This window comes from Paenibacillus sp. NPDC058177, from assembly GCF_042883835.1.
Taxonomy (GTDB): domain Bacteria; phylum Bacillota; class Bacilli; order Paenibacillales; family Paenibacillaceae; genus Paenibacillus_AQ; species Paenibacillus_AQ agri.
Genome location: NZ_JBHVVB010000001.1, coordinates 1 through 115343, shown reverse-complemented (window position 1 = coordinate 115343; position 115343 = coordinate 1). Strand labels below are relative to the sequence as shown.

The window sequence follows — 115343 nt, the reverse complement described above, 5'->3', positions numbered from 1 at the left end:
CCTTGCCACCGTATTCCATGACAACTGGAGGCTTACAGTCCAGCCCTCTGGACTTCAGCTCGGCATAAGTTTCGTCAAGATTGCTACAGGAAAATACGAGATTGACCTGCCCTGTAGTTAGCTTGTCCCATTTGTTCTCATCCCAGACGATAATGCCTGGCTGGCTGCTGTCAAAAGCGATTTTGGCTCCGTCAAAATTGCCATACCCCTCGAAGGGTACTGGAATACCCAGTACATCGCGGTAAAATGCCGTCAATGCGGCAGTGTCTTTCGTGTAGATATTAATACTTTCGAATGCTGAAATCATTAGAGATTCCCCTTTCATATGTGTTGATGCTATGGACTTCTTTTGTACTCTCATCACTAATGTAACCAATTCTCCCAGCGAAGTATTGCAAAAAAACGACATTACCGCCCGGCAGCAGCCAGTGCCTCAAGGGGCGTTCTTCCGGCATATTTTTTAAAACTGTTATTGAAATGAGATTGATCGCTGAAGCGGTACGCATACACAAGATCCTGCATATTGAGCTTTTCACGAGTCAGATGATACAGTTCCTGCCATGTATTCTGAAAGCGGACCAGATCCGCGGTTTTCTTGGGAGTAATCCCTATATATTCACGGAATAACCTCTCCAGTTGGCGCTGGCTGAGTCCTGAACCTCTCTGTAGCTCCTCAACAGTAACGACACCTCTTGATTGAAGAATTGTGTTCACGGCATTCATCACGTTGTCATTCGTCCTACATCGATTCTCTAACCTACGTAACAAATAAGCTTCGGCAGCTGCTATCCTGCTTGGCATCGTGCTTGTATGGGTCAACAACTCTCCCAGCTCGCGTCTAAAGGTGCCAAAGTAAGCTTCGACATCAACATGGGCATTTAGAACATCTCGTAAATGATCGTCGGCGAAATAATGCACACCCCAAAAGTAAAACCGGATCGCAAACCTGGAACACCCCGCTGTCACCCGATCTGCCGGTACTGCGAAAGGCGCATCATTGATGCCATGAAAAAGCGTGCTGCTTCGGCCCGTATCTTCATCCAAATCCCATATGATATCCATACATGTATCAGGAATGATGATTTCAGAGTCGGCAGACGGTGCTGGAGTCCATGACATTGACATATCGTCCGAGCCCCAGAAGCAACGTATGTATGGTGCCAGCAGCTTGGAAGGTGGAATTTCATTGCTCATTGCCGGCGTTGCCGTGATCGGATGATAGTGCTGTGCGAGGTTGTACATAGGCGTTCCTTTCCGGTCTGATAGCCGAGTAATAGTCTGTGCAGGGGATGCAACAGGATAATCTAACCTGATCATACACAACCCGCTTGTCCGGCGCCAGCGTACAACCGCAAATACATGAGGAATTCAGGCCAATTTGTTTGTAGCTATGCGGCGAAATGTTGTACAATAAAGGCTAAATGAATTTTTGAAGGATGGATAAAGAAATGTATATAGCAAGTGATTGGAAAGACTACGAAGTCATTGATACTGGTGGGGGAGAAAAGCTGGAACGCTGGGGCGATGTGATACTGCGCCGTCCGGACCCGCAGATCATCTGGCCGCTTAACAACGAAACGCAACGATGGCGGGATGTGCACGGTCACTATCACCGTAGCTCTGCAGGCGGCGGACAATGGGAAATGAAGAAGACCATTCCTGACAACTGGCGGATCAGCTACGGGAATCTGAAGTTTAACCTGCGCCCTACCAACTTCAAACATACGGGATTGTTCCCCGAGCAGGCTGCCAACTGGAACTGGATGATGGACAAGATCTCATCGGCTAATCGACCTATCCAGGTGCTGAACCTGTTTGCCTACACCGGTGGAGCTACTGTAGCTTCTGCCAGCGCCGGCGCTTCCGTTGTGCATGTCGATGCAGCCAAAGGCATGGTCCAATGGGCCAAGGAAAATGTACAGCTGTCGGGCCTGGGCGAGCGTCCGGTTCGCTTCATTACCGATGACGTCTTCAAATTCGTACAGCGTGAACAACGCCGTGGAAGCAAATACGATGCCATTATCATGGACCCGCCATCCTATGGAAGAGGACCCGGCGGTGAAATGTGGAAGCTGGAATCGAGTCTGTATCCGTTCCTGGAGAGCTGCATGCAGATTCTGAGCGACAATCCGCTGTTCATGCTCATTAATTCCTACACTACAGGTATCTCGCCGACCGTGCTAAGCAACATGCTGTCCATGACGATGGGACAACGCTATGGCGGGAAAATCACCTCCGGTGAAATCGGCTTGCCGATTACCTCCTCCGGCTTGAACCTGCCTTGCGGCATCTTGGGCCGCTGGGAGTCCTAAGCCATGGCCCCGCATTTACAAGGCGGGCAGGACGACGCTAACAGCGTCTCCTCTGCTTTTGAGATCCTGTATGAAGATAACCATCTGCTAGGGATCGTCAAACCAGTAAACGTCCCCGTTCAGGAAGACGCTACTGGGGATAACGATGTGCTTACCTTGCTTAAAGAAGATGTCAAGAAGCGGTTCAACAAGCCAGGCAACGTCTATATGGGGCTAGTTCACCGTCTGGACCGTCCTGTTGGCGGCGCGATGATCTTCGCCAAGACCTCCAAGGCCGCGTCCAGATTGTCGGACAGCGTTCGTACCCACAGCTTCCGCAAGGTGTACCTTACGGTGGTGCATGGGAAGCCTCCGGCTCTTAGCGGACGGCTCGTGGACACGCTGCTTAAGGATTCTGCCACCAACACCGTCTCGGTGGTCCGTAAAGGCACACCGGGGGGCAAAGAAGCCATCCTCGACTATACTGTGCTCGGCACCGCAGAGGGCTATAGCCTGCTAAAGATCGACCTGCTCACTGGACGCTCGCATCAGATCCGCGTCCAGCTCAGCTCGATCGGCTGTCCGCTGTACGGCGACCAGAAGTACGGCGCTGCCGTGAACAAGCCAGGGCAGCAGATTGCTCTCTGGTCGTCAGTGGTTGCCTTCCCGCATCCTGTGACAAAGGATGAAATCGAACTAATCTCCTTACCGCCACAGAGCTTCCCTTGGAACCTCTGGGCACAGGAATTGCAAAAACAGGCCGTCCGTTAAGGAGGGCCTGTTTTTTTGTAAGCTAATGCTCGGCGACGATCTGAGTGTTTAGTACCCTGCTAATTCTATGCCGCTGGTAATACTGGTGCCGATGCTACTGCTATGTACCACTACGTACCACTGCTGCTTCTGCTCATACCAATGCTACTGCTGGCACCCATTGCTGCTTCTGCTATGTACCACTGCTACTGATGGTACTGCTAGCACCACTATTAACGATGCTACTGCTTCTTGGAAATCCAGTTATCGAGGTTACCGTGAGATTATATCGATCCTACAGTGAGGACAGAGTAAGGTTAAAGTGATCTGATAGTAATTTTATTGAGCGCTTACATTAATTGCGCAGCCTGTCAAGGCTGCAACTCTCACTAAACTTAGTACCGTAAACCAAAGGAGAAACATTAACAGGATTTTCTCCTGTTAATTCATCCAAATCGATGCCCACAGCAAAAATAACAGGATTTTCTCCTGTTATTAGCCTCACTTGACACAATAAGTCAGTCTATCAGCCATATTAACGGGAGTTTTTCCTGTTATTTTCTAAAATAACTATATTATCGCTTCATTAACAGGAGTTTTTCCCGTTAATGATCTTTGATTTACTTCATTGGTCTTGGTTCACTTCATTGATCTCCATCCACAAACAACCGCCAGCAGAAAAGACTGATAATTATTGGAATTCATCATTCCAAGTACAGTACGTTCTTGCGAAATGTTGAAGTGCTCGTTATTTTAATACCCTTCGAAAGTTACATGGATTTCTCAGCCATGAATTCCTTAAGTTCATGAGACTCTCAGTTCATGCCATCCTCACTTCACTTCATGAAACTCTCAATTCATGCAACCCTCAGCTCATGAAACCCTCAGCTACTGTGCTTTACTATTTCGAAGATGCTCCTTTGATCATTGTCAAATAACATATTCACTTTGAGCGATACAATGAACTCGCCAAACTATGAATTCGGGATGTTACGGAGTGGAGCCCTCCGGTGTCGGGGCGGGGGTTGGAGCGACAACCATTTTGCCCATCAGATACAGGAGTAGCTGCTGGTTATGCGATGAGATCGGGTCCAGGGCCTCGGCAAAAAAATCGCTGCGGATCTTCAGCCCTCGTGCAGACTCGCGCTTACCTGTCTCTGTAATGCTGACCCAGACAATGCGGCGATCCCCTCCATCACGTTCTCTTGCGATAAGGTCATGCTTCTCCATCCGGTCCAGCAGCATGGTCACCGCCGCCGGGCTGGTTGCCAGATGCGGAGCTAGATCGGAAGGCTTCATCGCATCACGTTCCTGAAGCAGTTCCAGTACGGTCAATTGGGCATCGGTAAGCGTCGGAGCGAGCTTGCTGTCCATATGAAGCTTATAGTCTTTCAGAATCTTATGCCATATCTTACTGAATTCAGTGGCGTGCACACGTATTCCTTCCTTTCCTTGCGTTACTGTCGTTCTGGTGTTTTCCCTACCGGTTTATATTACATTTTCGAGAAAGAGATTCCATTTCCTGCTAACTTGGAAAATAAATAATCCCAGCAACCGCAACTTCCACCCTCTTTCTAAGAAAAATGGTGCCCAACCGCTTTCTTAAGGAAAGCAGTCGGACACCAAAAAACAAAGCATATTTAAGTCATGGCATCTTCAAAGCATCTTCAGAGCATCTTCAAAGCATCTTCAAAGCATCTTCAAAGCATCTTCAAAGCATCTTCAAAGCATCTTCAAATCAACGCGTTCAAATCTATACACCATCAAATCAGCGTATCTTCCTTTATGTTCACCCGGGAGAGACTTATTTCCACACCTGCAATCCCTAAGCTAAATGAATCTATTATTGTATGGCCGGGAACAAGGTGAAGATCTCATCCTTTTTCTCTACAGGCACAATCTGCTTGCCGGTCGATTTCCGTTCACCCAGCGGTGCTGATTCCGAGGAGAAGACATGTGACAATCCGTCACGCGTAATAGCAAGTAGTCCCACTGGTTCTTTACAGTAAAAAGCACCGACCAAGCGACTGCCATTCGGACGGACACGCTTGCCTTCCTTGAATTCAAACGTCGGCATGCCTTTGCCGCCACGGCTTTGCGACGGATAATCCAGCAGCAGGGAACGCTTGGCATACCCCAGGTCGGAGATCGTCAGAATCTCGCCTTCATCCTCACTAACCCAGAAGCAGGACACCACTTCATCGCCTTCGCGCAGTTGAATTCCCCGTACACCAGAAGCGACTCGGCCCATTGGATTCACTTCATTCTCACGGAACCTAATGCTCATGCCCTCGCGGGTGACCAGCACCAGTTCCTTGTCACCCCGGCTAGGAGCCACTGTAAGGATTTCATCACCTGCACCTACCTTGCATGCGGCAACCGCGCCGGAACGGCTTGTAGAGTACTCCTTGAGCTCCGTACGCTTCACCTGGCCCTTACGGGTAACGAAGACGAGACTGGTCAGCGGATCATCCAGGTTATTCACAGGCAACACACTGACGATACCATCGCCCTTGGCGAGCCCGATAACATTGACAATAGCCGTCCCCGGCTCTTTCCACTTAAAGTCTGGAATCTGGTGCACCGGCAAGAGGAAGTATTGCCCTTTACGGGTGAAGATGAGCAGGTTATCCCTTGTGTTCAAATCCAGCAGCTTGACGATATGATCGCCTTCCTTGACGCCGGAGGTCTGACGTTCCCCGCCTGAGCGGGTAAAGGACAACAGGCTGGTCCGCTTGATGTAACCGTCCGCCGAAAGGGCTACCAGTACATCCTCCGCGTTAACCAGGACCTCAAGACTGACCTTGATCTCCTCTACTTCTTCCTGAATAATGGAACGGCGGTCGATGCCGTATTTATCCCGGATCTCCAGCAGCTCCTTGCGGATCACGGCGATCAGCTTCTTGTCGCTCTCCAGAATGCCGCGCAGCTTCTCAATCCGTGCCTGCAACTCATCAAGCTCCTTCTGGAGCGATGTGATCTCCAGATTGGTCAGACGATATAATTGGAGCGTAAGAATGGCATCTGCCTGACGTTCAGTGAAGCCGAACATCCAGACCAGGTTGTTCTGGGCGTCTTGGCGGTTCTTCGATGCTTTGATCGCGGCGATAACCTCATCCAGAATATTAAGCGCCTTAACCAGTCCCTCTAATACATGGGCACGGTCCTCGGCGCGTTCCAGATCAAACTGGGTCCGGTGCGTAACTACCTCGCGTTGATGACCGATATAAGCTTCTAAAATGGCTTTAAGTCCGAGCTGCTGTGGCGCTTTATCTACGATGGCCACCATATTAAAATTGTAGGTAACCTGCAAATCAGTTTTCTTAAGCAAATAAGCCAGAATCCCCTGAGCATCCGCATCCTTCTTCAGCTCGACCACGATCCGCAGACCTTCGCGACCACTTTCGTCGCGGACTTCAGCGATGCCCTCGACCTTTTTCTCCAGACGGATATTTTCCATGGCTGTAACAAGCCGGGACTTCACCACTTGGAATGGAACCTCGGTGATAACAATCTGCTGCTTGCCCCCGCGCAGGTTCTCAATCTCTGTCTTGGAGCGAAGATAGATACGGCCTTTGCCTGTCCGGTAGGCATCCATGATGCCTTCACCGCCCATAATGGTGCCGCCTGTAGGGAAATCCGGTCCTTTGATGAAGGTCATAACATCCTCAAGCGCGATATCCGGCTTTTGCATCACCGCAATGCAGGCATCAATGACTTCCCGCAGGTTATGCGGCGGAATTTCGGTTGCAAAACCAGCAGAAATTCCGCTAGTACCGTTCACTAACAGGTTCGGATAACGGGATGGAACAACTACTGGCTCTTTAGCCGTATTGTCAAAGTTGTCCTTGAAGAGTACCGTACGCTTCTCAATGTCACGCATCATCTCCATGGCAATCGGTGACAGCCGGGCTTCGGTATAGCGCATTGCCGCTGCCGGATCATCGTCCATCGAACCCCAGTTGCCGTGCCCGTCCACCAGTACATGCCCCATTTTCCAAGGCTGCGCCATGCGCACCATGCCTTCGTAGATGGATGAATCACCGTGTGGGTGATAGTTACCCATTACATCCCCTACAGTCTTCGCAGACTTACGATAGGGTTTGTCTGGTGTATTGCCTGAATCGTACATCGCGTACAGGATACGGCGCTGCACCGGCTTCAGACCGTCCCGAACATCGGGAATGGCACGGTCTTGAATGATATATTTGGAATACCGGCCAAAGCGGTCACCGACGACCTCTTCCAGAATAGCCGGCAAAAATTGTTCTGATAAACTACTCATTGGCACTCACCTTCTATTCCTCAATCTACTACTCCACAATCTCGGTGAAATCGACGTTCTCAACAATCCAGCGCTTGCGCGGATCGACCTTATCACCCATCAGCGTCGATACCCGGCGTTCAGCCTTGGCAGTATCGTCGACTTGTACCTGCAGCAATGTGCGGGATTCGGGATTCATCGTCGTTTCCCACAGCTGGTCAGGGTTCATTTCCCCCAGACCTTTGTAACGCTGTAACTCGAAATTTTTGCCGAATTCCTTCAAGTAGTTCTGCAGCTGCTCGTCAGTCCAGGCATAACGTACAGTCTCCAGCTTGCCGGATTTGCGGGTCAGCTTGTAGAGCGGAGGCTGGGCGATAAAGACTTTGCCTGCGTCAATCAAAGGCTTCATATAACGGTAGAAAAAGGTTAGCAGCAGTACCTGGATATGCGCGCCATCCGTATCCGCGTCGGTCATGATGATGATTTTGGAATAATTGCTGTCTTCTACCGCAAACTCTGTACCAATCCCCGCTCCAATTGCGGCGATGATCGCTTTGTACTCGTCGTTCTTTAGAATATCCAACAGCTTGGATTTCTCGGGATTCATCGGCTTGCCTTTCAGCGGAAGGATAGCCTGAATCTTGGAATCCCGGCCCTGCTTGGCCGAACCGCCCGCAGAATCACCCTCTACAATAAACAATTCGGTCCGCGAAAAGTCCTTGGATTGCGCCGGAGTCAGCTTGCCACCCAGATTGGAGCTCTCGCTACGTTTCTTGCCGCTGCGGATCTCGTCACGGGCTTTGCGCGCCGCTTCACGTGCCTTGGAGGCCTGAATCGACTTTTTCAGCAAGCTCTGTCCGACCTGCGGGTTCTCTTCCAGAAAACGCGCCATGTTCTCGGCAACGATATAATCCACTGCACTACGGGCCGAGGAACTGCCGAGCTGGTCCTTCGTCTGGCCCACAAACTCTACCTCAGCCATTTTGATGCTAATAACAACCATCATACCTTCACGCAAATCATTACCCTCAAGATTCTTGTCCTTCTCCTTGAGCAATTGCGTGCGGCGGGCATAGTCGTTCATGACCCGGGTGTAAGCTGTCTTAAAGCCAGTCTCATGCGTTCCCCCGCTCCGAGTCGGAATCGAGTTAACAAAGGAGGCAATAGTTTCTGTATAGCCTGCATTATATTGAATCGCAATTTCGACCTCAATATCATCCTTCTCGGCACTAAAATGGATGACATCATGCAGTACATCCTTGCCTTCGTTCAGGTATTGCACAAATTGACTAGCGCCGCCTTCGTAGAAAAATTCATCCTGGCGACCGCTGCGTTCGTCCGTCAATATAATTCTTAGCCCGGAGTTCAGGAAAGCAATTTCCTGTACCCGCTCGGAGAGCGTATCATAATTCAGGGCAATGCCGTGCTGGAAGACACGAATATCCGGCTTGAATGTAATCTTCGAACCGGTTCTGTTCGTATTGCCCAGAATGTCGAGGCCGGTCACCGGCTCACCGACATGCTCCTTGCCGCTGTCGTCCACCCAATATTCAAAGCGCTGACGATGGATTTTACCATCCCGGTAGATCTCCACTTCCAGCCATTCTGACAATGCATTCGTTACTGAGGCGCCAACGCCGTGCAGTCCGCCCGATTTCTTATACCCGGATCCACCGAACTTGCCCCCCGCATGCAGCATTGTAAATACGACCTGAGGTGTGGGCACACCTGTTTTATGCATTCCTGTCGGTATGCCCCGTCCATTATCCGTTACGGTTACCGAGCCGTCCTTGCGCAGGGTAATCTCAATCTTGGAACAAAATTTGGCTAAATGCTCATCTACGGCATTATCCACTATTTCCCATACCAGATGGTGCAGTCCCGACGAACTCGTACTGCCGATATACATGCCGGGCCGTTTGCGGACCGCAACCAGACCTTCGAGCACCTGAATGTCGTCAGCATCATATCCAGTCGGGCCTGTTCCGCCTTCACTGGAGACTTTTGCAAACATATCGATCTGTTCGAGCATTCATGCTCCTCCTTCTCTTCACTTCACTTTAACCTGTAAATGCAAACAAACGTTTTCGTTCACTTTGTACATTCTAATTCAAAATATCCCGTTTCGTAAAGACGGCGAATGAAATGATCACAGAAACAGCGGCCCAAATAGCAAGCACAATCAAGGAAAAGGACAGGCTCATCCCCTCAATCGGCGCCGGTGTTCCGGACAAATATCCTGTTAGTCCTAGATTGACCATAAACAAGTATTTGGCTGTCGTCCAGGCAGAAGCCATGTTCGTCAGGATGGTCCCTGCGATCAGCGCTGCCATCATCACGACAATACTAGCCGCCGTACTTCTCACAAGCACGGAGACCATGAAGGCCAGCAGCGCAACAACTACACTGACGTACCAAATCAATCCACCCTGCATCAGCAAATATTTCCACTGCGGTACTGCATGGACGCCTGACATGTCTACCGTATCGCCGCTAATCTGGAAGCCCGTAAAGACAGGCACGTTAAAACCCTTGAACCCGAACACCAGACCTGAAATCAGGTAACTGATGATAAAGGTCGACAGTACGATCAGCGAGACGAACATTAAAAGCGCCGTCATTTTACTGAAAAGGACCTTCCAGCGTCTGACCGGACGGGTCAGCAGCATTTTAATCGTTCCTGTAGTCCTTTCACCCGATACAAGATCTGACGCTATCGCCATAATCAGCAAAGGAATGAACAACGACACCGAATTGTCAAGAAATTGACGGGTAAACGTCACACCACTCGGCTCGTTCGGATTCACATTATGGTCCAGATAATACTGCAATTGCTGCACAAAGATTCGCCGGTACGATTTCCACTCCTCCGGAATCCGGTCACTTCCAAGGGAGTTTTCATTGTCTGTAATCTGCTGCTGGATTTCCAGCCGCCAGTCCGAATTGAACTTATCACGGCTGCGTTCAGCAATCCGCATTTGAGCATAAGTAAACATCGGCACGAGCACGATCAGAATCAACAAAATGACATAAAAACGCTTCTTTTTAATAATCTTCAGACACTCATTACGGATGAGCGGCAACAGGTTAATCAATGGTCTCACCCTCCGTCAGTTTCAGGAATAGCTGTTCCAGTGTCGGGTTGATTTTATGCACGCCCCGGACTTCCACTTCAGCCATGACAAGCACAGCCACAATCTCCGGGATCAGACTGTCATCCATAATCGTAATCAATGAGTTTGGCCCCATGCCTGCAATCACACTGTCATCCAGCGTAATTTCTGCAGGATCAGCCAATATGACATCTGGCCGTTCGGCCAGCAGCTTTCTTCCTTTGTCAAAAGGCTCCAGCTCCCACAAGACGTATGGGGAGTTGCGGGCAACCAGTTCATCCACTCCGCCCACTGCAAGCACACGGCCCTTGCTGATAATGGCAACCCGGTCGCACAGCAATTGAATCTCGCTGAGAAGGTGGCTGGATACGAATACTGCGAGGCCCCCGTCGGCAAGGTTGCGGATGAATTCCCGTAGTTCCTTGATTCCCTTGGGGTCCAGTCCGTTGGTCGGTTCGTCCAGAATCAACAGCCTTGGACGTCCCAGCAGCGCCTGTGCAATTCCGAGACGTTGTCTCATCCCAAGCGAATATGTACTGACCTTATCATGAATACGCTGATCCAGCCGAACGGTGTCTACTACCTCGGCAATACGGGCCTCATCTACTCCAGGCTGCATCCGGGCAAAATGCTGCAAGTTCTCCCAACCTGTCAGATAAGTATATACTTCCGGATTCTCGACGATGGAGCCCACATATTGCAGCGCCTTCTCCGGGTCTTTATTCACGTTGTAGCCGCAAACCGTGATCTTGCCCTCGCTGGGACGGATCAAATCTACAAGCATGCGGATGGTTGTCGTTTTCCCGGCTCCGTTAGGTCCGAGAAAACCGAAAATTTCACCTTCGCGCACATCAAAAGTCACATTATCGATAATCCATTTGCGGCCGATTTTCTTGCGGACCCCGTCAACCGAGAGAACCACTGTTCCGGAGCCATCCTTCATCTCTTTTGCCATATGCCACACTGCTCCTTATTACATCATTTCGGTCTTGCTTCATGTGCTATACCCAAGGTTTAACTACTTTATTGAATAGCTTGTACAATCCGCTCCCCGATCCGCTTGTATCCGTCACTGTTGGGGTGAAAATGGTCCGAGGACAGATATTTGTCCAAATGGTTGTTAAACAGGTCAAAGGTAGGAACAAGCGTGATCTTGCTATTCCGGTTAATGATATCCATAGCAGCATTGTTCCAGGCCGTTACCGCCTGATTACCCGGAACCAGCATTTCTTGAACATCGCCGAACGGATTGTACAGACCCACATAATAGATTCGTGCTGCCGGGTTAATCTCTGATATAGTGTTCAAAATCTTACCGAGTCTCTCGGCAGCTTCCGGCAGCGCAGCGAGCAGCGACTCAGGAGTCAAGTCGTTCGTTTCTTTTTCCCCGGAAGCACCGGGTGTTGTTCCTGTGCCTGAGTGATTTCCTTCAGCAGTGCCCGGCTTCGTCCCTGTTCCCGTTTCCCCCGTAGTCCCTACGGAAGATCCGGCCGGAGTATTCCCGGCGCCGCCATTTTGCAGCAGATCGGCTCCCCGAAACAGATCATTGCCTCCGATGGAGAGCAGGATCACATTAGCCTGGCGCAGTGAATACTGTATGCCAGCGTCCTTAAGTTTATTTTGCAGCCCGGCTGTTGTCAGCCCGTTAATCCCCATATTGCCAAGTAACTCAGCCGACACTCCACTTGCAGCCAACCCTGCTACGGTATTCTTCACATAACCGTTCCCTGTGTTGTCCCCGGTTCCCTTGGCCAGAGAATCCCCCAGAGCTACCACTTTAAAGGACTTCACTGCCCCATTCTCGGGTGCAGGCGTCGCCTGTGGCAAGGAAGTCAACGGTATATCACCCTTTGGAAAGAGGACGTCACTTACTGCATATCCAAATCCAGTGATCAAAACAAGAGTTGTTGCTATGGAGATCAGGCTTACACTGCGCCAGGTCCATTTGGAATCATTCAAAGCTATCCCTCCGTATGCCGTACTATTCTGTATTGTTCCACATTTTACAAAGTTCTTAACTATGTAGATAAACATAATTCTTCTATGCATAATTTGCAAATATACAGCATACAAAAAACCGCCAATTTAGACCAAAACCATAAAAAAAATCGTCCCCCCGGCTCTGCCGGGAGAACGATGCATATAGTGCTAGACCTAACATTCTATTTTCCGATAAACTCCTGCACCCAGTAGTTGTTGTCAAAACCAACACCGATGTAGTTAAAATCCTTGTTCAGGATGTTAGCACGGTGACCCGGGCTGTTCATCCAGGCTGTCATTACTTCTTCCGGAGAGCGTTGACCCATGGCGATGTTCTCGCCTGCCGCTCTGTACGTAATTCCGAAGGATTTCATCATATCAAATGGTGATCCATAAGTTGGAGAAGTATGATCGAAATAGTTATTTGACCGCATATCCGTTGCTTTTGCCGCTGCTACTTTATTCAAGCTATCCAGAGCACTTACTGGAGACAGACCTGCCGCCGCACGCTCCTTGTTCACGAGTGTCACAATTTGCTGGGTATACGTACCTGCTTGTCCCGCAGCTGGTGCCTGAGTTGGCACTGGCTTAGCTGGAACCGGGGTAGCTTTCGGTGGTGCTGTAGGCGCTGGTGTTGCTACTGGTTTAACCGGTTTTGGAGTTACCACAGGTTTAGCTGGTGCTGGCGTCGCTACAGGCGCTGGTGTCGTTTGAGGCTTGGACACCCCGGTAACATTGTCAAAATTAAAAGGAAAGCCTTTTATATTTAAATTGCTAAGGTATTTCAATAGTTCATCATAGCTGATGGTTGAGGTGGTGGTAGTCACCTGTACACTGCTGGCCGCATTGGCCGTTAATGGAAGAGTAATGCTAAGCGCCATAACAGCTGCTACACTTCCGCCTATCATTGCTCTTAAAGTTCTGCTCTTCATTCTGCCATCTCCCTATTCTTGTGTTGTGATTTGCGGTATGCCAGGACAACGTGGCTGCAATAATTACAAAACTGTAATAAGTTCCTCAGTCATTGTAGCACACATCACTTTGCTGTGCGTTTCTAATTTCTGACAATATTCGAGCGATAGGAAGTATGTCTGGGCATAAAAAAAGAATGCACGCCTGATTAGCGAGCATTCGAGGGTTGCAAGATCTCAATGAAAGGACTGCCAGAATTCGCCTTCTGTCGAAATCAGCCCCATGATCTCTGCATAGGGAATACGGAAGGTTGGAAATCCTGCAGAATAAGGAGCAATCTCATAAGGTGCAAAATAAAGGGACAGCGCATCCTCATCTACAAAGAACGGCTGGTCGGCAGTAATCCCCTTGTACGTTCCAGGGAACACATACGAGTACTGCGGGTCATTTTGTATCTGTTTTCCGACAATATCACTCAGTTTCTCTACATATTTGCTCCCCGGCTTAAACAAGTCACGCAATGTATAAAATCTGCCGTTGCGCAGATTGATATGGGTATGGATCTTGGTCGGCATGCCGTGGGCTGCTCCGAAAGGGAAACGGTAGCCGTTCAGCTCAAGCACCAGCAGATTTTTGCGGAAAAAGGTTACCGCAAAGTCACCGGTATAACTAAAATCCTGCGAGGGACCGCCACTGCCGATATCTTCCGCCTTCGAAAGCTTCCGCAGCTTATCGTTAACCTCCCTGGCCACATCCTTATTGGAGATCCCCTCCACAACCGGATAATACACCAGATAATCAAAATTCGGCTTATATTTCTTCTCAAGTACAGAGTATGGGGCACGCAGGGGAATAACGCCGTTCTGCCGCCAAACTTGTTTGCCGCTGCGGTCATAATAGGATGTACGCTGATCAATATTCGCCCGAATCAGGCGCCCGCTGAAGCTGAGGGTTCCCGTGCCTGGAATGACCGGAGGCTGAGCTGCCCTCCTGCCACTTTTATCAATAAAATAGGTTTCTTTGGCGTCATAGACGGAGGCCAGACCCTCATGGTAATTATTCACGCCGAGCAGGGTATGAGTACTAAGTATCCGGCCATTCTCTGCGTCCGCAATCACGTAGCGGGAACCACGATATGGCTGTGAGGGATATATCGGCGTTCCTAATGCAACCCGGCCCTCTCCAAGCTGCTGGAGCTCATAATACTTGGCCGGGATTATCATTCGTCCCTGCTTGTCAATGAGACCGTACGCATTACCGAAGTTCTCTGCCGTATTCACTACCGCCCGGCCCTCGTAAAAGGGCAGTGCAGCCGTAAATTGCGGCTGAATAGCCACGCTTCCGTCCTTGTTCAGATACCCGTATCTGCCGTTCTCCGTCTCCTGATAGGACAGCAGTCCCTCCCCTAGGCTGCCTACAAAAGGATGTTTATACGTGTAAAGACGATGTCCATCGGGATCAATGAGCGCGTATTCACCATCTGCGATCTTTACCAGCGCGGTCCCGTTCATAAAATCGCTCGCATCCTCATAGACCGCAGGGAGCACCTCTTTGCCCTGACGATCCCAATAGCCGTAACGTGATGCCTGGCCTGACCCCTGTTTAGAAAAAAGAGCACGGCCTTCATGCAGCGAATTCAGATAATCCACCCGCGCCGAAGTCACTTCATGACCTTGCTCATCAATAAAGGTATACCCTTTCGCATCGGAGACGACGGCCCGGCCCTCTAAAAAAGGCCCGATAAAAGAATAAACCGGCTTCACCCGCTCTTGTCCTGTATTGTCAATCAGCCCGCTGTTACCTTTCAACTGCACCACAGCCAGCCCATTCGGCTGAAAATCCTCCGCATACTCATACCGGGGCTCAATCACTGTAGTTCCTTCGTCGTTGATATACCCCCAAAGTGTCCCCTCTTTCAGCTTGAAAGGAGCCGGATGCAAGGATGTCGTCCGATGATCCTTGATCTCCGCCTGAGTCTGCTCAAACGGAGCCTCTAAGGACTTGCTGGAATAGTCCACACGGTACAATCCCGGTTCAGCCGGAAGACTAACGAACAGGTCATCATCCGCCCGAATAAACTCTTCTTCCTGCTGAACGATATACTCGCTCCACTCAATCCCGTCCCATTTCCACACATCGGCCTTTATGAAGCTGCCTTCGTTCCCGCCGCCCCTCAGCTCATTCAGCTTGATCCTCAGCATTCAGTCGCTCCCCTTTAACACAGGCATTTGCCTATAGGATATGGGAGTGCGGGCGTTTGTGTGTCATTTAATCGTATGGAAGTAGGCTGGGCGGCTGGGCGGCTGGGTGGACGCTCCGTGAACGGGAGGTTACTTCGATCGCTGTTGTTTTCACATTTCTGGATTGAACCGCCATCTATGTAGAATGCATTAAAGAAACAAGCATAACCAAGAAAAAAAGGGCTTATATAAAAAGGATCGAAGTGTAATTAACGGCATTTTTGTACCTTAAATCCTCTGCAAGTAGGGGTTAATGGAGATTAAGTGCAATATTGTACCTTAAATCTTCCAGAATACCCTGTTCAGCGTGATTTTTCGAAAAATAAGATACAAAAACGCCCTTATTTCCCTCATTTGCCTATAATGAAGAAAAATAAGGTACAAAAATGCCGTTAGTTGAGGATGTACCCCTTTTTTTCACTGTAAAGACGATGGTGAAGGGGAATTTCAGCTTCTAGAGGTTGAAATCTGTCGACAATCTATGTTCCGGTACTAGTTTTCCTATGGAATGCTTTCAGGCGAGTGCTTTGCGCCTACAGTTCCAAACTTCCTCCAAACTTCCCCTTCGCTCATCTACGCTTTTTGTTTTCTTTTGTTCGTCTTATATATTTCATTTTGATTTTATTAAAAACAAGATCAAATCATCATCCACACGCACTTGACGGCCAGGCTCTACTGGTACGTTGTCGTACATAATTCCTCTACCATCAGGGATATATCCACGCTTCACATATAACCTTTGTGCGGTTCCATAGTCCGCGTATAGACCAAAACCAATCCCCACCTTATCCGACTTGGCAAAAGCTTGCTCTTCGAGCGCATCTATCAACAAGCCTCCTATGCCTCGCTTGCGGAGCGGTGGAATAACATCAAGGTTTTGAATTTCAGGGATACCCTCTTCAACAAAATATGTATAATGCGGATTAAATACGAGATGTCCCCATCCGGCAAGTTCATTTTCATAAAAGGCCAAAAGGGTAACCCTCTCCCCCTTCTCATTCTCTTCCCAGCATTGTTGAATATATTCCAGTGGCTTTTGAATGTCATGGCCAGACAAGCCTTGATAGACCAGATTGATATCGTCCTCCGACATGTGGCGAATTTGGACAGGTAGTTTCATAGCATACGTTCCTCCAGATTAAGCAAAATTATGCCTGATTGAAAGTTCAGGTGTATATCATTTCCACCTTAGCGTTCTAACTCCTCTTTCACTCAGAACGAACCCGATGCTTTCAAACCTGTTATACTGTTAAAAAAGAATACAAGCGAAAATCAGTTATACCGATTTTCGCTTCTTTATCTTTACGGAGGTTAATTATGATATTACATAAAGGTGAAACATTATTCAGGCAAGGCGACTCCGGACCACTGTATCACTTGAAAAGTGGCATGTTAAAAATCGTGCGGCTCCATCAAGATGGATCACAGATTTTGGTCAATCTCATCGTGCCGGGAGAAATCATCCCGCATCACTCGCTGATCAGTTCGAACCCATATTACGGTACAGCCATTGCGCTTGTCACTTGTGAAATTGAAGTTTTGCCCGAAATAGAGTGGTATCAGCACTTGGAACAAAACCCTGACCGCTATCGGGAAATTGCTATTCAATTGCAGGATAGGCTGCGGATCATGCAGCAGCGAATAGATCAGCTTACCACCGTCTCTCCCGCGGAAAAACTTCAGAAATTGCAATCATGGTTCCAAGTCTATATATCTCCAGCCACGCTAACCGATGTACTAACACAAGATGAGATCGGCCAATTCATCGGGCTTCGCCGTGAGACGATTAACCGCCTGCTGCGCAGCCAGATGAAATCAGAGTCTCATTCCACCAATTAACGCTGTAGGGAAACGTCCTCTTTGGAGCTGTCTGCATCCCCTTCCAAGCTGCCGGCAGGTCCAAAAAACTCATAATGAACATCTGCAGCAGGGACACCCCAGGCCTTCAACAGGCCATTTACAGTTCGCATAAACGGAACGGGCCCGCAAAAATAAAAGCTCGCGTCTTGGGTAGGAACTACCTGCTTCAACCAAGGCAAGTCGATATATCCCTCTTTATCATAAGCCTTCTGCTCTCTATCCTGGGCAGTCGGCTTTTCATAGCAAAAATAGGTATGGATGTTCTGAGAGCGCTCGGAGAGCTCCTCTACCTGTCGTCTGAGCGCATGCACATCACTATTCAAAGCGGCGTGGATAACAGTGACTTGACGCTCCGTCTTCGCAGTAGCCAAAGTATTTAGCATGCTGACGAGTGGTGTTAATCCCACGCCCCCGCTTATGAGCACGACCGGACGGGAATCCTTTTGATCCAGTGTAAATTCGCCTGCAGGCGCCGACAACCATAACACATCTCCCGTCTTGACCTGATCATGTAAGAACACCGAGACTTTCCCCGCTGGCCAACCAGCCCCCGCATCCTCACGCTTAACGGAAATTCTGTAGTACGGTTTACCCGGGGCGTCGGAAAGACTGTACTGACGAATATGTGTATTTATCTCACCTGGGATTTCCACTTTTACACTAACGTACTGTCCCGGCTCAAAGGAGGCTAGTTCTCCTCCATCCTGCGGTACTAGATAAAAGGAGGTGATAACGCCACTCTCTTTCACTTTTTGTTCCACCCGGAAGGCTCTGAAGTCTGTCCATCCTCCATGCTGTTGTTGTGCCTGCCCGTACATTTCGGCTTCTACCTCAATAAAGACACCCGCAATGACTCCATATGCCTCTCCCCAGGCCTGAAGAATTTCCTCCGTCGCGCCATCACCTAGAACATATTTAATTGCTGTAAGCAAGTTTTGTCCAACAATAGGGTAATGCTCTGCTTGCACGCCAAGACTGCGATGCTTGTGGGCAATCTGTTTCACTACCGGGAGTATCGATTCCAGTTTGTCGATATGTTTAGCCGCGGCGATTATTGCGTTGGCAAGGGCTGTTTGCTGTCTACCCTGGCTTTGATTCGCGTGATTGAAAATATTCAATAGTTCAGGATGGCTACTGAACAACAATTGATAGAACCGCTTGGTAATTTCCGTCCCGTGTATTTCTAGAACCGGAACCGTAGATTGTATGATTTTTATTGTTTTTTCGCTAAGCATAAAGCAGTCCTCGCTTTCATCTACTTGGAATATGTCAAGTATATGAAAAGAAAAGCCCCTATCAGTGTGATTAAAGTCACATCATTTCGTAACGATTTGTGAAGTGAATTTGATGGCTATCATAATTGTTCATTTCGGAGCGAAGCAATCGATATACCAAAAAGCGTTTGCGAGAAATAGCAAACGCTTTTTGCTGAACTGCCCCTCAGCGAGAGGATCGAGGCGTGACGAAGGGGAAGCTTGGAACTGTAGGAGCGACAGCGTCCGCTAAAAGCTTTCCGCAGGAAAGCTAGCATCGGAAGCATAAGCTGTCTCCGGATTTCAACCGCGCTCAGCGGTTGAAATCCGGAGAAATCTGGAGACAACAACGGCCGAAAGTCCAAGCATTCCCCGCAGTCACAACGTTATCCTCAAGCCCGACTATCTTTTAGATGAATACTTCCGCATATCAAACGCCACTGCCGCGATAATAATCAAACCTTTGATAATCAGCTGGTAGTACGGGCTGATGCCGATAAAGGTCAAACCGTAGTTGATCAGGGTGAAGATGATAACCCCAACCAGAACGCCCGGCACGGTACCGATACCGCCCGTTGTAGATACACCGCCGACTACGCAGGCTGCGATGGCGTCAAGTTCATACATGTTGCCATAGTTGTTGGTAGCGCCGCCTGTTCTTGCAGCTTCAAGGACACCTGCCAGACCGTAGAGGGCACCTGCAATTGCGTAGATGTAGATCAAGTTCTTGGATACGTCAATACCGGATACTTTTGCCGCTTGAATGTTACCCCCGATAGCGTACATGTTCTTGCCAAGTTTGGTTTTGTTAAAGACTACCCAGACTATGGCTGCGACGACGAGGGCTATGATGACAATAAACGGTATCGAATATTGACCGCTTCCAAAGAAGCCGGAACCAATTTTGGTGAAGTCGGGACGCAGACCGCCGATTGGCTGGGACTGGTTGGGCTCCATATCAAAGTACAGGGAGTTAAGACCGTACACGATAACCATTGTACCTAGTGTTGCGATAAACGGTGGTACACTGAGCTTGGAGACAACCAGACCATTTATGAGTCCACAGATAAGACCTGCGATGATAGCGATCACAATAGGAAGCAGTACATTCAGTTGCGGTAGATCGGGGAAGAAGCGACGTGAATAATCGGGAATCTGCAGCATCGAAGCAGAAATCACCGCCGTGAAACCAACAACCCGTCCGGCGGACAAGTCCGTACCCGCTGTAATCAGAATGAAAGCAACGCCAAGCGCGATGATAATCCGTGTGGATGATTGAATCATAATGTCACGCAGAGTATTCACAGAAATGAAACTTGGTTCATACAGTGCTATTCCCAAAATAAGCAACACCAATACGATGTAGATGGCATTTTGGGTGACAAAGGACTGAGCTTTTTTAACGTTCATTAGTATGTTCCTCCTTAAAGTTACGCGTAGCGTAACTCCCATCGTAAGCATAATCTGTTACGCGCAGCGTAACTCTCATCGTAAGCATAATCTGTTACGCACAGCACAACCAAAACCGTAATAATTACCTTGTTATGCGAATAATTGTTTTTATGATAAGCATAAATCAGTTACTAGAAGTTGAATTCCAACCTCAACAAATACCTTGTTATAGGAAGTTTATTTCTTTTCACAAGCTAAACTTGTTCCTATTCTAGTGCTGTGCGGCGAGGCGCATAACTTCCGTTTCCGTAGCTTGCTCGCCTTCTAATATCCCTGTCAGTTTCCCTTCAGACATGACCATAACCCGGTCGGACATGCCCAGCAGCTCTGGCATTTCTGAGGAAATCATAATGATGCTCTTGCCCTGCTTCGCCAAATCCGCGATGATCGTATAAATTTCGAACTTTGCACCTACGTCGATCCCCCGTGTCGGCTCATCCAGAAGCAGAACTTCCGGTTCGGTGAGCAGCCATCTGGCCAGCAATACCTTTTGCTGATTGCCGCCGGACAGGTTCATAATTTGGGTCTTGGTCGTCGGTGTTTTGGTACGGAGTTTTTCGATCATTTTGTCGACTTCTGCTTTTTTCTTCTTCCCGTTCAGCAGCATATAAGGCTTCTGATAACGGTCAAGGTTGGCAATGGCTCCGTTCTCATGCACAGATAATACCGGGAAAATCCCCGTAACACGCCGTTCCTCCGTCAACAGTGCAAGGCCATGTTTCTTCGCATCTTTAGGCGAGTTGATCTTGACTTGCTTTCCCTTGATCGAAATGGAACCTGATCTGATATTACGAAGACCGAACAGTGCTTCAATAACTTCCGTACGCTGCGCCCCGACGAGACCGCCGATTCCCAGAATTTCACCGCGCCGCAATTCAAAAGAGATGTCCTTGAACGAGCGTTGTTCCGTTGAGGTCAAGCTCTCCACTTTCAAATAGACTTCACCCGGCACATTGAAGCGCTCAGGGAAGCGGTTGGTCAAATCACGGCCTACCATTTTGGAGATAATCAAATCGGTGGTCATCTCCGCGGCCGGCCAGGTACCAATCTTTTTACCGTCGCGCATGATGGTGACATCATCGGAGATCTCGAGAATTTCCTCCATTTTGTGCGATATATAGATAATAGCTACGCCTCTTTTTTTCAAATCCCGGATGATCCGGAACAAGTGCTCCACTTCCACACTGGTCAGGGACGAAGTAGGTTCATCCATCACAATGACGCGGGAATGGAAAGAGACGGCCTTCGCGATTTCAATGGATTGGATTTTGGATACGGACAATTTACCCACCAAAGTCTCGGGCTTCAGGTCAATGTCCAGATCTTTAAAAAGATTCTCTGTATCCGTAAACATCTTTTTGTGGTCAATGAATTGAATCGGTCCGATGCCTTTGGTCGGAAAACGTCCCAGCCAGATGTTCTCCATCACACTGCGGAACGGCACAGGATGCAATTCCTGGTGAATCATTGAGATTCCATTTTTAAGCGCATCGTTGGAGCTTGTGATGGAGACCTTGTCGCCATCCAGATAGATTTCACCGGCATCCGGCGCGTAGATTCCGAAGAGACATTTCATTAATGTAGATTTACCAGCACCGTTCTCACCCATCAGAGCATGAACCGATCCTGGTCTAACCTTCAAGCTGACATCATCCAGCGCCTTGACGCCGGGGAACTCTTTCGAGATATTGTTCATTTCCAGCAAAAACTCGGCTTGAGCCATGTTGTTACGCCCCCTACGCTTTTTTTCTTTTCCATGAGAGGCACAGCGGTTCCATCCTGTTCCCTACCCGTAAGGAATATCAGGGAGCGGATAGCCGCTCCCCGTGTCTATCTTTTTAAGAATGTTACTAATAGAATGATTACTTCGCATCCGCAACGTTGTCTTTGGTGATCTTCTTGTAGGAGATCCAGACATACTGGTTGTCAGTGATGTCAAAGCCAACATTGTCTTTCGTTGGTGTTTCGCCTTTGGCAAGCAGTGAAGCTACAGTGATCGCAGCTTTACCTTGGTTGTTGGCATCGTTCAGAACGGTACCGAGCATCGTGCCATCTTGCAGAGCTTGAACCGCAGGAGCTGTAGCATCCACGCCGACTACCGGCATGTATTTATCCCCAGAGAAGTAACCGGCAGCTTTCAACGCTTCGATAGCCCCGAGAGCCATGTCATCGTTGTTCGCGAACACAGCTTCAATCTTGTCGCCATGGGAACCGAGGAATGCAGCCATTTTCTCCTGGCCTTTTACGCGATCCCACATCGCAGTATCTTCAGCCAGCTTTTCAACCTTAATGCCAGCATCTTCTACAGCTTGAATGGAGTAAGTAGTACGGAGCTCAGCATCTTGGTGTCCAGGCTCACCTTTAAGCATTACGTATTGGAGCACGCCATCGCCGTTCTTGTCAGCCTCAGGGTGTGCTTTCCAGTAGTCAACGATCAGTTGGCCGGACATCGTACCGGATTCTTCGGCTTTAGCGCCTACATAGTAGACTTTGTCCCATTTCTTCATATCTTCCGGAAGCGGTTCACGGTTCAGGAACACAACTGGAATATTTGCTGTTTTAGCTTTATCGATAATGACGCCGGCAGCAGTGCGGTCAACCGGGTTGATCAGCATGCCGTTATATTTTTTGGTGATGAAGAGGTCAACCTTATCATTCTGGGTAGGCTGGGAGTTTTGGCTGTCTACAATATCCACAGTGGCGATGCCTTCAGCCGATTTTTGAATCGCGTTACGGACGCCCGTCATGAATGTGTCATCGAATTTGTAAATGGCTACGCCGACCTTAGGCGTTTCCGTGCTTTTTCCTCCGCTGTTACCGGAATTTGTTGTGTTAGTGGTACCGGCCCCGGAGTTAGTTGTACTAGCAGAATTATTATTGCCGCCGCAGCCTGCAAGAGCAGCACCCAGCAATGCGCTGGCCAGTAATACGGAAGTGATTTTTTTCATTATTCATTGACCTCCTGATTAATTTCTTTTTCATTTTCCCCGCTCACTCTGGGAATATCTACATTATGCTTCATTTGAAAACGGTTGCGAATATAAAATACTACTCTGTTTTATAAAAATTCTCATGTACAAAAGGGTTCCTTATTCTTATATTACGTCCACTAAGTTTATCCCTTGGCGCTAGGAGAACTTCACCTTCCTGTTTTGGTGATATAAGATTTCCCGCCATCTGTCTGCACATAAAAAAGCCGGTGACCACATTTCGGGGAATCCTGCCCTCCTCATTCATGCGCACCGGCTACCAGCCTGATTATCTTACAAAAGGGAACAACAGCTTCTGGTTCTCCGGCCATAGCATGTTGTCCAAATCTATGATTTTGGTTCCTGTATCCACCCGTTCCGGGACTTTGATACCTTCAAGAATTTCCACAGCGTGCTTAATGGCCAAATACCCGTTGCTGAATGGATTCTGCACTACCGTAGCCTGGACCGTTCCGTCCTGAAGCAGCTCCATCATCGAAGGAGAGCTGTCAAAGGCCACCATTCTGATCTCCTTCAGTCCCAACTGCTGTATCGCCTTGGCCGCTCCCTGTGAACCTGTTTCATTCAAGGTAGCTATCCCTCTCAATCTGGGGTGCTGGTTCAGCATTTGTCTGGTCAATTCCTCTGCATTGGCAATATTGGAGGGCGTATAAGCAATCTCGACAACATGGATATCGGGATAGCGGGCAGCGTAGTTCAGAAAACCCTTTTCCCGTTCATCTGCATCCCTGGCCCCATAATCTATCGCGGTCGACGACACCGATTGGGCATTCTCGGTTGAACTCGTAAAGTTGATGATGCCAATCTCTCCATGTGCGTCCAGCAGCTTGATCAGGCGCTCAGCCGATTTTTGTCCAGCCTCATATCCGTTAGAGCCAATATAAGTGGAGACTCTGGCTGATCCCACCTCAGCATCCACCGAAATCACGGGGATTTTGTTAAAAACCGCTGCCTTATCCACTACCTGCGCAAGCCCCATGTAACTGCTGGCCGCCAGTACGATCACGTCTGCTTTTTCGTCAATTGCGTCTTCCACCATCGCGATCTGTTCGTCGACGTCACTCTCCGAATCCGGGGCTTTAAACGTCAGCTTGACGTTGAACTCCTGGGCCGCTGCCTCTGCTCCCAGCTTCACGGTATTCCAGTAATCGCCCCTGCTCATTTTGACAATCATATGGACACTCCGGGTCTTGGCTGTGCTGATGTAATCAGGAGGCGAACTTATGCAGGAATTGAGCGCGAACCCTGCCGCAGCACAGCAGAATAGGATCAGCCAAAAGCGTTTGTTCATCATTCCTGAGCTCCCCCCTCCTTTTCTTCATCGAGTTCTTGAGACACCAGCGCAGGGAAAGTAAGCGTAACTGTAGTGCCTTCCTCTATGGCGCTTTCAAAGGAAATGCCGAATTCACGCCCGTAATAGAGCTTGATCCGCTCATTCACATTTCGCACCCCAACACCCGATCCAGTCCCGGACTTACATACACCCGTCAAAATCGTACTTAGCGTCTCTTTAGACATGCCGAGGCCGTTGTCCATGATAGTAATGACAATCAGCTTGTTCTGCAGCTCTGCCCGAATAGAGATCAATCCCTCGTCTGGCATCATTTCTATTCCATGGTACAGGGCATTTTCTACAATGGGCTGCAATATGAGCTTGATGGTCTGGCATTGCAATACCTCATCCTGGGCGTGAATCTCGTACTTGAATTTGTTCTTGAAGCGAAAGCTTTGGATCACCAAATAATGACGGATGTGGTCCAGTTCCTCTTGAACGGTAATGATATTCTTACCTTTGCTAAGACTGATGCGAAAAAACTTCGAGAGGGAATGAATCATCGTGACGACCTCGTCGGTCTTTCCCCGTTCCGCAAGCCGAATGACTGAATTCAATGTATTGTACAAAAAGTGCGGGTTGATCTGGGATTGCAGCACTTCAAGCTCGCCCTTACGCTTCGTTTCCTGCTCGTAAATGATCTGTTCCATCAACTGGCGGATACGCTGAAGCATAAGATTAAAGCGCTTGGATAACTGCTCCACCTCATAGGCCCCGCTGACATTGATAGGGGTATTGAGATCACCTTCCCCCACCTGCTTGACCGTACGCTCCAGCTTGCGGATCGGGCTGGAAATCCGGGCAGACAGCAGGACCGAGACGATGATCACACATAGGATTACAACAGCCAGGAACCAGGACAGGAACTGATTCAGGTCCCGCTTCGTGGTCACAATCTCGTCATAATAAGCCACCCCGACTATTTTCCATCCCGTCTCGGCCAGTGTACGCACAGTAATAAAACGTTTCTCACCAGTAGATTCATCCAGATAGCTTCGGTAAGCATACTCCAGAACAGGTTCCACATTCTCATATTTCAGTCCCGCATAGATTAGCTGCTGCTGCGGGTGATACACAATATTGCCGAGGGAATCCAGAATGTAGGCATAGCCTCTTTTACCAAGCTTGACCTGCTTGCTGAGTTCATCAATCGTGCCGAAGTTAAAATCAATCAGAAGGTTCCCCGTCTTGAGCACTCCGGCTTCACGGTATTGTATAAGCTTGCTCATGGACACGACCCATGTGTATTTGCTCTTGAAGAGATTCTGGATGTGAGGGGCCGAGAAAGAGATTTCTGAGGTCCGGCGGGGCGATGTATACCAGCTCTGGTTCTCAAGCTGCGTATTGTGGCGCATTTCAAGCCCCGGTACATTCAGGACCAGTTCACCCTGAGGTGTAAACAAAGCGACAGAGACCAGATCTTCCCGGGATTCCAGTAGCGTGGACATTCGCTCCTTGAGCATGGGGGCGCCAATATCCGGCGTCAGCGTGATCTGCGCCTCTGCCTTCTCATAAATATTGCGCATCCCCTTGGCGTACAACTCCAGGTTGTAATTCACCTGCTCGATGATCTGCTGCATGTTCAGATTGGCATTCTCTTCTGCGGTCTTGGCGAACTTGTTGTACAGCATAAAGCTGACGAGGATGGCAACAAGCACCGCAACGAAAGTAAATGTAACCGTAATGATCAACTGGATACTGCGCAGCTTGGAGGATAATTTAATCGTGCCTCCTAAGGGCCGCTGCGGACGCAGCGGGAAGAAATATGGTTTCTCCCTGCACATGCCTTATCCTCCTCTGGCGCTGTTCTTGTACTCTTTGGGAGAAAGGCCGTATTTCTTACGGAAACAAAAGCTGAAATAGTTTGGGTCGGCAAAGCCGATTTTCTCAGCGATCTCGAACGCCTTGAGCTCCGTGGAGCGAAGCAGCTCCTTGGCGGCCTCCAGGCGGATTTGCAAAAGATAGCTCACAAAGGTCATCTTCATTTCTTTTTTAAAAATACTGCTGAAATACCCTGTGCTGATATGCAGATGCTGGCAGACCTTCCCGATGGAGATTTCGGATTCCTCGTAATGATCACGGATATAATCCTTGGCCTGATCAATGAGCTGTTTATAGCTCGACTGCCGCTCCAGTGCGATGGAGTCCATAATCCGGGTACATAAGTTGATGATCCACTGCTTGGCCTCTTCGACATTGTTGAACTTGTTCATATCCGTCAAAGATGAGAGCCCAGAACCAAAAAGCTCCGCGGTCTCATTACCAGCTTCTTTGGCAAGCCGGAGAATGGACGTCATAATCTCCAGCAAAAAAATCTGGTAATCCTGCATGGAGACCTGAGCGATATCCAGCCCGGCGAACAAACCGTCCACTACCGTCTTCAGCTCCTGAACCGTTCCCAACTTGATCGTGCGAATCAGGGACTGCTGAGTCAGATCGTCATAATCCAGCATTTGTGTTGATCTCGACTCTACATCCTCAATCCAGATCACCCGGTTGTTCCCCAGAATCACGCGATAGTCCAGTGCCTGCAGGGCATCTCCGAAGGAGTTAAACAATAACTCCGGTGACCGGCATACAGTACCCGCGCCCGAAGTAACCGTCAACTTCAGGAAGCGCTGCACATTCTGTCCGATCTCCTCTAAAATCGTGAAGGTCTTGCCTGTAATTTCGGCCTCTTCCTGCTCCGGGCTGACAGATAGCAGAACCACATTATCCCGGTGGATAAAGACTTTGCCGAAATTATGCTTCTCACATATTTCCTCGGCAATATTCAGGACGGCGAAGAGCTGCAAATTGCGATCGCCTGTGTCGCGCAGCGATACTGGTCGACCTTCCTCCGCGTTCTCCCTGCCTGTGTGCCGGATGTAATCCACACTAATAACTGACGCTTGGAACAGTCGGCCTTCCAGCGGAATGTCATATTCCGCACGCTTCTCCTCAATTTCGGCACGGGTCAGACGGCGCGAAACTAGTGAGGACAAGAACTGCTCGCGGAGGACGGGCAGACTCTTCCGGTAATGTTCGCTTAGCACGAATATATTCTCTTTCTCCGCAATCTCCGACTCTATTGTCCCCTTCACCTTCAGCAGCACATCTATTAACTCTTGTGATGAAAACGGTTTCAAAATATACTCATCGATTTGCAATTTAATCGCCCGCTGTGCATATTCAAACTCATCGAACCCGGTTAAAATAATGATCTTCGTATTCGGATGGCGTTTGCGTATCCATTCGGCTAACTGCAGTCCATTCATGAACGGCATTTGAATATCGGTCACCACGACGTCTGGCAGCAATCGATCAATGGCATCGGCCGCTTCCCGGCCGTTCTCTGCCTGATCCACAACCTCAAATCCGTACTTGGCCCAGTCGATCTGTCCGATTATTCCTTCTCTTACATCTTCCTCATCTTCGGCAAGAATCAATTTGTACATGCATCATCCCTCTTTGGGTTGGTTTTGTTATAAAAAAACTTGAAGTTTGCCCACACAGGTGTTGGTCGTCACTCCGGGGAATGTTTGGACTTACCGTCGCTGATGTCTCCAGATTTTTTCTTTATAAACCTCTTCTATTAAAACGAACTTAAGATTTCCACTTAAAGCTTGGTCGGCACTACGGTGAAATTTTGGACTTACGGTCGCTGTTGTCTCCAGATTTCTTCTTTTTAAACCGCTTCTAGCGGTTGAAATCTGGGGACAAAGGCGAACGCTTCGCTCCTTCAGTTCCAAACCTTCCCCTCTGTTACTTTCACACTGGTGTGATTTGTTTCAAGTTTATTTTATAACGCTGGTGTGCAGTAAGTACATTCTATCTGATTCATTCCGTCTAATCTATGGTTAAGTTATGTTGTGGCCTTTTATGAGCGGAGAAATTTCGTAGATTATAAAAAAAAACCATCCCGCAAGCCGGGATGGGTATGATCGGTAACGCAGAAATATTATAGCAGCGCTTTGTTAAAGCGGTATCCTGCTGTTTTTTCGAACCCGATGTGCTGGTAAAAAGCATGTGCTGGTGCACGCTCCACACGGTTGCCGCTTCTCAAAAACAGCTTGCAGCAGCCTTTATGACGTGCCCATTCTTCTCCAGCAGCTACTAGTCTTTTGCCGAGTCCGTTGCCGCGGATTTCCTCCGAAACGATGAGCGCAGTAATCTCTGTGATGGATTCCTGCTGTTTGGAAAAGGAGCTTACCTGCCTGAGGCCGATCATTCCCACTACTTCGTTATCTAGTTCAGCAACAAGTGTACATTGGAGAGGGTTGTTCTCCATGCCTTCAATTCTCTCTTTCATTACATTAACCGTTGTCGGATAACCGAGTTCCCGCAGTAGGGCTGTTATTCTCTCCAGATCTTCCATGCCACATTTGCGAATTTGCAGTACTGGTGCTAGGGTACTACTGTCCATTCTCATATACCTCCACTTTAAGCTTAGACGCTGCCTGCCTGGCGACCGTCCGTGCAATTTCCACATCTTCAGCCGCACTTAAAGCTACTGCCATTCTCCGTCCGGGCCGGGCTTCCGGCTTACCGAACACCCGGACCTGCGTGCGGGGAAGCGCGAGCGCCTCATCCAGTCCGGTTACTGCAAAAGCTTGTCCCGCGGTCTCGGCTTTTAGTGTTGCCGATGCTCCGGGTGTGAGTAATTGAACACATTCCAGCGGAAATCCCAGAATGGCTCTGACATGTACTGCAAATTGAGATAAATCCTGTGTGGCCATGGTTACCATGCCGGTATCATGCGGCCTTGGTGATACTTCACTGAACAACACGCCTTTAGACGTCAGGAACAGCTCCACTCCAAAAATACCGCGGCCTCCTAGCTGATCGGTTACCGCTTTGGCAATGGCTTGCGCTTCCGCTAGCTGACCTTCGTCCATCTGATGAGGTTGCCATGATTCCACGTAGTCGCCGTCCTTCTGAATATGTCCGATGGGCGGGCAAAATACAGTTCCCGACACCGAACGAACCGTCAGCAAGGTAATCTCACTCTCAAAAGTCACAAAAGCTTCTACGATGACTCTGGTTCCCTTGGCTCTTGCACCTTCCAAAGCGATATTCCAGCAATGCTCCGCATCCTCCGGATTCCGGCAGACACTCTGCCCTTTGCCAGAAGAGCTCATAATCGGCTTGATCACACAAGGTGTACCAAGTTCAGCAATTGCCTGCCGTAGCTCGTCCAAACTATCCGCAAAGCGGTAATCTGCAGTTGGCAGACCAAGTTCTTCAGCGGCAAGGCGGCGAATGCCTTCACGGTCCATCGTCAACCGGGCAGCCCGTGCCGTCGGCACGACTGCAAAGCCTTCATCCTCCAGCTCCTGAAGGGCATGGGTCGCAATGGCTTCAATCTCCGGCACAATGACATCCGGCTTCTCCATACGGATCAGTGCCTTAAGAGCATCCGCATCCAGCATGTCGATCACATGGGAACGATGAGCCACTCCCATGGCCGGAGCACCCTCATAACGATCTACTGCTATGGTCTCTACGCCAAGGCGTTGAGCTTCAATAATAACTTCCTTACCCAGTTCACCACTGCCCAGCAGCAGCAGCTTGCGGCTTTGAGCTGAAAAAGGAGCTCCCCACATTGTCGACTTCAACCTCTTTCGGCAATTGACTGGCACTTTCTGTATTTTCAGTAAAAGTGACAGTATCCATGTATTTTTCAGACTTCTTTATTTTCATCCATCATCCGTCAGATTGCAAGTGTTCTTCGACAATTTACTACAATCTTCACTTTTAATTGTCGAAAGTTTCTCCAATACGTCGCAATTGGAGGGCCAATTCGCCCCAACGCTCCGCCGAATCACCCCCTTTCTGGAGATTCGTCATGGCTTCCTCCTGTTCGGATAATCTTTCGCGCAGCCGATCCGCGGTGATATTCAGGGCTGCCTGGGCGCCCACCGCGTAATGTTCCAGCAGTTTGGGCTCCTGAGCAGCTACCGCAACGGTAATGGCTTCCTTCAGCAGCGGTTCCACTGCGGATTTGACCTTATCCCGCCCACCGCCTTCGAAGAATTGACGCGGGGACTTAAACATCCCCCATAAGGAAGTCCAATGTATTGGCTGAAGTCGCAAGTCCATCTCGGCAGGCGGGCTCCAGCGGATTTCTTCATCATCCACCAGTTGAGCTTCACCCTCCATCAAAGGTAACTCAGCCGTTGCAGCTGCTACGGCTTCATGTACCAACCTGTTCCCGGCGGCTTCAAGCCGAAGGGTCGTCGCCCATAGCTCCTGCTCAAGTTCACGCTGCACTGTCCGCCACAGCTCCGCTCCACAAGCTGAGAAGATCTCTTTCAGATTCCCGGCTTCTTCACGCAGCAATGAAGGATGGAAGGATTCCTGGAAGAAACGGCCGAAGGTGAACCCGATCCGTTGCCGCACATGGTACAGCAGCTCTTCTCCTTCACGGCGAAGACTGTTAATTGGACGGGTTTCAGTCTGTAGAAGAACCAGCCGTTCTTCCGCCTGCCCCATTCGTTCCTTCAGCAGGATAGCTTCCGCCTCCCGCTGGCTCTCCTCGCGGGAAGCCAGGGCTTGCCATTCCTCCGCACGGTGGACGACTGATGCCAGGCTCTCCTGTGCAGCAGCAAGCGATAACTGTGGCAGCTCTTCACCAGCAAATTGAGAAAGGGCCTGCTCAAAATGCTGAAAACGGGAGCTCTCGTAAATGTCACGCTGGCCTGAAGTTTTCCCCTCCAGCGCCAGCAAGCTCGACAGCGCATAAATGCGCGGTGCATGCAGTCCACCCTCCCGCAAATTTCGGACCACATGACCCCGAACCTCTTCCAGTTCTTCTTCTCCAGAGGCCAGATCAGAGGCATTGATGATGAAGAACATTTTATCCAGGGCGAAGCTGTCCTTGATTCGTCCCAGCTGTGCCAGCAGTCCCCGGTCGGCCTTGGAAAAGGCATGATTATAATATGTGACAAATACGATGGCATCGGCTTCCTTCATATATCCGAAGGTAACGCCGGTGTGCCGTGCATGCAGGGAGTCCGCCCCGGGGGTATCTACCAGCACAATGCCACTCTCGGTCAGCGGGCAGGCATAATACAGATCGATGCCTTGTACAAAGCAGGCCCGCGTCTCCTCTGCAACCAGCTGCCGGTACTCTTCCAGTCCTACGGTCCGTACAGTTCCAAGCAACGGCTCGGCTTCCTTCCAGCCGGCGGCTGCAGCCCGCAGGAAGCCGGCATGGGGCAGTGCGGAGGGATGAATGCCCCCCAGGGGCAGACTGGACAACGCCGCACTCCAGGATTCGGGCTGTGGTACGCCTAGCCCCAGCACGCTGAAGGAATGGGTGATGTCATCCCAGACATCAGCCTGCGACTTCATGGTCACTACCGCGCTGGCATGCCGGAAGTCCCCTTCCGGCGCCAAAATGCGGTTGACCGCCGCCGTGGCGGGATGGGGAGACACGGGCAGCACCTCTTCGCCCAGCAAGGCGTTGGCGAAGGAGGATTTGCCGGCGCTGAACGCTCCGAACAGCGCCAGTGTAAAGCGGCCGCCGGCGAGGTCCTTCGCCCGCGCCGCCAGGCTGCGCGCGGCTGAGGCCATGGCCGGCTCGCCGCGCAGCAGTTCGCTTGCCGCCGCCAGTGCGCCGGCGGCTGCGGACAACCGTCGCCGTCCACCGGCCGGCGATACAGCTCCCGCCGCCCAGTCTGGGGCGGCGCTTTGAGCGGCCGCTATGCGCAGCGGCGGCCGGGTGTCATGCGCCGCCTCTGCGGCAGGCGCGTGCTGGGCAGTCCTCACCTCCGGCAGGATGCCGGGGGTGAGGCTGCGGCGCGGCGGCAGCAGCGCCGCGAGCTCTGCCGCGCGCTGCTCCGCTGCGCGGTCCAGAGCGGCGAGCGCAGCGGCGGCTGACGCCTGCTGCGCGAGGTCTGCTTCGCGGCGCGCAAGCTCTGCGCGCCGCTCCTCCATGAGCGGCGGCAGCTTCGCCAGCAGCTCATCGCCGAAATCCAGCGCCGCGCGGCGGTAGCGGCTCTTAATCTCTGCCGCCAGACTGCGGCAGAGATTGAGCAGCGCCTCACCCGTATGACCGCTTCCCGGCTTTACCAAGGCCGCTAGCCACTCCGGGCTCACCGCCGGGAAAATCTCCTTCAGCTTCGTATCATCATCCTCGCTCCACAGCTCCAGAGCTTCCGCCCACTCACGAAGAAGTGGCCCAGTATGCCACTCGATCTGGGCGGACACCTCGCGGGTTAGCAGTGCATGCCAGGCAGCAAGCCGCCCGCTCTGCTCCTTCTCCCGCTTGGCAGCGGTAAAGAACAGCCCCCGCCGGAATCCCGGGCTCATGCTCTCAACATATGCCCCCGCCGCCTCCCGTACATCGGCGGGCATGAGATTCGCATTGCCTAGCAAATTCTCCAGCGCAGAACGGAGCTGCTGCCTAGAATGCTCAGGAAGGTCTTCCAAGTCCTTCTTCTCCTGCTCAAGAGAGGTCAGTTCCCGATCTACAGTCTCACGGTTTGTACCATCCAGTTGCTGTATCCACTGCTCCCGCTCTTCACGCTGCTCCTCCCGGTACGATGCCAGCAATGCCTCGCCTGTATGATGAATGGAACGCGACAAGCTAAATTGCAGCAATTCCTGCCTGGAGGACAGTAGCTTTGTAATCAGCTTCAGCAGTTCTTCCCATTGATTCAGCGGATGCTCCTTAACCTTCAACGAAGTAAACAGCATCCCGTTGTGCTTAATCCCCCAGTGATGGAAAGCGCTTTCTAGTTGCTTCTGATATTCTGTAATCGAAATCTCTCGTTCGCGGTGCTTGTCAATCTGGTTAATGATCAGATATAACGGTTTACCCCAATCACTAAGATTTTTGGCAAAGGCTAGATTATTCTCCGACTGTACATGGTTATAATCCATCACGTAGAACACAACATCCGCCAAATGAAGTGCCGAACGTGTCGCTGTCTGGTGACCGTCATCCGTGGAATCCACGCCCGGTGTATCCATCAAGACTCCATGGGAACCGAGTAATGGTGCATCCTCCCAAACCTCAATCGCTGAATATTCCCCGCCATCACGGCAGTATTCCTGCAATCGCTCCTGGGTCGTTTCCCAAGGTACCACAGTCCCGCCTGCTCCGGTTCGAGGATAGATCAGTACACGCGGGGTGCCGCTGCGGATAGATACAATATTGGCACTTGTAGGAACAGGACCTGAGGGAAGCACCGTACTTCCGCACAGTTTGTTGATCATACTGGATTTCCCGGCGGAGAAATGTCCGCAAAAAGCAATCGTCAGTTCATTCGCCTTTTCTTTTTCCAGCAAATCACCAAAAATCTGCCCGGTCTCATCTTCACCCCAACGTTCGGACAATTCTTTCAAATCCAAAAGCTCTACTGTGGTTTCACTATCGCTTGTTGTCTCTGCTGTTGTCCCTGCTGTTGTTTCATTACTGGCTTTTCTCTCTGCCTTGGCTTGTTCCGCACCCATCCGCTCTCCACCTCTACTCTAGCCTTATAGTCCAATTATAGTCCAATCGTACTGAGTGAATTAACGGGAAAAAATCCCGCTAATTCGCAGAAAACTCCCTTTTACATCCAAATAACAGGAATTTATGCAGTTAAAACAATCCAACAGGTTCACATAGTAGCAAATATGTCGGAACAACAGGAGAAATTCCCGTTATATATCAAGTCTGCACCTAAAGTGCCGAAATAACATGATTTATTCCCGTTATACTTGGCAAGACCCGTTATAATCTGCAAGAATAGAATAATTCCATTTTATCACCGGTCTGCCACAAATCAAATACACACTAATTACAAAATAACCTATAATCCCTTACGAACAGACAGAACTGCCCTGGCGTTTAGCGATCTGATGAATCTTCCTCGACATCCCTATTTCAGTATCCCTGTTCACCCTCTCTTTAGAACGCCACTACGGTCGAATGTTTGGACTTCCGGCCACTGTTGTCTCCAGATTTCTTTCCATAGTTCCGCTGTTTACGGTTGAAATCCAGAGAGATTATGCTTCCGATGCCAGCTTTCCTGTGGAATGCTTTTTAGCTCGCGCTTTCGCTCCTATAGTTCCAAACTTCTCCCTTCGTTCCTCCTCGCTTTTTGTTACTTTCTTTTGTTCGGCTTATATAGATAATACGAAAAAGAGCCTGCCCAATGGGGCAGACTCCTTTATTACGGATGCATCACAGATCATCCCGAATGTGTTATGCACTTTCCAATTCAGGCAGCAGAATTTCGAATACTTTGCCGTGCTGAAGAATAGTCAAGCCACGGGATTTGTCTCTCATAACAACTACCTCAGGCTTTTGCGACATACGCTCCAGGTAGTGTTCAGGCACTTCGCCGGAATGGCTGATTGTAATGCCTTCAACTTCCTGCTCTTCGTTCTCTTCCAGTGGGCTATCCACTACGCGGTCAAAAATATCCGAAAACACTTCAAAATTGTCAGTGTACACAGAAATGCACTTCATCTCTATCCCATCCTCTTCTTCATCTCTAACTCTTTGCTCTTTCGCGTATGATCTTTATCTTTCCTGATCACAGACGATTTCATACGTTTCTTTCCCTCACGGCATACATCAAGAAGCGGACAAACCTGACATCCCGGGTTCTGGGCCTTGCAGTGATATCTGCCGAAAAATATGAGCCGGTGATGCGTCAGTGTCCATTCATCCTTCGGCACCGCCTTCATCAGCTTCTTCTCCACTTCCAGTACAGAATCTTTCCAGCCTGCCAGGGCAAGCCGCTTCGCGACCCGCTCCACATGCGTATCTACAGCAATCGCAGGCACACCAAAAGCATTAGACACCACCACGTTAGCAGTCTTGCGGCCAACACCTGGCAGCTTAACTAATTCATCATGAGCCTGGGGAATTTCGCCCCCGTATTGCTCAATCAGGATGGAGCATAAGCTCTGTATATGCTTCGCCTTGTTGCGGTAAAGGCCGATGCGCCGGATATCCCCTTCCAGCTCCTCTATAGGTACGGAGACGTAGTCTAGGGGGGTCTTATACTTTTGGAACAGATCCACGGTCACTTTGTTCACCGTAGCATCCGTACATTGGGCTGAGAGCAGCACGGCTATCGTTAGTTCAAAAGCGTTGCTATGAATCAGCTCACAATGCGCATCAGGAAACAAGTCACCCATCGTATCCAGAATGTGGCGGACTTCTGCAACCTTCATAGCGTCCCTCCGCTTCACAATTTACGCTGAACATGCCAGCGCTTCCCATTTTGATGTAAGGAAATATAAACAAAGTATGTATTATAGCGCAGTTCTCCATACATTTCAACTCATGAAAGGACGGATCATGCATAACTATAGATAAGGAACACCATACCTTGCTATATTTCAAAAAAAACGTCCTGACGCAGGCAAACCCTTGCGTCAAGACGGTGTTTCTCACAGAAATCCACCACTCGCAATTATTGTTTCACAACTTCTATTGCAACATCGTTATTAAAATACATTATAATCTTATCATTTTCTTTGAGAGATTGCACGGATAATGTCGTGTCACCTTGATGAATATATGCATTAGGTGCTAACCGGAAACGATTGGAATTATCGTTCATGTTATCCCGCTTCACCACAATTTCGTTCGACGCACTCTCATAACGTGAGAAGATGCGGCTTGCCTGAGTTAGCACCCGTACGATGATGGAACCATTAGCATCTTTCCGGGCTTCAATCCGGTCAGCAGTAGTCAAGCTTCCAAGCGTCGTCGTTGTTGTGCCATCTCTAGTAATTTTAATTCCGCTGCTTGTGTTAAAGGTCTGTACAGCCCCTGAATAATCCTTCACGGTCAGCGTTCCCGCAGTGGCATCTACCCCGTTAACCGGGCCTGTAGTTAGCTTGACAGTCTGAATGGCAAGTGGAGTCGAACCTTCAAAGGTCACATTCACAAAATCTCCGGCCTTCATCTCAGTCAACTTCGCAGTCTGCCCAGCTTCATTGGTCAAAGGCAACTGAGTAGTGTTGATCTCGCTACTGCCTCCATTGACTTTAATCGCAATACGATTAGTTCCCGAATTGACCATCGAAGTCTCGAGTTGCAGAACGGATTTCACTTTTAGCACGGAGATGATATCCTGGTTCGTACCCAGCGCTGCTATTACGCTACTGCCAATTGGCACATCGGTAATCGTAGCGTTACTGTTGCCGAACTGCTCCACCGAATTTGGATAAGGGAGAGTAAGACTTTCCCCGGCATTGACCTTGATGACCATCGTTCTGGCTGAGGTATTGACGGCTGTCAATGTACCTTCATATTTGGTTAGCAGCTCCAGCGAAAGAGCTCGCATGCCGAGCGCCTTCAAGTTTATTTTACGGCCCTCAGTCAATCTTGCCCCAACTGTCGTCAGGTTCGGAGCAATACCGTCATACGCCAGCTTGGTTTTATCATCTAGCTGAATGACATGCGGTTTGCCGCTCACATCCTTGATCGTCAGCAGCTGTGTTTTGGAATTATAATCTACAATGGCCGCTCCGCTGAACTGGTCGATCTGCCGGCTCAAGACCTCAATCTTGGTGACCTGATCATCACTTCCGAGTGTAAGCTGTATATTGTCTCCTCCAGTAGCATCTGCCACCAGATCATCACTGGAAGGATTCGCAATGCCAGGAATAACAATCGCCGGCTTAGCCGCCAGAAGCTTCACCTCGCGTCCGCCATCCTTTTTCTTATATACAACGGTTGTACCCGTAATCTCGTTGAGCATACCTTGGACGGTGCGCTCAACACCCTCGGTAACCTCTACAGTACGGATTACATTCTCTTGAATCGTGTATTTGACTGCAGCACCCACCTTCAAATCAGCAGGCTGCAGAACGCTGTTCTGGGAGCTGAACAACGAGTTGCCATCTTCCCATTTAAAAGTCTCAGGAACACCGGCAGCATTTTTGAAAGTTATGGACTTGTCCGTAAGGTTTACACTTTGAATTGTGCCTGTTGTTGTCTTATTGATCACACCAGAGGTGACTTGCACTTTTACTACCTTGTGAGAACCGCTATATTTTTCCTGTGTCAACGTTACGACACTATCCGCCACAAGTGCAGACGGTTCAATTTTATTGCCGCTGGCATCCACGAAAGTTGTCGTATCATCGTAGTAGTACTCAGTAAAACCTGTTGCCGATTTCAACCACAGCTTGTTCCCTGGAGCCACCATGGCAAAATTACCACTCAGGCTTTCAATTAGCTGTGTCGGATCAGTTATCTCCACATAGGAAGCATTATAAGTAGCTCCAATAACAGTTACCTTCGTGTACGGCTGAAGATCGCTCAGATTAATTCGATTCTCAGAAGTGCTGGTAAAATATGCAGTGCTGGCATTCAGTCCATGCACAGACGTATTTCCGTTATCGTAGACAGATAGTCTGTCACTTTTCAGATCGCTGATATAGCCTTCCACAGTATTGTCATATACAAGCCCTGACTGTGCTTCTGCCCTACTGAAGAAAGTCGCCAATTGTGCACGGGTTACAGCACCCTGCGGATCAAAACGGTTGCCATCCAGCCCGTTCGCCAGACCGAGGCTGACCGCCAAATTTATGTAGCCACGTTTGTTCGCGGACACCTTAGCATCGTCGGCAAATCCTGTCGAAGCATTCCCTGAAGCTACTGCATCAGCACTCTTGCCGAGTGAACGGATCAGCAGCTCTGCAATCCACTCCCGGGAAGCTTTGCGCTCACCCCAGGAAGTTTTCTGATTATCTGCTGTCATTTCAGCAGTCTTATCAAGTAAGCCTTGTTGAAGTGCATAAATCACGTAGGACTTGTAGTAATTCGATACCTCAAATCCCGTTGGAAGAACGGTTTGTGTATTAGGGTCCGCATTACCCGCCTGTTTCATGAAACGCAGCGCCATCAATACAGCTTCTTGCTGGGTTACGGGGTCGCCGGGACGGAACAAGCCGTTGTTGCCGACAATAATCCCCTGCCCCGCTAATTTATAAATATGCTTTTCGGCCCAAAAGCCTGTTTTTACATCGCTAAATGTGCTAGGGGCAGAGACATTGCTCTGATTCGCTGGAGGGTTCGCTGTAGTGCTCGCAGAACTATCTGCAAAAGCCGCGCCTGTTCCACCCAAAACCATAACCCCCGCCAGAACGGCCGAAACCGCTTTGGCAGAATAAGGCTTCACCCTACGTTTCAATCTCTTTTGTCTGGACAATAGGTTGTTCTCCTCTCAATAACCCATGATTGTTGTGTACCTAGTACTTCGCCAAGCAGCTGCAGAATTCCTGCGTATTACAAGCTGTTCTCTCTGGTCATGGGATGCTCCAGATCAACATGGCCCATCAAACTTTCAACTTTCTGGCCGTCCACCAGCATTTCGATGCTCTTCACTTCGTCGAATTGGAAGTAAGTTTTGGCAAGGGCGGACATCGCCATGGATTCCCCACCAGCGCCCAATTGTGCATCTTGTGGTTTATGGATATCCATAAGGATCTGTCCATCCTCAAATTTGAGCGATTTCAGCTCAATTTTGCCCCACAGCGGAATTTGCTCTTGATTATCGCTGCTTTGCAGCGCTTTGAAGGCATCACTGTACTTCTCCACTGGATCGGCAAAATGGATAGTAGCCTTCGCAGCTACAAGATCCAATAGCTGTGGATCGGTATAATAGACATCGATACTTTGGCTTTGCTTCTCTGCAGCAGCCGGCTTTTCTGTAGCAGTCGGTGCAGGCGTACTGTTGACCGTATTATTTCCGGGCTCCTCTGTTGCTTCAGGCGATGGGCTCGGAACTACCTGATCGCCGCCTTCCACTGTATTATTGTTGCTTCCGTTCTCTCCAGCACCGTTCACAACGGTAGGCTCCAGATTGTTACCATTAGCCGGAGCAGCCGTCGGTTTATCGCCGCAACCAGCAATTACGAGTAAAAGCAGAGCAGCAATTCCTGCGTAACCTAATTTCTTGTTCATCATTCCTAATACCCCCTTAGATGAATACGAGCAGACCTGTCCGCATAGTTTTCGGGCCGAAAAACAGGCGGGAAATAACTGTGCGGCGCTGGTCTGCCGTTAAGCTGTTATTTTATTCCGAGATATTCATTGATTCCGCTGACGATCCCAGCGGCAACTCTACTTTGGAAAGCGTCATTGAATAAAAGGGCTTCATCGTTCTTGTTACTCAGGTAGCCAACCTCCAGAAGCACCGCAGGCATCTTTGTTTCCCGTATGACATGGAAATTGCCATAGCGTACACCTCGGTCGCTTATGCCGGTGGCTTGTACAAGGTATTTATGCATCACGTTTGCCAACGCTTTGCTGGCATCACGCTGATAATAGGTTTCACTCCCGCTGGCTGAGGAGGACGCACCACTGTTGGCATGAACGGAGATAAAAAGATCCGCTTTCAGATTGTTCGCCAGGGCTGCACGATCTTTCAGCTCGATAAACGTATCGTCGCTTCGTGTGAGCACTACGTCAACCTTGTTCTCCTTCTTCAGCAGGTCAGCAGCCTTCAATACGACAGCCAGATTAAAGTTCTTCTCATACTTTCCAGTTACACCCACAGCACCGGAATCTTTGGCACCATGCCCTGCATCCAGCACAACCAGCTTTCTGCCGTTATTCACTGGTGGGGTAACAGGATCAGTTGTCGATGGTGCATTAAGATCAATGACCACTAACTTTGAAGAATCTCCGGTAACATTCACGCTGTAATTCTTCGAATGAGTCAAATCAATGACAAAGCGGACTACATAAGGATTCGTATTATACAGCGAATAGCGAACCCCCGACACATCGGGATAATCAGTAATTGCAAGACTGCCGTTCAGGTTGGAATCGAGAGCTTGTCCGGTACCAAAAACATTCGAGAAGGTAGCATTCGGCAGATCTACAACAATACGATCCGGGCCGGTTACCACAGATACCTTCGGCTCGACTTTGCCATCGACAGCAATGGTCAAGCGATTCTCATTGAAGCTCAAACCATTTACCTGGGCCAGATTTGCAGTAGGATCCACAGGAGGCTGCCCATCTCCTGGATTACTTGGGTTCTCCGGCTGGGAACCGTTATCTCCCGGAGCGTTTGGTGTAGTCAATGTTACAATCTTCTGTGAATTGTCCCAATCAACCAGCAGACCAAACTGTTCGCTGATGAAACGGATCGGTACTAGCGTCGTATTACTGCGCAGTAACGGAGCAGTGACCAAGGTAACGGTCTTGTCATCGACAGAAGCCGTTTTTTGATTGACCACCAGCTTGATCGTCTTGAATGAATCAGAGATGGTTACCGTCTGACTCTTCTGCTCCCAGTCCACCTTGTAGCCAAGATTCTCTGCAATCATTCTTAGCGGGACCATAACCGTGCTGTTCACATTTTCAACAGGAGCTCCTTGTTCGGCCGTAATCTCCTTGCCATCCAGAATAATCTTGCTGCCCGAGGCAGCGGCATGTCCATTTTCCGGCAAGATTAGTACAAAAAGTAACAGCAACAGCATAAAACCAAATTTCTTCATTCTCCACCTCTAAGAATCTAGTATTCCGCCTGAGAAAGACGTTCTTGTTGACCTGACGACCAGCAACCTTCGACATCTATTAGACGCCGCCACTCTACAAAAGTTGCGAATATATTCCATAGGGGAACTGAGATTTGCATAATTTGTGCGGCCTCAGTCCAATTTACAATCCAAGATATTCCTTGATCCCCGCTGCAATCTCTCCTGCAAGGTTGTTCTGAAGATAGTCTGTATACAGCGCAGTTTCATTGTCTACATTGGTGAGATAGCCAGCTTCCAGCAGCACAGCGGGCATGCGTGTCTCCCTGGTTACATGAAGGCTCTTATAACGGACTCCATTGTCCTTAAATCCCGTTCCGGCAAGAAGATGCTTATGCATAATTTGCGCAAAAGGCAGGCTCTCACTTCGACTGTAATAGGTTTCACTTCCGTTGATTTTATTCCAGTTCGGAAAAGATGTCTCAAGAGAATTGGCATGTACCGAGAGAAAAAGAGTTGCGCCTGCCGCCTCGGCAATCACCACCCGATCCTGCAGCTCCAGGTGGGTATCTTCAGTCCGGGTATACACCACTGTCATCCGTCCATCCTGTTCCAATAGCGCTCCCGCTTTACGGACCACGGCCAAATTAAAGTCCTTTTCCAATCGGCCCGTGATACTGACCGCCCCCGGCTTAGAACCACCATGCCCCGCATCCAGGACAACTACCGGCTTGCCTGTATTCCCGGCTGTCCCCCCACCGTTCCAAGGAACACTTTGCGTGTTGAGATCGATGGTAACCAGACCGGTGACTTCATCCGTACTTAGCTGATAAGGCTGATTGACCGCTGTCTGAATGACAAATCTTACTATAGAAGGATTGACGCTGAACAAAGCGTACCTGATCTCGGATACGAGCGGGTAGCCGGTCACATCCAGCTTGCCTTGCGGGCTACCGTTACCCGCCAGTCCCTGCTGCAGGCTTCCTGCAAATTCTGGTGCAAAAGCCGTTCCGGGTAAATCTACAATAATGCGGGCCGGATTATTCATTACCGTTATGCTTGGCTTGACGCTCCCATCAACGGCAACTACCAGTTTGTTCTCACTGAATACAGCACCCTTCACCTTTGGCGCACCTGCAATAGCGCCGTCGCTGCCCGGAATAGACGCAGCTGGAGAAGGTGTTGAAACAACTGTGCCCGGAATACTCCCGCCCAGATTTCCCGGCGTGGCTGATAGAACCTGAGCAGTGGGTGACGGTACTGGTGACGGTATTGGTGTGGGTGCTGCAACTAGGGGAGCTGGCGCTCCTCCGGTTAAATAGACGATTTTATCACGGTTGTCCCAGCCTACCTTTAGTCCAAACTGCTCGCTGACAAATCGGATGGGCACCAGCACCGTGCCTCCGGTTTGTTTAGGTGCAGCATTCAAATCCAGGCGTATCCCGTCGGCATTAGCCGATTTGCTGCCTACGATAAGTTCTACACTCTTAAAATCTTGCTTTATGGTCACTTTACGAGAGGTTTGCTCCCACAGCACTTCAAACCCCAAGTTCTCTACTACAATCCGTATGGGGATCATCACACTTCCGTTCACATTCTCAATTGCAATCCCTTTGGGCAGAGCAAGTTCTTTATTGTCCAGAACGATTTTACCTTGTGTCTTTCCTGCCGCGGCAGCGTCATGGACGGAAAATGACAGAAACATCAGCGGCAGCAAAAGTAGCGAAAATATTAAGCGGGTGATTCTCCCCATCCTTTTCTCTCCTTTGATATTTGGATTCGTGAACTTCCATGACCTATCAGACGACAGAAACCTTCCAAAAGTTGCCTCTACAGGCAATGAATATATCGATTATAACAAAAAAACTTCTATTTCCGACATCGGAAATAGAAGTTTCTGTTAAAATGGTGAAGTTTTAATATAAACTAACATAACTCATAGAGTCGTCAGGAAAAGCATTAACCGAACAACTTAGCAGCATGACGCTCTTCGTAGGCAGAGATTTCATCCGCATGCTGAAGAGTAAGACCGATATCGTCCAGACCTTGCAGCAGGAACTGGCGACGGTGCTCATCCAGGTCAAAAGCAATGTTCAAGCCATGATCATCACTCAGAACCTTATTCTCCAAATCTACGTGCAATTCATAACCATCATACTGAGCCGTCCGCTGGAACAGATCTTCTACTTGCTCTTCTGACAGCTTGATTGGCAGAATACCGTTCTTGAAGCAGTTATTATAGAAAATATCTGCATAAGACGGAGCAATTACCGTCTTGAAGCCATAGTCCATAATCGCCCACGGCGCATGCTCCCGGGAGGAGCCGCAACCAAAGTTGGCGCGAGAGACCAGGACAGACGCACCTTTATAGCGCGGCTTATTCATCTCGAATGTCGGGTTGTCATTTCCTTCTTCGTCAAAACGCCATTCGTAGAATAGAAATTGTCCGAATCCGGTCCGTTCAATCCGTTTCAAAAACTGCTTTGGAATGATAGCATCTGTATCAACATTGACCCGGTCAACCGGTGCAACGATTCCTGTTAATTTTTTAAAAGCTTCCATGTTAGTTCCCTCCCGCTTAGATCTGATTCTTATGAATTGACGGCTTCCGTCTTATAGTTCCAGTCACGAATGTCGGTAAAACGACCCTTGATTGCCGCAGCGGCAGCCATTGCAGGAGATACAAGATGCGTACGTCCTCCACGGCCCTGACGGCCTTCAAAGTTACGGTTGGAGGTCGATGCGCAGCGTTGTCCTGGTTGCAGAACATCCGGGTTCATCGCAAGGCACATACTGCAGCCTGCTTCACGCCATTCAAAGCCTGCTTCTGTAAATACTTTATCCAGACCTTCTTTTTCCGCCTGCATTTTAACACGTCCAGAACCAGGAACGACAATAGCCGTTACTTGATCAGATACTTTGTGGCCTTTGGCAACCTGTGCAGCAGCGCGCAGGTCTTCAATCCGGCCATTGGTGCAGGAACCAATAAAGACATAGTCGATGCCAATTTCGGAGATTGGAGTACCTGGAATCAGATCCATATATTCAAGTGCTTTTTCAGCAGCTTTGCGTTCATTTTCAGTTGTGAAATCAGCCGGATTCGGCACAGTTGCTGTAATGTCAGTACCCATACCCGGGCTTGTGCCCCAGGTTACTTGCGGAATCAGGGTCTCTACATCAAAATCAACAATAGTGTCATACTCTGCACCTTCGTCGCTTACGAGCCCTTTCCAGGTCTCAACTGCAGCGTCATAAGCAGCACCTTGCGGTACATACTGGCGATCACGCAGGTAATCGAATGTAGTCTGGTCAGGAGCGATCAGACCGGCTCTCGCGCCACCTTCAATCGACATGTTGCAGACAGTCATGCGCTCTTCCATCGACAGCTCACGGATCGCTTCGCCTGTGTACTCGATAACATAACCAGTAGCAAAGTCAGTACCATATTTAGCGATAACGCCGAGGATCATGTCTTTCGCGGTTACGCCAGGATTGCGCTTGCCTGTGAAGCGAACTTCCATCGTCTTGGCTTTAGCTTGCTGCAAGCACTGGGTTGCCATTACGTGCTCTACTTCACTGGTGCCGATACCGAACGCCAGTGCGCCGAATGCGCCGTGTGTAGAAGTATGGCTGTCGCCGCAGACAATCGTTTTACCAGGATGAGTCAGGCCGATCTCTGGCCCCATAACGTGTACTACACCTTGGTCGATATCATTAAGGTCGAACAGTCTCACGCCGAAATCACGACAGTTCTGGGAAAGCGTGTCGATCTGCTGTTTGGAGATCGGGTCTTTGATGTTAAAACGATCCTTGGTAGGTACGTTGTGGTCCATTGTCGCGAATGTAAGCTCAGGACGACGAACCTTACGGCCAGCCAGGCGCAGGCCTTCGAAGGCTTGTGGAGAAGTCACTTCGTGAACCAAATGAAGGTCAATATACAGAATGCTAGGTTTGCCTTCTTCCTGATGAATAACGTGATTGTCCCAAATTTTCTCAAACATTGTCTTCTTGCTCATGAATTTCACCTCATCATTTAATCGTTCATTGGAAGAGAGTGTGGAGTCTCTCTTGAATGAACTAAATATAACATCGCGCCGTTTATTATTCCAAGATATAAAAACTATAGGGTTCATAGGCATGAACTATAAGCGAGTGAAACCTCTATTTGGATCGTCACTTACAACGCACAAAAGGCCCAGCCTGCTTTATATATGGCTGAACCTTGTCTCATTATTGCTGCATACTTTTCTTCAGCTGTACCAGATCTTCCACAGCCCGTGTGGTTAGGGAATCCACACCAAGAGACGCATAATGCTCCATTAGCGAGACGTCATTGACGGTCCAGACATAGACCCTAAGGCCGTTCGCTTTGGCTTGCTCGATTAATTCCGGTTTAACGAACTCATGGTAGATATTGATCCCGAAACAGACTGCAGCCAATGCATCGCTTAATGTCTGTTCCAGGGCTTCCTCATAGGATCGGTTCAGAAAATGCTCGCTATCAGCGTTCAGCAGCTTCTTCAGCTCTGGATAACGCAGCTGTGCCAGTAAGGCCCGCTCCGCCCCACAGCCAGACAAGAATATTTGCCCCAGCATATCATGCTTATGCACCAAAGCTGCCGCTGCATCAATGGCTTCATCAACTTTTAGATCCAGATTCGCCGTTCGGCCTGAACCTTTAATCAGCAGCAGCAGATCTTCCAGCGTCGAGAAGGTCATCTTTCCCGTCTTGCCGGCATAGTCCACTATCACTTCTATACTCTGAAGCTCTTTGAAGCTTAATGCTGAGATCTGAATGGTACGGCCATCAACGCTCTGCCAGATATCATCATGAGCCAGAATCGCGATTCCGTCCCGGGTGACCCGGATATCATCCTCTATGATATCTGCTCCCATCCTGATTCCCTCTTCCACAGAGACTAAAGTGTTGTCTAGAGTATCCATACATCCCGTGTGAGCTGTAATCCATGGAAAATGTCCAGTCATTTTCTCGGCTCCTTTGCTTTAATCGAAATAAACTGCATTGGTAAAGGCAATGATCGTACGCACACCCTTCACCATCCCCCAAAGCTCCGCACGAATCCACAGCAAATCTTCATCCGGGATCTCGGCTTCAAGCCACGGAGCATCTGGCGTAATGATTTCCTCAGCCAGTATTCCCTTGTTGCTGTCCAGCTTCAGTGTATAACGCTGGTCTTCCAACTTCCAGTGACCCTTGCGCACCTGGAAATCTGCCGACACAGCGGCAACAGATGTGCTTCCAGACACTCTGCCTCCCGGCACAGCACTACCGATACCGTAAGTAGTCCCGCGCGAAGTCACTTCAAGCTTAAGCAACGGCCCCAGCGTAACAGAGGCACGGCCGGCTGATAAAGCCCTTACTGCCTTATCGGTGACAGGCGCATCCTCTTCTTCAAGCTGAAGGTAGGTTACAGACAACGGATCGTCCGTTGGATCTTGGTGATGCCAATCGCGTCCGGACGTCGCGGCAATCCGGTAGCCTTCATTCAGCTTCTCCGTCCATAGCCGGAAGGCGCGGATGTTATTATTTTTCACAGGTGCAAACGTTGTTGACCATACCTCAATATAATCAATATCGTTCCAGTCACTGATTTCAAACTCCCAATAACAGCCTGTACACATCGGACTGCCGGCGCGGAACGGATGCGCCATTCCGGCAAGGCCGCCCCGTTCATGAACACGTGCGAGTCCGGCATGGATATCACCCGGGCCGACCGGGCGCCAGTCGAGGAATTCATCCAGTCCAATCGTCACCATATGACCGAAGAATGTAGTCCATTCCATCCCCGATATGATCGAAAGCCCTGTCTCACGTTCAATGTCTTCTTTACCCGCAAGCCCTGTCATCGTGTTATGATCCGTCAATGCGATGCAGTCGAAGCCAAGATTCTTGGCCCCTGCTGCAAGCTCAGCCAGCGATTGCCGGCCGTCGCTGTGGAATGTATGTGTGTGCAGCTCGCAGGCTAACCATTTCATTGCGCATCCTCCTCTTCCACCCAGACCTTTAGTGTATAGTCGCAGACATCGGTCACAATCGCATGCAGGCTTAAAGTGACCTCCCACATGCCCGGTATAATCTCACCCTGTATTAGTCCCGGTGTGGCTTCATGCCGCGATAGAACATGCAATTGCTCACGGTCATGCCGGTGAGCGGCCCCGCGATGTCCGTCAGGGGCATCGACAGAGACGGTGATTAGATTTTGCAGCGGCAGATAGGACTGCCAGCGTGCTTTTGCCTGCTCCAAATATTCAGCCTCAAAATAGGCTTCGATTCCCTGCTCGATCAGCAGCTTAGCCTTCTCCTGATCTTCTAAATACTTGGGCCCGTAATTGAAATGAACGCCGAGCCGGTCTGCACCATTTGGAACAAAGAAACGGTACGCAATATGCGATTTGGAGCCTGCGGGAGTTACTTTCCCTTGCGCGTCTACGAGAACAGTCTTCATGATGAACGCATTCCTTCTTCTTTAATCATTGAGCGAATATAGAAATAACCGACAAACGAACACATCAGGAAGGTGAAGAATGCTGTTGCTGCGGCAAGCTGACGATCCTGGAATACCCCAAAGATCTGCTCCATCGAGACCCCGAGCATCTGCGGCGCATTCGGTCCGATCAGGAACGGTGCCGTAAACGAGCCGATCACACCCATGAATACGAAGGTGGAGGCAACCAGCAGTGTTTTGAACGTCAATGGAAGGATCAGTTTGAAAAAAATACGGAGCTTCCCTGCACCCACATCCTTGGCACTTTCAATTACGGAATTCGGTACGGCGGATAAGGCTGAACCTAGAAGCATTGTGGTGAACGGGATGTTGAACCATAGATTGGCGATAATAACCCCTTTCATATCAAAAATAATCCGCGGAAAGCTTTCAGACCCAAAGTGATAAAGGATCCGCGCTGCCCAGCCACGATTGCCAAGCAATTGGATCAGACCATAGGTAGCAATGACCGAAGGAATAAAGATCGGTATCATATACATCCGCCGAATCCAGTTGACCGCCATGCCCTGATTAAAGCGCATGTACACAGCCAGAACATAGCTAATGACCATGACCAGAAGTGTGGAAGCAATCGTCACCTCTAGCGTAAAAATAATATTCGAGCGCATCAGTTTATCAGTGAACAGATACTTATAATTGGACAAGTCGTAACCGCCACTGTGATTCGTGAGACTTTCCTTCAAAGATCCCAGAATCGGCAGCACAACAATCAGCACCAGAATGAGAAAGGAAGGGAGGACCAGGGAAATCCCCAGCAGCCCCCTTCTTGCTTGTTTACTCATTGAGCAGCAACTTCACTTTGCCATTTTTTGTTGATTTCTTTGCCCAGGTCGCCAAGGTTAAAGGTACGGTAGCCTTCCGAAGCACCTTTGAAGGAATCCTGAATCTCCTGCGGCATGTTGCTCAGCTTGATGCCCGGGAAGCCGTGCATTTTGTTGACAATTTCAGTCTGTGCTTCAGGCGAAACGACGAAGTCGAGGAATTTGTATACTGCGTCTTTCTTCTCCGACAGCTTCGGTACCATCAGGTAAGTCGGTCCGCCGTTGAAGCCCGGTGTAATCTGTTGCATTTTCGTTGTTGCCGGAAGCTGACCCTTGGAGATTTGGTCAAGCACCATATCGGACCAGGCCGGAATCATATCCACTTCTCCGCTAGCCAAGAGATCAAGTGTACCTTGGTTTTTCTTCGGGTAGATGCCTTTACCGTATACGTATTTGCCCAGATCCTTCAAGAGGTCGATCCCTTGACCCCACTGGCTCATGATGCTTGGATCAGAGTTATGGATAGCCTCTTCAGGCAAGAATTTATAGAGGGCTGTAGTTACGAAGGAGCTGCCTGCACCGCCGGTGGATGGATCATTGTAAGCGAATTTTTCCGGATTTTTACGAATCCAGTCATACAGCTCGTCCAGTGTCTTCGGCGCGTCTTTCACTTTGTCGCTGTTATACGCCAGCAGTACCGCGGAAGCACGATAAGGAATAGCCAGGTTAGAGACGTCTTTCAGGGTATTCTCATCCACATTTTTCAGGTTAGGAATGCTGCTCTCGCTGAGCGTATCCCAGATGTCATCGTTCTTGCCTTTGTTGACGGAATCAATGCCGTCCTCATAAAGGTCAATGTCGCCTGAGCCTTTATTCGCCTGCTTGGCAGCCAGAATGCGGTCATAGGTAGGCTGAGCGCCTGTGCCTGAAGCAACATAAACCGGCTTGACCTTAACATCCGGGTTCTTCGCTTCGAACATCGGAATCAGTGTTTTCCAGAGATCGTCAACGTTCTGGGAGCCTGTGTAATAAAAAGAGAATTCCGTCGTCTTGGCAGCAGGCTCAGCCGTAGCGCCATTACCGGCAGCAGCCGAATCATTGCTATTCTTTTCTCCACATCCTGCGAGTAAAGATCCGACCAGAACCAAACTTGTCAAAAGGGTGAATGCTGTTTTCTTGTTAGACATGAACTATTTTCCTCCTTGAGTGTTTGCTCATTTTACTGTTCCGGATATGCTAGAATCTTGGCAAAGCCTACCGACACCTGTTGACCATGATGAAGCGTTCTGACCTCGTCGCGAGCCAGGAATGCACGTACCGTGCCATGATCCTGAACATCGACCGACACCTCGGCATAATGACCAAGCACCATAATCTGCTTAATCGTCCCCTGTAGTCTACTCTCTGCGCCGCCACCGAACTGAATATCTTCCGGCCGGACAGCCACCGTAACTTTACCTGAAAGCTTGTTAGGGTTCGGGAAACTCAGTTCCCCTACCTTAATTCCGCCTTCAGCAACCACCCCCTTCAAGAAGTTCATTTTCCCGATAAACTGGGCCACATATAGTGATTTGGGCTCATCGTATATTTCCTGCGGAGTGGCAATCTGCTCGATATGTCCATGGTTCATCACCACAATCCGGTCAGAAATCGATAAGGCCTCCTCCTGGTCATGCGTGACAAAGACCATGGTCAGACCGAGGTCAGCTTGAATCTCGCGCAGTTCCTCCCGCATTTCGTGCCGCAGCTTGGCATCCAGTGCCGAGAACGGCTCATCCAGCAGCAGCACCGCAGGCTTCAGCAGCAGTGAGCGGGCCACGGCGATCCGCTGCTGCTGACCACCGGACAGCTGCCCAGGATATTTCTTCCCTGCCCCCGGCAGACGAACCAGCTCCAGCACCTGTTCAATCGCCTGATCACGCTCTGCCTTTTTCACCTTGCGGATTTTCAGACCGAACGCCAGATTATCGTACACCGTCATATGCGGCCACAGATTGTAGCCCTGAAAGACCATGGAGGTCGGACGTTTTTCCGGCGGTGCTTTTAATACACTTTTACCTTCAATCAGGATGTCTCCGGCATCTGGATCAAGGAAGCCACCGATACTGCGCAGCAATGTTGTCTTGCCGCAGCCGGACGGTCCCAAGAGGGTGACCATCTCTCCTTTGCCGACATCCAGTGAAATATCGCTTACTCCATCGCCTGTTTTATAACGTTTTGTCAGTTTCTGAATGGATAATTGAATCCCCATAGTGTCCTCCTGTTCCGCACGTCAGTTTATTTGATCTGGAAGCCGCTCGACAGAACATCCGCGCTGACAAAACGCTGGGCCGCCAGCAGTAAAATAATCGTCGGAGCTGTCAGAATAATTGAGAAGACCGCACCGGCATAAGCCGGGTAATCGCTAATAATGCCATACATCACAACAGGCATCGTTCTGAAATTGGGTACGCCGACGAGGAAAGTCCCCTGCGCTTCATCTAGAGAGTTCAGAAAAGTAAAGATTGAAGCGACAATAATACCTGGCATCGCCATCGGCAGCGTAATGCTGCGGAATACCCGGAACGGGCTTGCCCCTACGTCGCGGGCCGATTCTTCCTGCGCCGTGTGAACATTACGGAACGCTGAGGTCGGAATCCAGGTCATGTACATCAGCACATTGATGATATGAATCAGAATGACGCCGAGCAGGGTGTTCATCAGGCCAAGCTTATAGAACAGCACTGCGATGGAGACGTAAAGCCCCATTTTAGGAAAGGCGTGCGTCAGCAGGAACGAGAACAAGAAGAACTTGCTGAGCGGAAATCGAATTCGGGCAAAGGCATACGCTGCCGGAACACAAAGCACGATCGATACAGCAGTAACGATGGTTGCGATCAGGAAGGAAAGGGCGATAGACTGCGAGACTCCCTCCTGCTGGAAGACAAACTTCCACCATTTCAGCGACCATTCCCTAGGAAGCATGTCCGGGTAATTCCAGTTCCCTGTAAATGCGAGAATAGCCAGGTTCAACAGAGGTCCCATGAAAAAGATCACGAAGATGATTAGAGCGACAAATTCGATAATTTTCTTTGGACCCAGTGATTTTAAATACCACTTCATTACATGTCCTGCTCCTTCCAATCATTAAGTGTCCTGGTGTGATGTAGAATGCCTGATCACCAGTTCAGGCTTAAGCTCCAGTATTGTCTCTTTGACAGAATTCTCGCGAATCAGCTTGTCCAGCATGACACAGGCAACATGGCCCATTTGCTGGGTATCGACTCGAATGGTCGTTAAGGGCGGATTCGTGATAGAAGAAATATCTATATCATCGAAGCCCATTACCGCCACTTGCTCCGGGACGCTAAGGCCTTGCTCGTGCAAAAATTTCATTGCCCCCAGCCCGATCATGTCATTGGTACCGAATACTGCAGTATAAGCCCCTTGTCTAAAATGCTCCCAATGTTCGCTCATCGCTCTGTAGCCTGCTTCGAACGTTGAGGCTACGGGATAGGCGATAGCGTCTTCCGAGATATCCAGGTGATGCTCCTGCATATAGTCCCGAAATCCCTCCAGCCGCAAATGATGGCTTCGATGGTCCTGCGGACCGGCCAGCATGAAGATCTTGCGGTGTCCAAGGCCGGTTAAATGCCGGGCAGCCTCACGTCCCCCTTCCTGATCCCGGTTCACGATATGAACCACACCATCCACATTCGTGGAGCCGTTAACCATTACATAAGGAACGCCGAATTTACTAATATGATCGATCACATTCTGCTCCAGGCGGCTGATCAAGATCAGCCCGTCTACCCGCTTCTCCATCATGAAATCGGCGGATCTTAGCGACATTTCATGGTCCGTCGTTACAAATACGGAGTAATTCATCCTTGCAGCTGTAGCCAGAATGGCGTCGATGATTTTACCGTAAAAGGGATGGGACACGATGGGGTAATCCCTGCGGTAGATCAGAATCCCGATATTATGCGTACGCTGCAAGACCATCGCTCTAGCGATCGCATTCGGCTTGTACTGCAGCTCCTGAATCACCTTCAGAACCTTGTCTTTGGCCTCCTGGCTTGTATAACCATGTCCCGAGATCACTCTGGATACAGTAGACTTGGATACACCCGATAGAAGAGCGATCTCTTTGATATTGCTCATAACTTACCTCCGCTTATAGGTGTGAGATCGTTCCCACATCTATAAGATACCGTCCGAATATAAGTTTGGTATTAACCGAATCGAACGGATACGTAAAGAAAAAACGCCGGGTAATCACATTTCTCGCCGAAAATTTTCATTAATTTCTATATCATTCAATTAAAAGCGTTCTAATATAAACGGAACGTTAAAATGATTTTCAGGACGTAAAAACAAAAAGAACACAGCGAAATAGCCGAAGCAGTGAGGTGATCGGCAAGATCCACCGTGGCTGACAGCAGGATTCCTATATTAAAGGTTATGGTCATAGGTTATACTTATAAGAGAAGTGATTTAACACCGGGGAGTTTTGGAATATGGAATTCAGACAATTACAATATGCACTACAAATCGCTGCCGAAAGAAATTTCTCGCGGGCAGCAGAGAAGCTGCATATCGCTCAGCCTTCGCTCAGCCAGCAGCTCTCCAAGCTGGAAAAGGAGCTGGGTGTCCTGCTCTTCCAGCGGAATACCAGCTCCGTTGAGCTGACCCATGCCGGGGCAAAATTTGTAGAGCAGGCCCAAATCATTATCGATGCTGTCGAACTGCTCCGTCAGGAAATGTCCGATATCTCGGAGCTGCGTTCCGGCCGTGTCGTGGTCGGCAGCATGCCGATTACAGGCGCACATTTGCTTCCGCATGTGCTGCCGATCTTCAAGCAAAGCTATCCGGAGATTGAGATTGCACTGCTCGAAGACTCCTCCATGAACCTGGAGAAGCTAACCGCTGGGGGACAAACCGACCTTAGTCTGCTGTCTCTTCCTTTAGAGGTTCCTGCACTGGCCTATGAAGTGCTGGGAGAGGAACGGATTGATCTGGCGGTTCCCGCCGATCACCCTCTTGCAGCCCGCAGCAAGGATGGAATCCGCACTTCGCTGGAGGAGTTGAAGAATGAGCCTTTTATTGTACTGAAGGAAGGCCAGGGCTTCCGCAAGCTGACCATTGAGCTATGCCGGGAGGCGGGGTTCGAGCCGAAGATTGTTTTTGAGAGCAACAATATGGAGACCGTGCAGTCACTGGTGGCTACAGGCATGGGGGTTACGCTTGTGCCTCATTTCATCGCCCGGGCACCACGCAGTGAATTTGTGCCTGTCTACCTGCCGCTGGCTGAGCCTGTACCAAGCCGGACGCTGGTCTTCGCATACCGCCGCGGCCGTTATCTCTCCAAGGCAGCGGAAGCTTTTATGAAGACGTTTCGCACAACTGTGGCCGCTCTGACAGATGAGGAAGTCTAGTAGCGACAGCCTTGCCGAAAGGCGGCTGACGCCCTCTGTGAAGATGGACCCCTCATTTACTATGGACATCTTTCCACATACGAAAAGCCGCCGGGCACCCTAAAAGGATGTCCGACGGCTTCTTTGGTCTCCATATTTTTCGCCATAAAAGGTATTTCTGTGGTTTGCATTCCCTGATCTTCTGTCAGAAGAACATATGCAGCCTATTTACGCATATTACGCTGAGTAATCAAGCGGTTCTGATCATCCGATAGACGGGTTGTACCTTCGTGAACTGACTCTTCTGGTTTAGGACTTCCTGTCTTTTCTTCAATGAACTCACGAAGTGCGTTGTTCTGAAACTCCGCGGATTCATTTAAATGTTGGATCTGTTCCTGTTGGACCTTGTTGTCTTTACTCAAGTTACAGCCACCTCCTGGTAACAGATTATAAGTATTTTACCCGTTCTCTCCGAGGATAAACATCTTTTTCAGGACACTTTAGTCTCCTAAAATAAAAAGGTCGTCCACCCTTTGCAAACCGCCCTTTGCCATGTTATTCTATAGGACAAATACTGAAACGTGCTGACGGGACCAGTAAGAACGAGTCCACCCGCGCCCAGAGAGTAAATTCCGGAAGGCTGAGAGAATTTACCGCGGTTTTGTTCTGAAGCCTACCCCTGAGCGGCCTGCGTGCAGCAGGACGGACCCTCCCGTTATGAGAATGAAGTCGGATGAACCCTCATCAATGAAGGTGGTACCGCGGAAGTGAATTCAAGCTTTCGTCCTTTGCTAAGTCTAAGGATGGGGGCTTTTTTGCATTTACCCAGAATTCAGAAGATTCTTATCAATCTTGAGGATGTGAAGCAAAAAGTGACGACAAGAATAGTGGTCAAAATCGGCAGCAGCTCGCTGACCGGACCGGAGGGCGGCCTGAACCATGCCGCCATCGCCTTCTTCGCAGCCGAGATTGCCGGGCTGCGCGAGAGGGGTGCGGAGGTGCTGCTGGTCACCTCCGGAGCGGTGGCCGCCGGGTTCCGCAGCATCGGCTACCCGGTGCGACCGCGGCTGCTGCATGAGAAGCAAGCCGCTGCCGCAGTAGGCCAGGCGCTGCTGATGCAGGCCTACCAAGAGGCTTTCACCAAGCATGGGATCATCGCAGCGCAAATCCTGCTCACCCGGACTGACTTTTGCAGCCGCCGGGCCATGAACAATGCCGTAATGACCGTGGAAGAGCTGCTCCGGCAAGGGGCTGTACCCGTATTCAATGAGAACGACACGGTCTCTGTCGATGAATTGAAATTCGGCGACAATGACACGCTGTCGGCACTGGTCGCCAATCTGCTCAAGGCTTCCCACCTGCTGGTACTTACGGATATGGACGGCCTGTACAGTGGTGATCCGCGTAAAACACCGGATGCTGTGAAATATCATCATGTAGATGAGATCACGCCCGAGATTTACGCGATCGCAGGTGGAGCTGGCTCCAGTGTCGGTACCGGGGGCATGCGTTCCAAGATCGATGCCGCCAAGATTGCGACGCGTGGCGGTGTCCCAGTCTTCATCGGCAGGGCAGCCGAGCCCGGAGATCTCCGGCTTGCGGCTGACGGAACCGGCAAAGGCACTTACTTCGCCACTACCCTCTCTTCTCTGCCGGTTAAGAAGCAATGGCTGGGCTTCATGTCCACCCCACTCGGCACCTTGCATATTGATGCAGGAGCGGTTGAAGCTCTACTTAACGGCGGGCACAGCCTGCTCCCGATCGGGGTCAAGCAAACTGACGGCAGCTTTCATGCTGGTGATGTTGTAGAGGTGCTGGGGCCAGACGCTCAGCTGCTGGGGCGCGGCATTGTCAACTATGACGACAGCCAGCTCCGCAGCATCCAAGGATTGCCCAGCCGCGAAATCGTGCCGAAGCTCGGAGAGGTTCACCGGTTGGAGGTTATCCACCGCGACGAATGGATTACACTGAGATAAGAAGGTCTTTTTCATACTATTTATAATCAGGGGGGAAATGTTATGAGTGAAGTTGTAAACAAAGCAACCTTGGCCAAGGAGACCGTAGGAACCTTAGTTAAATTGACCACAGACCAGAAAAATGAAGCCTTGCTGGTGATGGCTGCAGCGCTTCAGCATGAAGCGGCTGCGATTATAGATGCCAACGCTGAAGATCTGGAGCGCGGACGTCAGAATGGCACGCCAGAATCGATGCTGGATCGGCTGGCACTGGATGAGCATCGGATTGCGGGGATCGCTGAAGGACTGCGGCAAATTGCCGTATTACCTGACCCAGTGGGTGACACCTTGGAAACCTTTGAACGCCCGAACGGCCTGTCTGTTGAGAAAATCCGGGTGCCACTGGGCGTTATCGGCATCATCTATGAAGCCCGTCCCAACGTCACAGTGGATGCGGCAGGACTCTGTCTGAAGACTGGCAACGCAGTTGTGCTGCGCGGCGGCTCTTCCGCCCTTTCCTCCAACCGAAAGATCGTAGAGGTGTTACACAAGGCCCTGGCCACAACAGCCCTCCCGCCAAATGCCCTGCAACTGATCGAAGACCCTAGCCGTGCTTCTGTCGATGAAATGCTGAAGCTGAACGGTCTGCTGGATGTTATCATCCCGCGCGGCGGCAGCTCTTTGATCCAGAACGTTGTGATGAATGCTACCGTTCCTGTCATCGAGACCGGTGCCGGGATTTGCCATACGTATCTGGATGCGGATGCTGATCCGGAAATGGCGCTTAACATCAGCCTTAATGCCAAGGCCCAGCGCCCTTCTGTCTGCAACTCCATGGAAACCTTGATTGTAAATCGGGACTATGCACAGGCCCATCTGCCAGCACTGGCTGAAGCCTTCCGCGAGGCCAATGTAGAGCTACGCGGCTGTCCAGAGACCGTGGCTCTGGTGCCTTGGGCGCTTCCGGCGACGGAGCAGGACTATGCGACAGAATATAACGATTATATTCTGAACATCAAAATCGTCGGGGATTTGGATGAAGCAATGGGGCATATTGAACGATACGGAACTAAACATTCGGAGTGTATCGTGTCCGAAACTGCCGACCATGTAGCCCGCTTCCTGCAAGAAGTCGACGCGGCGGCCGTATACCATAATGCTTCCACCCGTTTCACTGACGGCTTCGAATTCGGATTCGGAGCTGAGATCGGCATCAGCACTCAGAAGCTGCACGCCCGTGGTCCTATGGGACTCCCAGCACTTACTTCAACAAAATATAAAGTATACGGCAACGGTCAGATCCGGGGCTAAATCATTTTTAAAAGGGGCGTTAACCTTATGTGTCAACAGCAATCCATTCCATTGCTTAATCATGAGATCGTGTTCTACGGTGCGGGCTCCATGGCTGAAGCCATTGTCCGCGGATTGATTAACCGCAATGTGGTATCTTCGCAAAATATCATTATGCTGAACCGCAGCAGTAACGAACGTCTGGCTGAGCTTCGGGCCCGCTATGGCGTTCAAGGATCGAATGACCCTGAGCAAAAAAACGGGTATCTCCGTAGCGCTCCCGTGATTGTGCTAGCCATGAAACCGAAGGACACCGCAGAAGCCTTGCGCCATTTGGGACCGCTGCTCTCTCCAGGCCAGCTTGTCATCTCGGTGATTGCCGGAATGTCCATCCGCACGATGCAAGGGCTGCTAGGCACTCCGCAGCCTGTTGTACGCTCGATGCCCAACACTTCCAGCTCCATCGGGCTTGGCGCAACCGGCCTGGCCTTCTCCAAAGAAGTGGATGAAGACAGCCGACGTCTGGCACTTAACATCTTCGATGCCGTGGGCATCACAACCGTCATCGATGAGGAGCGCATGGAGACGCTGACCGGCATTTCCGGCAGCGGTCCTGCCTACATCTACTACATGATGGAGGCCATGATCGCCGCCGGTATCCGTGGCGGGCTATCCTCTGAGCAAAGTGCGGAGCTGACGGTCCAGACCGTACTTGGCGCAGCCCGGATGGTGCAGCAGACCGGTGAGGAACCGGCGGCCCTGCGCAAGAAGGTTACCTCGCCGAACGGTTCCACCCAGGCGGCGCTTGAAGAACTAGAGCGCGGTGATTTCTTCGAGACCGTCATCGCTGCGGTGAACCGCTGTGCTGAACGCTCTCGCGAAATGGGAACGGCGCTGGAGAAAGAACTGCAGCAATAGAATTCCCCTGAGACCCACATCTACAAAAATAAGCAGCTATAATCCAGAAATATAAAGCGGACGTTTCTCCCATAATAGGAGAAGCGCCCGCTTTACTGTTTTTATAACGTAAAAAAGGTATCCTTTGCGAAGACAACGAAGCGGGATTAACGAGGCTCCACTCAAAAGATAGCGGGGAGCATCACATGTTTGAAATCATCCAGACTGTAGTTGGTGACGGCATAGGCCGACTCCAGATCCTTGACTTTACAGTGATCCGCGGCTTCGTATACCAAAGTTTCAGGTCATCAGCAAATCAGCATGGCGGCTATTCCTTCATATCATCAGTCTTGTCAGTGAATTCGCCGTCCAGAATCGGATGCCTGATCGTAATTCGGGTTCCTTTATCTTCCCTGCTCTCAATCTGTAGCCGATAGTGACTTCCAAAGGTGATTTTGAGACGCTCGTTCACATTACGCAGTCCGACGCCGGAGCTCTTCCCCGCTCGCTGCTCAGAATGATCCTGCTCCAAGTCATCCAGAACAGACTGAGGAATGCCTTTGCCGTTATCCGCAATACTGATCAATAAGTCCTGCCCTTCAATGCGCCCTGACAGTACAACCTTCCCATGCTCGAAGTTGTCGCGTATGCTGTGCTGGATGGCATTCTCCACCAGAGGCTGTAGGAGCAAGCGTATAAATTGCAGATCCAGCAGCTCCTCTTCAAAAAAATACAATACCCGCAGCGGCATGCCGATTCTGGCCTGTTCAATCAGGACGTAAGCCTTGACCTGCTCGATCTCTCGTCCAACGGTCGTAATGTCCTTGCCCTGATTCAGGCTGAGCCGCAGCAAATTGCCGAGCGCAGATACCATTTCACCGATATCGCTCTGGCCATGCTTCTCCGCCTTCCAGCGGATGGAGTCCAGCGTATTATAGAGAAAATGAGGGTTGATCTGGTGGCTAAGCACCTGGAACTCCAGCTCCTTCTTCACGCGTTCCGACCGGGCGGAGTGCTGGATCAGTTCTTCAATCGTGCGCACAATGCTGTGGAACCCGCGAAACAGCCAGCCGATTTCATCTTTACGCTCCTGATGAGGAATATCCATATTGAATTCCCCTTCCTCCAGACGCCGCATTAACCGTACAAGCCGCAGGACCGGCTGACTGAAGTTCCGGGTAATATACACCAGCACCCAGACGGAGCAGATCAAATACGCAACCAGGAAAAAGAGCAGCAGCCGGTTCAGCTTCGTTACGGGCTCTGTCAACTCCCGCATTGGTGTCAGACTGATAATGGTCCAAGGCAAGGTATCCATCCCCACATAGGCTGCTAATTGCTCACGATCATAGATGGTATAGGTATCAACACCCTCACTGTACAGTTTGCGCTGCTCCAGCAGCCTTGGAGAAGGAAACTGCTCGCCAGTCCACTCATTGCTGGCAGAATCATAAATCACTTGTCCGTCTTCATTGATAATCAGAAATTTCTGTCCGTTCAATCGCTTCGTTGGAATAAAGAAACGATTAAAGTAATGATCTGCAAGGTCGACTGCCACAATGCCGCGCGGTGTTCGATTGTGCAAACTAGTAAATGTTTTTATGTATAGAAGCAGCGGGCTGCGCCCTGGACCTTTGTTCATCGATAACTGCCAAAAGGGCACCGTACTGCTTGAAGCGCGATGAAACCAGTTCTCCGTGCGGATCGTGGAGTCCTCCCCCAGCGCTTTCATATATGTGGGATACAGTTCAGGATGAAGCGGAAGAACACGCAGCCGCAGCGCATCAAGATGTTGTCCTTTCTGATGAACGATGCTCAGCAGTTCTATGGAAATCGCCTGTTCCTCTTCTATACTTTGCGGCTGCCGCTCCAGTAGCCTTTGCAAATCCCGATCCCCGATTAAATTATTGATCTGATCGTTCAAGTGATTCAAATAGGTCCTCACATTCATCTCGGCCTGTTCAAGATAACTCATTGAGAATGCCGCATTAGCTTGTTTGATCCCCTCGACAGATTTCGTATGCGCATATCCGGAGAAGAGAATGAACGGAACAATCGTTATCCCGAAAAAGATCAGGATGAGCCGATTCCGAAGGGACGGGGTTAAGCTCCGCATATTCTTAATCATCCACAATGCCTCTCATCCGCCGGTATTCCTTAGGCGTAATCCCGACATGCTTTTTGAACAGCTTCGAGAAATGAACAGGGTCCTTATAGCCTACAAGATAAGAGATTTGATAGATCTTGTACATGCTCTCGCCCAGCATTTCTTTGGCCTTGCAAATACGAACCTGAGTCAGCTCCTCCAGAAAGGTTCGCCCTTTTTCTTTTTTGTACAGATTGCTCAGCCATACTGGAGTAACGTGCACTGCAGACGCGACAATCTGAAGGGATAAATTCTCCGCGTAACGGCTACGAATCATGCGCTCCGCCTCCTGAACGATCTGACTCGAAGCATTGGACATTTTCCGGAAATCGCCGGCCAATGCCAACAGGCACTGCTGAACCTGTTCCTGCAAAGATTGCAGCGTATCATACTGCTCCAGCCTATCCCAAAGCGCTATAGGGTCCCTTTCCCATGATCGGTCAGACCAACCTACTGCTGCGGCAGCGCGGTACACTTCCATCAGCCAGGTGAAGATGTGCTGCTGAACATCCCTGAGATCAAGTGAGCCCCAGAATTGAACCATCTCCTCGAAATCGGAGAGCGTCTCTCGGATCTCTTCGTCGCTACCGTACTTCACCAGGTCAATCACAGCTTTAGGCTCCCGGATTGAAGGCTTCTCATAAATCCTTCCCTCCTCTTCCTCACCCTCCTCCATAAACAGCCTGTTGCCTCCTTGCTGGGCCTTCCGCTTCAAATATTCCTCACACCGCGAATACATTTGATGCAGCTGGTGCAGTTCCTGTACCGGAGGGCTGAGGGCAATACTGGCGTGAACCTTGACGAACTGATTGATTCGCTCCAGACACTTTTCTGCCAGTGATAAGCACCTCTCGGACGCTTCATAGCCGCTATAGCCGATAATCGCTATCCAGCGCTCATGGCTATCCTTAAACAGTACAGATGTAGCCCCAATCTCCTCACCGAGCGTCTGGTTGACCACATTGCCAATCCCGAACAGGATCAGCTTCTTCTCATCAGCGAAGCCATGACGATTCGTAAAAGTCCGTAGATTATCCGCCTCTACAATCATGAGCTGCAGCTCCATCTCTTTCATCCAACCCAGCTTCAGCGTCTTCAGGCGGTGGGATATTCGTGTCTCCCGGTATGGATCATAGTCATTCTCCACAATCTCGTGGAGCAGCTCCTCACGAAGCTTGGGCAGAGCAAACTGCATCTGGTCGTTGATGTGAGCCCGCTTCTTCTGTTCCATTCGTTCCATCGTAAGGATCTCAATGGACTTACGGACGATTTGATCCAGCTCGGTCATACTGATCGGCTTCAATATGTAGTCCATCGCGCCTAAATGAAGAGCCTGTTTGGCAAAACTGAAGTTGTTGTACCCGCTGATCAGGATCGCCTTCCAATGATAATCTTCTATCGCCTGTAGTTGCCGCAGCAAATCCAACCCCGATACGCCTCTCATCTTGATATCGGTAATAATCAGGTCCGGACGGTATTCCTCAGCAAGGCGCAGCGCTTCATCTCCATCCGCAGCCTGGGTAACAGAGCTTATTCCATATTCATGCCATGGCACCTGCTGGCACAGCCCTTCACGTATTTCAAATTCATCATCCACAATCAGCACACTGAACATTACGCGGCCTCCCCCAATGATTAGTGCTTAACGATTGAACAATAAATATTGATCCACTTGACGCTGTACCTCTGCGATGATGGTTTCCAGTCCATTGTCCATTTGTCGCTGCCTGTACTTTGCTATCGCGTCGCTTATATTTCCCTCCATGCCATATTCAATGGCCTTTCCGAGATCTTCATAGAGCTCATCTCTTCTTTCAAGTGCTTTGCCAATCTTGTAGTCAGACAACATTAAACCGCCAAGTGGTGAATCCACATTTTGCGGAAGCTCGGCGAATGTAGCTTCTTTGTTCCAAAAATCGCCGGGATAGGTCTCCGTTGGCCTTAAAAATTGCGGCTTCCAGAACCCCCATTGTCCACCCCAATCCATATAATTACTGGTCGAAAAATTCAAATTATCGGGATAACGTACTGTATCTCCTTCTAGCTTATACGTCTTCCCTTCCATTCCATAGATCACAAGATCGAAGAGGGTTCTGTCCGTCTCGAGCAGATCAAGAAAGCGCAATGCCAAATCCGGGTGCTCTGAATTGCGGTTAATCGCAATGACATTAGAGGTCGGGCGACGGTTGACCTGACGTTTCTCAGGATACAGAAGTGATACTTGCTGCCGATAAGCAGAATCGATGAAACCAGGATCTGCAGCATACGCCCATTCATGGGATGTAATCGTAAACAGCAGCTTCCCGCTCCGCCATTGATTCGCACTATCCTCAAGTCCCAGTATGGAATCGGGGTTAAGAATACCCGCTTGATTCCAACGCTTACTCATCAGCGCGGCCTCCAAATAGAACGGCTGCTGTTCGATAGCCCGCACCTTCATCTCAGGATCTCCTATATAACATCCGAGCCCATGAAATTCGAGGTCAAGCCATTCTTCTCTAATAAAATAAAAAGGCAGAGCTGTCACAAGGGACAGCTTACTGTCCGGATAAGCTTCCTTAAGTTGATGTAGAAGGGTGTCAACATCTTCTACCGTTTGGATAGAATTCATAGGCGGGGCAATGCCTGCAAGTTCTGCCAGATCAGCACGCCACACGGCATACGGGCGTTGATTCATCTTGATCGCCCAGGGCAAACCGAGTATTTCACCGTCAAGTGTTGTAGACAGAAGCGTTCCATCGCTTTTATACCGTTCATTCAAATGAGGAGCATATTCCGGAAGCAAGGTATTCAGCGGCAAGTATGAGCCACGGGCAGCCATCTGCCGGAAAGAAGTATCCGAATCAAAATTCAAGTCCCAGCGATCGCCTGCCGCAGCCATAACCAGCAGCTTACTGGAATAGTCGGTCCAAGGAATGAAGTTCACCGAGAATTTCACATTCAGCCCCTTTGACTTGACGTATTGACTGACCTCCCTCCACACTTCATCAGTAGCCGCCTTCTTCTCCCCACCGAAATACATCTTCAGTGTCACTTCAGGTTTCGCATCCTGCATCCATTCTTCAGAATCTACCCGCTCCGAGCTCGAAGTCTTACTGAAGAAGTAAACTGCCGGTATTACGATCATCGTCACACATACCAAAGCAAGTATTCTCACTTTCCAAGGATGAATGGACGGCATCCTGCTTCCCTTCCTTTCTTGTTGAGCTTCTGAATCATCCCTATAGTGGTAACGCTTTCAAAATTTTCTTTAAACTACAAGTACATTTATTAACATATCTTATGTTCATCCTTTCAGATATAAGAGGATTCAAAATTATCTAGTGCGTTTATAAACTGTTGGCAATAAGAAACGTCCCTTGCCGACTTACGCCGGACTAGGGACGTCACTTTTTCCATCACCTTTTTTACGCTCTTCATGGTTTCATACCTGTACTGCTCCAAATTACTTCAGGCTATCACGCAGCTCCAGGGTCTTCTTGTTCCATGTTTCCGTCTCTGGAATAATATCGTTAATATCACGGTCACCAAAAATAATATCATTCAAAATATTGTTCCAGTTGTAATCACTCCAGCCTGGAACCGTCAGGCCTGGCTGAATTTTCGCGTTTTCACGCGCTAGCTTAACAGCCTCGATATTCTTGCCTTTCCAAATTTCAGCCTGGTCATAATAAGCCGTCAGTTCATCATCAACAACCGATGCGTTTGCCCCTTGATCGATCTTCCACTTCTGGGCTTCCTTAGAGAATTGGAACTCCAGCCACAGGAAGGCTTCTTCCTTATGCTTCGATCCCGCCAAGAGCGACAATGGTCCGTAAATCGTATACCCTGGCTGACTTACCTTGCCTTTCGGGAACGGAAGAACATCCCATTCGAAGGTTGCCTTCTCCTTCAGGTTCGGGAGTACCCAGTCCCCGCCAATGGCAAAACCCGTTTTTCCGTTGATAAATTCTTTGGTTACACTACCGTCGGCCTCGGAAACCGCATTAGACTGCATGGAACCATCTTTCGTAACCAGTTCCTGGAACCATTTTACTTCATTCATAATGTCAGGGGTACTCAGCAAGCTTTGTGTCAAATCTTCATTCAAATACTGCAGATTGGCTGCATATCCATCGGCGATTGCCTTGGTCGATAACATCCGCATTTGAATCTCTGCTTGCGTAGTGATTCCGTATTCTCCAGCATTACTGTCCGTCACTTTCTTGGCAATACTGCGGAAATCATCATAGGTCCAGTCATTGGCCGGCATATTAACCCCGTGTTTAGCAAGCAGATCCTTGTTCACTAGCACCCACATCGGAACGTCAACCATTGGAATCGCCAGCTTCTTGCCGTTAAAGATCATCGTGTCAAAGAATCCATCAGGGAATTTCGTTGTTTTGAACGCTTCACTCTTCTCAATGTAAGGGGTAAGATCTTCAATGAGACCATTCTGCTCGAAGGAAATCAGGTCGGAGTCGATCTCCGTAATGTCAGCCGGTGTGCCCGCCGCTTCCATCGATGCGATAATCTCCATGATCGGCTGAGAGTTGACCGGAATTTGTTCAATTGTAATCCACGGATATTTTTCCTCGAACATTTTGTAGAGATCATTGTAGCTATCTTTCCAGGAAATGATCTGCAACGTAACCGGATCATGCTTTTCTTCCACCTTAGGTGTGTTGTTGACAGCGCTTTCCGTCGGGCTCGTGTCAGGTGTATTAGTCGCAGTTTTAGTATTGCTACTGCCGCTGCACCCGGATAATACGAGTGACAGCGTAAACACAGCGGCCAATAATGATGAGGTTACAGTTCTCTTTTTCAAAGTCTATTCCTCCCCTAAATTGAATGATTATGCTTGCCAACCTGGACGGGTGTACCAGTCATTCTACGTTTGCCCAGCATTCCCCCTTTCCAGCATCTTCACTTCACCTGACTTACCAGTTCGATTTATTCCACAATACCGGTTCTCTCGATACCTGTAATAAACCAGCGCTGCAAGAACATGAAGATCAGCATGGGCGGAAAAATAATCAGGAATGCGGCTGCCATCTTTGTTCCCTCTGTTACCGGATTGGTAATATTGTTCTTATTTCCGAGCAGCGAAGGATTCAGGACATTCTCCAGATTATCAAGACGAATCGACAACGGCGTAAAGCCCTTTGCCAGAAACATGGACGGCTCGTAATACATGTTCCAATACCAGATGAAGGAGAACAGAAACACTACCAGACATGCGGAACGGGCCAGCGGAAGCATAATGCGGACATATAACCGGATGACGGAGGCTCCGTCCAGCTTCGCCGCTTCCTCCAGACTGGGCGGCTGTGCCCGGAAGAACTGCCGGAAGATTAAGATGAACAACGCTCCCTTGAGCCCTTGGCCAAAGATCGCCGGAACAAGAAAGACAAACATCGTATTGAGCAAGCCTAATTTACTGAAGATAACGTATAGCGGAATGATCACCACTTGTGGTGGAATCAGGAAGGTCAGTAGCACCATGGCTGTGATAAAACCTTTGAACGGTACAGACAGCCTTGCCAGTGCGTAGCCGGTCATTGAGCACACCAGTACCTGAGCAATCGAGCAGGTTAGGGCAATTGTCGCTGTGTTAAACAACGCTTGCGGGTATTGCAGACCTTCGATCGCCTTCGTCATGTTCTCCCATGTGATTTCTCTGGGAATCCACTTTACGGCGGGATCAAGCAGATCGCTGACGGTCATGAACATGGTGCTTATCATATGCAATAGCGGCTGCAGGTACAGATACGCCACAATGGACAACAACATATAGATGATTAGTTTGGCAATCAATCCGTCTGACAGGTTCCTGCCAAGCATGACCATCTTGAACCGCTGACTGTTCCGGCTCCACATGACGCTCTTGATTCGCTGCTGAAGCCCCCGTATTCTAACAGGATCACTCATGACCTTCTCCCCCTCTGTCGCAAACTCCGGTTGAACAATGCCAGCACAATACCGATTAATACAAAGATAAAGGCGAAATAAATCCAGGCCAGCGCACTGGCATAGCCGTAACCGGTATTGACCTTGAACATATTCTCCCTGATATGCGCCAACACCGGGTTCAGCGGGAATGTGAACAGATCGATAATCGTGTACAGCATATTTAGGCTGATGAATGGCAGGCTAGACGGCAGGGTAATCTTCCAAAAGCTGTCCCATGGTGATGCTCCGTCTATTCTCACAGCTTCATAGATAGAGGGTGAGATGGTTTGAAATCCGGCGATAAAAATTAAGATTTGCACTCCGGAATACCATAGAATCAGGACGATGCGGCCCAGAACCTCCATCACGGTAAGGGCCAGTTCCCCTCCCACATACTGGCGAACAAGCGGCTCCAGATTGTACTGTTCCAGAAACGGAATGTCGCCTGCTCCCTGTGTAAATAATTCCGACAACACCTGACCTGTAGCAAAAATTACGGGCAGGAAGAACAATGCACGAAAGAGAAATCTCCCCGGAAACTGCTGATTCAGCAGCAATGCGATAAGCAAAGCGAAGATCACAATGATCGGTACCATGAGCAGCATTTCCTGGAAATAGGTAATCATCTCGATCGGGAAAACGCTGTCCTTCAGAAAGGCGTCCTTGTAGTTCTGAAACCCTAGCCATGTATATTGGAAGCCCCCCGGTACGACAGCTACCTTGTGCAGCGACATGAAGATCGACCAGCCAACCGGAATCGCCACGAATATAAGAAACCCGATGATCCAGGGCAGCATGAACATCAGCCCGGTTCCGTATTGCTTCATATGATAACGGAGCGCTTCTTTTCTGTGCGCGGTCAGCTTACTCATTGGTGCCCGCCCCCTTCTCTACCTTGAAGCTTTTCGCGGAGTAATCAACGATAACCCTCGTTCCATCCTCATACAAGGTTGCGTACCGCTGATCTGCCAGACGCTCATGCATGGTAATCTTTTGCGAATACAAGCTGCTTAAAGCATCGAAGTTCTCGTATTCCTTCAGCATTCGTTCTTCCCATTTGTCAAAGCTGCTGCTGTACAAGAAGCTCGCCCCCGTATTTTTGAGTTTACGGGAATCGTCGTGGGTCACAAAGAACGAAGGTAAAGCCCCATATTCAATCGCCTTCAGGAACTCCACCTCTTCATCATCGCGGAGATTTCCTTCTTCAAAGGTATAGGGAACGAAGCCATGGAGAACGATCGGATAGAAGGGTACTGTCTCATCAACCATAAAGTCATAGCTGGACGCTGAGGGCAGACCGTCAATATAATCGCTTGCTCCAAGCACATAAGCATTGCCCCGGAACACGCTGGCTGTTCCAAGCTCCTTACGCGTATAATCCAATAACTCGGTATAGATTTGCTTCGTATAATCTCTGGTGCGGATACCGGAAGATTCATAGTCGTTGAGGAGTAACTCCCCGACGGCACTGTAGTGAATGCCTTCCACACCTATTTCCTTCAGTTTGCTGATTGTATTCGCCGCACTTACCGCCGTGTACATGGGCTTCGCGACATACCAGTCGCCATCCACAAACGCCGTTCCGTCGATCCCCCGTATGGCGTCCTGCTTGGGCGAGAAGGAAGATTTGCTGTCAATCCATAAGAAATCTTCGTAGAAGCTGACGCCGACTCCCCTTTCCTTCATTTGCGAGGCAAAGGATTGGGCACCTGCCTCCCCGCCGAGTGCCTCCTCGATGGGGAACCGCTTCTCCATGTTATAATCACCCTGATTGGTCCAGCCGAAGTAAATGGTCTGGAGTGACGTAACCCCCCGCTCCTGCAACCGGCGTACAATGTCCTCTGCTTGCGCGAAGGTAGTCGCGGCCACATAACGAATCTGTCCGAAAGCCTGCTCATAGTTGCCGCCCATAATCTTCAAATAAAGCGGAACATGCGCGACAGGATCCAGCTTTTTGCCCAGGGAGCCCTTCTCCTGCAAATATTCGCGGTAAGTGGCGGCCATGCCGGAATAGTTGGCGTTCTGATCATTCAGGAAACGATATTCGATCTCACGGTCACGATCCAATTTTTCTAGCTGCACAGCCTTACTCGGCGCAGCCAGCCGGCTCATGCGGTAGAGATATTCTTCTCTGTAGATCTGGCTTGAGAAGACATTAAAGAAGGATGATTTCATTCCTGGCGACAATGCTGTTACATTCGCCGAGTCCTCGCCTTCCGTCATAATCGCTACAAAAGCATGATCATTCTTCTTGAGCCCGAATACGGGATATGCAATAGTCTCCCGCCGCTGGCCAGAGCGGGTCCAGTTCCCGGAATTCGTCATTTCGCTGCCGTATACCTGGTGTATATAACCTCTCGATAGCTTCGCGTGTGCGGCATCGTAACGAATGAGTCCACCGGGACCATCGGGTACAAACAGGTAGCCGTCATCTTGAGATGAAGCAGCGCCGAAGTACGGCAGAATATCCAGGGTGAACAAGGCATATTCTCCCTCCTCCTTAATTCCCTTGGATGGTACCCGTACTTTCAGACCTGTCTTCGTTAACTCATATTGCATCGTGAAGCCCAGGCCCTTGGAAGGGAAGAAATAGGAGATCTGCAGCCCATCGCCTTGACGGATCAGCGAAGTTGTCATGTCTTTAACCGCATTGCTTAGTGACTCGCGAACGGTCTGATCCTTTCCCTTGGTACGGACATGAGTCATAACAAATGGCGATTTCAGTTGATCCAGCAATTGACCCTTGACATTCTCGTGTTTCAGCTCTGCATCACCAGGATTACTGGTCCAGCGATAACCGCTTGTTTTATCAAGGACAGCAATCTCCGTGGTATCGGGACGAACATACAAGCTATAGCTGTCGTTCTCGCTGACCAGAGCATAGCCATCCGCTCCCGCCGAAGGTTTCCAAGCCTCGCCCTCGTACAATTCATTAACAGAAACCTTCGGCATCGTCATACCGGTTTTTGCGAAGCTGGCCTCTGTCGTCAATTCCCAGGGCCGTAAGAAGAACAGAACCAGCAACCCTAGAACGAATATGGCAACAGCAATCCACCTGATCTTGAGGAATAGTGATTTCGCTAGATTAATGATAGAAGTTCACCTCTTTGTACAGCTCATAGAAAAAGTCGTAGAGATTATACGACAATCCGAAAATGATAAAGCCAAACACCCAGATGGTAACGATGGCAAAGACAGATATCGCCGAGTTTTTGAACGTCTCCAAAAAGTCGAAATTATGAATGACCTGGGTCATAACAAAGAACATGGCCAGCATCCATAGTGTCGCTAAGGTATTGAGCGCATGAACCAATACCGCCTCATCAAGAGAGGCCAAATTGGACAGAATCAGGACTGGAATGGAAATGAACAAATACGGTGACAAGGCATACACACTGCCTTGAACAACCTCCCTGAATTTGCCCTCACCATCCTTGATGCTGCAAACCAGATAATTCGCGATAATCCAAGTCACCCATGGAACGATGAAGAAGGCCAAATCTCTAAGCGCATTCACATTCCTAAGTTCAACGGGATTGAACAGGAAACCGGTCCAGTATATCCTAGCAATCTTCACGGCAATGACAGACAAGAGCAATGCTATCGTAATCCATGGCGCAATTCTGGCTTCCTTGATCCGATAGAACCCCTCATAAGGATGGATCATCACATATCCAAAGTTCCTTATGTCCTGCAGCGGCTGTTTCCAGGAGATAGGTGTAGGGTACTTGCGGCGAAGGACTCTCAATCCCCGAATGCCAAAGTGCAGTACCAAGAATCCGCTGATGATTCCAAGGACCAGCATCACAAAATGTTCTTGCAGCCACTCCAGGCGGATTTGCCAGAATGCTTTGGAATAACCGTCCGTGTCAAAGGCTACCTTCATGAATTTCAACGCATCAGCATGATCATTTTCATGCAGGTACACCTTTCCAAGCCCTTGAAAGCTGCCATTATACATATCATTGCGAGCGTAAACCGACTCCCAGTAAGGCTTGCTGTCTTCGTATTTGCCACCTGCGTACAAGGCCAGCGCCTGCAGCACATCCTTGCCAAATTCGGTGCGGACATACTTATGAACCATATTCGTGCCACTGTCCGAGATCCAGACGGCGTTCTTGGAATCTACAGCAATCCCGGTAGGATATCCGATGACGCCGTATTGCTGCGTCTCCTTATCGATAAACCCGAACGCAAAGAGCACGTCTCCGGTATGGTCGTACAGATTAATGCGCATCGAATCCAAATCGACGTTATACAGAAATCCCTCCTGCCCAATCGCAACATCAACGATTCCATGGCCATTGTACATCGCTTTGTTCTTGAAACCGTCCACGCCGCCTGCGTTCAGCTTGCGGATGGCTCCTTTGCCTTCTCCGCCGGCTGTAGCCGTATAAATGAAGCCATCAGCATCCATCGCTACGTTCGTTATCGGCTTAGGAAGTGCAGGCTTCTCTTGGGCAAGCTGCTCTTTGTTCAGAACAAGCTGCTTCAGCCGGTTAATCATGGATTGATCGGCCTTGTTGGCACCGAAGTGCCCCATGAACTCTCCATCCGGACTTAATCTGACCAGCCCCTGATAGGAGGAATTGAGCTGGATATACATCACTCCACGCCGGTCGACCACCAGCTTGACAGGCACGAAATGATCCGATCCAAGTAGTGGCGTGTCCGGCTTCTTATATTCCCGCTGGTAAGTGCCATCGGAAGTAAACACAGCGATCCGCTGATTGCCGGAGTCGGCGACATATACGTCTCCATCGGCTGTCACGAAGACGCCTTCAGGCGCTGCCAGCTTCCCGGTTCCTTCGCTAGCGCCAATCGTTCTTTGTACCTTTCCGTCATTATTCAGCACGATGACCTGTTCCAGTTCCTTATCCACCACGTATACCTCATCATTGGGAGCAACCATAATATCTACCGGGTCTCCCAGTTCAACCGTAAGCGTTTCCGCAGGACTATAGATCGGCTGAATCCGGAACCAGGTCGACTGGTTGCTATCATAGTAGGCTGTAATATACGGGAGCCGTGCCGAAGCAGTGGACGGAAGCAATGAAATGAATACCAAAACTAACAGGGGGATGGATAGCCATTTTTTCATGATTCCGACTTCCTTTGCTGATGACATCATTTAATACCGGAGTGGACCATCGTCTCCAGCACTTTGCGCTGAAAGAGCAGGAAGATGATCAGATTCGGTATAAAAATAAGCAGTCCGGCCGCGGCCGCCATATTCTGTCCCGCTACGTTATTCTGCAGGCCGCTTAACAAGCTGTTAACATAAAAGGGCAGCGTACGCATCGCTTCCTTCTGCATGAACAAGGTCGATGTCTCCACATCTCCCCACACCGTCTGAAAGGTCAGGATCGAAATGGTGGCAACCGCCGGGACAGATAGCGGCAGCACGATTCGCGTAAAGATTCCCAAGTGACTTGCCCCGTCGATCCTGGCGGCTTCCATCAAATCGTTCGGGATCTGAGAAATAAACCCGACTAGCATAAACACGGCAACAGGTGAGGCTAACGAAGGCAGAATATGCCCAAAATACGTATTGTTCAGCCCTAATCCATTGATGATGAGGTAGCGCGGGATCGATACCGTCTCCGGAGCAAACATCAGGGACAGTGTGATCAAAGATAGAATCAGTGCCTTGAAGTGGAATTTGTACTTCGCCAGTACATAAGCCGCCATCGTGCTGACCACAATGACGCTGAACAGCGTCAGCGACACTACGAGCAAGCTGTTGAACAAATAGCGTGTGAATGGCACCGTTGCATTAGATGCGTGAAGCAGCAGCACTTCAAAATTGTGAATCGTCGGATGCTGTACTAAAAATCGCGGCGGGAACAAGAACAGCTCATTTTTTGGTTTGAAGGCATGACTAAATATGAAGATGATGGGCAGTGACATAAAGGCTGCCAATGCCGTGAAAACCGTAACCAGCACTATCTGAAAAGGTGAGACTTGGCGGAGCTTGCGCAGTCTTGCGATCATAGTCTACTGCTCCCCTTTCGAGTTAAACAGACGATAAGCAAACCGCATGACAAAATAACTGATAAGCAGCAGCATGACCGATACAGCAGACGCATAGCCAAGCTCGAATCGGATAAAGGCGTAGTCATCCACATGGTTAATAATCAAATGACCTGAATATTGCGGAGTAATCGCAAGTCCGGTCAATTGAGTGGAGATCGCTCCAGCCTTTAATGTGGATACGATGGTCATGACGGCACTGAACAGCATCTGCGGCTTCATGGACGGGATGGTAATGTAGAATACTTCCTGAAGACGGCTGGAAATCCCGTCAATCCGTCCGGCTTCATACAGCTCGCGATTCACCGTCTGCAGGCCAGCCAGCATCGCTAGAAAACCTACGCTGAAGCTCATCCACAGCGATACGAGGATCATGACTTTCAGCAAATATTTCGGGTCCTGAAGCCAGGTAACAGGCGCATCTGCCCAGCCCATCTGCAGCAGGAAATTATTGAGGTAACCGACCCGGTCTCCACTGAAAGCAGCAATCCACACAACGGATAACGCCACTCCACCAGCCATTGATGGTGCATAGAATACCAGCGTATAGTAATCCCGCACACGCAGTGGAAGCTGATGAATCAGCCAAGCGAACAGGAAGGACAAAATATAGCCCCCCGGCCCCACAATCAAAGCGAACAAGAAGGTATTAGGCAGCGCCTTGGTCAAAAACACAATATCCTGTGTAAACAAGGAAATGTAATTATCAAATCCGATGAAATGCGGCTTGCCGAATCCGTCATACGAAGTGAATCCGAGCGTGGCCGCCATGATAACCGGGATCACGATGAATATCAGGAAACAGATCAGAAACGGCGCCAGGAATAGATAGCAGAACGCATCCTTCCGAATTTGCTTCACGAATCTTCTCCACCGGAGTTGTACCGGAGAGGGCGGCTTTGCCGCCCCCGGTGACGGTATGACTGGAACAACCTCTGTCTTCACGGTTTACTATCCTCCCATTCAAAAGGCTTCGTGATCTGCGGAATATGCAAGTCTGTGCCAGAGATCCCGAAGTTCCGTTGTCTCCGCTCCATCTCGCGCTGTAGCGATAAGCTCGCCTCCTCCAATGACTCGTCGGCCGGAATTCCGTCAAACACCGTCTTGTTCCAAGCGAAATCCATCTCACGGCCCAGGAAGTAATATCCAGGAACATTGGGCATGTTCTTGGCCCAGCGCGTTTGCTCCCGAATCGCCTTCAAATCATCAGAAGGCCAAGAATGCGATTTCATAGCATTCACATTGGCGGTGTTCCAGCGATATTCAATGCCATAATACGATTCCATATCAGCGGCGTATCTACTCTGTACCTCATCCGAAGTCCACCATTTCAGAAATGCCCAAGCGGCATCCTTCTTATCGCTCTTCTCCATAATCATTCCTGCGGTTAGCGCTTGAGGAGACCAACGGGCCACCTCGCCGTCCGGCTGAGCAATGCCTGGAAGCGGAGCTACCTTCCAATGCCCTGTTATTTCCGGAGCAGCCACCTGCAGTTGAACATACGTATTGAAGTCCGAGATGCCAATCGGAATGTCGCCGTCCCGGAAATGCTGGAAGAAAGCCGGGATATCTATCGGCATATTGTATTTAGTGAACATTTCTGTCCACAGCTTGAACGCCTTTTGTCCTTCTTCGCTGAACAGAGTGGATTTTTGTCCACTACTGGAATAAGGATCAGCACCATTTTGCAGGAACAGGGTCGAGAAATCCGCTTTAGGGAAGTTCATCATCATCCCGTTTTCCTGAAGCGTGGGCAGGATATCAAATACATCCTCCCATGTATCCGGCACTTTCAGCTTCAGACTTTCTAAGATATCGGAACGATAGAACAATAACTGGAAGTTCTGTACCTCTGGAAGCCCGTAGGTTCCTCCGTTATAATTCAACGCCCGTGAGACGCCGGGAATAAACCGCTTCTGCACGTCCGCAAAGCCCGGATATTTCGACAGATCCTCTACTGCATTCCGCATCGCATAATCGGCTGGTAATGCCTCAGCGACGCCTAACGCCACATCAGGAACCTCGCCTGCCGCATTTCCTAGAATGAGCATATTAGGGTTAGGCATGAGGTTGATATTCACTTCAATACCGGTATTAGGTGTGAAGTCCTGACTAACCAGTTCCCGAAGCTGGTCGACATAGTCCCGACCGCGTCCCACCCAGATCGTCAGCGACTCGTCATCCTGATTGCCGTCCTGATCATAGTTCAAGTAGAAGGACCGGGCAAAATCCATGACTGTATAAGGCACACGGGACAGCAGTGTAGGTTCCTTGAGTCCTGTCTTCGTGTCCGGCGTCCGCAACACAATATAATCTAGCAGTAATGGCTGCTGGGTCAGTGTCGTTAGCCAGGTGCCGATATTGGCTTGAATCGATGAAAAATCGTTAATCCGACTAGGGATTTCATTCACATCCAGCAGCATATTGTCCAGAATTGAGATGGAAGATTTCAAGGATTGTGACAAGTCTGAATCGCTCTCATTTACAAAGTTGGTATACTCTCGAATTTGAGACAGCCGATTAGTAATAGATTGCAGCTTCTTTTCTACATCAGGATCATATTTCTTCATCTCCCAGGTTCGGGTAGAATCCACGTTGGCATCGGCTGCATTTTTACTGTAGTTGCCCGTAATCAGCCGGATATGACGATCGAATTCAGCAATCTGTCCCAGTGCATCCCTCAGGGCCATCAGAATCGGCTGCATCTTGGAGGAGTCCACCACCATGCGCATTGTGTGCTTGCCCTGGGTTAGATAGAACTTGTAAGGCTCCCCTTGCTTGTCGGCAAGCGAATTAATTTCAAACTCCTTATGATGGTCGAAAGCATAATGCAGCATTTCCTGGAAGGGAACCTCTCCATCAATCTGAATGGTCCGATAGGCTTTGAAACCGGATCGATAGTTCTGGTAATCCTTGATGTCAATGACATACCAGCCGTCAGCAGGAGCTTCAAGCTCCCATTCCACCCACTCACCAGTATTTTTCCAGCGGTTTCCTCCAAGCACGTTATACGTGGTCCGGCCTTTAGGCTCAGGAGAAACGTATGGCTCAGACCAGTGGTCGGTTTGGATCGATAAACTGGACTTGCGCTGGAACTGTTCGCTCTCTTGAATGCTGTACCAATCTTCCTGCTTAGCGCCCTCAGGCTGTGCGGTAACATATTGTTCGTACGCCGGCAGCGGCTTTCTGGACTGGAACGACATGCCGCTAATAGCGACCCCTCCCCGCTCTCCTATCAGTCGCAGGTTGTGTTCTCCAGCGTCCAGATAGTATAGCAGCGGCCTCGAAGAGGCCGTATAATCGCTTACCGCCTTATTGTTCCACCCTGTGAGCTCAACCTGCTGCGGTCTGATCTGCATCCCATTGTTATTGCGGTCGTATGGATATTTGGCATCCTTCCACAGCCGTTCCAGCTCAATCCGTTCCGATTCGGCAAAGGGATAGCTGCCATCAATCATCACACCACGAACAACGGAGCTATTGTCGCCGGGGAGCGGCTTATAATCGATATGAAGCTCATACCAACCCGGTGCCTTTACCTGGAAACTCCAATCCACTGCCCCGCGATCATTTTGCCAAGCCAGCGCGCGTACCCCGTCTTCAGTGATTTCGCTAACGTCAGCATCTGAAGAGGCTTCCTCGAAAGTCAGCGCGTTCAGCGTAATCTGCCGCTCCTCCTTATTGCCCAGTTCCTCCTCGCTCTTATCATGTATCAGCTGAATATAGGGGACAGGCCCGCTCCCATGATCGAAATCCACCATTTGCGCCTCAGTCACCCGATCGGAGAGGACGATCTCCTCCTTGGATGTTGCCCAGAGGATCAGGATAACGACAATGGCCGCAATCACAGTCATTCGTCCAGCGATTCGGATGGACCGTGGAACATTCTTTAGCCTCATGCCTCATCTCTCCCGATGGCCATTTCCGTCGCTTCATCAAAAAAGTGAAGTTTGTTCATCTGCAGGTTCACCGATACTAACTCTCCCTGCTCGTATAGCACTTCGGGTGCTGTTCTTACGATCAGCCGAATCTTCCCCAGCTCCACGTACACATAAGAATCCGCTCCCGTCTGTTCTGTCATTTGCACTACGCCAGGTATATAATCATCATCCTTTTCATAACTCCCCCGCTTAATCAATACATGTTCTGGTCTGATGCCGAGAATAATGTTGTGCGTCAGTCCAGACAAGCGCTGGAAGCGCTGCCCTTGCTCCCCGGAGAGCGGTACACGCATTCTTTTATTGGAGAAATAGTAGTTCCCGTCACTCACTTCAACCGTTCCGTTCATAAAATTCATCTGCGGGGAACCGATAAATCCGGCAACGAAGACATTCGCCGGTTCATCATACAATTGTCTGGGCGGAGCAACCTGCTGAATGATGCCGTCCTTCATCACCACGATTCGTGACCCCATGGTCATCGCCTCAACTTGATCGTGCGTAACGTAAACGGTCGTACGCTTCAAATCCTGCTGCAGCTTGATTAATTCCGCCCGTGTCTGTGACCTTAGCTTCGCATCCAGATTGGAAAGCGGCTCATCCATCAAAAATACTTGCGGTTCCCGCGCGATCGCCCGCCCAAGCGCGACCCGCTGCTTCTGTCCGCCCGATAGCTGGCTGGGCTTACGCTCCAGCAGATGCGAGATCTCCAATATTCCCGCTACCCGCTTGACCCGCGAGTCGATCTCATGCTTGGCCGTCTTACGCAGCTTAAGTCCCAATGCGATATTCTCTTGCACAGACAGATTCGGATACAGCGCATAGTTCTGAAACACCATCGCGATATCCCGGTCTTTGGGAGATACATAGTTGATGAATTTTCCGTCCAGATAGAGCTCCCCGCTGCTAATCTCCTCAAGTCCAGCCAACATGCGCAGCGTCGTCGACTTCCCGCAGCCAGAGGGCCCGACCAATACAAGGAATTCCCCTTCATCAATCGTTAAATGAAAGTCATTTACAGCAGGGCGGGATTCGCCTTTGTAGCGTTTGAAGACATGATTAAAAGAAATGCTTCCCACCTGTTCTCACCTCACGCTTTACTCATCTGCGGTTCACACTTTTATGATAGCGCATTCATAAAGAAGCAAAAATGAGGGGGAATTAATTTTTGTTGTGGTTTATTAATTTCCAGACAAAATTCAAACAGCGCGTACCCATTGAATATCGGTACGCGCTGCATAGTTTTTTCATCTGTCTACTTAACAGGGGTATGACCACCTGGAGGACTTACTGGCTTTTTATGATCACCGTATCATTAAAGCTCGTTGCCATAGTTATCTCGTACGACTATCTGCACACCGGCCGGATGCGCCACAGTTACATTCAGCCCATTCTTATGCCGGTTAAAGAACGATCCGCCCTTAGTCGTCCCAGCCATAATATACACAGTGTCTCCCACATGCTTGGTTAACAGTAGACTGCTCTCCTGATCCTTCTGAAGTCGCCCCTGGTCCGACAAATAGGTACCAAACACGTTTAATGCTGATCCACCGGTCTGGTCAACCTTCACATTGTGGATCCATTCGGTTTGGACGATGATCTTCGTGATACCCGCGGGAAGCGGAGCGCTGTATGCCGGCAGTTCGTATCGTTCTTCTGACAACGACATCATCTGTTTGATCTCTTGAGTCAAGCCCAAGGAACTGATCCCAGCAAAAAGGAGGCAGCAGATCGCCAGAAAGCCTACGAACAGGACACTCATCACATCGTAATACACCTTCCCTTTTCCCCGAAACCATAGTGTATAAATCACAATTTCCAAACCCAGCAAGATAAATATTACCGGCCACCAGGCCAGGGTCATCGCAAAGACCTCTGCACCATTCCATTGGGAAGCCATGATAAGAACGCCCAGGAACAGCAGGCTTAGTCCCATCGACAAAGTGCCGACACGCCAGCTGCGACCTTTTACTACCTTGGTTTGAACGGCTGGGGCTGCCTCGGGGAGGTTCGGTGTAGGGCTTAAATTCATATCCATGCTCATAGTGGTTCCCCCGTTCCCTTGTTTTGTGCTCTCTTTTTATTTCCAAGCAGCAGCTTGATGCCCCCGCCGATCAGCACCAGCGACACAAGCACTGTTTTAAAATAAGCATTGAGCCGGTGTTCCAGTCGCCACTGCGGAAAGAGTCCATCAACGGCGGGAATCGCCACATCCGCAATGATATAATACAACCCCATACAGAGCAGTACGGCTCCGAGCCAGCCCTGATGGTTCATGAAACCTGCAATGACCGGACGGTCTTCCAGATCCTCTCTGCCATAACGGCTGATATGCTGCAGAGCATCGAACAGGCTGTAGAACCAGATGACCGGGATCAGAAAGAATAACAGCGTTAGCCGGAGCAGGTCCATAACATAGATGCTGCCAAGGAACAGAAGCATCAGCTGAAGCCCTCTTTTCTGCAGACCCAAATACATTTGTCCCGCCCCGGGAAACGCAGCCAGCAGTGTCGCCAGCACCTTACTCCGGCGCCCATCCTCACGCCCTGCCTCCAAATCCTCGAACAGCGTCCGGTCGTACAGGAGTTCTCCTGCCTGCTTTCGGTGGATATGCTGAACAGCATCGAACATGCAGTACAACCAAATAACCGGCAATACACCGAACAGCAGCAGAAACGCATCACTGGATGTTATTCCGGCCAAGAATAGCAGAATCGTCATGAAGCCGAAAAAGGAAATTAAGAACGACAGCCCCCGCTGCATCAGACCCATATGAAAATGTCCCAACCCCGGAATAAAGGACAGCAGTATGACATGAAAACGTTCATTGTCTCTACTCTTTACCGGCGTGTAAGGTAGCCCGTCTATCTCTTCTGGCGGCAGCGCAATTTGCGGAGTCGGCGCTTTTAACATTTGAGTCAGCAGATGGACCATGCTTAGGAACCACATCACGATAAAGCCAACAAGCCCGAGCAAGGCTAGTTCATCTTTTCCGCTCGCCATTGCCAGCAATATGGACAGAAATAATCCACCAAAGCTGACCAGGAAATAGACGATGCCCGAGGTGCGTTTTCCCATATAATAATGACCTGCCCCGGGAAAAATATTAATAAATAAAGCTTTTAGTTTACTTTGCTGCTGCAACGTTATCTCTCCTCTCACTTGCGGTTACTGTTCATCAACTGATCCAGCCAGCCGCTGGTCGCTTCCATCATTTGTTCGCTGTATGACGGATGCTTGCCCTCCGGCACGAACATCCCTATCTCCCCCGAAAACAGCCGGTCGAACACGCCGGAGGACAGAAAGATCAGCGTTAGTGAAGCGGCGATTACATAATGGACAATCGCTTGCTCATACCAGCGACTTCGCCGCTGACCCTCTTTGGCTGGCCGGATTTCCTTACTGGGATGGATTGCGTGCTTCTGCACCGTAGATAAGCTTCCCATCACATTTTCTGTAAAATGCTCCTGATTTTCTAGCGGCGGAAATTGCCCTTGAAGCTCATCCAACGACTCCAGGTAGGAGAGAAGCGCATCGTCATCCTCCAGCAGCCGTTGCTCCCAGGCATCCCGCTCTTCCGGGCTTCCTTCGCCTGCTAGATACTGTCGTGCACGGGCATCATCCTGTTTTAATTCTCCGTCTTGCCTCATAACCAATCGTCCTCCTTCCAATGTTTTCGAATCCACTGCCGGGCCCGGTAGAGCCTGGATTCCACCGTCTTCAATGTAATGCCCTTCTGGGTTGCTATCTGTTCATAATTTTGCTGTTCGATATAATAGGCGACGATCACCTCACGATGCATCTCCGGCAGCATCTGCACTTCATTCCACAGACGTTCTCTGCGTTCGCGCCGGACAACACCAACCAGGATATCCTCATCACCCGAGCAGATCTGGCGGAGTGTCAATTCGCAGTCAACAGGTTGCTCCCGCTGGCGATCCCGTTTACGCTTGGAGTCAATCGCCTTATGTAAGGCAATACGCGAAATCCATGTTACTAATCCTTGAAAACGATAGTCGGGGAGAGATTTGTAAATTTGCAGAAAGGCTTCCTGGGCCGCGTCCTCTGCGCCTCTGGCTTCGCGCAACACCGAGTAGGTGATCTTGTACACTTGCCCGGCATACCTGTCCACGAACTTTCGAAAAGCATCCTCGTCACCCTGGCAAATTCTCTTGATTAATAGTTCATCCTCAATGGCTCTCCCCTCCTTCCCTCAGTAATAGACGCAGCATCTATCAGTTACCCCTGCGTTAAACGTAAACTTTTTCCGGAGAGGAAAATAGAGGGGATATAGCAATTATTAGTATCCAATATGTAAAAAAACCGTATCGGCTGGCGGTAACCAGCGCAATACGGTTCAATTTCTCTCAATCCAGAAGAATCAATCTCCCATGGAAGAATCTTTCTATATGAAAAAATCTATCTGCCGCCATTACGGAATTTCTTCAAATAAGTTTTGACATCCTGAGCATTCTTGAGGCGGTTGCGGGACCACTCCAGCAGAATACGATCGATGTACCGGAAATGCAGCTTCCCGGCAAAGACCGCTTCCTTCAAAGCGAGCAGAATTAGTTCCTCCAGGTATTGGTCTTGATCGACCCAGCCCGAAATCGTCTCACACTCCATCGGGGAGAGCGGACGCCCAAATTCTTTTTCAAATACACTGAACAAGCTTCGGTTTTCTTCCTCTCCTTTGCTCTGGAGAGATGCAGGATTCCAGCCTGATCCACCGTTCGACAAGACATCCGCAGAGGAACGCTGCGATGTCAGTAGCTCCTGTGCCTGTCCAGCCTGCTGGGCGACTTCAGCTAGATAAGCTCCTAACTTGCTGTATAGTCCAGAGAAGTTGTAGCGTTCGTAATGGATACCCCGCAGCTCGTCATTATCCTCATCGATGCCGATAAATCCATCCTTCATCAGCTTTTGGAGCTCGCCTGCGATTACGGGCACGCTTCGTCCGGTTACCCCCTGCAGGTCCTCCAGGGTCGGGAACTCCATCCCCTCCACCTGTCTGAACGCTAGCAGATGAATCAGCAGCATTGCCTCACTACCCGCCAAGCCGAGCTTGCGGTAATGCTTCAGCAACACGTAAGGAATGATAGCCATTCCGCTCTCCAGGCCGAAGGCGACGCCTTCTCCCCAGGCATTCCATCCTTTGCCGTCCATGTACGCCCCCCTTTGTTAAAAAACAACCTATCATAAAATTCAACTTACTTGTAATTCTATAAGAAACTGCGCCTCCTTGTGAAAGGACGGCGCAGTTGTTATTGCCGAATATTATGGATATAGACGGTAAAGTGTACGTGGGAACGGAATCGTTTCGCGTACGTGGTCAAGCCCGCAAATCCAGGCTACCGTGCGCTCCAGGCCAAGACCGAAGCCGGAGTGTGGTACAGTGCCGTAGGTACGCAGGTCCATGTACCATTTGTAAGTGTCCAGCGACAGATTGTGTTCCTTGAAGCGTGCTTCCAGAAGCGCCGGATCGTCAATCCGTTGAGAGCCGCCGATAATCTCGCCATAGCCTTCAGGCGCGATCATATCCGCACACAGCACCACTTCTGGACGGTTCGGATCTGGCTTCATATAAAAAGCCTTGAAGGATGCCGGATAATGGGTGATGAACACCGGTTTGTCATACGCTTCAGCGATCGCTGTTTCGTGCGGTGCACCGAAGTCTTCGCCCCACGCGATCTCGTGTCCATTCTCGTTCAGGAACTTGATGGCATCATCGTAAGTAATCCGCGGGAACGGTGCCTGAATGGCTTCCAGCTTGGAAATATCGCGGCCTACCGCTTCCAGCTCGGTACGGCAGTTCTTAACGACAGATTGCACCACGTGAGAAACGAACTGCTCTTGTACCTTCAGGCTCTCTTCATGATCGGTGAAGGCCATTTCCGGCTCGATCATCCAGAACTCTATCAAGTGGCGGCGTGTCTTGGACTTCTCCGCACGGAAGGTTGGACCGAAGGAGTATACACGGCCTAGCGCCATCGCAGCTGCTTCCATGTAAAGCTGACCACTCTGTGTCAGATAAGCATCTTCGTCAAAATATTTAGTGTGGAACAGGTTGGTCGTTCCTTCTGCCGAGGTCGGCGTCAGAATCGGCGGATCGACCAAAGTAAAGCCGCTCGTGTCAAAGAACTCTTGAATCGCACGGATGATCTCGGCACGGATGACCAGAACCGCACGCTGCTTGGACGAACGCAGCCAGAGGTGACGGTGATCCATCAGGAAGTCCACGCCGTGCTCCTTCGGAGTAATTGGGTAATTCTCAGTGATGTGCAGCACTTCAATGCCGGTAACTGTCATCTCGAAGCCGGATTGGCTGCGCGGTTCTTCACGAATAATACCGGTCACGTACAGGGAGCTTTCTTGTGTCAGGCTCTTGGCGGCATCCCATACCTCTTCAGGTACTTCCGATTTCACGACCACACCCTGGATATAACCTGTACCATCCCGCAGCTGCAGGAACTGGATTTTACCACTGGAGCGCTTGTTGTTGACCCAACAGCCGATTACAACACTCTCTCCAACATGTTCGTTCACTTTCTTGATTACACTTTTGTTAGCCATGCCTACACTCTCTCCTCTAATTTAGCCGTTAATTCCTTGCACAATACGGTGTGTATCGCGTGCGATGACAAGCTCTTCGTTTGTCGGCACTACGAGCACCTGTACCTTGGAATCAGCCGTCGAGATGCGGCGCGGATCGCCGGAGCGGACTTTATTGGCTTCAGCATCCAGTTCAATTCCAAGGAACGTCAGATTATTCAGCACTCTTTCGCGAAGCAGCGAAGCATTCTCGCCGACACCAGCTGTGAACACGATCGCATCCACGCCGTTCATTGCAGCCGCGTAAGAACCGATATATTTGCGCAGACGGTATTCGTACATTTCAAAAGCAAGCGTAGAGTTAGCCTCGCCTTTCTCCGCACCATCAATAATATCACGCATATCGCTGCTGACGCCCGAAATCGCAAGCAATCCACTGTGCTTGTTAAGCATCGAATTTACTTCGCCTACAGACAGCTCTTCCTTGTTCATTACATATGGAACAATAGCAGGGTCAAGATCACCGCTGCGTGTACCCATCATCAGGCCTTCCAGCGGAGTCATCCCCATGGAAGTATCAACAGACACACCGCCTTGAACAGCCGTTACGCTCGCACCGTTACCGATGTGGCAAGTGATAATTTTGAGGTCCTCAAGCGGACGATCCAAATACTCGGCAGCAGCTTTGCTCACGAAATCATGGGATGTACCGTGGGCACCGTAACGGCGAACCTTGTATTTGTTATACAACACTCTTGGAATAGCATACATATAGGCCTTCTCAGGCATAGTTTGATGGAACGCAGTATCGAAGACAACAACCTGTGGCACGCCCGGCATATTGGTCTCGGAAGCGGAAATCCCCATCATTGCAGCAGGGTTATGCAGTGGCGCCAGGTCGAACAACTGACGAATTTTCGTTTTAGCATCGGCATCTACCAGCGCGGAAGCTTTGAAGTATTCGCCCCCGTGTACCACGCGGTGTCCAACAGCATTGATTTCTTTAATGGACTCGATTACGCCGTGTTCCTTGTCAGTAAGGATGGCAAGGACTTTACGAATCGCTGTATTATGTTCCAGGATTTCGCTGACTTCTGTCACTTCCTGCTTGCCAGTCGGCTTGTGATTCAGAATGGAGGAATCCATCCCGATCCGTTCTACCAGACCTTTTGCCAAAACAGATTCATCAGTCATGTTGTACAGTTGGTATTTCAGAGAAGAACTACCGGAGTTAATTACTAGAATATTCATATACGGTCACCATCCTTGTCGTACTTGAAGAAGCCTTCGCCCGATTTCATGCCCAGTTGTCCCGCACGCACCATCTTTTTCAAAATGGTCGATGGACGGTATTTCAGTTCGCCGTATTCGCGGAACATCCGCTCGAGCGCAGCCTGCACCGAATCCAGGCCAAACCGGTCAGCCATTTCCAGTGGTCCATATTGGAACTGGTAGCCAATCCGCATAGCATCATCAATATCCTGAGGAGAAGCGACACCTTCTTGCAATACGTGCATAGCTTCGTTGATAAGCAAACAAATGAGGCGTGAAGTTACAAATCCCGGGGATTCATAAATCATTACGCCCTTCTTCTCTACAACCTCGTCTACAAAAGCTTTTGTATCTTCGAATGTTTTGTCCGATGTTTTCAGACCGCGTACAATTTCGACCAGATCCACTTTCGCTACAGGGTATATAAAATGCATGCCAATGACGCGTTCCGGGTACATTGTTGAGCTGGCAAGTTCAGTCAAGCTGAGTGTGGAAGTATTACTCGCCAGGATAATGTGGCTCGGACACACTTGGTCAAGCTGATGAAATACTTTTTGTTTGGCTTCCAGATCTTCAATGATTGTCTCAATAACCATATCACAGGAACTGAGCTCTGCAAAATGTGTCACTTTTTGGATGCGGCCGAGAATCAGTTTCTTCTCTGCCTGGGTGATGGCCCATTTCTCCAATTGTTTATCCAGACTGGTTTCGATCATATCATAAGAATAATCCAGTCTTTCCTCTGTTTTCTCCACCAGCATTACATCCAAGCCCTTGGCTGCGAGCATTTCTGCGATGCCTTGTCCCATCGTACCGCCGCCGATGACACCGATTTTCTTAAAATTCATAAAAAAGTCTCCATCCTTTCAGGTATCTATACCTTAGTATTGTACCTTGTCTGTCGTAAAAATTTAATAAGCCCGACATATAATGATATCTTAGCATGCCTGAAAAGTAAAAAAAAATAACCGGCATAAAGAATTATGCCGGTAAAAGGACGCTGTCACGAAATTGACAACGAAATTGCTCTCCAGAAAGGACTTCTTCTTTCATTAAAATGTCAAGAGAGTAATCAAATACATTCCGTTGATTCTCCAGCATTTCGCGAGTCCGAAGCATAAGCTCGTCCAGAATTTTACTATTTTCCTTCATTAGCTCTTCTGTGGTAACCATATCCAGATTGGCAATCCCCAGAGAGGTAAGTCCGGACTTCATCATCGTTTCGACAATACTCAACGCCTGGTCGAAGTCTCCCCTCGAACCGGTACTGCGTCCGCCATAGAAAATCTCCTCGGAAGCGGCTCCGCCTAGTGCGATCATGATCTGATCCTCCAGATAGTCCTTGGTATACAGATACTGTTCCTCTTGCGGATTATGCCGTACATAACCGAGTGCCTGCCCCCGTGGGGTAAGGGTAACCTGGCTGACACTGCCCGGGCGCAGCAGTTCGGCCATGATCGCATGTCCCAGCTCATGAATAGCCACGCGTTTCTTCTCTTCCAGATTAGTCTCGCGGTCTGTCTTCTCACCCATCATCACCTTGTCGATGGCCATGGACAAATGACGATGCTCCACCTCTGTCAGATTTTCACGCATCATGTAGATGGCCGCTTCGTTCATCACACTTTCGAGTTGGGCACCAGAGAACCCATAAGCTTCCTCGGCGATTTTATCAAGACTCACTTCAGCGCTCAGCGGCTTGTTCTTGGCATGTAGAGCCAGAATCGATCTGCGGCCCTTGATATCAGGCATATCCACCTGGATATGCCGGTCGAACCGGCCTGGGCGCAGCAGCGCCGAATCTAGCATTTCCTTGCGGTTCGTAGCAGCCACCAGGAGAATGCGCGGAGTCTCATTGTTATAGATACCGTCCATTTCCGTGAGCAACTGATTCAGTGTCTGGTCATATTCACGCTGCTGCCCGCCTTCACGCTTACCGCCAATAACGTCAATTTCGTCGATAAAAATAATCGCGCTCTGCTTGTTCTCCTTCACAGCCCGAGCACGGGCGTCGCGGAACAAATCACGGATACGCCCTGCACCTACCCCGACATACATTTCAACAAACTCACTGCCGGAGGCGGCAACGAATACTGAATTCGTATAGTGTGCAGCTGCTTTAGCCATCAGTGTCTTCCCGGTTCCCGGAGGACCGGTCAGCAGGATGCCCTTGAGTGGGCGAATCCCGAACTTGCTGATCTCTTCGTGACGAATCAGAAAATCCAGTGCTTCACGCAGCTCCTGCTTGGCATTATCCTGGCCGCCGATTTCTTCAAAAGTCAGCTTGGACGGCCCGTCCTTCTTGCGCTTCTTCTCCGCTCCGGCACCAACAGCGATCCCGCCACGCATATGTGCTATCAGCAGCAGCGCACCGATCATGCCAGCCGCAATAATGACCGGAAAAATATTAATTCCAACAAACACCATAAAAATTAACACCACAGGAATAAATCCTACCAGTACTTCTTTAGTCCATTTAGGCATTGTTCCAAACCCCCATCTTGGCCGGCTTGCGCGGCAGAATAATGAATTTGCTATCTTTGCCGCTGCTCAGGCTTACATAGACATTGCTATCGTCAATCTCTGTCGTTGCAACAACACCCTTGTATTCCGTATGACTCTCCTTCAATCCGTCAAGCGTCGACGGAATCAATGTATATTTACCGCTCTCCATGGCTTCTGCCACTGAGAACATTGCTTTATTCCAATAATCATCCAGCATTGCGCTGGAGTGCTGATCGACATCAAGCTTCAATGTGCGGCCGTTGATAGCCGATTTGCCTTCGGTCGAAACATATTGAACCAGTTCACGCATTTTCGTGCCCGGCTTAAGATCGAGTTTCAAAGTCACCTGATCGCGGTTAATAGTAATCTGAGACTTGTTGACACCTTCATAGCCAGCCACTATCTTTTGGAGCGGTTCCTGAATCACAAATTCACGATAGAGAAACCATCCACCAAATAACAAGGCAGCTGTCAACAGTGACGTTAGCAGTACAGGTACAAGACGCAGTTTCAAGAAACGTCCTCCTCTCGATGATTACAACAAGTATATGAATACGTCCCGGTATGCGATGATCCCTATGATCAGGGATTCAATTCGGCATGCCCTCTTGAATACAAATAGTAGTATATCACAGGTGTATATACGAAAACGAAAAAAAGTGTGAATATATTTAAAATTTTTGATTCTAATTTTTACAGATTTATCTAACCTTTTTTATTATTTATCGACAAAGCTCGCCCCAGAACTTAGTTCTGGGGCTTATTTTGATAAAAATATCTACCCGTAAATCTGACATCTGCATCTATACGAATTATCGATGATATACTAATAGATATAATTACATCGACTAATTTGATATACGATAGTCAATACGAAATTATATACTTTACGAACAAAAGAAAGTAACAAAAGAAAATAAAAAAATCAGCAAAAGAAATTAACAAAAACTAAGAGGAGCAAAGGGGAAGTTTGGAACTGTAGGAGTATCTGTAGGAGTATCTGTAGGAGTATCTGTAGGAGTATCTGTAGGAGTATCTGTAGGAGCGGAACGTTCGCCTGAAAGCTTACATAAGAATGGTTCGGCGGGAATGATTTTTACGTGGGAATGATTTCGCGGGAACGGTTCCATGAATATATTTACAAATGTAAACATCCACCCAGAATTTCACTTTCCACAATATGTAATGCATTATAATTATCTTTCATCGGCTCTCATTGGCTGTGGCCTATTTCAACCGATATTCCCCCACACCAATCGTTTTAACAGCGAGAAAAATAGTCCATCTCCCTAATTAGCAGCATTTTTGTACCTTATTTTTCTTGAATATAAAGAAATGAGGAAAATAAGGGCATTATTGTATCTTATTTTTCGAAAAAGCATCGCTGGACGAGTATTCTGGAAGATTTAAGGTACAATATTGCACTTAATTCCTATTAACTCTTAGCTGCAGAGAATTTAAGGTACAAAAATGCCGTTAATTCACTACGGGGATTCTTAATTATAGACTCTCTTTTGTCCTGGCCTAGTTTGTTATTTTAATACGTTCCAAATAGATCCATGAATTCTCGTGAAAATCGTCGTTAAGCAATCTCGTTATTGATACTCATCAGACAACATATCAAACCCTAATCAAAACGCAAACAAGCGAAACCGCCATCCGGTTCGCTTGTTTGTTTTTTCTTAAATCACACTTAACTTCCCCTTACTTTTATCCGCAAAGAGAGCCCAATGAGGTTCAGTCTCAGCGCTTCGGCAAACTGAAACGCCCTCCGATAGGCGTTCCGTCAGAAAAGCGGTAGAACTGATAATAATAACGATCTCCTTGTTCATAAAAAAGCTGCCAGGCATATTCCCCGTTATACACACCCGGGAGCAGCCTTTGAATCTTAATATCCGGAAGCTGTGCGCTGATGATGGACCTGATTTTAGCCTCCGATGTGCCCTTGCTCAGTTCTTCGCTGAATACCACATTGTCGCCCTCAGCAACTTTACCGTCCGTTGTAAAGCGAACCCACACCATGAGCTCGGTACCCGCCTCATTTTTCCCTGTCAGCACCCAATACACCGAGTTTTCATCCCAGACCGATTTCTGGGCCTTCTCCATTAGAGTCAAGCCCGCACGGCTCTTGGCGACTTCCTTTGCTGCATCCCGTTCTTTCCATTGGTCTTTCATGATAAAGGCGTAGAACTGAATTAGGCCGAGCAGCAAGAGCAGAAACACTGCCACTCCTATCAGGATCCATTTTTTCCTCTTTTTCAAGTTACAGCTTCCTTTCTACTTGTTCCGCGGCGGTGATGCCTATTCCTCGCCTGTCTACCGCTTCAACAGACCTTCAAAAGTTTCCTGTGCCTTGCGTCTGATAGCCTCTTCATCCAACGTTAGGCACTCCCCGTTCTTCACAATCTGCTTTCCGTTCACCCAGACATGGAGCACGTCTTTAGCACTGGCAGAATATACCGCATGTGAGAGCAGATCCGTATGTGGCAGGAGGTGCGGCTGGTCGATATCAATGGCAATAAAATCAGCCTTCATGCCGGGAGCAAGTCGGCCCACACCATCCAGGAAAAGTGACTTCGCACCGTACTCCGTAGCCATCAGCATGGCTTCTGAAGCCGGAACAGCTGTGGGATCACCGCTGAATCCTTTATGGATAAGAGCTGCCAGACGCATCTCTTCAAACAAGTCCAGATTGTTGTTGCTGGCTGCACTATCCGTGCCAAGCGATACGGTGACACCTGCATTCAGCAGGTCGATAACCCGGGCAATGCCGCTAGCCAGCTTCAGGTTGCTCCCAGGGTTATGGGAGACCCCGACATGGTGACGGGCCAGAATCCCGATCTCCTCGTCATTCAAATGCACACCATGCGCGACTAGCGATGGTCGTGTAAACATGCCTAGCTTCTCCAAGTGTTCGACAGGGCGCAGTCCGTATTCCTCTACGTTCTGCTCCACTTCCCGCTTCGTCTCCGACATATGCGTATGCAGCGGCAGATCCAGGTCATTGGACGCCTGTACGAACTTGACGAAAAACTCCGGCGGGCAAGTATAAGGAGAATGCGGGGACAGCATCGTTGTAATTCTGCCGTCTGCCTTGCCATGCCAGTCGCGAGCGAACCGGACAGCATCAGCCAGCTTCACATCCTGTACCTCCGGCGGACATAGACCGATAACGCCGCGTGTCAGAACTCCTCGCATGCCGGACTGCTCCGTAATCTCAGCTACCCGGTCCATTTTGTCATACATGTCCAAAAAGGTCGTCGTGCCGCCCTTCATCATTTCAAGTATGGATAACGAGCTTCCCCAGTAGATATCATCCGGGGTAAACTTGCCCTCCATTGGCCACATTTTCTCCTGCATCCAGACCTGAAGAGTCCGGTCATCACCATAGCCGCGCAGCAGCGACATCGCCGCATGACCATGGGTATTCACCAGACCAGGCATGAACAGCAGACGGCTGCCATCGATCACTTGCAGCTCTTCTTCAAGGCACGGCTCTTCTTCGCCTATGTATGTGATGAGATCATTCTCAATGATCATACAGCCGTTCAACACAGACAGAGGAGACCCAGGCACAAGAAACTTCCCGTTACGGATAAGAATCTTACTGCTGCTCATGCCCAATCTCCTCCTTTCCATCTTGCAAATAATAAGCCAGGCTCTGCAAATCGGTTGTGAAGTCGGCCGCATGAACACGGATATGCGCTGGCGTTTTTAGAATTACAGGTGCAAAGTTCAAAATCGCTTCAATACCGGATTCCACCAGGATATCAGCTACATTCTGCGCTTCGGTATCCGGTACAGTAATAATGCCGATACGGATGCCCTGCTCACGGATAGTGCTGCCCAGATCCTTCATGGGTTGTACAATGAGTGAGTTGATTTTCTGACCTACCTTGGGATCATAAGAATCAAAAATAGCGGTTATTTTCATCGTGTCCTTCAAGTAAGCATTGTAGTTGGACAAGGCATGTCCAAGATTACCGGCGCCTACCAGAGCCACGTTAATTTGCTGATCCAGTTTCAGTATATGGCGGATCTTCTCAATGAGATAAGATACATCATAACCGATACCTTTACGGCCGAAGTCGCCAAAATAAGCCAGATCCTTACGGATCTGGGCGGGGTTAAGATCCAGCTTCTGACCAAGTTCTTGAGAAGAAACTGTCGAGATTTCACGTTTTTGGAGATCGTTGAGGAATCGCAGGTATACAGGAAGTCTGCGTACCACCGCCTCCGAGATTTTATCCGATTTCATGTTTTCTCCTCCTAGATTAAGTGAAATAAAGATTCAAACAGAAGACAAAGCGTTACTCTGGTGAAGTTAAGGCTATAAGTCGCAAATCCATCTTCCCCAATATCCGCTTTCTTAAACCAGTGAAAAATGGCTCTGTTTCCCCAACTAACAGTATTTTTGTACCTTATTTTTCTTGAAAAATGCTAAAAAAGGATGATAAGGGCATTATTGTATCTTATATTTCAAAAAAGCACTCCGAAAGCGTATTACGGAAGATTTAAGGTACATTATTGCTCTTAATTTAAATTCACCCTTAACTTCAGACTTATTAGGGTACAAAAATGCCGTTAATTACACTTCGGAGATCATTAATGTGTTCTATATAGATTAATCCGATTGTTGAAAATAACGCATTACACAAGGAATGAAAGGGGCATTATTTGCCCCCTTCCTCCAGCCATTCTGCAATTCGGGGAACCATTTGCTCGGTCTTCATATGCTCCATCTTGGGACCGGGCAGCGAATACAGAAAATATTTACCGTAATAGGATTCAATCACCCTGGTATCATAAACAATAACGATCCCCCGGTCTTGTGCCGTCCGAACGAGACGGCCGAAGCCCTGCTTGAAGCGGATAACCGCCTGCGGCACGGAGAGCTTCATGAACGGGTTCTTCTTCTGCGCCTGTAGCAGCTCAGCCTTAGCCTCCGCAAGCGGATGATTCGGCGGCTGAAACGGCAGTCTGACGATGGCCAGGCAGGTTAGAGCCTCGCCCGGAATATCTACGCCTTCCCAGAAGCTGCTTGTGCCAAGCAACACAGAAGCGTTGCTGTCCTGGAAACGGCGGATCAGCTTGCTACGGCTTCCACCTTCGACTCCCTGGCCCAGTACACTGATATCCTGTGAAGCCAGAGCTTCCTTCAGGGGATCATAGACCTGGCGCAGCATACGGTAAGAAGTGAACAGCACCAGCATCCGTCCGCGTGTGATTACCGCAGCCTCCGCCAGTGATTGCACCAGCGTGTCCACAAAGCGGGCATCGCCTATGCTGCCCTTAACGCTCGGGAAGTCGCGCGGAATGACCAGCAGGGCCTGTTCACGGTACTTGAACGGAGAAGGCAGCAGCGAGGTCATCAGACGCCCCTGCTCCGCTGCCTCTCCGAGCCCCAGATTGTCAATCATGAATTGGAATGATTTATCGACCGACAATGTGGCCGAGGTCAGCACGATGCTGTTCTTCTTGTCGAAGAACAGCTCCTTAAGCTGGGCACTGACATCGACAGGCACCGCATAGAGTTGCAGGGACTTGCTGCGATAATTAGTGCTGGCTTCCAGCCAATAGACAACATTCACGTCGTTCAGATTCATAAAGAAGCGCACCTGTTCGCGAATGGCGCCCAAATCCTTAAAGAGACCCCCAAGATCGGTCACCAGACTGTCCGAGCTGGACTGACCCTCCTGTTCACGCATCTCGCTCAGCATCTTCTCACCCTTACGGATGACTTCGCTGAGGCTCAGGTGCATTGTATTCTCTAATGCCGCCAGCTCTTCCCAGTCCTTCGGCTTGCTTCCCGGCTGGAGACGAAGCACAAGCTGTCCCGCTTCCCCTGCGGCCGCATCGCTGCGCTCCGGCAGGAGAGTGTACAGCCTCTCGCTTAATACATCCCATGTCTCCTTCACCGTAAGCAAGTCCGGATAAAGCCTGTCAATGATGACACTCCATTCGGAAGCCTGCTCGCTACCGGAAGTTTGCAGAATCTGACGCAAGGCCGGAAGCTGTCCGTTACGGCTGTCCTTGTAGAGTCTACCGAGAGTATGTGACACTGTGAAATGCTTCATGTGCATGCCGAGATGCTTCCCGGCTACATCCTCCAGATGATGGGCCTCATCAATAACCAGATGCTCATAGGCTGGCAACAATTGATGTCCAGCCTTCACATCTGCAAACAGCTTGGAATGGTTCGTAATTACCACGTCCGCAATACCGGCCTCATGCTTGGCCCGGTGGTAATAGCACTTGCGGAACCAAGGGCAAGCACGGCCCAGGCACGAATCGGTGTCGCTTGCTACCGTCTCCCAGAAATCCCCGCCGCGTCCGCCGAGGTTCAGCTCCTCGTCATCCCCGGATTCACTCTGAGTCAGCCACACGATCATCTGCGCGGCAATGATGGCATCTTCCCTCGGACTCGTAAAGTCCCTTTTATTTATTTTATGTTCAAACTTGCGCAGACACAAATAGTGCCCTCTTCCCTTGAAGATAGCAGCCTTGAACGGAAATGGTACAACTTCGGTCAGCAGCGGAATATCGCGCTCCCGGAGCTGGTCTTGCAGATTAATGGTATGAGTGCTGACCATGACCTTTTGCTCGCTGCGAACGCTCTGATAAATTGCCGGAAGCAGATAACCCAGCGACTTGCCGGTTCCCGTCCCTGCCTCAATCAGCAGGTGCTTGTCCTCGGAAAGTGCGGTTATAACCTCGTTAAACATAATATCCTGCGCTTCCCGGCTTTCATAATGAGGTAACTTGTCCTTGAGCCGTTGTCTAATCTCATCCATATAATCAGAGAAAGATAATGAATGCAGTGGATTAGCACCATGCTGATCCCTTGGAGGCTCCAGCTCTGTCCAATCGCCTACCTTGAGGGCAAGCTGCCGGTAAAATGTTAAATCGCTCTCCGGCTGGAAAGTCTCCATCTCCCGTTCCCGCAGCAGCCCGTCGAAATACCAGCCAAGATCGCTGTCTTCTGCGGCGAATAACTCGCTAAGCCGCTGTATCGTTAGAAGCGGCAGGCTGTATAGCTCCTCCAGACATTGGAGCAGCACGAGCGCGGTAGCCAAAGCATCGCTGTCGGCCTGATGCGGCCGTTCATGCGTAATGCCGAAATGGCTGCTGACGGCACCCAGCTGATAAGTCGTCAGCGAAGGAAAGCAAATTTTCAGAAAATCGATCGTATCCAGAATACGGCCTTGAAACGGCAAATATCCGCATCGATCCAATGCATTTTGTAAAAAATGGAAGTCAAAGGCCACATTATGCCCTACCAGAACGACATCGTCCAGTAAAGGCACTAGCTCCATCATCATCTCATCCAGCTCTGGCGCATCCGCCACGTCGCTGTCGGTTATGCCTGTCAAGCCCGTAATAAAAGGAGGAATCGGCGCTCCGGGCTTGACAAAGGAACCATATACCCGGGAAATGGACCGGTCTTCTTCTATAATGGCAAGACCCACCTGGATGATTTCACCCACCGATTGGGTTCCCGTTGTTTCAAAATCAAGCACGGCAAATTTCATTGTAAGTTCTATTCCCTTTCACTTGAGACTCTTAATCAGCATAACAGAAGTTGCGAAAAAAGGCGATGCACCCCGCTGTCAACAGTGGAGGCATCGCTTCTGTGGCAAGACTGATGGTTATAAAAGCGAGACAAGCTGGCTGCCATACTGGAGTTGTCCCCCACGCTTACGGCACACTTCCAGATTCACAGTTGGTTCCGGCAGGGCCGGATCATGCTGAAGAGACAAATCGAACAACTCCTGCGCTTCAGGGAAGCGCTCCTGAGAAGCTCGGATACAGCCCATAGCATTATAGATCATCGCCTTGAGCTTGCGTTCCCGAACGAGATTCAGCATATGGTTCAGATGAACCCATGCGGCTTCGCCTTCCCCTTCCTGCAGATAAGCCATGGCAAGATACAGTCGGGCGGCGAGGCTGTCCGGGTACTCCTGAACGACGCCCTTAAACTGTTCGATACACTGCGGGTACATCAGCAGCTTATAATAGCCCTGACCTCTGACGAAGGACTCCATGGACAGCTCTGGCGCCTCCTGCTGAGCAGCAGGCTCCAGAGGCTCATCCGGCACTTCCAGGTTGTCACGGAAATGGCTGAGCTTCTCCGCGAAGACCAGCCATTCATCCATGACATGATCGCTGATTCGGTGTAACAAATTGTACTTGCATAAAAGCTCTTCCCGGCGGGCACCCTGCGCTTTAGGATAGTCAGTGACGACCTCCTGTAGCATCTGGTTCATTTCAGCAAATAAATGTTGAAACATGACTTCATCCCACCCTTACTGAAAATGGTATCAGTTCAGTTCAGCTTGCCTGACTTCATTTTTCGCAAGGTGAGGGTCTTTCATGCCTGCCATTGATTACATGCCCGTCAGAAACGGTCAGACGATGGTCGCGTGGATCTCATGATCGGCGAGTTTGACCGGCTTGTTCAGCTCATCTACAAAAACTACAGTCGGCTTGTGGCCCTGAAGCTCCTCTTGAGAAAGCATCGCATAAGAAATAATAATCACTGTATCGCCAGGCTGCACCAGCCGGGCTGCCGCACCATTGAGACAAATCACACCGCTGCCGCGCGGACCGGGAATGACATAAGTCTCCAGACGAGACCCGTTGTTGTTGTCCACGATCTGAACCTTTTCATTCTCCAGCAAGTCTGCGGCTTCCATCAAATCTTCATCAATGGTAATACTGCCCACATAATTCAAATTAGCTTCCGTCACTGTTGCCCGGTGGATTTTGGATTTCATCATATGTCTAAACAATTGCAGCTACCTCCTTAGGAGTAAACACAATATTGTCGATCAGGCGGGTTTTACCGAATTTGACGGCCAGTGCCATAATGATCTCACCATCTGCTTGTGCCAAAATAGAATCGTCAGCCAGTGGCTCAAGGTCTGGAAAAGTCAAAATTTCCGCATAATCTATCACCGCAAGTGGTGAAGAAGAAATGATCGAGGCCAGTAATTGTCTGATTTCCTCGGCCGTCTTGGCTGATCCTTCTTCAACAGCTTCGCGAGCCGCCCGCAGGGAACGTGACAGTACAAGTGCTTGAAGTCGTTCTTCCTCCGACAGATACACATTGCGGGAACTGAGCGCCAAACCATCAGCTTCACGAACGATAGGACAGGCTACAATCTGCACATTCATATTCAGGTCAGACACCATTTGGCGGAGAACGGCTACTTGCTGAGCATCCTTCAGACCGAAAAAGGCATAATCAGGCTGCACCATATTAAACAGCTTGGAGACCACGGTAGTGACACCGTCAAAGTGTCCCGGGCGCGAAGCCCCACACAGCACGTTGGTCAGTGAAGAGACGGACACTCCTGTACGAATAGGACGCGGATACATCTCTTCCACAGACGGGATAAATACGATATCTGCACCTTCACGCTCCGCAAGCTCCAGATCCCGGGCTTCGTCACGGGGATATGAAGCGAAATCCTCATTTGGCCCAAATTGCAGCGGGTTGACAAATATACTCATAACCACCGTACCGGACATCTCCGTAGCCCGGCGCAGCAAGCTGGCATGTCCGTCATGCAAGTAACCCATGGTCGGCACAAAACCAATCGGTGTATGACCGCCGCCACGCATATATTCCAGCGCTTCGCGCAAGTGTTCTACTGTTCTGACCACTCTCATCTTATTTCGCTCCTTTTGACGCGGTGCCATACAAGGACTCTAGAACCGTCTCATCCGCTTTGAAAATATGGCTCTCATCAGGGAAGGCGCGCTGCTTGACTTCCTGCACATATTGAGTGATCCCTTCGCGGATTTGTGTACCGATATCGGCATAGGTTTTAACAAAACGCTTTTCACGGTAAGGGGAGGCATAACGCAGTACATCATGATATACCAAAACCTGCCCGTCAGTATAACGTCCGGCTCCGATACCGATAGTTGGAATGCTAATAGCCCGTGAAATGGCCTCCGCCACTTCCTCTGTCACCAGCTCCAGCACTACGGCAAAAGCACCTGCAGCCTCCAGTGCCTTGGCCTCATCCATCAACCGCTGCGCGTCAGCCGGGTCCTTACCCTGAATCCGGTAACCGCCAATGGTATTCACGGACTGCGGAGTCAAGCCGATATGTCCAAGTACGGGTACACCAGCAGACACAATTTGCTTAACGGTCTCACAGATCTCGACGCCGCCCTCCACTTTAACCGCATGGGCACGTCCCTCCTGCATCAGTCTGCGCACCCCGCGGAGACTTTCGTCAATACTGCCGTGGTAGGTCATAAAAGGCATATCCGCCACAATAAACGTATTATGTGCTCCGCGGACTACGGAACGTGTGTGGTATACCATATCATCCAATGTGACCGGAAGGGTCGTATCATAGCCCAACACCACATTGCCCAGCGAATCGCCAACAAGGATGATGTCGATGCCGGCCTCTTCGGCCAGACGAGCTGAAGGGTAATCATATGCAGTAATCATAGTTAGCGGAATACCGTCCGCCTTCATTTTTTTCATTTTCACAATGTTCAATGCCTGTTTGTCTGCCATTGCTCCTCATTCCCCTTTTCCTGAGTAGATAGCGCATAAACGCGCAAATAAAAAACCCTTTAGCATAAGTCCGCTAAAAAGGTCCGAAGGGCAAAAAAGAGTCACTCGCGATCGTCCCTTCTGTCTCGGTCCTTACGGCTCAGAGCAGAATCCAACGTAACCGTTCATTACAGTTATGAAGGTGAATCCAAGAAACACATGATCTATTCCGGAGTGCAGTTCGCTTAAGTTCCGATACCGCCTCTGTCCATAGTATAACAAATGATTGCCGCAAATACACGAAAAAAATGTGACAAGTCATGGTACAAAGTCTCAAATAAGCTCGATTTCACCAGAGGATACGCTGTGAATTTGTCCCGATCGGTCCATCAGCAGTAAGCCACCATTATCATCCAGACCTGTCGCAAGACCCTCCATTCGCCCTTGTGGAGTATTTCGGGCCACTTGACGGCCCAGAGTCACCGACATGGCTTCCCATAGTCGAGCAACCGGGGAAAAACCGTGCTCCAAATAAAAGGCATACAGACTGTCCAGCTCGGTCAGTACGGCTCCGGCCAGAACCGAACGGTCAACAGAAGCCCCTCCCCGTTCAATCAGCAGCGAGGTACCCACTCCGTTCAGAAAATCCGGGTAATCCTCTTCCGCAAGATTAACGGAAATGCCAATACCGGCAATGCAATAGGCCAGCTCATTCTCATAACAGGATGACTCCAGCAGAATCCCGCATATTTTACGGTCTCCGGCAAGTAGATCATTTGGCCATTTGATTCCGACATCCACTCCAGACACGCGCCGAATAGCCCGGCAGACCGCTACGCCCGCCATCAGCGTGAGCTGCGGGGTAGACAACAGCGGAAGACTCGGCCGAAGCACCACACTCATCCAGATGCCCTTGCCGAACGGGGAATGCCATTTCTTACCTTGCCGGCCTCTGCCACCCGTCTGTTCCTCTGCAATGACGGTAGTGCCTTCGGGAGCACCGTTCTCGGCGAGCCGCTTGGCTTCCTCCTGGGTTGACCCTACAGTCGTCAGCATATGTACATGTCCGCCCCAACGGGAAGCCGAAGCTTCCTGTTGTAATCCGGACAACGATAACAATTCAATGTTGCTCATGTCCTACCATCCTTTTTGCTTCCAGTAACAATTCTTCTGGTTGATTACGCAGGTCACCGGTTGCTGCCCCCTGAAGAAGGTCTTGCAGCAGCCTCCCTACCCATGGCCCCGGCCGTTGTTCCAAGGCCGCGGCCAGATCGTTGCCGGTCACCGCGAGACCGGCAAGTGCCTGCACCGGCATCTGCGCCATCCACTGGCGCGCGATGGCCGGGAAGTCCTGGCCTTCCCCAGTACGGGGAAGGCCAGCGGCTGTGGCAGCATCCGCAGGCGCTGCCACAAGGAAGGCGGCGTGGTCTGCGCCGCCGCCCGGTGCGCTCCCCGCTGCTGCAGGGAGCGCCTCCTGCAGCGCCAGCCAGCCTTCGGCGGCGGCGCTGCCATGGGCCAGCACGGCGGCGATCCATTGCCGCCGCAGGGCCTCCACAGCGCCCGGGTCCCCCGCGGGCGCTGCTTCAAGGGCTGCGGTCCAGGCTTCGCGGACCCGCAGCACCCGGACGACGGCGGTGCGCGTCGTCCCAGGGAACGTCCATGCCCGCAGCAGACTGTCGGCCTCTGTGGCCGACACGCCTAGGGCATGCAGGAGCAGCGCCCAGCGCAGATGGGCGCCCTCAAGTTCCCCGATCCCGGCCGTCAGGGCGGCGGCTGCCGCCAGATCGGCATCGGTCCAGGGGAACGGGGCCTTGCCGCGCGGCAATAGCCCGCTACGGGCCAGCATGCCAAGGCCGCGCAGCGGGTGCGGCCCCTCTACGATGCGCTCCACCTCTGCGCGGAGCCGCTCCACAGCAATATGCGCCAGCTTATCCCGCTGGCGCAGCAGCCCGCGCCACGTGTTCTTGGCGACGGAGAAATCCAGCACGGACGCGAAACGCACGCAGCGCAGCATCCGCAGCGCATCTTCTGCGAAGCGCTCCTCCGCGTCCCCTACACATCTTACGGTCCGGCGGCTCACATCCTCCGCACCGCCAAAAGGATCCGTCAGCACACCATCTGCTCCACAGCAGATGGCATTCATCGTAAAGTCGCGGCGTCTTAAGTCTTCCTTTACATCCCGGACAAAAACCACCTGTTCCGGACGGCGATGATCGGCATAGCCGCTTTCTGTCCGGTAGGTCGTCACCTCATAGGCATGACCGCCCTCAAGAACAGTTACGGTTCCATGCTGAAGTCCAGTAGGGACTGTCCGCGGAAAAAGCGCCACCACTTCCTGCGGGAGCGCCGAAGTGGTGATATCCATATCATGGACCGGACGGCCCATCAGCTCATCGCGGACACAGCCCCCGACCCAAAATGCCTCATGGCCGTTCTCCATCAGCTTGTCTATCACATTCTCTGCAGCTTCCGCCATGCCGGCAGGCGCCATCTTCCATTCCATTAGAAGCTCCTAACTCCCGAACCATAACCCAGTTCCGGCACCTTGCGGTCAAGTACCCGGTAATAAATGGATTCATATTGATCCGTGATCGTATTATTGCAGAAATCCTCGCAGGCCCGATGCAGACAGGCTGCTCTGAATTCCTCAATCATGACCTCATTAGACAACAGCTTAACGGCATATTCTGCCATCGTCTTCGTGTCGCCGATCGGGGCCAAAAAGCCTGTCTTGCCATGCTGAATCAATTCCGGTATGCCCCCAGCCTGAGAACCAATGGTCGGAACACCACAGGCCATCGCCTCCAGCGCGACAAGACCAAAGCTCTCCTTCTCAGAAGGAAGAAGCAACAGATCAGCCAAAGAGATCACTTGAGCGATTTCATCTTGCTTTCCGAGGAAACGAACCTTGTCGTCAAGACCCATCTCACTGATTTTAGCCTGAATCTTCGGCAGATCCGGCCCTTCGCCGACCAGCAGGAGCTTGGAAGGAATCTTCTGGCTGACCCGGGCGAATACATCCACTACATCTCCGACACGTTTGACTGGACGGAAGTTAGAGATGTGCATGAGGATTTTCTCATCAGGTTTGGCAAAATCGCCGCGCAAATCCGTTACATCCCGCGGATAGTAAACACGCTTGTCTACAAAATTGTAGGTAAGATCAATATCGCGTGTGATATCAAGGACCTTACGCGTTTCTTTTATCAAGTCCTGCGATACGGCGGTGACCGCATCACTTTCGTTAATACCGAGCCGGATTAAATCCTTCAGCGACTCATCCTGACCCAGCACCGTAATATCCGTACCATGCAGAGTCGTTACAACTTTCATATCATTGTTCAGCATTTGTTTGGCGAGAAATGCACAAACCGCATGCGGAACTGCATAATGGACATGCAGAATGTCCAGATTTTGCATTTTAGCAACCTGAGCCATCTTATTAGCTAGTGCCAGATCATAAGGCGGGTAACGGAACACATAATAATCATTGACCTCAACCTCATGGTAAAATATATTTTTCTGAAACGTTCCGAGCCGGAACGGGATACTGTGGGTAATAAAGTGGACCTCATGGCCTTTTTCAGCCAGCAGCTTGCCCAGTTCAGTTGCCACTACGCCCGAGCCGCCCAGAGACGGATAACAAGTAATGCCTATCTTTAACAACCGGTCCATCTTTCCGTCCCCTTCTTGTCTAATGTTTGGTAACTTCTTATATAAAGTTGAGTTGTTTACTCATTTTCTAATGCTTGCAAGAAAGTAAGCACCGCATCTTTCATTTGCTCCATGCCTGGAGATTCGAGCGGGAAATGCCCGGCTCCCTCCAAAATCACACATTTTTTACTAACCCTAAGTTTATTATAAAAGGGTTCGCTAAGTGAAATCGGCGTCATTCGATCCTCCTGTGGATGAACCAATAGGACCGGACAGACCTCAAAATGCTCAGGTCTAACGGACAGCTTCATATCCAGAAAGGTTCGTAACAGGCGTAATGGAACCTTGGTGCCTGCCGCCCCTGAATCATTCATAATCAGTTGGTTTAACTCGCTATTATTAGAAATGAAATGCATACGTGAAACATGGTTCACAGATATTTTCAAGGAATCCAATACCATTGGAAATGAGTCCATCATCAATTTGCCGAATCGGCTGATCAACTTGTTAGGAGCCAGCTGATCACGAACCTCACTCCGGCTGGTGTCAACAAATGTCGTTGCTATCAGGCCTTTTACTTTTTTATTGTGCGCAGCCGCATGATATGACAGCATACCGCCAATGCTGCTGCCGAGCAGAACAATAGGTCGTTCATCCCGCTCCAGCTCCCGGTCAATCAAATCCGAGATCAGCTGGATCCAGATCTGGTAGCCCATAGAATGAAAAGAATGCGCACGGCTTAGTCCGTAAGGAGGCAGGTCGGGTGACACCACTTCGTATCCGCTGTTCTGCAGCATTTTGGCATAGGGCGCAAGCATCCTGCCATTACCGCCTGCTCCATGAACTGAAATGATCTTCAGTTTGGAGCTTGTCACAGGCATACGATCTATATGAATAGTTCCCTTGTCCCATTCCCACCATTCTTCGGACGGAAGATCCACTGCTTTTAGCTGAATTTCTTCAGGAAAGAACTTCTGGTATTGCCGCCAATATAAATCACTTTCATTATAAGATGGCGGCAATTCCCTTAGAAGTGCCCTGTCGCGCCTCGTCACGATGACTGCTGCGAACCATTCCCGGCAGTGAACATTTCCACAGCATAAGGTACTTTTGTCGCGAACCCTTCCGCATAAGGAATAAGTCTGCGCTGTCCAAGCAGCATGTCTCTCGACCGGACACGTTCGATATAACCCTCAGTCAGGGGAGTGGGTACAGCGTCCTCTCCTTCTGGCTTGGTGAACTGGGAGCGGTAGCAGGATAGCGCCTGCTCCTTCACTCCGTATTGTTCTGTTACATCGACGATCAAATCGGTCCGGCCCAGATCATTGATGAAGTAAAAATACAGCTGCGGCGCGGCGACCGCAGGCTTGTCCGGCATATATTTACGCAGCTTGGCGTTAAAAACCGCTTCCTCTACAAGCTTGGAGCAGGCAATATGATCGGGATGGCGGTCTTCCCAGTACGGCGCGAATACAATATCAGGCGCGCACTTGCGAATCTCAGCGGTAACCGCAGCCACGTGTTCTTCAGTAATATGAAGACCTCTGTCAGGCAGCCCCAGATTACTCCGGACGGTAACGCCAAGCACGTCAGCCGCACGCTGCGCTTCGGTCTTGCGAAGCTCAACTGTACCGTTGGAGGACATCTCAGCGGCCGTCAGATCACACAAACCTACCTTCAGGCCAGCAGCTGTATGCTTGGCAATCGTTCCCCCCATACCGATTTCAGCATCGTCTGCATGAGCGCCGAATATGAGAATATCCAGCTTCATTCGTCTACCCCCGGTTTATATTTATGTACCAGCTCACGCCAGGCAAAATCCCCCCGGTCAATCGCCTTGACCAGAATTTCCGCGGTAGCGATATTCGTAGCCACCGGTATGCCATATACGTCACAAAGACGGAGTAGCGCCGTAATATCCGGCTCATGCGGCTGCGCCATCAGCGGGTCGCGCAAGAAAATAATAAGATCCAGCTCATCCTGAGCCACCATAGACCCGATTTGCTGATCTCCTCCGAGAGGGCCACTCATGTAGCGGTGAATGACTAGCTCTGTAACATCCATAATCCGTTGTCCGGTAGTTCCCGTTGAAAATAATTCATGCCCTTTAAAAACATGCTCATACGCCGTCACAAAGTTAACCATCTCATCCTTTTTGCGGTCATGCGCAATAAATGCGATTCTCATCATGGTGTACTCTCTCCCGTCTAATCTATAAAATGCTCAAATCCGTAGATCATTCCTGTATATTCCATTACCTTCTGGATCCCGATCTTGACTCCTGGCATATAACCCGCACGTTCATAGGAATCATGACGGATCTTCAGGGATTGCCCGAAATCGCCGAATATCACTTCTTCCTGGGCGAAAATGCCCGGCAGACGAACACTGTGAATACGGAAGCCGTTGTAATAACCGCCACGCGAGCCTTCAATTATCTCTTCTTCCAGCGGATTGCCCTGGCGAAGCTCTTGCCTCACTTCAGAGATCATTTCGGCCGTCTTAATGGCAGTACCGGATGGTGCATCCAGCTTCTGGTCTCCATGGTACTCGATAATCTCCAGATTAGGGAAGTACTTGGAGGCCTGTGCAGCAAATTTCATGAGCAGAATGGCTCCAATAGAGAAGTTCGGCGCGATCAAACCGCCAATCCCCTGATCCTTACACTGCTTGTCCAGCTCGGCGATTTGTTCCGGAGTAAATCCGGTTGTACCAATTACAGGACGAACGCCATATTTAACAGCCAGCGCGGTATGCGGATAAGCCGCTTTCGGGTTCGTAAAGTCTACAAGCACATCCGCGTTGCTGCTGGCAAGCGCAGTCTCCAAGTCACTCACCACTACGATGCCAGCTTCCTCCAACCCAGCTAGACGGCCTGCATCGCTTTCAGCTGATGACCGGTCTACCGCAGCAGCCAGTTCCAGTTCTTCATCCTGAAGAACCAGCTTCAATACTTCCTTACCCATTCTTCCGCCTGCACCTGCTACAATTACTCTGATTTTCTTACTGCTCATATCAAATTCATCCTCGCTTTCGCTGGTTCTGTAGTTATTGCATATAAGTCTGCAATGATTTCTGTAGGTCCTTCATCAATTGCCGTAGTCCGGCATCATCCGGATGCAAGGAAATAACTTCTTTCAAGGCGGAGATCGCCTGTACATGCTCATTCATCCGGCTATGCGCAATGGCCAGCCATACATAAGCGTCACCATATAAAGGATCCAGCGTGACCGCTTCTTTTAATAATGTAATGGGGTGATACGGGTTGAGAGTACCTGCCTCTTCATCTTCCAGCAATCGTTTGGCTTCGTTGACAAGCCTCATTGCCTGCAAATGCTGCAGGTGGAGATTATATTCCGGCTTGCTGCCGTCCAGCTTCACTGCGACAAGGGCGTGCTCGACCGCTTTATCCAATTTGCCACTACGCGCATAAGTAATGGAACAACGGTATCGAACCTCCGCATCGCAAGGGCTGGCGTTAATCGCCTTCTCGAAGCAGGATACGGCCTCCGCAAAATCACTGCGCAAAATGGCACGGTAAGCATCTTTGATATAATCAGTATTACTCATATATGCACCATCCTCACGGCTTCAAGTGCCGGTCGTTTGGTACAGCATATGATACATTTGCCTAATCGGTGTTTTTCTTGGTCCAACGGTCGGCATCACGCGTATTGAACTTGTGCATGACCTTGTCATGAGCCTCTGTGAGATCAATGCCAAGTGAATTGGCAAAACAAATGGTGATAAACAAGATGTCCCCGAGCTCTAGCTCGATAGAATTGTCCGCTTCATCCGCCTTCTTCGGCTTTTCGCCGAATTGATGGTTCACCTCGCGGGCCAGTTCGCCGACTTCCTCGGACATTCGGGCCAACATCGCCAGCGGGCTGAAGTAACCTTCCTTAAACTGCGAGATATATGCATCTACTTCACGCTGAATTTCATTCAGACTTTTTTCCATAAAATGTTCCTTCGCCCCCTGTTGCATCTTGCCTATTGTTTGCCCCTATGTTATCGTAAAGACGTTTTGAAGACAAATCTTTTTTAAGGAATTTTAAGTATCAGATAAAAAAGGCATACTTATTGTAGACAAGTAAAAGTCCAGAAAAATGCCCTATAGAGGCCTAACGAGGGATTATATGAATTCATCCAAATTGTTTGCGATTACAAAAACAGTAGCGCCAATCATGCTGGGAAGCGCCATCTATGCCTTCGGACTGCTGTATTTTATCATTCCGAACCAACTGATGGAGGGCGGTGTTACAGGGATTACCATCCTGCTAAACTACGCGTTCCACATTCCGATCTTTCTGACTACACTACTAATTAATCTGCCGCTCTTTTTAATGGGCTGGAAGGTACTCGGCGGGCGCCAGATCGTCTATACCGGAGTCGGTATTGGTTCTCTGACTATATTCCTATGGTTGTTCGAAAAAATGATCGATCTGGGCTGGATCAACCCGTTTAGCACAGAGCATGATTTTATTCTCGCTTCATTATATGCAGGGGTGACCCTCGGCCTTGGCCTGGGTATCGTATTCCGCTTCGGAGGGACCACCGGCGGCGTCGATATTGTTGCACGGATCATCGGACGCAAATTCGGCTGGAGCATGGGACAGGTTATCCTTACCAGTGATGTCGTCATTATTGGTGCTTCTCTGTTATACATTTCGCGGGAAAAGATTCTGTATACCCTCGTGGCTGTATTCATTTCCTCCCGGGTCATTGATTTCATACAGGAAGGCGCCTATGCCGCCAAAGCCTTTACCATCATCAGCGACGAGGCCCCAAAGATCGCCGATCTCATTAGCGAGGAGCTGGAGCGCGGGGTAACCTTGATACCCGCCATCGGCGCTTATTCCAAACAGGCCAAATACATGGTGTACTGCGTGGTATCCCGCCAAGAGATCCGCCGGCTCAGTCAATTGGTCAAATCCGTTGATCCGCGCGCCTTCGTCATTATCAACGATGTCCATGATGTGCAGGGTGAAGGGTTCCGGGAGACTTAACTAATTGCAGCCGCCCGATAAAACAAGCAAAAAGTCGCGGTTCGGTTGCGAAAAGCAACCAGACCAGCGGCTTTTTAGTAATTCAGGCATTCCGCGGTGCCGAAAGCATTAGCTATCGAAAATAAGTGCAATATTGCACCTTAATTTTCTCTCCAACTTATCATTCCAGTGATTAAGTGCATTTCTGTACCTTAATTACCTCGAGATTGGCTGTTACAGGCTTTATTGCAATATTTAACATACATTTTTGCCACTAAATGCCTCTAAAACTATATTTCCAACAAATTAAGGTACAAAATTGCACTTAGTTCTCAAATTGCCCCCACAGCTCAGTCCACACAGGATTGCACTCAGTTTTTCCGCTGCCACCACTGCTCAATCCAAACAGGATTGCGCCTAGTTCTTCCACTCCCCACAGCTCAGTCTAGTCAAGATTGCACTTAGTTTCTTCAGCAGCTCCACTGCCCGCGTACAAGCAGGGCCGTACTTAGTTTCCTATCCGCTCCAAGCCCGTCCAGAAACGACTCACCTTAGAAAAGAAACCCGTCCAACCCCTTCCTCACTCTAGTAATCAACACAAAAAGAGACCGGCGTGCCTCGCCGATCCCCTTCATTCCCCTGGTTCAATTCCACCACTGAACCTTGTCGAAGGACTACCCACCCCCTTAGGGGCACAGTGTATCAATTTCCAATCTTCAGGTTGTCCCTCTCTAAATCGACTTACAGCTCTCAGGGAATGCCCTTTTACCGACTTCCATCCCTTACATTGTCGCTCTATATAGGCTCCTATCCCTTACATTGTCGCTCTATATAGGCTCCTATCCCTTAACGTTGTCGCTCTATACAGACTCCCATCTCTTACGTTGTCGCTCTACATGAGCCCCAATACTCACATTGTCACCCTGTATCGACTCCCGATCCTCAGGACCTCTCTACATCGGCTTCCAGTCCTCAAGCCGCCGCTCTAAACCGGCTTCCATTCCTCGTTCTGGCCGCGGTATTTGCGGTAAGCGACGTAGACAAGGGCGGCAATAATAAATCCGGCTGCCAGCAGTCCCCAGGCCCCGTATTCCTTCGGCGCCAGCGGAAGCGATAGGGCAGGCTCATCCTTTTCCTTGCCAAACATCACCCGGACCGCCTCCTGGCCGTATGAGATGATCTCCATAAGCCGGGCACGTTCCGGCTTTTGGCTCTGGGACGGCACACCAGCTGCGTAAGACAGCCAGGAATCTAAGGCATTCACGACCTCAGGCTGACGCGAGATCAGCACCGCCGGACGGATATTGTCATACCTGCCCTGCAGCCGCTCCAGCGCCGTTTTCCACGCTGTCAAATCACTAGCAGAGGCACTCTGCTCCATCGCGTTCAGGTCCTCACGCAGCAGCTTGTAGTAATGGAGCCACATCGGCTGGCGTGGATGATTCAGGCTGTTAGCCGCCAGCCTCAGTCTCGCGGCAGCAGACTCCCAGCGTTCAGGGGAGATTTTCACCCCGGCAATGGCAGACTTCAGGTCTATAATTACAGCCGACAGTGCATTGATGCCTTCCACCGAGGTCAGCCCTTCAAAGGAAGAGGACACAAAAATCCGCGAGATTTCCTCGGTCAGCTGCCGGACCTTGGCAACATTACCATCCACCACATAGCCATACAGCGCTTCCGCTGCCTGTTCCAGCTGCTGTGCATCGCTCCTTGCTCCAAGCACAGCCGAACCGTCATCAGTCGTCTCTGGAACTTTCTGCACTGTACCGCTACCCGCATGATCCGCTCCGGTACCAAAGGCTGCGGCTCCCGTCGCTCCATACAGCCCGGCCACCAGCCAGCAGAGTATCAGGCCAATCAACAAACTATACCTTCTGCGCGGCATGAGACATCCCTCCTACCCTAAATGTATGGCAGCAGGACAAGGGATAGAACAGATGCAATGAAGGAAATGACGCCTCGTTAGAGCTCCCTCAGAGTCGGTTTTTCCTACCATGAAACACCCAGGCGGCAGCTGTACTAAAGATCGTGAGCGCGAAGGTAAAATACATCACCTGCTGCACATGATCTGTAAGCACCGACGGCAACCAAGGGAATACGCCATAGGAATAATCTACCGTATCGTTGAACAATGTGTAGATTAAGGCCAAGGGTAGCATTTTTCGATACGAGAAGAATCTCGCATATAGCAAAGCCTCCACAGCCATCCCTGTATGAGAAATGACTAACATCCAATCCTGCCAGGTCAGGGCATCCCCAAGATAGCCCCCGGCAAAAATAACGCTGACCGCCCATATCCCATATTTCACGGAAGTGACTACCGCAAGCGCTTCAATAATTCCGCGAACAATATTCCCGTTTAGGCTTTTCGGCGGAAACAACAGCAACAGGAGTGCTATGGTAAAGAAGAGGCTAGCCGTTGGGCTGTCAGGCACCATTGGGAGCAGCCAAAGCGGATAGTGGTCCGCTGTGTATGCGAGCTGGTTGCCGTACCACATATACCCGTAAATCGTACCGAGTAGGTTCACAATGAATAAGAGCCAAAGAATTCCCCGGTGTTTAAACAGTTTCTCAACCCAATGTTGCGACATTCTGACTATTAACCTCCCGATGACACTTTATGCAAGACCAAGCAGAAACGGCTTTGCCATCCTCTAATGGACGGTACCCGTTCAGCAAGAAATATAAGGCTGATTTATAACTTAAAACATATAAATCCTTATATTCATGCAAAAACCTGACCGCATGCACGATCAGGTTTGCGTTAACTCTATTTTACTGTTGACTTTTTTGTTTCGCAAGCCATCCGGCCAGATCGTCAATATCCTTATCTGACAGGCCTGCACCCGTTGCAGCCTCCAGCATAGATGGCATCTGTCCCTGGCCGTCCTTAATGATTTTAAGAATCGCTTCCTTGTCGTGAGTGTCTCCCACCCCGCGGAGAGAAGGGCCTGCTGCCCCCTTCAAGTCGGTAGCATGACAGGAGATACAGGTCGCCTGCTTGAAAAGCGCCATGGCCGGGTCATCCTTGTCCACAATTGCAATCTCCTTAGCCTTGACTGCACTGGAAGTAGGCAAGCCCTTGGCCCGGTTCTCCGCCGCTTTTTCCTCACGCTGAACATCTTCCGGGATTTGACCCGTCTCCGCCATCTCATGCTTGTATTCCGTCCAGGCGGTGTTAGTCAGGTAGACTATGGCCGCAAGGGACAGGAACATCAACGAAGAGGCGATCGGACGACGATAGAAGCGGCGCTCTCGGCCTGTATCCAGGAATGGAGCCAGAAGCAGCGAGCCGAACGCTACGCCCGTAACACCCAGGGTACCGAGAACGATGTAATCCCCCGATGCATAAGGCAATTTCAAGTACTGATAAAGAAAAAGGAAGTACCAGTCAGGGATGGGAATGACTGTTGCGCTTGCATTTGCAGGAAAACCCAGCGGCGCTGGCTCGGAAATGGTTAGCACTAGAATACCGACCAGAACTACCACGCCGACCATCCACTCTTTTAATAGAAAGTTAGGGATAAAAGCTTCCGATTTACCGGGATAAGCTGTATAGTCAGGCGGCGTAATGAATCCGCTTCCCCTGCGTACACGGGAATCACCGACATATACGACCTTTTCTTTGGAGTTATCTCCGTGTGCCATCTGTACTCCTCCTTATAAGTGTTGCCCCGCATCACCAGCACCGTTAAGCCACGATCCAGTACTTGTCTTATAGCGGACCGGAGATACCCTGTCTGCGGATCATGATAAAGTGTCCTACAAGCAGAATAAGCAATACCGCCGGAAGGAAGAATACATGCAGTGCAAAGAAGCGGGTCAGCGTTTCCGCGCCGACGATCGTACCTCCCTGCATCAATTCCTTAAGCACAGGTCCCATCACTGGAACCGAGTTGGCAATCTCCAGCGTAACCTTGGTGGCGAAATACGCTTTGTTGTCCCAAGGCAGCAAATAACCAGTCAAACCCAGACCTAACATGACGAAGAAGATCAGCATGCCCACGATCCAGTTCATTTCCCGCGGTGCTTTGTAAGAGCCGGTAAAGAATACACGCATCGTATGAAGGAACATCATAACGATAACGAGACTTGCGCCCCAGTGGTGCATCCCGCGTACAATTTGTCCGAATGCAACCTTTGTCTGTAAGTATTCCACACTGGCATAAGCATTAATGATATCGGGTACGTAGTACATGGTGAGGAACATCCCAGAGAGAATTTGAATCACCGTGATGAAGAACGTAAGTCCGCCAAAACAGTATACGAATGCCGAGAAATGATGCGCCGGATTGACGTGTTCGGGAACTTCATGGTCAGCCACATCTCTCCAGATCGGCGTAATATCCAAACGTTCATCAATCCAGTTATAGACATTTTTAAACATCGGAATCTACGCCTCCTTGTTAGCTACGGTATTCGGTATAATGTCTCCGAGATACACCCAGCCGTTATCAATTTTCGTCTTGTATTGATCCAGAGGTTTCGGTGCCACCGCCAGATTCTTGCCCAGCTTGGTATAACGAGCACCGTGACAAGGGCAATGATATTCATCCGGGTGCGTCTTGTTATTGTTCCAGCCAATCGTACATCCCAGATGTTTACAAATTGGTGAAAGCGCATAAATTTCTCCGTTCTCATCTTTACGGATCCAGGCCGTCAGCGTAGCTGTACTGGCATACCATCCGTCTTGCTGCTGAAGCTCAAATGTAAATTCCTGTGGTTCATCGGTAATTTTTCCGGTTTCCACAACTTTGATGAACTCCCCTGCGCCTTTCTTATGTAGTATCGGGTCCGCAGCAAAGCGGATCATGGGGAGAATCGCACCCACTCCCATAAAAGCAGTGGCACCGCCGAGCGTGTACGTTAAAAATTGCCTGCGTGACATCTCTTTACGGCTGGGTGGTTGGTCGGGCCAGGTCTCCTGTTGCTCATTATAGCTGCTCATATTGCAATATAACCCCCTCTTTCAATATATAAGAAAATGTATATCGCCGTAAGATTAAGAGGCTGGACCGAATATGGGTGCCCATTTGGAAATAAAAGCGCTTCAGTTATTTTGTTTCTTTATTGCTAAATCCGATTTCAATGAATAAGATCACATGTCACATAAGTTCAACCTAATCATAGCCCAGGCTCCAAAACCCGTCAAGAATATTGTCTATTTTGTGACAAGCCGAAAAGGGCATAAATTCATAAATTGTTGATTTTTCGTCACATTTAACCCTCTTTTATTTCTGCCACATTTCCTGAATTCTGTCCCCCACGATGGTATTTAGACGTCCTCCTTGAGGCACTTCAATATTAGGCAGGGCCAGCACTAAATCGCTTTCAATAATCTCATGCCCAGACAGGTTCACATCCACAGTCAGCACCACTGCATACTGGAAGCCACTGGATTTGACTTTATGACAAAGCTCATTAATTAATCCCTTATATCCGGCCCCCATGTACTGCAAAGCGGGATAGGTCACAATTCGGCCACGAAATGGAATCTCAACAATGTCCATAAAATCACGCAGTCTTTCAAGCGCGGCAGCTGTCTCAACAGGGCTCTCTGTACCCTGCAAACCCGTGAAAGGAATCAGACAAGTATCATAGAATTTTCCATTCTCTTTCCAGGCTGCGGGATCAAAATCACTAAATTTCATCTCGTTCCTCTCCTTTGTTGATAATATAGAGCCAAGTCAGAAATATACAGGTCCTATTATAGTGAACGCCCGAGATGATCGTCTACCTTTGAATCCGTAAAAGTCACTTCAACATAAATATCAGGACATCCGGCCTATTTAAGCACCTTATGTCCTGATATCCCAAAACAGCCCCACTACGTGAGGCTGATGCCTTGATTTTTTCTCAGGTACTTTGCGGGTCCTGAAAATGTATAAGATCCTTAAGCCAGGTTTTTCAGCTCTGCGGTCAGATTCCGGAAAGCAGTCTCGTCCCCCGCAGCCAGCGCCGTGTCGATCTCCCGGTACAAGATGTCGGTACGCCGCTTTCGCAGCGCTTCGTCCCACACCATTTCTGCTGCAAGTCCAAGCATCACTTCATAGGTAGCCTTCATTTTGTCCATTCGATACACCTCCGCTGTTTAAGAGATTCCGTGTTTTCGGGCCTTCTTTTGTTTTCGGTTACATTGAAGCCGGCTCCTACTAAATCATATTCACCAATTCCAGCTCCGTTCAACATTATGGCTTCCACATCGATGAATGTGTCTGTGCCTACCCCCGGCTATGCTTCTTCTGCAAAGAGAAGAATTCAGGAAGCGCGGTATATAGGTTCGTCTACCATTCAGATCTTTTTAATGACCTTCTGTTCTTCTACTGAAAAAGCTTCTTTGGCGCCGCAGCCTGGGTTCCCCATGATGTCATCATGACGGCAGGCCCTTCCGAGCGCTCACCTAGCCTCAGCATTCCCAGATGTACCATCATCCGCAAAACCCGCCCTTCCATAATAGAAGTAGCATCATCATAATAAAACGGCTTGACTAGCCAGCCCACTCCCCTGACCAGTGATGGAACACTGACCCACCGGTCTGCACTTGTACTGATCCAATACACCAGTGAGGGTAGATTGGGTATGGCACCTTTATACAGTCTTAACCAAAAGGAGAATAACTGCATCAGGTCTTCACATTTTCCAGCTTCCAGCACTGCCACTCCTGCCGCAGTCAACCTTAGTCGGAAGCCTGCCTCAGAGACCCAGTGACGATGACGGGCGTAATCATATAGCAGGGCCAACCTGGGCGGATAATGTTCGCCGGCCCTTCCGTATCCGAACCTCCACCCCCCCTTGCTAAGCAGCGGCTCCGGGATATGAAGAGCATTCATCAGCCCCTGCTGGTAACGCTTGTAAAGCGCTCCTTCCTGATTTAGCTCCGGCTCGTTCTCCCCAATATACCGCAGGATTAGCAACAAGTCACTCTCCAGCATATCACCTTCGCTCCGGTACCCTTCAGGCTCTGGACTTCCGTCAACCTTCTCCAGAATGTGCCGGCCCAGGGCTTCCCGAAAACGTGCCTTCAAGTCGCCCGGCATCTGGTATAAATACCGTGTCTGTTGTGAAGCGCCGTTAAAGAGCCAGCCTCCGTTTTTGAAGCGTGATACCAGTTCCCGATAGTTCCCTTGCTTATCTGGAGCAGCATCAAAGGTTGCCTGCCTCGCTGCCGCCAACAGATCCTCAAGACTGAAGTGGCTGCGTCCATCGAACAGCAGTGTGTTCAAGAAACGTAATTCTTCCGGACTGCTCCCCTGGATATACGACTCCAGAAAATTCCGGCTTCCCAGCGTAACCAAGATGCTTTGGATCAAATCATGCTTGGAATTCTGCTTGCATTGGCACTGGTAGCGTCCCGCAATGGCGGTTAGCTGACCAATATCTGCGTAAGTGAGCATATCCGCCAGATTCATGTTTTATCGCCTCACCGTTTTACTACCATTATGGGATTTAATGCCCTTTTTATTCCTTTTCACGCAAAAAAAATAACCCGAATGGTCGGGTTAACGCTGGTTCTGCAGGATATGACGTGAACAATTGTATAACAGCGGGTTCCATTCCTGTCCTTTTTTCTCGAGAATAGTCAGTGAAAGGTTACCGATCCGCTCCACATATTTATCCTTATATAAAGCAACATACAGTTGGGCCAAGAACCCACCGTGCGAGATGACCAGGATATTCTTGTCCGGATATCGGGCGGAGATGTCCTCCATGAAGTCAAGTGCTCGTGCCTGCAGCTGCGCATCCTTCTCCTGTCCGAGCTCAAGCGTGTTCCATTCCTTGCCCCATCTCTCTTCACGCTCTGCCGAGGTCAGTCCTTCCACTTGGCCGTAGGCCCGTTCCCGGATTCGTCCATCTGCTTCGAGCAGTGGAATGCCCAGCTTCTCGGCAACAATACTTCCGGTCTCTGCCGCTCGGGACAGACTGCTAGTAATGCAATAATCCCAGCGGTAAGGCTCCTGCAATAGTCTTTCTCCTAACATGACTGCCTGCATTTTCCCCTCGTCGTTCAGTGGAATATCACTCTGCCCCTGTATCCTACCAGCCGCATTCCAATCTGTCAGCCCGTGCCGCACTAAGCCCAGCAGCATCCGAATCACCCTTCCTTATAGTATTGCTTCTTAATGTAACACGGATACAAGCAAAAGTCTTCTTTTTAAGAGAGCAGGTGCAATTATGAAATACGTTGTAAATAACAAAAAGATCCTCTTTACAGGTGTAAAGGGATCTCTCATTGTCTACGATAACGGTTCAAGCGGGTCAACGAGAATACCGACAGCCCTACACCAAGCATGGACAGCATCATCCAATATTGCGGGTGTGTAGGTCCCATACTCACTACAAAAGGCTCAATGATTCCGCCTTCCGAGGTCATTCCAGGATAAGTTGACTGCCAATCCAGGGAAACGCCAGCAATGCCGGTCTCCACTATGCCACTCTGCGCCGACATAGTATTACTAGGTGTCTTGAACAACGTAAAGTAAAGGAAGCTACAAATGAACACCGCCAAAAAACAGGCAATCCAAAGGCTGATCCGATGGCGGAAAATCATGGAATTCCCTGCTGATCTGCCGTCACCCGGCATAAGCCAAGGACTTTCCAGGTAAATCCGCTCCATAACCTTTGCATTTACTGCTTCTGCGCGTTCGTCGCTAATTTCCTCTTGCAACTCAAAAACCAACTGACTACTCTCCTGCCACAACGCCCATTCGGCCGCGCAGTAAGGACAACTCTCGATATGCTTCTCAAGCAATTTGCGCTGGGGGTCGTTGCGGGGAGCGTCCCATAAAGCGGGGATACTTTCTTGCGCTTCCCTGCAGTCCATTGACCTTACATCCTCTCAACCTGCTCCTCATCATAGGCAGGCTCATAGAAATAGGATTCGAGTTGGAGCTTCACACTGCTCCTGGCACGGAACAATAATGATTTCACGGAGCTGACACTCTGATCGAGAATCACGGCAATTTCCTGATAATCCATCTGGTCGTATTCACGCAGAATCAGCGCCGACCGCTGCTTCTCAGGAAGATTGTTAATGGCTTCACGAACTAGGTTCATCCGTTCTTTGCGAAGTGCAGCCTGCTCCGGGGCTACCTCCAGTGGTGCTACAGGTGTATATCCACTCTCTTCGAGGGATACGTTACCGGCACGGTTCTTACGAAGTTCACTAAGCACCGTATTACGAGCGATCGTATATAGCCAGGTCGAAAAAGATGCATCTACTTCCCGGAAGGAATGTAGACTACGGAACGCCTTGTAAAAGGTCTCCGAGCAGAGATCCTCTGCGATGAGCTCCATATGGGAATTCTTCAGCATATGGTACACAAACGCCAAAATCTTGCGCTGATAACGCCGCATCAATTCCGAATATAATTCTGTATTTCCTTGCTTGATTTGCTGGATCAACTGGGAATCCGTCATGGTGAGTTTCGGCCTCCTCGCCTTCCACGTCTTTCCCGTCCCGAGCATTACATATTATTACCGGGCAGGGCTTGAAAAGTTGCGGTAGTACTGAAAAAAATGAATTGCCTGACGAACAACACTTCTATGTATATTCACATACCCAAATATTAAGGCATGTATCTATTGCAGCACAGTAAAAAAATCCCGGCTACCGGACATTGACGACATTACGAAACTAGCAATCTCTAAAAATACTTTCCTATTGTACCACACATCTACACAGGATTACATTAATAGACTTGGCCTCGGGAGAAACGTGTCATCCTCTCCTCCCAAAATGCAAATAACAAAGATAAAAGATTAGTTTATTCAGAAAAAGATAAAACACTGGCCCGAAACTTATGGCGATGGACAACAATAATATCCAGCAGTGAGCAAATTATTCAAATAAAGTATTGACAGAATGTAAACGGATACAATATACTGTATCTACAGTATGGTTTCTCTCCACTCCTATCCAAAACTGCACGGTTCCAAATTTTTTTGTGAACTGTAACCGCTTATAATGTAAGCGGTCTTTTTTTTGTCTATTTTTAGTAAGGATTGGAATTAGTGCGGTTTGGGTTTGGGTTTGGGTTTGGGTTTGGGTTTGGGTTTGGGTTTGGGTTTGGGTTTGGGTTTGGGTTTGGGTTTGGGTTTGGGTTTGGGTTT

The 115343-nt window shown here is 49.8% G+C and carries 97 protein-coding genes (1 of these 97 running past the window's edge); 8 read left to right on the top strand and 89 right to left on the bottom strand.

The annotated features are described in order from the left end of the window. Positions 1 to 307: the 5' portion of a VOC family protein gene (locus ACFVU8_RS00485; protein WP_387425439.1), read on the bottom strand. It extends 59 nt beyond the left edge of the window; the window shows 307 of its 366 coding nt (coding positions 1-307); the start codon lies at positions 305 to 307; its stop codon lies off the left edge, out of view. Between the two features lie 101 nt (positions 308 to 408). Continuing rightward, positions 409 to 1317 carry a helix-turn-helix domain-containing protein gene (locus tag ACFVU8_RS00480; RefSeq protein WP_387425438.1) on the bottom strand — a complete coding sequence of 303 codons (909 nt, stop codon included), beginning with the start codon at positions 1315 to 1317 and terminating at the stop codon, positions 409 to 411. A gap of 131 nt (positions 1318 to 1448) precedes the next feature. Between ACFVU8_RS00480 and ACFVU8_RS00475 the strand changes: the two genes are divergently transcribed. Beyond that, entirely contained in the window at positions 1449 to 2312 is an 864-nt protein-coding gene (locus ACFVU8_RS00475) for a class I SAM-dependent methyltransferase (RefSeq protein WP_379464643.1), read from the top strand. 3 nt (positions 2313 to 2315) lie between these two features. Beyond that, positions 2316 to 3062: an RluA family pseudouridine synthase gene (locus tag ACFVU8_RS00470; RefSeq protein WP_379464644.1), complete on the top strand. Its 747-nt coding sequence runs from the start codon at positions 2316 to 2318 to the stop codon at positions 3060 to 3062. 969 nt (positions 3063 to 4031) lie between these two features. On the opposite strand, the gene ACFVU8_RS00465 is transcribed toward ACFVU8_RS00470, so the two are convergent. The 9 genes from ACFVU8_RS00465 to ACFVU8_RS00425 all read right to left on the bottom strand — a co-directional run bounded on the left by ACFVU8_RS00465 (position 4032) and on the right by ACFVU8_RS00425 (position 16670). Then, positions 4032 to 4475: a MarR family winged helix-turn-helix transcriptional regulator gene (locus ACFVU8_RS00465; protein ID WP_175373603.1), complete on the bottom strand. Its 444-nt coding sequence runs from the start codon at positions 4473 to 4475 to the stop codon at positions 4032 to 4034. Between the two features lie 409 nt (positions 4476 to 4884). Next, a complete protein-coding gene (gene gyrA, locus ACFVU8_RS00460; protein ID WP_387425437.1) occupies positions 4885 to 7326 on the bottom strand; it encodes a DNA gyrase subunit A in 2442 nt (813 codons plus the stop codon). Between the two features lie 28 nt (positions 7327 to 7354). Then, complete coding sequence (gene parE / locus ACFVU8_RS00455) at positions 7355 to 9337, bottom strand: DNA topoisomerase IV subunit B (protein ID WP_175373605.1); 1983 nt, start codon at positions 9335 to 9337, stop codon at positions 7355 to 7357. Between the two features lie 73 nt (positions 9338 to 9410). Next, entirely contained in the window at positions 9411 to 10400 is a 990-nt protein-coding gene (locus ACFVU8_RS00450; RefSeq protein ID WP_175373606.1) for an ABC transporter permease, read from the bottom strand. Beyond that, a complete protein-coding gene (locus ACFVU8_RS00445) occupies positions 10393 to 11361 on the bottom strand; it encodes an ABC transporter ATP-binding protein (RefSeq protein ID WP_379464754.1) in 969 nt (322 codons plus the stop codon). The genes ACFVU8_RS00450 and ACFVU8_RS00445 overlap by 8 nt, the downstream gene beginning before the upstream one ends. 80 nt (positions 11362 to 11441) lie before the next feature. After that, positions 11442 to 12377, bottom strand: coding sequence for a GDSL-type esterase/lipase family protein (locus ACFVU8_RS00440; protein WP_379464647.1), 936 nt, complete (start codon positions 12375 to 12377; stop codon positions 11442 to 11444). Between the two features lie 203 nt (positions 12378 to 12580). Further along, positions 12581 to 13330 (bottom strand): CAP domain-containing protein, encoded by a 750-nt coding sequence (locus ACFVU8_RS00435; protein WP_379464648.1) that lies wholly within the window; start codon positions 13328 to 13330, stop codon positions 12581 to 12583. Positions 13331 to 13546: 216 nt separating this feature from the next. Then, on the bottom strand, positions 13547 to 15511 hold the full coding sequence (locus ACFVU8_RS00430; protein WP_379464649.1) for a WG repeat-containing protein: 1965 nt from the start codon (positions 15509 to 15511) through the stop codon (positions 13547 to 13549). A gap of 649 nt (positions 15512 to 16160) precedes the next feature. Beyond that, positions 16161 to 16670: a GNAT family N-acetyltransferase gene (locus tag ACFVU8_RS00425; RefSeq protein ID WP_387425435.1), complete on the bottom strand. Its 510-nt coding sequence runs from the start codon at positions 16668 to 16670 to the stop codon at positions 16161 to 16163. A 197-nt stretch (positions 16671 to 16867) separates the two neighbouring features. Between ACFVU8_RS00425 and ACFVU8_RS00420 the strand changes: the two genes are divergently transcribed. Then, positions 16868 to 17389, top strand: a complete 522-nt coding sequence (locus tag ACFVU8_RS00420; protein WP_379464651.1) for a Crp/Fnr family transcriptional regulator — start codon at positions 16868 to 16870, stop codon at positions 17387 to 17389. On the opposite strand, the gene hmpA is transcribed toward ACFVU8_RS00420, so the two are convergent. The 26 genes from hmpA to ACFVU8_RS00290 all read right to left on the bottom strand — a co-directional run bounded on the left by hmpA (position 17386) and on the right by ACFVU8_RS00290 (position 52297). Further along, positions 17386 to 18645 (bottom strand): NO-inducible flavohemoprotein, encoded by a 1260-nt coding sequence (gene hmpA, locus ACFVU8_RS00415; RefSeq protein ID WP_387425433.1) that lies wholly within the window; start codon positions 18643 to 18645, stop codon positions 17386 to 17388. The genes ACFVU8_RS00420 and hmpA overlap by 4 nt on opposite strands. 420 nt (positions 18646 to 19065) lie before the next feature. Beyond that, entirely contained in the window at positions 19066 to 20073 is a 1008-nt protein-coding gene (mglC, locus tag ACFVU8_RS00410; RefSeq protein WP_175373613.1) for a galactose/methyl galactoside ABC transporter permease MglC, read from the bottom strand. Between the two features lie 253 nt (positions 20074 to 20326). Next, the gene (locus ACFVU8_RS00405) at positions 20327 to 21838 is read right to left on the bottom strand and encodes a sugar ABC transporter ATP-binding protein (RefSeq protein ID WP_379464653.1); all 1512 of its coding nucleotides are present in this window, start codon (positions 21836 to 21838) and stop codon (positions 20327 to 20329) included. Between the two features lie 139 nt (positions 21839 to 21977). Beyond that, positions 21978 to 23063, bottom strand: a complete 1086-nt coding sequence (locus tag ACFVU8_RS00400; RefSeq protein ID WP_379464654.1) for a galactose ABC transporter substrate-binding protein — start codon at positions 23061 to 23063, stop codon at positions 21978 to 21980. 310 nt (positions 23064 to 23373) lie between these two features. Further along, positions 23374 to 24399, bottom strand: a complete 1026-nt coding sequence (locus ACFVU8_RS00395) for a substrate-binding domain-containing protein (protein ID WP_379464655.1) — start codon at positions 24397 to 24399, stop codon at positions 23374 to 23376. Next, entirely contained in the window at positions 24396 to 26222 is a 1827-nt protein-coding gene (locus tag ACFVU8_RS00390) for a sensor histidine kinase (RefSeq protein WP_387425431.1), read from the bottom strand. The genes ACFVU8_RS00395 and ACFVU8_RS00390 overlap by 4 nt, the downstream gene beginning before the upstream one ends. 3 nt (positions 26223 to 26225) lie before the next feature. Continuing rightward, positions 26226 to 27875: a response regulator gene (locus ACFVU8_RS00385; protein ID WP_387425429.1), complete on the bottom strand. Its 1650-nt coding sequence runs from the start codon at positions 27873 to 27875 to the stop codon at positions 26226 to 26228. 503 nt (positions 27876 to 28378) lie between these two features. Further along, complete coding sequence (locus tag ACFVU8_RS00380) at positions 28379 to 28843, bottom strand: GNAT family N-acetyltransferase (RefSeq protein ID WP_246317358.1); 465 nt, start codon at positions 28841 to 28843, stop codon at positions 28379 to 28381. Continuing rightward, positions 28833 to 30023 carry a formate-dependent phosphoribosylglycinamide formyltransferase gene (purT, locus tag ACFVU8_RS00375; protein ID WP_175373799.1) on the bottom strand — a complete coding sequence of 397 codons (1191 nt, stop codon included), beginning with the start codon at positions 30021 to 30023 and terminating at the stop codon, positions 28833 to 28835. Before purT ends, ACFVU8_RS00380 begins: the two co-directional genes overlap by 11 nt. A gap of 151 nt (positions 30024 to 30174) precedes the next feature. After that, positions 30175 to 33879, bottom strand: a complete 3705-nt coding sequence (locus tag ACFVU8_RS00370; protein WP_387425427.1) for a dynamin family protein — start codon at positions 33877 to 33879, stop codon at positions 30175 to 30177. A gap of 736 nt (positions 33880 to 34615) precedes the next feature. Next, positions 34616 to 34882 carry an NAD/NADP transhydrogenase alpha subunit gene (locus ACFVU8_RS00365; RefSeq protein ID WP_066363024.1) on the bottom strand — a complete coding sequence of 89 codons (267 nt, stop codon included), beginning with the start codon at positions 34880 to 34882 and terminating at the stop codon, positions 34616 to 34618. 2 nt (positions 34883 to 34884) lie between these two features. Then, positions 34885 to 35595 (bottom strand): endonuclease III, encoded by a 711-nt coding sequence (gene nth, locus ACFVU8_RS00360; protein WP_379464658.1) that lies wholly within the window; start codon positions 35593 to 35595, stop codon positions 34885 to 34887. A 242-nt stretch (positions 35596 to 35837) separates the two neighbouring features. Further along, positions 35838 to 38588, bottom strand: coding sequence for an S-layer homology domain-containing protein (locus ACFVU8_RS00355; RefSeq protein WP_387425425.1), 2751 nt, complete (start codon positions 38586 to 38588; stop codon positions 35838 to 35840). Positions 38589 to 38665: 77 nt separating this feature from the next. After that, a complete protein-coding gene (locus ACFVU8_RS00350; RefSeq protein WP_387425423.1) occupies positions 38666 to 39346 on the bottom strand; it encodes a GerMN domain-containing protein in 681 nt (226 codons plus the stop codon). A gap of 104 nt (positions 39347 to 39450) precedes the next feature. Further along, entirely contained in the window at positions 39451 to 40887 is a 1437-nt protein-coding gene (locus ACFVU8_RS00345) for an N-acetylmuramoyl-L-alanine amidase family protein (protein WP_379464661.1), read from the bottom strand. 163 nt (positions 40888 to 41050) lie between these two features. Next, the gene (locus ACFVU8_RS00340) at positions 41051 to 42619 is read right to left on the bottom strand and encodes an N-acetylmuramoyl-L-alanine amidase (protein ID WP_387425421.1); all 1569 of its coding nucleotides are present in this window, start codon (positions 42617 to 42619) and stop codon (positions 41051 to 41053) included. 206 nt (positions 42620 to 42825) lie between these two features. After that, positions 42826 to 43428, bottom strand: coding sequence for a 3-isopropylmalate dehydratase small subunit (gene leuD, locus ACFVU8_RS00335; RefSeq protein ID WP_387425417.1), 603 nt, complete (start codon positions 43426 to 43428; stop codon positions 42826 to 42828). Positions 43429 to 43457: 29 nt separating this feature from the next. Next, positions 43458 to 44882: a 3-isopropylmalate dehydratase large subunit gene (leuC, locus tag ACFVU8_RS00330; RefSeq protein ID WP_387425415.1), complete on the bottom strand. Its 1425-nt coding sequence runs from the start codon at positions 44880 to 44882 to the stop codon at positions 43458 to 43460. A 214-nt stretch (positions 44883 to 45096) separates the two neighbouring features. Then, positions 45097 to 45810, bottom strand: a complete 714-nt coding sequence (locus ACFVU8_RS00325) for a glycerophosphodiester phosphodiesterase (protein WP_387427150.1) — start codon at positions 45808 to 45810, stop codon at positions 45097 to 45099. 60 nt (positions 45811 to 45870) lie between these two features. Then, positions 45871 to 46863 (bottom strand): CehA/McbA family metallohydrolase, encoded by a 993-nt coding sequence (locus ACFVU8_RS00320; protein WP_387425413.1) that lies wholly within the window; start codon positions 46861 to 46863, stop codon positions 45871 to 45873. Further along, on the bottom strand, positions 46860 to 47333 hold the full coding sequence (locus ACFVU8_RS00315; protein ID WP_379464667.1) for a hypothetical protein: 474 nt from the start codon (positions 47331 to 47333) through the stop codon (positions 46860 to 46862). The genes ACFVU8_RS00320 and ACFVU8_RS00315 overlap by 4 nt, the downstream gene beginning before the upstream one ends. After that, the gene (locus tag ACFVU8_RS00310) at positions 47330 to 48175 is read right to left on the bottom strand and encodes an ABC transporter permease (protein WP_387425411.1); all 846 of its coding nucleotides are present in this window, start codon (positions 48173 to 48175) and stop codon (positions 47330 to 47332) included. Before ACFVU8_RS00310 ends, ACFVU8_RS00315 begins: the two co-directional genes overlap by 4 nt. Continuing rightward, complete coding sequence (locus ACFVU8_RS00305; RefSeq protein ID WP_387425409.1) at positions 48172 to 49341, bottom strand: extracellular solute-binding protein; 1170 nt, start codon at positions 49339 to 49341, stop codon at positions 48172 to 48174. The genes ACFVU8_RS00310 and ACFVU8_RS00305 overlap by 4 nt, the downstream gene beginning before the upstream one ends. A 32-nt stretch (positions 49342 to 49373) precedes the next feature. Continuing rightward, positions 49374 to 50405 (bottom strand): ABC transporter ATP-binding protein, encoded by a 1032-nt coding sequence (locus ACFVU8_RS00300; RefSeq protein WP_387425407.1) that lies wholly within the window; start codon positions 50403 to 50405, stop codon positions 49374 to 49376. 26 nt (positions 50406 to 50431) lie between these two features. Then, positions 50432 to 51256, bottom strand: coding sequence for an ABC transporter permease (locus tag ACFVU8_RS00295; RefSeq protein ID WP_066363069.1), 825 nt, complete (start codon positions 51254 to 51256; stop codon positions 50432 to 50434). A 24-nt stretch (positions 51257 to 51280) separates the two neighbouring features. After that, complete coding sequence (locus ACFVU8_RS00290; protein ID WP_175373633.1) at positions 51281 to 52297, bottom strand: LacI family DNA-binding transcriptional regulator; 1017 nt, start codon at positions 52295 to 52297, stop codon at positions 51281 to 51283. Between the two features lie 356 nt (positions 52298 to 52653). Here ACFVU8_RS00290 and ACFVU8_RS00285 point away from each other — a divergent pair, with 356 nt between their 5' ends. After that, complete coding sequence (locus ACFVU8_RS00285) at positions 52654 to 53571, top strand: LysR family transcriptional regulator (RefSeq protein ID WP_387425405.1); 918 nt, start codon at positions 52654 to 52656, stop codon at positions 53569 to 53571. 203 nt (positions 53572 to 53774) lie between these two features. Here the strand turns inward: ACFVU8_RS00285 and ACFVU8_RS00280 are convergent, their stop codons facing one another. Further along, positions 53775 to 53972, bottom strand: coding sequence for a hypothetical protein (locus ACFVU8_RS00280; RefSeq protein ID WP_387425403.1), 198 nt, complete (start codon positions 53970 to 53972; stop codon positions 53775 to 53777). A 450-nt stretch (positions 53973 to 54422) separates the two neighbouring features. On the opposite strand from ACFVU8_RS00280, the gene proB reads away from it, so the two are divergent. Genes proB through proC form a run of 3 tightly spaced genes read left to right on the top strand, consistent with a single transcriptional unit; the run spans position 54423 to position 57713 of the window. After that, the gene (proB, locus tag ACFVU8_RS00275) at positions 54423 to 55526 is read left to right on the top strand and encodes a glutamate 5-kinase (RefSeq protein WP_066365419.1); all 1104 of its coding nucleotides are present in this window, start codon (positions 54423 to 54425) and stop codon (positions 55524 to 55526) included. Between the two features lie 42 nt (positions 55527 to 55568). Beyond that, complete coding sequence (locus ACFVU8_RS00270; protein WP_387425401.1) at positions 55569 to 56816, top strand: glutamate-5-semialdehyde dehydrogenase; 1248 nt, start codon at positions 55569 to 55571, stop codon at positions 56814 to 56816. 27 nt (positions 56817 to 56843) lie between these two features. Continuing rightward, the gene (gene proC, locus ACFVU8_RS00265; RefSeq protein ID WP_379464673.1) at positions 56844 to 57713 is read left to right on the top strand and encodes a pyrroline-5-carboxylate reductase; all 870 of its coding nucleotides are present in this window, start codon (positions 56844 to 56846) and stop codon (positions 57711 to 57713) included. Positions 57714 to 58020: 307 nt separating this feature from the next. Here proC and ACFVU8_RS00260 read toward each other — a convergent pair whose 3' ends face one another. From ACFVU8_RS00260 to ACFVU8_RS00070, 39 genes are all read right to left on the bottom strand, one after another. Then, complete coding sequence (locus ACFVU8_RS00260; protein WP_379464674.1) at positions 58021 to 59820, bottom strand: sensor histidine kinase; 1800 nt, start codon at positions 59818 to 59820, stop codon at positions 58021 to 58023. After that, entirely contained in the window at positions 59813 to 61453 is a 1641-nt protein-coding gene (locus ACFVU8_RS00255) for a response regulator (RefSeq protein ID WP_387425399.1), read from the bottom strand. The genes ACFVU8_RS00260 and ACFVU8_RS00255 overlap by 8 nt, the downstream gene beginning before the upstream one ends. A 27-nt stretch (positions 61454 to 61480) precedes the next feature. Continuing rightward, positions 61481 to 63019 (bottom strand): extracellular solute-binding protein, encoded by a 1539-nt coding sequence (locus tag ACFVU8_RS00250; protein ID WP_387425397.1) that lies wholly within the window; start codon positions 63017 to 63019, stop codon positions 61481 to 61483. A 264-nt stretch (positions 63020 to 63283) separates the two neighbouring features. Continuing rightward, complete coding sequence (locus ACFVU8_RS00245) at positions 63284 to 64645, bottom strand: ABC transporter substrate-binding protein (protein ID WP_387425395.1); 1362 nt, start codon at positions 64643 to 64645, stop codon at positions 63284 to 63286. A gap of 125 nt (positions 64646 to 64770) precedes the next feature. After that, the gene (locus ACFVU8_RS00240) at positions 64771 to 65748 is read right to left on the bottom strand and encodes a carbohydrate ABC transporter permease (RefSeq protein ID WP_379464678.1); all 978 of its coding nucleotides are present in this window, start codon (positions 65746 to 65748) and stop codon (positions 64771 to 64773) included. Beyond that, complete coding sequence (locus tag ACFVU8_RS00235; RefSeq protein ID WP_379464679.1) at positions 65745 to 66641, bottom strand: carbohydrate ABC transporter permease; 897 nt, start codon at positions 66639 to 66641, stop codon at positions 65745 to 65747. Before ACFVU8_RS00235 ends, ACFVU8_RS00240 begins: the two co-directional genes overlap by 4 nt. Beyond that, entirely contained in the window at positions 66634 to 68727 is a 2094-nt protein-coding gene (locus ACFVU8_RS00230; RefSeq protein WP_387425393.1) for a DUF5696 domain-containing protein, read from the bottom strand. Before ACFVU8_RS00230 ends, ACFVU8_RS00235 begins: the two co-directional genes overlap by 8 nt. Positions 68728 to 68854: 127 nt before the next feature. Beyond that, positions 68855 to 70870 carry a YIP1 family protein gene (locus ACFVU8_RS00225; RefSeq protein WP_379464681.1) on the bottom strand — a complete coding sequence of 672 codons (2016 nt, stop codon included), beginning with the start codon at positions 70868 to 70870 and terminating at the stop codon, positions 68855 to 68857. 26 nt (positions 70871 to 70896) lie between these two features. Next, positions 70897 to 71763: a carbohydrate ABC transporter permease gene (locus tag ACFVU8_RS00220; protein WP_379464682.1), complete on the bottom strand. Its 867-nt coding sequence runs from the start codon at positions 71761 to 71763 to the stop codon at positions 70897 to 70899. 3 nt (positions 71764 to 71766) lie between these two features. Next, entirely contained in the window at positions 71767 to 72747 is a 981-nt protein-coding gene (locus tag ACFVU8_RS00215) for a carbohydrate ABC transporter permease (RefSeq protein ID WP_387425391.1), read from the bottom strand. Beyond that, complete coding sequence (locus tag ACFVU8_RS00210; RefSeq protein ID WP_387425389.1) at positions 72744 to 75701, bottom strand: extracellular solute-binding protein; 2958 nt, start codon at positions 75699 to 75701, stop codon at positions 72744 to 72746. The genes ACFVU8_RS00215 and ACFVU8_RS00210 overlap by 4 nt, the downstream gene beginning before the upstream one ends. Then, complete coding sequence (locus tag ACFVU8_RS00205; protein ID WP_066363121.1) at positions 75698 to 76819, bottom strand: ABC transporter ATP-binding protein; 1122 nt, start codon at positions 76817 to 76819, stop codon at positions 75698 to 75700. Before ACFVU8_RS00205 ends, ACFVU8_RS00210 begins: the two co-directional genes overlap by 4 nt. Positions 76820 to 77055: 236 nt before the next feature. Then, positions 77056 to 77784, bottom strand: a complete 729-nt coding sequence (locus ACFVU8_RS00200) for a hypothetical protein (RefSeq protein ID WP_387425387.1) — start codon at positions 77782 to 77784, stop codon at positions 77056 to 77058. Beyond that, the gene (locus ACFVU8_RS00195; RefSeq protein ID WP_379464687.1) at positions 77781 to 78884 is read right to left on the bottom strand and encodes a hypothetical protein; all 1104 of its coding nucleotides are present in this window, start codon (positions 78882 to 78884) and stop codon (positions 77781 to 77783) included. The genes ACFVU8_RS00200 and ACFVU8_RS00195 overlap by 4 nt, the downstream gene beginning before the upstream one ends. 14 nt (positions 78885 to 78898) lie before the next feature. Next, the gene (locus tag ACFVU8_RS00190; RefSeq protein WP_387425385.1) at positions 78899 to 79390 is read right to left on the bottom strand and encodes a hypothetical protein; all 492 of its coding nucleotides are present in this window, start codon (positions 79388 to 79390) and stop codon (positions 78899 to 78901) included. Continuing rightward, the gene (locus ACFVU8_RS00185) at positions 79387 to 79908 is read right to left on the bottom strand and encodes an RNA polymerase sigma factor (RefSeq protein WP_387427149.1); all 522 of its coding nucleotides are present in this window, start codon (positions 79906 to 79908) and stop codon (positions 79387 to 79389) included. The genes ACFVU8_RS00190 and ACFVU8_RS00185 overlap by 4 nt, the downstream gene beginning before the upstream one ends. A 251-nt stretch (positions 79909 to 80159) precedes the next feature. Beyond that, positions 80160 to 80906 (bottom strand): DnaD domain-containing protein, encoded by a 747-nt coding sequence (locus tag ACFVU8_RS00180; RefSeq protein WP_387425383.1) that lies wholly within the window; start codon positions 80904 to 80906, stop codon positions 80160 to 80162. Positions 80907 to 81017: 111 nt separating this feature from the next. After that, positions 81018 to 82313, bottom strand: coding sequence for an asparagine--tRNA ligase (gene asnS, locus ACFVU8_RS00175; RefSeq protein ID WP_175373655.1), 1296 nt, complete (start codon positions 82311 to 82313; stop codon positions 81018 to 81020). Positions 82314 to 82334: 21 nt separating this feature from the next. Then, on the bottom strand, positions 82335 to 83543 hold the full coding sequence (locus tag ACFVU8_RS00170) for an acetate/propionate family kinase (RefSeq protein WP_066363138.1): 1209 nt from the start codon (positions 83541 to 83543) through the stop codon (positions 82335 to 82337). After that, a complete protein-coding gene (locus ACFVU8_RS00165) occupies positions 83540 to 84412 on the bottom strand; it encodes a 3-hydroxyacyl-CoA dehydrogenase family protein (protein WP_066363139.1) in 873 nt (290 codons plus the stop codon). Before ACFVU8_RS00165 ends, ACFVU8_RS00170 begins: the two co-directional genes overlap by 4 nt. A gap of 133 nt (positions 84413 to 84545) precedes the next feature. After that, entirely contained in the window at positions 84546 to 86048 is a 1503-nt protein-coding gene (locus tag ACFVU8_RS00160; RefSeq protein ID WP_379464691.1) for an AAA family ATPase, read from the bottom strand. Then, positions 86041 to 86583 (bottom strand): hypothetical protein, encoded by a 543-nt coding sequence (locus tag ACFVU8_RS00155; RefSeq protein WP_379464692.1) that lies wholly within the window; start codon positions 86581 to 86583, stop codon positions 86041 to 86043. Before ACFVU8_RS00155 ends, ACFVU8_RS00160 begins: the two co-directional genes overlap by 8 nt. A 1229-nt stretch (positions 86584 to 87812) precedes the next feature. Further along, the gene (locus ACFVU8_RS00150) at positions 87813 to 88331 is read right to left on the bottom strand and encodes a cell wall elongation regulator TseB-like domain-containing protein (RefSeq protein ID WP_387425380.1); all 519 of its coding nucleotides are present in this window, start codon (positions 88329 to 88331) and stop codon (positions 87813 to 87815) included. A 54-nt stretch (positions 88332 to 88385) separates the two neighbouring features. Beyond that, positions 88386 to 89687: an amidohydrolase gene (locus ACFVU8_RS00145; RefSeq protein ID WP_387425378.1), complete on the bottom strand. Its 1302-nt coding sequence runs from the start codon at positions 89685 to 89687 to the stop codon at positions 88386 to 88388. After that, complete coding sequence (locus tag ACFVU8_RS00140) at positions 89674 to 90327, bottom strand: redox-sensing transcriptional repressor Rex (protein WP_379464695.1); 654 nt, start codon at positions 90325 to 90327, stop codon at positions 89674 to 89676. Before ACFVU8_RS00140 ends, ACFVU8_RS00145 begins: the two co-directional genes overlap by 14 nt. 415 nt (positions 90328 to 90742) lie before the next feature. After that, a complete protein-coding gene (gene dinG, locus ACFVU8_RS00135; protein WP_387425375.1) occupies positions 90743 to 93601 on the bottom strand; it encodes an ATP-dependent DNA helicase DinG in 2859 nt (952 codons plus the stop codon). A 117-nt stretch (positions 93602 to 93718) separates the two neighbouring features. Continuing rightward, on the bottom strand, positions 93719 to 94360 hold the full coding sequence (locus tag ACFVU8_RS00130) for a tetratricopeptide repeat protein (RefSeq protein ID WP_379464697.1): 642 nt from the start codon (positions 94358 to 94360) through the stop codon (positions 93719 to 93721). A 117-nt stretch (positions 94361 to 94477) separates the two neighbouring features. Then, positions 94478 to 94861: an aspartate 1-decarboxylase gene (gene panD / locus ACFVU8_RS00125; RefSeq protein ID WP_379464698.1), complete on the bottom strand. Its 384-nt coding sequence runs from the start codon at positions 94859 to 94861 to the stop codon at positions 94478 to 94480. Continuing rightward, positions 94854 to 95744 (bottom strand): pantoate--beta-alanine ligase, encoded by an 891-nt coding sequence (panC, locus tag ACFVU8_RS00120; protein WP_387425373.1) that lies wholly within the window; start codon positions 95742 to 95744, stop codon positions 94854 to 94856. Before panC ends, panD begins: the two co-directional genes overlap by 8 nt. Position 95745: 1 nt before the next feature. Next, entirely contained in the window at positions 95746 to 96612 is an 867-nt protein-coding gene (panB, locus tag ACFVU8_RS00115) for a 3-methyl-2-oxobutanoate hydroxymethyltransferase (RefSeq protein WP_066363166.1), read from the bottom strand. A gap of 312 nt (positions 96613 to 96924) precedes the next feature. Beyond that, on the bottom strand, positions 96925 to 97725 hold the full coding sequence (locus ACFVU8_RS00110; RefSeq protein ID WP_379464700.1) for a biotin--[acetyl-CoA-carboxylase] ligase: 801 nt from the start codon (positions 97723 to 97725) through the stop codon (positions 96925 to 96927). Beyond that, positions 97712 to 99094: a CCA tRNA nucleotidyltransferase gene (locus tag ACFVU8_RS00105; protein WP_387425371.1), complete on the bottom strand. Its 1383-nt coding sequence runs from the start codon at positions 99092 to 99094 to the stop codon at positions 97712 to 97714. The genes ACFVU8_RS00110 and ACFVU8_RS00105 overlap by 14 nt, the downstream gene beginning before the upstream one ends. After that, positions 99094 to 100266 (bottom strand): N-acetyl-alpha-D-glucosaminyl L-malate synthase BshA, encoded by a 1173-nt coding sequence (gene bshA / locus ACFVU8_RS00100; protein WP_379464702.1) that lies wholly within the window; start codon positions 100264 to 100266, stop codon positions 99094 to 99096. Before bshA ends, ACFVU8_RS00105 begins: the two co-directional genes overlap by 1 nt. Before the next feature lie 56 nt (positions 100267 to 100322). After that, positions 100323 to 101267 (bottom strand): alpha/beta hydrolase, encoded by a 945-nt coding sequence (locus ACFVU8_RS00095; protein WP_387425369.1) that lies wholly within the window; start codon positions 101265 to 101267, stop codon positions 100323 to 100325. 29 nt (positions 101268 to 101296) lie between these two features. Further along, entirely contained in the window at positions 101297 to 102016 is a 720-nt protein-coding gene (bshB1, locus tag ACFVU8_RS00090; protein ID WP_387425367.1) for a bacillithiol biosynthesis deacetylase BshB1, read from the bottom strand. Beyond that, on the bottom strand, positions 102013 to 102435 hold the full coding sequence (gene mgsA, locus ACFVU8_RS00085) for a methylglyoxal synthase (RefSeq protein ID WP_066363183.1): 423 nt from the start codon (positions 102433 to 102435) through the stop codon (positions 102013 to 102015). Before mgsA ends, bshB1 begins: the two co-directional genes overlap by 4 nt. 17 nt (positions 102436 to 102452) lie before the next feature. After that, entirely contained in the window at positions 102453 to 103259 is an 807-nt protein-coding gene (gene dapB, locus ACFVU8_RS00080; RefSeq protein WP_379464705.1) for a 4-hydroxy-tetrahydrodipicolinate reductase, read from the bottom strand. A gap of 34 nt (positions 103260 to 103293) precedes the next feature. After that, positions 103294 to 103815 carry a tetratricopeptide repeat protein gene (locus ACFVU8_RS00075; protein WP_175373671.1) on the bottom strand — a complete coding sequence of 174 codons (522 nt, stop codon included), beginning with the start codon at positions 103813 to 103815 and terminating at the stop codon, positions 103294 to 103296. Between the two features lie 61 nt (positions 103816 to 103876). After that, on the bottom strand, positions 103877 to 104206 hold the full coding sequence (locus tag ACFVU8_RS00070; protein ID WP_066363194.1) for a nucleotide pyrophosphohydrolase: 330 nt from the start codon (positions 104204 to 104206) through the stop codon (positions 103877 to 103879). 178 nt (positions 104207 to 104384) lie between these two features. Between ACFVU8_RS00070 and ACFVU8_RS00065 the strand changes: the two genes are divergently transcribed. After that, complete coding sequence (locus ACFVU8_RS00065) at positions 104385 to 105254, top strand: YitT family protein (protein WP_387425365.1); 870 nt, start codon at positions 104385 to 104387, stop codon at positions 105252 to 105254. 964 nt (positions 105255 to 106218) lie between these two features. On the opposite strand, the gene ACFVU8_RS00060 is transcribed toward ACFVU8_RS00065, so the two are convergent. The 12 genes from ACFVU8_RS00060 to ACFVU8_RS00005 all read right to left on the bottom strand — a co-directional run. After that, a complete protein-coding gene (locus ACFVU8_RS00060; protein WP_387425363.1) occupies positions 106219 to 107118 on the bottom strand; it encodes a sporulation protein YpjB in 900 nt (299 codons plus the stop codon). An 88-nt stretch (positions 107119 to 107206) separates the two neighbouring features. Further along, the gene (locus tag ACFVU8_RS00055) at positions 107207 to 107824 is read right to left on the bottom strand and encodes a DUF1405 domain-containing protein (RefSeq protein ID WP_379464709.1); all 618 of its coding nucleotides are present in this window, start codon (positions 107822 to 107824) and stop codon (positions 107207 to 107209) included. 184 nt (positions 107825 to 108008) lie between these two features. Continuing rightward, complete coding sequence (locus tag ACFVU8_RS00050; RefSeq protein WP_379464710.1) at positions 108009 to 108881, bottom strand: menaquinol-cytochrome c reductase cytochrome b/c subunit; 873 nt, start codon at positions 108879 to 108881, stop codon at positions 108009 to 108011. A gap of 67 nt (positions 108882 to 108948) precedes the next feature. Next, positions 108949 to 109620, bottom strand: coding sequence for a menaquinol-cytochrome c reductase cytochrome b subunit (gene qcrB / locus ACFVU8_RS00045; protein WP_038594453.1), 672 nt, complete (start codon positions 109618 to 109620; stop codon positions 108949 to 108951). Positions 109621 to 109626: 6 nt separating this feature from the next. After that, the gene (locus ACFVU8_RS00040; protein ID WP_387425361.1) at positions 109627 to 110181 is read right to left on the bottom strand and encodes a Rieske (2Fe-2S) protein; all 555 of its coding nucleotides are present in this window, start codon (positions 110179 to 110181) and stop codon (positions 109627 to 109629) included. A gap of 283 nt (positions 110182 to 110464) precedes the next feature. After that, complete coding sequence (locus tag ACFVU8_RS00035) at positions 110465 to 110884, bottom strand: DUF2487 family protein (protein ID WP_175373678.1); 420 nt, start codon at positions 110882 to 110884, stop codon at positions 110465 to 110467. A gap of 242 nt (positions 110885 to 111126) precedes the next feature. Then, the gene (locus tag ACFVU8_RS00030) at positions 111127 to 111306 is read right to left on the bottom strand and encodes an IDEAL domain-containing protein (protein WP_066363216.1); all 180 of its coding nucleotides are present in this window, start codon (positions 111304 to 111306) and stop codon (positions 111127 to 111129) included. Positions 111307 to 111553: 247 nt separating this feature from the next. Further along, on the bottom strand, positions 111554 to 112642 hold the full coding sequence (locus ACFVU8_RS00025) for a hypothetical protein (RefSeq protein WP_387425359.1): 1089 nt from the start codon (positions 112640 to 112642) through the stop codon (positions 111554 to 111556). A gap of 90 nt (positions 112643 to 112732) precedes the next feature. Further along, a complete protein-coding gene (locus ACFVU8_RS00020; RefSeq protein ID WP_387425357.1) occupies positions 112733 to 113320 on the bottom strand; it encodes a histidine phosphatase family protein in 588 nt (195 codons plus the stop codon). A 140-nt stretch (positions 113321 to 113460) separates the two neighbouring features. After that, on the bottom strand, positions 113461 to 114054 hold the full coding sequence (locus ACFVU8_RS00015; RefSeq protein WP_379464714.1) for an anti-sigma factor family protein: 594 nt from the start codon (positions 114052 to 114054) through the stop codon (positions 113461 to 113463). Between the two features lie 5 nt (positions 114055 to 114059). Continuing rightward, on the bottom strand, positions 114060 to 114650 hold the full coding sequence (locus tag ACFVU8_RS00010) for an RNA polymerase sigma factor (RefSeq protein ID WP_066363226.1): 591 nt from the start codon (positions 114648 to 114650) through the stop codon (positions 114060 to 114062). 421 nt (positions 114651 to 115071) lie between these two features. Further along, the coding region (locus ACFVU8_RS00005) for a hypothetical protein (RefSeq protein ID WP_387425356.1) at positions 115072 to 115343 on the bottom strand (272 nt) is incomplete at its 5' end.

Excerpts from the sequence above, each read along its gene's own strand:
- ACFVU8_RS00065 (WP_387425365.1), top strand. The coding sequence starts at position 104,385 with ATGAATTCATCCAAATTGTTTGCGATTACAAAAACAGTAGCGCCAATC.
- ACFVU8_RS00295 (WP_066363069.1), bottom strand. The coding sequence starts at position 51,256 with ATGAAGTGGTATTTAAAATCACTGGGTCCAAAGAAAATTATCGAATTT.
- ACFVU8_RS00365 (WP_066363024.1), bottom strand. The coding sequence starts at position 34,882 with ATGAAGTGCATTTCTGTGTACACTGACAATTTTGAAGTGTTTTCGGAT.
- ACFVU8_RS00060 (WP_387425363.1), bottom strand. The coding sequence starts at position 107,118 with ATGCCGCGCAGAAGGTATAGTTTGTTGATTGGCCTGATACTCTGCTGG.
- mgsA (WP_066363183.1), bottom strand. The coding sequence starts at position 102,435 with ATGATGAGAATCGCATTTATTGCGCATGACCGCAAAAAGGATGAGATG.
- ACFVU8_RS00170 (WP_066363138.1), bottom strand. The coding sequence starts at position 83,543 with ATGAATATTCTAGTAATTAACTCCGGTAGTTCTTCTCTGAAATACCAA.
- ACFVU8_RS00390 (WP_387425431.1), bottom strand. The coding sequence starts at position 26,222 with ATGTGCAGGGAGAAACCATATTTCTTCCCGCTGCGTCCGCAGCGGCCC.
- ACFVU8_RS00035 (WP_175373678.1), bottom strand. The coding sequence starts at position 110,884 with ATGAAATTTAGTGATTTTGATCCCGCAGCCTGGAAAGAGAATGGAAAA.
- ACFVU8_RS00075 (WP_175373671.1), bottom strand. The coding sequence starts at position 103,815 with ATGAGTAATACTGATTATATCAAAGATGCTTACCGTGCCATTTTGCGC.
- ACFVU8_RS00480 (WP_387425438.1), bottom strand. The coding sequence starts at position 1,317 with ATGATCAGGTTAGATTATCCTGTTGCATCCCCTGCACAGACTATTACT.
- ACFVU8_RS00020 (WP_387425357.1), bottom strand. The coding sequence starts at position 113,320 with ATGCTGCTGGGCTTAGTGCGGCACGGGCTGACAGATTGGAATGCGGCT.
- dinG (WP_387425375.1), bottom strand. The coding sequence starts at position 93,601 with ATGAAATTTGCCGTGCTTGATTTTGAAACAACGGGAACCCAATCGGTG.
- ACFVU8_RS00200 (WP_387425387.1), bottom strand. The coding sequence starts at position 77,784 with ATGAGCATGGATATGAATTTAAGCCCTACACCGAACCTCCCCGAGGCA.
- ACFVU8_RS00235 (WP_379464679.1), bottom strand. The coding sequence starts at position 66,641 with ATGAGTAAGCTGACCGCGCACAGAAAAGAAGCGCTCCGTTATCATATG.
- ACFVU8_RS00435 (WP_379464648.1), bottom strand. The coding sequence starts at position 13,330 with ATGAAGAGCAGAACTTTAAGAGCAATGATAGGCGGAAGTGTAGCAGCT.
- ACFVU8_RS00130 (WP_379464697.1), bottom strand. The coding sequence starts at position 94,360 with ATGTTTCAACATTTATTTGCTGAAATGAACCAGATGCTACAGGAGGTC.
- ACFVU8_RS00370 (WP_387425427.1), bottom strand. The coding sequence starts at position 33,879 with ATGGGTGCGGAACAAGCCAAGGCAGAGAGAAAAGCCAGTAATGAAACA.
- ACFVU8_RS00315 (WP_379464667.1), bottom strand. The coding sequence starts at position 47,333 with ATGAAGACTGTTCTCGTAGACGCGCAAGGGAAAGTAACTCCCGCAGGC.
- panB (WP_066363166.1), bottom strand. The coding sequence starts at position 96,612 with ATGGCAGACAAACAGGCATTGAACATTGTGAAAATGAAAAAAATGAAG.
- ACFVU8_RS00220 (WP_379464682.1), bottom strand. The coding sequence starts at position 71,763 with ATGATCGCAAGACTGCGCAAGCTCCGCCAAGTCTCACCTTTTCAGATA.
- dapB (WP_379464705.1), bottom strand. The coding sequence starts at position 103,259 with ATGAGCAGTAAGAAAATCAGAGTAATTGTAGCAGGTGCAGGCGGAAGA.
- leuD (WP_387425417.1), bottom strand. The coding sequence starts at position 43,428 with ATGGAAGCTTTTAAAAAATTAACAGGAATCGTTGCACCGGTTGACCGG.
- ACFVU8_RS00325 (WP_387427150.1), bottom strand. The coding sequence starts at position 45,810 with ATGGATACTCTAGACAACACTTTAGTCTCTGTGGAAGAGGGAATCAGG.
- ACFVU8_RS00030 (WP_066363216.1), bottom strand. The coding sequence starts at position 111,306 with ATGGACAAAATGAAGGCTACCTATGAAGTGATGCTTGGACTTGCAGCA.
- parE (WP_175373605.1), bottom strand. The coding sequence starts at position 9,337 with ATGCTCGAACAGATCGATATGTTTGCAAAAGTCTCCAGTGAAGGCGGA.
- ACFVU8_RS00430 (WP_379464649.1), bottom strand. The coding sequence starts at position 15,511 with ATGCTGAGGATCAAGCTGAATGAGCTGAGGGGCGGCGGGAACGAAGGC.
- proC (WP_379464673.1), top strand. The coding sequence starts at position 56,844 with ATGTGTCAACAGCAATCCATTCCATTGCTTAATCATGAGATCGTGTTC.
- purT (WP_175373799.1), bottom strand. The coding sequence starts at position 30,023 with ATGTGGGGAGCTCCTTTTTCAGCTCAAAGCCGCAAGCTGCTGCTGCTG.
- ACFVU8_RS00345 (WP_379464661.1), bottom strand. The coding sequence starts at position 40,887 with ATGAAGAAATTTGGTTTTATGCTGTTGCTGTTACTTTTTGTACTAATC.
- ACFVU8_RS00395 (WP_379464655.1), bottom strand. The coding sequence starts at position 24,399 with ATGATGAACAAACGCTTTTGGCTGATCCTATTCTGCTGTGCTGCGGCA.
- hmpA (WP_387425433.1), bottom strand. The coding sequence starts at position 18,645 with ATGCTTAGCGAAAAAACAATAAAAATCATACAATCTACGGTTCCGGTT.
- mglC (WP_175373613.1), bottom strand. The coding sequence starts at position 20,073 with ATGAACGTTAAAAAAGCTCAGTCCTTTGTCACCCAAAATGCCATCTAC.
- ACFVU8_RS00285 (WP_387425405.1), top strand. The coding sequence starts at position 52,654 with ATGGAATTCAGACAATTACAATATGCACTACAAATCGCTGCCGAAAGA.
- ACFVU8_RS00445 (WP_379464754.1), bottom strand. The coding sequence starts at position 11,361 with ATGAAGGATGGCTCCGGAACAGTGGTTCTCTCGGTTGACGGGGTCCGC.
- ACFVU8_RS00475 (WP_379464643.1), top strand. The coding sequence starts at position 1,449 with ATGTATATAGCAAGTGATTGGAAAGACTACGAAGTCATTGATACTGGT.
- leuC (WP_387425415.1), bottom strand. The coding sequence starts at position 44,882 with ATGAGCAAGAAGACAATGTTTGAGAAAATTTGGGACAATCACGTTATT.
- ACFVU8_RS00010 (WP_066363226.1), bottom strand. The coding sequence starts at position 114,650 with ATGACGGATTCCCAGTTGATCCAGCAAATCAAGCAAGGAAATACAGAA.
- ACFVU8_RS00470 (WP_379464644.1), top strand. The coding sequence starts at position 2,316 with ATGGCCCCGCATTTACAAGGCGGGCAGGACGACGCTAACAGCGTCTCC.
- ACFVU8_RS00270 (WP_387425401.1), top strand. The coding sequence starts at position 55,569 with ATGAGTGAAGTTGTAAACAAAGCAACCTTGGCCAAGGAGACCGTAGGA.
- ACFVU8_RS00160 (WP_379464691.1), bottom strand. The coding sequence starts at position 86,048 with ATGCCTAAATGGACTAAAGAAGTACTGGTAGGATTTATTCCTGTGGTG.
- ACFVU8_RS00040 (WP_387425361.1), bottom strand. The coding sequence starts at position 110,181 with ATGAGCAGCTATAATGAGCAACAGGAGACCTGGCCCGACCAACCACCC.
- ACFVU8_RS00240 (WP_379464678.1), bottom strand. The coding sequence starts at position 65,748 with ATGAGTGATCCTGTTAGAATACGGGGGCTTCAGCAGCGAATCAAGAGC.
- ACFVU8_RS00260 (WP_379464674.1), bottom strand. The coding sequence starts at position 59,820 with ATGATTAAGAATATGCGGAGCTTAACCCCGTCCCTTCGGAATCGGCTC.
- ACFVU8_RS00145 (WP_387425378.1), bottom strand. The coding sequence starts at position 89,687 with ATGAGCAGCAGTAAGATTCTTATCCGTAACGGGAAGTTTCTTGTGCCT.
- ACFVU8_RS00425 (WP_387425435.1), bottom strand. The coding sequence starts at position 16,670 with ATGAAACTACCTGTCCAAATTCGCCACATGTCGGAGGACGATATCAAT.
- qcrB (WP_038594453.1), bottom strand. The coding sequence starts at position 109,620 with ATGTTTAAAAATGTCTATAACTGGATTGATGAACGTTTGGATATTACG.
- ACFVU8_RS00055 (WP_379464709.1), bottom strand. The coding sequence starts at position 107,824 with ATGTCGCAACATTGGGTTGAGAAACTGTTTAAACACCGGGGAATTCTT.
- ACFVU8_RS00340 (WP_387425421.1), bottom strand. The coding sequence starts at position 42,619 with ATGGGGAGAATCACCCGCTTAATATTTTCGCTACTTTTGCTGCCGCTG.
- gyrA (WP_387425437.1), bottom strand. The coding sequence starts at position 7,326 with ATGAGTAGTTTATCAGAACAATTTTTGCCGGCTATTCTGGAAGAGGTC.
- ACFVU8_RS00320 (WP_387425413.1), bottom strand. The coding sequence starts at position 46,863 with ATGAAATGGTTAGCCTGCGAGCTGCACACACATACATTCCACAGCGAC.
- ACFVU8_RS00140 (WP_379464695.1), bottom strand. The coding sequence starts at position 90,327 with ATGAAATCGGATAAAATCTCGGAGGCGGTGGTACGCAGACTTCCTGTA.
- ACFVU8_RS00015 (WP_379464714.1), bottom strand. The coding sequence starts at position 114,054 with ATGGACTGCAGGGAAGCGCAAGAAAGTATCCCCGCTTTATGGGACGCT.
- ACFVU8_RS00300 (WP_387425407.1), bottom strand. The coding sequence starts at position 50,405 with ATGGGGATTCAATTATCCATTCAGAAACTGACAAAACGTTATAAAACA.
- nth (WP_379464658.1), bottom strand. The coding sequence starts at position 35,595 with ATGAAGGTTGCAGAAGTCCGCCACATTCTGGATACGATGGGTGACTTG.
- ACFVU8_RS00210 (WP_387425389.1), bottom strand. The coding sequence starts at position 75,701 with ATGAGGCTAAAGAATGTTCCACGGTCCATCCGAATCGCTGGACGAATG.
- ACFVU8_RS00310 (WP_387425411.1), bottom strand. The coding sequence starts at position 48,175 with ATGAGTAAACAAGCAAGAAGGGGGCTGCTGGGGATTTCCCTGGTCCTC.
- ACFVU8_RS00420 (WP_379464651.1), top strand. The coding sequence starts at position 16,868 with ATGATATTACATAAAGGTGAAACATTATTCAGGCAAGGCGACTCCGGA.
- bshA (WP_379464702.1), bottom strand. The coding sequence starts at position 100,266 with ATGGACCGGTTGTTAAAGATAGGCATTACTTGTTATCCGTCTCTGGGC.
- ACFVU8_RS00025 (WP_387425359.1), bottom strand. The coding sequence starts at position 112,642 with ATGAATCTGGCGGATATGCTCACTTACGCAGATATTGGTCAGCTAACC.
- ACFVU8_RS00110 (WP_379464700.1), bottom strand. The coding sequence starts at position 97,725 with ATGAGCAACATTGAATTGTTATCGTTGTCCGGATTACAACAGGAAGCT.
- ACFVU8_RS00180 (WP_387425383.1), bottom strand. The coding sequence starts at position 80,906 with ATGGACGGCAAAGGATGGAATGCCTGGGGAGAAGGCGTCGCCTTCGGC.
- bshB1 (WP_387425367.1), bottom strand. The coding sequence starts at position 102,016 with ATGAAGCTGGATATTCTCATATTCGGCGCTCATGCAGACGATGCTGAA.
- ACFVU8_RS00305 (WP_387425409.1), bottom strand. The coding sequence starts at position 49,341 with ATGTCTAACAAGAAAACAGCATTCACCCTTTTGACAAGTTTGGTTCTG.
- ACFVU8_RS00070 (WP_066363194.1), bottom strand. The coding sequence starts at position 104,206 with ATGGAAAAAAGTCTGAATGAAATTCAGCGTGAAGTAGATGCATATATC.
- ACFVU8_RS00230 (WP_387425393.1), bottom strand. The coding sequence starts at position 68,727 with ATGACGATGCCGAAGGTTTCTGTTAATGAATTGTACGAGGGCGAGGCT.
- ACFVU8_RS00190 (WP_387425385.1), bottom strand. The coding sequence starts at position 79,390 with ATGAGGCAAGACGGAGAATTAAAACAGGATGATGCCCGTGCACGACAG.
- ACFVU8_RS00255 (WP_387425399.1), bottom strand. The coding sequence starts at position 61,453 with ATGTTCAGTGTGCTGATTGTGGATGATGAATTTGAAATACGTGAAGGG.
- ACFVU8_RS00400 (WP_379464654.1), bottom strand. The coding sequence starts at position 23,063 with ATGAAAAAAATCACTTCCGTATTACTGGCCAGCGCATTGCTGGGTGCT.
- ACFVU8_RS00050 (WP_379464710.1), bottom strand. The coding sequence starts at position 108,881 with ATGGCACACGGAGATAACTCCAAAGAAAAGGTCGTATATGTCGGTGAT.
- ACFVU8_RS00380 (WP_246317358.1), bottom strand. The coding sequence starts at position 28,843 with ATGGACAGTAGTACCCTAGCACCAGTACTGCAAATTCGCAAATGTGGC.
- ACFVU8_RS00385 (WP_387425429.1), bottom strand. The coding sequence starts at position 27,875 with ATGTACAAATTGATTCTTGCCGAAGATGAGGAAGATGTAAGAGAAGGA.
- ACFVU8_RS00250 (WP_387425397.1), bottom strand. The coding sequence starts at position 63,019 with ATGCCGTCCATTCATCCTTGGAAAGTGAGAATACTTGCTTTGGTATGT.
- ACFVU8_RS00165 (WP_066363139.1), bottom strand. The coding sequence starts at position 84,412 with ATGAATTTTAAGAAAATCGGTGTCATCGGCGGCGGTACGATGGGACAA.
- ACFVU8_RS00350 (WP_387425423.1), bottom strand. The coding sequence starts at position 39,346 with ATGATGAACAAGAAATTAGGTTACGCAGGAATTGCTGCTCTGCTTTTA.
- asnS (WP_175373655.1), bottom strand. The coding sequence starts at position 82,313 with ATGGCTAACAAAAGTGTAATCAAGAAAGTGAACGAACATGTTGGAGAG.
- ACFVU8_RS00405 (WP_379464653.1), bottom strand. The coding sequence starts at position 21,838 with ATGGCTCAAGCCGAGTTTTTGCTGGAAATGAACAATATCTCGAAAGAG.
- ACFVU8_RS00105 (WP_387425371.1), bottom strand. The coding sequence starts at position 99,094 with ATGGAATGGAAGATGGCGCCTGCCGGCATGGCGGAAGCTGCAGAGAAT.
- ACFVU8_RS00290 (WP_175373633.1), bottom strand. The coding sequence starts at position 52,297 with ATGAGCAATATCAAAGAGATCGCTCTTCTATCGGGTGTATCCAAGTCT.
- ACFVU8_RS00225 (WP_379464681.1), bottom strand. The coding sequence starts at position 70,870 with ATGAAAAAATGGCTATCCATCCCCCTGTTAGTTTTGGTATTCATTTCA.
- panC (WP_387425373.1), bottom strand. The coding sequence starts at position 95,744 with ATGAGAGTGGTCAGAACAGTAGAACACTTGCGCGAAGCGCTGGAATAT.